Raw genomic sequence first — 114,666 nt, forward strand, 5'->3', positions numbered from 1 at the left:
ATTCCGCTGGCCGTGCGCCAGACCTGGCGCGGCGCGCTGGAATGTAACGGCAACGGTTTGTGCTTTAATTTCGATGCGAAGAGCCCGATGTGCCCATCGATGAAAATCAGCCTCAATCGTATCCACTCACCCAAAGGGCGTGCGACGCTGGTGCGCGAATGGTTACGTTTGTTGGCGGATCGCGGTGTCGATCCGGTGCGACTGGAAAATGCGCTGGCAAGTAAACGACCCAGCCTGCGTTCTCTGATCGCGCGTACTCGTAACACCTGGCACGCCAACAAGGGCGAGTATGATTTCTCGCATGAAGTAAAAGAGGCGATGTCCGGCTGTCTGGCCTGTAAGGCGTGCTCGACGCAGTGTCCGATCAAAATCGATGTGCCGGAATTCCGTTCGCGTTTCCTGCAACTTTACCATACCCGCTACCTGCGTCCGCTGCGTGACCATCTGGTGGCGACGGTTGAAACCTATGCGCCGTTGATGGCCCGGGCGCCGAAAACCTTTAACTTCTTTATTAATCAGCCGCTGGTGCGCAAGCTGTCCGCAAAGCATATCGGCATGGTCGATCTGCCATTGCTCTCGACGCCGTCGCTGCAACAACAGATGGTCGGGCATCGATCGGCGAACATGACGCTGGAACAGCTTGAAGCGCTGTCGGCTGCGCAGAAAGCCAATACGGTGCTGGTGGTGCAGGACCCGTTCACCAGCTATTACGATGCGCAGGTGGTGGCTGATTTCGTCCGTTTGATTGAGAAGCTGGGGATGCAGCCGGTTCTGTTGCCGTTCTCGCCAAACGGTAAAGCGCAGCACATTAAAGGATTCCTGACCCGCTTTGCGAAGACCGCCAAAAAGACCTCTGAGTTTTTGAACCGCGTGGCAAAACTGGGGATGCCGATGGTCGGCGTTGATCCGGCGCTGGTGCTCTGTTATCGCGATGAGTACAAGCTGGCGTTAGGCGACGCGCGCGGCGATTTCCACGTCCAGCTCGCCAATGAGTGGCTGGCAACCGCGCTGGCTTCGCAGGAACCGCGCGAGGTTAGCGGCGAATCCTGGTATTTCTTTGGCCATTGTACCGAAGTGACCGCGCTGCCCGGCGCGCCCGCGCAATGGGCGTCGATCTTTGCCCGCGTTGGCGCGAAGCTGGAAAACGTGAGCGTGGGCTGTTGCGGCATGGCCGGTACTTACGGTCATGAGGCGAAGAACCATGCGAGTTCGCTGGGCATTTATGAACTGTCATGGCATCAGGCGATGGAACGGCTACCGCGTAGCCGTTGCCTTGCAACGGGATATTCCTGTCGCAGCCAGGTGAAACGGGTTGAAGGCACGGGCGTGCGTCATCCTGTACAGGCATTACTGGAGATTATTGGATGATCTGGAAACGTGAAGTGACCCTCGACGCCCTCAATGCGATGGGTGAAGGCAATATGGTCGGCCTGCTGGATATTCGCTTTGAGCATATCGGCGACGATACGCTTGAAGCGTCAATGCCCGTCGACGGACGCACGAAGCAGCCGTTCGGTCTGCTGCACGGCGGCGCTTCTGTCGTGCTGGCAGAAAGCATCGGCTCGGTTGCCGGTTATCTGTGCACCCAGGGCGAGCAGAAAGTGGTGGGGCTGGAAGTTAACGCTAACCATGTTCGCTCAGCGCGGGAAGGGCGAGTGAAGGGGATCTGTAAGGCGATTCATACCGGCGCCCGTCATCAGGTCTGGCAGATTGACATCTATGATGAGCAGCAGCGACTGTGCTGTACTTCGCGGCTGACCACGGCAGTTGTGTGACGTTGTCACCAAAAAAGTGTGATCAGTATTGCTTTTGGTCATAATCTGCACAGCGAAAGGTGATATACTGTGCAGGTTTTGACCATAAGCGAGGATGATATGACTAGCCAACTAGACCCGGCCCAACTGGCAATTGAGTTTTTACGTCGTGATAAAACAGAGCTTTCTCCAGCCCAGTATCTCAAAAGACTGAAACAACTTGAGCTGGAATTTGCCGATTTACTGACGCTCTCTTCCACTGAATTAAAAGAAGAGATCTACTTTGCCTGGCGCCTTGGCGTTCATTGATTCAGCGATCGTTAACGTAAAAAGAACCCGACATGCGCGTCGGGTTTTTTTGTTCCTCACTGGCGGTATTACCACGCCATCTCGCCCGAATTCACTTTCGCGCTCAATTCCAGCGAACTTTCCTCTGCCAGTCCCGGCCACGCCGCTTTCATCGTTTTAATGACCCAGGGCGAACCTTGCTTCGCCGCCAGCGCCTGTTCGAACGATTGCAGATAATCCTGCGTGAAGCGGATGGCCCGATCGCCTTCAGGGCACTCACCAAGGTAATGACCCGGAATAACCTGTGCAGGCTTTAGACTATCCATTTCAGTCAGAACATGACGCCATGATGCGCGTTGCGCTGGTGTCTGGGTGTCAGCGGTCCAGACGTGAATGCCTGACGCCACGCCCGTGCCGCCGAGAATGGTCCGGTTCGCTGGCACCCAAACATAGGCCGCGTAATCACTGGGATGACGCAGTTCCAGCGTTTCACCATCGATGCGAAAACGCGTTTCTGTGGTTGCCTGCGGGACGGTCAGCGCCGTTGGCGCCCCCTCTTTCATCTGGGGTCCCCAGTACTGCAACTTAGCCTCTTTGGTGGCGCGAATATGCTCAACAACCTGTGGCGTGGCCAGTACCTTCGCGTCAGGAAAGGCTTTCACAATCGGCTGCAGGCCGAAATAGAAATCCGGATCGCCGGAGGTAATCACGATGGCCTTCAGCGTCTTGCCACGGGATTTAATCATCTCCACCAGCTTTTCACCGTCTTCAGTGCTGAACTGCGCATCAAACAATATCGCTTCCGTCGGACCGGATACTAACGTTGAGGAGACAGGGAAAATGGCGTTCTCCTGCGGGTTATAGACGTCAAGTTGCAGCGGCGCGGCAAACAGGGGGGAGGCGACAGCAGGCAACAGCAGGGCCAGCAGTTTACTTTTCATGAGGAATAGCCTTATGCAGATGAAATGGTCTTGTGTGTGGTCTGTATTTTAAGGGAATTGAGATCTGTTAGAATTCCCGTATCAGAACATGCTGAGTTTCATAAAACGATCGGATGGGTGGCGATGGACAGAGTGATGGCGGCGACGGTATTCAATCATATCTGCGATTTAGGCAGTCTGAGTGCGGCGGCGCGGGCACTGGGTCTCTCCCGGCCGATGGTGAGCCGCTATCTTGATGAGATGGAGAAATGGGCCGGGGCGCGGCTGATTCATCGCACCTCGCGCAGGCTGACAATTACCCTCGCCGGGGAGGAGGCGCTGGTGAAGACGCGAACGCTGGCGCAGCTCTCACAAGCGATTGGCGCGGCGTCGGCGGCAGACATTCCCAGCGGAACGCTACGCGTCGCCTGCGCGCACTTTACGGCAATGCATATTCTCGCCCCGATGCTGCCGGGATTTTTAGCGCGTTATCCCGAACTGCGCATTGAAGTTGAGATAAACAATCAGCCAGTCAGTCTGGTCGGTGAACGTATTGATGTCGCCATTCGCATTACCGATAACCCGGAGCCTGGCGCGATTGCCCGCCGGCTTGGCGATTGCGAATCGGTTCTCTGCGCATCAGAGGCGTATTTGCGTCAGCACGGCACCCCACAGACGCTGGAGGATCTCACTCAGCATAACTGTCTGTATTACAGTGGGTTTGCAGGAAAATCGTGGCACTTTCTCAACGAGCAGGGCGAGGCGGTCTCGGTGGCGATCAAGGGGAATTTGAGTGCCGGGATCTCGTCTTTACTTTGTGAATCTGCGCTGGCAGGCATGGGGATAGCGCTGGTGCCGGAAAAGGAAGCGCGTGACGGACTGGCTCAGGGACGACTGGTTCGCCTGCTACCAACCTTGCAACCCCGACGCCTTGCCGTGTACGGCCTGTATCTTTCCCGTGAACATCAGCCCGCCGGGCTTCGGTTGTTTCTGGAGGCGATCCAGACCGCCATGCCGTAAAATCCATGAATTGATCTGACGTATAAAACAGCAGATAGCAATTTGTGTTAAAAATGACCTTTGCCGATATGAGACTATTCTTATCGCCCCTTCAAGAGCTAAGCCATCATGAGTGCCGGAGATAAGCGCCGGATGGGGCCGGAACCCTTAGGGCTGTTACTGACAACCTTAAGGGTTTTGTTTTTCTGTGCTTTCACGCTTCTCACGTCATTCCTATCCCTGAAATAGTCATTTTCTATACATCTTTACTGTTTTGACCAGTCCGGTCGATGACAGACGCTAAAGTCATTATTAATCAGTAAATTGAACAAATTCATCCATTCCTTTTAACCCACGTGGCAGGGTCTATGCTTAATAAAAGCGGTCAAAACAGGTGAAACACCGTAATGCCCCTGCTGTTGAGGGGTTGAAGTGAGAATCGTTATCACTAACATGGTGTTATAGCCTGATGGCTCACTATGCGAGGTAACCCTATGGAATTGCATTCAGGAACATTTAATCCGGACGATTTTGCCTGGCGCGGATTGACGCTAACCCCGGCGGCAGCGGCCCATATTCGCGAACTGGTCGCAAAGCAGCCGGGCATGCTGGGCGTGCGCCTGGGCGTTAAACAGACGGGATGCGCGGGTTTTGGCTATGTGCTGGATACCGTCAGCGATCCGGAAAAAGACGATCTGCTGTTTGAGGTTGAAGGCGCGAAGCTCTATGTCCCGTTACAGGCGATGCCGTTTATCGACGGCACGGAAGTGGATTACGTCCGTGAAGGATTAAACCAGTTATTCAAATTTCATAACCCGAAAGCCCAGAACGAATGCGGCTGTGGCGAAAGCTTTGGGGTATAGGCGGTACTATGTCTCGTAATACTGAAGCAACTGACGATGTCAAAACCTGGACCGGCGGCCCCCTGAATTATAAAGAGGGTTTCTTTACCCAACTGCAAACAGACGAGCTGGCGAAAGGGATCAACGAAGAGGTGGTGCGCGCCATTTCGGCCAAACGTAATGAACCGGAATGGATGCTGGAGTTTCGCCTGAATGCGTACAGAGCGTGGGTCGACATGCCGGAGCCGCACTGGCTGAAGGCGCACTACGAGAAACTGAATTATCAGGATTACAGCTACTATTCCGCGCCGTCGTGCGGGAATTGCGATGAGACCTGCGCCTCTGAGCCGGGGGCGGTCCAGCAAACCGGGGCAAACGCCTTTCTCAGCAAAGAAGTTGAGGCTGCGTTTGAACAACTTGGCGTACCGGTACGCGAAGGCCGTGAAGTCGCGGTGGATGCCATTTTTGACTCCGTCTCTGTTGCCACCACTTATCGTGAAAAACTGGCGGAGCAGGGGATCATTTTCTGCTCCTTTGGTGAGGCGATACACGATCATCCCGAACTGGTGAAACAGTATCTTGGCACCGTCGTGCCCGGCAACGATAACTTCTTCGCCGCGTTGAATGCCGCAGTCGCCTCTGATGGCACCTTTATCTATGTGCCGAAAGGCGTGCGCTGTCCGATGGAGCTTTCAACCTATTTTCGCATTAACGCCGAAAAGACCGGGCAGTTTGAACGCACGATCCTGGTGGCGGATGAAGGCAGCTATGTAAGCTATATCGAAGGCTGTTCCGCACCAGTGCGCGACAGCTATCAGCTGCACGCGGCGGTCGTGGAAGTCATTATCCACAAAGACGCCGAGGTGAAATACTCCACCGTCCAGAACTGGTTCCCTGGCGATAACAACACCGGCGGCATTCTGAACTTCGTCACCAAACGCGCGTTGTGTGAGGGCGAGAACAGCAAAATGTCCTGGACCCAGTCGGAAACGGGGTCAGCCATCACCTGGAAATACCCCAGCTGTATTCTGCGCGGCGACAACTCGATCGGCGAATTTTATTCGGTGGCGTTAACCAGCGGTCATCAGCAGGCGGACACCGGTACCAAGATGATCCACATCGGCAAGAACACCCGCTCGACCATTATTTCGAAGGGGATTTCCGCCGGACACAGCCAGAACAGCTACCGCGGACTGGTCAAAATTATGCCGACCGCCACCAATGCCCGTAACTTTACCCAGTGCGACTCGATGCTGATTGGCGCCGACTGCGGAGCGCATACCTTCCCGTATGTTGAATGCCGCAACAACAGCGCGCAGCTGGAGCACGAAGCGACCACCTCACGGATTGGTGAAGATCAGCTGTTCTATTGTCTGCAGCGCGGTATCAGCGAAGAAGATGCGATCTCAATGATCGTCAACGGGTTCTGTAAAGACGTGTTCTCCGAGTTGCCGCTGGAGTTTGCCGTCGAAGCACAAAAACTTTTAGCCATTAGCCTTGAACACAGCGTCGGTTAAGGAAGAAACATGTTAACGATTAAAGATTTACAGGTCAGTGTGGAAGAAAAAGCCATCCTGCGTGGGTTAAACCTTGAGGTTCGTCCGGGGGAAGTGCATGCCATTATGGGACCGAACGGCTCCGGGAAAAGTACGCTTTCTGCGACGCTGGCAGGGCGTGAAGATTACGAGGTCACCGGCGGGTCGGTGATGTTTAAAGGCAAAGACCTGCTCGACCTGGCGCCGGAAGAAAGAGCAGGCGAAGGTATCTTTATGGCCTTCCAGTATCCGGTGGAAATCCCCGGCGTCAGCAATCAGTTTTTCCTGCAAACAGCGCTCAATGCGGTGCGTACGTATCGCGGCCAGGAATCGCTTGATCGCTTCGATTTTCAGGATTTGATGGAAGAGAAAATCGCGCTGCTGAAGATGCCGGAAGATCTGCTAACCCGCTCGGTAAACGTCGGTTTTTCCGGCGGCGAGAAGAAGCGGAATGACATTCTGCAAATGGCGGTGCTTGAGCCGGAACTGTGCATTCTCGATGAATCGGACTCCGGGCTGGATATTGATGCCCTGAAAGTGGTTGCCGATGGGGTCAACTCACTGCGTGACGGTAAGCGCTCGTTCATTATTGTCACCCACTATCAGCGCATCCTTGACTATATCAAGCCGGATTTTGTCCACGTCCTGTATCAGGGACGGATTGTGAAGTCTGGCGATTTCACGCTGGTCAAACAACTGGAGGAGCAGGGATATGGCTGGCTTACCGAACAGCAGTAATGCGCTGCAACAATGGCATCACCTGTTTGAAGCACAGGGTGAGACGCGTTCTGAACAGGCACAACAGCATCTCCAGCAGGTTCTGCGTCTGGGGCTGCCAACGCGCAAACATGAGAACTGGAAATACACACCGCTGGAAGGACTCAGCAACAGCTTGTTCGTCAGTCGTTATGCCGATGTTTCCCCGGCGCAGCGCGATGCGTTAGCGCTTAACGTGGAGGCATTGCGACTGGTGTTTGTCGACGGGCAGTTCAACCCGACGCTCAGCGACAGTTGGGAGAACAGCGGTTTTGAGGTGGCGATCAACGACGAGCGCCAGACCCTGCCGGTCGCGGTACAACCGGAAGTGTTTTTGCATCTCACCGAAAGCCTGGCGCGTAGCGTGACCCATATTCGCGTTAAGCGTAACCAGCGCCCGGCAAAACCGCTGCTGTTGATGCACATCACCCAGGGCGTATCCGCAGAAGAGGTGAACACGGCGCACTATCGTCACCATCTTGAGCTGGCGGAAGGGGCGGAGGCGACGATTATCGAGCATTACGTCAGTCTGAATGATGCCCGACATTTCACCGGCGCGCGCCTGACCATGAACGTGGCGGCAAACGCGCACCTGCATCACATCAAGCTGGTATTTGAAAACCCGCTCAGCCATCACTTCGCCCATAACGACATCTTGCTGGCGGCAGACGCGTCGGCGCACAGCCACAGCTTTCTGCTCGGTGATGCGGTGTTGCGTCACAACACCAGCACACAACTGAACGGCGAGAATACGACCCTCAGGATCAACAGCCTGGCGATGCCGGTGAAAAATGAGGTCTGCGATACCCGCACATGGCTTGAGCACAACAAAGGCTATTGCAACAGTCGTCAGTTGCATAAAACCATCGTCAGCGATAAGGGGCGGGCGGTATTTAACGGGCTGATTAACGTTGCCCAACACGCGATCAAAACGGACGGGCAGATGACGAACAATAATCTGCTGCTCGGCAAGCTTGCAGAAGTGGATACCAAACCGCAGCTGGAAATTTACGCCGATGACGTGAAGTGTAGTCACGGGGCGACGGTAGGGCGTATTGACGATGAGCAGATGTTCTACCTGCGCTCGCGCGGGATTGCTCAACGGGATGCACAACAGATGATCCTTTATGCCTTTGCCGCAGAACTGACGGAAGCGCTGAGCGACGAGGCATTGAAACAACAGGTGCTGGCGCGGATCGGCCAACGTCTGCCGGGAGGCATAGCATGACATTTCCCATCGACACAGTACGTGCGGATTTTCCAGTCCTCACGCGCGAAGTGAATGGTCTGCCGCTGGCGTATCTCGACAGCGCCGCCAGCGCGCAAAAACCGGCGCAGGTGATTGACGCGGAAGCTGAGTTTTATCGTCACGGTTATGCGGCGGTGCACCGGGGGATCCACACCCTCAGCGCTCAGGCCACCGAAAAAATGGAGAATGTGCGCAAGCTGGCATCGCTGTTTATTAACGCACGCTCTGCGGAAGAGCTGGTGTTTGTGCGCGGTACAACGGAAGGCATTAACCTGGTCGCCAACAGTTGGGGGCCAGAGAACGTCCACGCGGGCGATAACATCATCATCAGTGAGATGGAGCATCATGCCAACATCGTGCCGTGGCAGATGCTGTGCGCGCGGGTGGGCGCTGAGCTGAGGGTGATCCCGCTGAACGCCGACGGCACATTGCAACAGGAGATCCTACCCACCCTGTTTGATGAGAAAACCCGGCTGCTGGCGATAACGCACGTCTCTAATGTGCTGGGTACGGAAAACCCTGTCGCCGAAATGATCGCGCTGGCGCATCAGCATGGCGCAAAGGTGCTGGTGGACGGTGCGCAGGCGGTGATGCACCACCCGGTAGACGTTCAGGCGCTGGACTGCGATTTTTACGTCTTCTCGGGTCACAAGCTGTATGGCCCGACCGGTATTGGTGTGCTCTATGTCAAAGAGGCGCTGTTGCAACAGATGCCGCCCTGGGAAGGGGGCGGGTCGATGATCGCCACCGTCAGCCTGACGCAGGGGACGACCTGGACGAAAGCGCCGTGGCGCTTCGAAGCGGGGACGCCGAATACCGGCGGGATTATCGGCTTTGGTGCCGCGCTGGAGTATGTTTCAGCGCTGGGACTGGAGGCGATTAACGAATACGAACAGAACCTGATGCACTATGCGCTGGAGCAACTGAAGGCGGTGCCGGATCTCACGCTGTACGGCCCCACTGACCGTCTGGGCGTGATTGCCTTTAATCTCGGCAAACATCACGCCTATGACGTCGGCAGTTTTCTCGACAATTACGGGATCGCCGTGCGGACCGGACACCATTGCGCGATGCCGCTGATGGCTTTTTATCAGGTGCCGGCGATGTGCCGGGCGTCGCTGGCAATGTATAACACCCATGAAGAAGTGGATCGCCTGGTGACAGGCTTGCAACGAATTCATCGCTTACTGGGGTAACAGGGAGGCACTATGGCTGCGCTGCCGGATAGAGAAAAATTGTTGCGTAATTTTCAGCGTTGCGCTAATTGGGAAGAGAAGTATCTGTACATCATTGAGCTGGGACAGCGATTGCCGGAAATATCCGCAGCGGACCGTTGTCCTGAAAATACGATTCAGGGATGTCAGAGTCAGGTCTGGATAGTGATGCGCCAGAATGCGCAAGGCGTTATTGAGCTGCAGGGCGACAGTGATGCTGCCATTGTGAAAGGGCTGATTGCGGTCGTCTTCATTCTGTATCACCAGATGACGGCTCAGGATATCGTGAATTTTGATGTGCGGCCGTGGTTTGAACAGATGGCGCTCGCGCAGCATCTCACACCGTCTCGGTCGCAGGGTCTGGAAGCGATGATTCGCGCGATCCGTACCAAAGCAGCAACGCTTAGCTAAACTCAATAGACAGCTTTCATCCTGTCAGGTAAGGCAGCCGGCTGTCTTACAGGATTATCAGCATTCTGGCCATGCCAGTGAATACAGGAGGTTGGGTATGAAACGCGCGTCTCTTATTACTCTAATGCTTATCGGCGCTTACAGCGCCATACAGGCTGCCTGGGCGGTGGATTACCCCTTACCGCCAGCAGGCAGTCGCCTTGTTGGACAGAATCAAACGTATACGGTGCAGGAAGGCGATAAAAACCTGCAGGCCATTGCCCGTCGTTTTGATACTGCCGCGATGCTTATTCTGGAGGCAAATAATACCATTGCGCCTGTGCCAAAGCCGGGCACCCTGGTAACGATCCCGTCACAGCTATTGCTGCCCGATGCGCCCCGAGAAGGCATCATCGTTAATCTGGCTGAACTGCGGCTGTACTACTATCCGCCGGGCGAAAATATCGTCCAGGTCTATCCGATCGGTATTGGTTTACAGGGACTGGAAACGCCGGTGATGGAAACCCGCGTTGGGCAGAAAATCCCGAATCCGACCTGGACGCCAACGGCAGGCATCCGTAAGCGCTCTCTGGAGCGAGGCATTACGTTGCCGCCGGTGGTCCCCGCCGGGCCGAATAACCCGCTGGGGCTCTTTGCACTTCGTCTGGCGCACGGTAATGGCGAGTATCTCATTCATGGCACCAGTCAACCAGACAGCGTGGGTCTGCGCGTCAGTTCCGGCTGTATCCGGATGAATGCCCCGGACATCAAAGCGCTGTTCTCCCAGGTTCGCACGGGAACGCCGGTGAGAGTGATTAATGAACCGGTGAAATATTCCGTGGAGCCGAGCGGACTGCGCTACGTTGAGGTCCACCGACCACTGTCGCCGGAAGAAGAACAAAACGTACAGACGATGCCGTATGTGCTGCCTGCCGGGTTCAGCCAGTTTAAGGCGACGAAAGAGGTGGATGACGCTCTGGTGGATAAAGCGTTGTATCGTCGCGCGGGTTATCCGGTGGCGGTCTCTGCCGGGCAAACGCCAACGGTTGAAGCTACACCTGCTGTTCAGTCAGCGCAAAATGGATCAGTACAGGAAGAGACGCAGACGCAGTAGTGAGAGTAGCGGGAAGGAAGAACGCGAGACAAAAAAATGGCGCACAATGTGCGCCATTTCTATTACACAGGTACTATTACTTACGGTATTTAGTAGCCTGGTTGTCCAGACGCTGGTTAGCGCGAGCTGCGTCGTCTTTAGCAGCCTGAACGTCGGAACGCATTGCGTTCACGTCGTTGCTCAGCTGGTCAACTTTAGCGTTCAGAGTCTGAACGTCAGAAGACAGCTGATCGATTTTAGCGTTGCTGGAGCAACCAGCCAGCAGAGTAGAACCCAGGATTACCGCGCCCAGTACCAGTTTAGTACGATTCATTATTAATACCCTCTAGATTGAGTTAATCTCCATGTAGCGTTACAAGTATTACACAAACTTTTTTATGTTGAGAATATTTTTTTGATGAGAAGACGCTTATTTTTGATCGTTCGCTCAAAGAAGCATCGAAATGCGCAAAAACGGCTAAAAAACCGTGTGAAAACAGGCTGCTTCCATCGGATTCGTCTTAGATAATCTGTAATTAGATAGCTCAATCCGATTTGCTTTTTTATTAATAGTGGCTATTGGAAAAATAAAAAAAGCGCCGCGAGGGCGCTTTTTAATCGAATTAATTCACTCGAGAATTATTACAGTACGTGAACAGATGCCGTGTTAGTCGTGCCGCTCGGTACCAGAGCACCAGAAACCATCACCACAACGTCACCTTTCTGAGCCAGACCGCTCTGCTGAGCAACTTCTTTACCCAGACGGTAAAAATCATCAGTAGACGCGATTTCTTTCACCAGATGCGCCACAACGCCTTTGCTCAGCACCAGCTGGCGGGCTGTGACTTCGTTGGTGGTCAGCGCCAGAATGGTGGCGTCCGGGAAGTATTTACGCACTGCGCGAGCGGATTTACCGCCCTGAGTGGCCACCACGATCAGCGGTGCTTCCAGTTTTTCCGCGGTTTCCACCGCGCCACGGCAGACGGCTTCAGTGATGCGCAATTTGCGGCTGTCATTGTTGAAGTCCAGACGGCTGGTCATCACACGGTCGGTACGCTCACAGATGGTCGCCATGATGGTGACCGCTTCCAGCGGGTATTTACCTTTTGCGGATTCGCCTGACAGCATCACCGCATCGGTGCCGTCGAGGATGGCGTTCGCCACGTCGCCCGCTTCAGCGCGAGTCGGACGCGGGTTTTTGATCATGGAATCCAGCATCTGGGTCGCAGTGATAACCACTTTACGCGCACGGATACATTTTTCGATCATCATCTTCTGCGCGAAGATCACTTCTTCAACCGGGATTTCAACGCCCAGGTCGCCACGGGCAACCATGATACCGTCAGACGCTTCGAGGATTTCGTCGAAGTTGTTCAGGCCTTCCTGGTTTTCAATTTTGGAGATGATCTGGATCTTCTCGCCGCCGTGCGCTTTCAGGTGCTCACGGATTTCAACCACGTCAGAACGCTTACGGATAAAAGAGGCCGCAACAAAGTCAACGCCTTGTTCGCAACCAAAGATCAGGTCCTGTTTGTCTTTTTCTGCCAGCGCCGGCAGGGCGATAGAAACGCCTGGCAGGTTAACGCCTTTGTTTTCGCCGAGGTCGCCGTTGTTCAGCACTTTACAGATGACTTTGTTGCCTTCGATCGCGGTGACTTCCATACCGATCAGACCATCGTCGACCAGTACGGTATTACCCACGGACAGATCGGAGGTGAAACCTTCGTAGGTCACGGCAACGATTTCGTTATTCCCCACCACGGATTTATCGGTGGTGAAGGTAAAGGTCTGACCCGCTTTCAGGGAAACGTCGTTACCGCCTTCCAGCTTGATGGTACGGATTTCCGGACCTTTCGTGTCGAGCAGGATGGCCGCTTTCTTGCCGGTTTTGCTCATCACGTTGCGCAGGTTCTGGATACGCTGACCGTGTTCTGCATAGTCACCGTGAGAGAAGTTCAGACGCATGACGTTCATGCCCGCGTCCAGCATTTTGGTTAACATCTCTTCAGATTCGGTTTTTGGACCGATGGTGCAAACAATTTTCGTCTTTTTCATGACAGTCTTAGTCTTTAAGTTGAGAAGGATATGGAAAGCCGGCTTCCGGAACGCACTGACTGGAAGCTAAACCTGTATTACGAAAGTTGTGATGCCTCGCACTAAGGATAGGTGACATCGATAGAGCGTGCAGAGGAATGTGTGCTCGTCGTTCAGCCCGACAAAAAGGGACGTTTTGTAGTCTCTGAGTATGACAGGTCAATGTGCTGAAACCATTCAAGTGACAATTGTCACGCATTATACGCTGAAACAGACACAAAAGGAAAATGGAAACGGTGTTTCAGAATACATCCAGGCAGTTACACAACAAATTGTTATTAAACAAGTCGTGTCTGCCAATTGCGCAAACGCAAAAACCAGGCTGTGTTGCGCAACCCAACTTATTCCTTCAAGTTATAACAAATGACTTTTAAATCATTTCAAATCTAAATTACCCTGATTACACTCGTTTGGACATCCATACTGCTAAATAGCTGAAAGCACTGGCAGGATAACAATAAGCAGCCGCGGATACCCAAACGACATGATTGTCCTGAAAAATATTTCGAAAGTGTTCACGCCAGGCCGGCTATCCATTACTGCGGTTGATAATGTCAATTTGACCGTGGAGCAGGGACAGATTTACGGAATTATTGGCTACAGCGGTGCCGGGAAAAGCACCCTGATTCGTCTGCTCAACGGGCTGGAAAAACCAACCACGGGCAGCGTGACCATCAACGGTCATGATATTACTGCCGCTCGCGGCGAATCGCTGCGCCAGGCGCGCCTGAAAATCAGCATGGTCTTCCAGCATTTTAATCTGCTGTGGTCGCGCACCGTGCGCGACAACATCGCCTTTTCAATGCAAATCGCCGGTGCGCCAAAAGCAAAAATTCAGGCTCGCGTGGCGGAACTGATTGAACTGGTAGGGTTGACGGGGCGCGAAAATGCCTTTCCGTCACAGCTGAGCGGCGGGCAAAAGCAGCGCGTGGGGATTGCACGCGCGCTGGCCAACAGCCCGGATGTATTGCTGTGCGATGAAGCCACGTCGGCGCTGGACCCGCAAACAACCGATCAAATTCTTGATCTGCTACTTGATATCAACCGCCGCTTCCAACTGACGATTGTGTTGATCACCCATGAAATGCACGTGGTGCGCAAAATCTGCGATCGTGTGGCAGTGATGGAGAACGGTCAGGTGGTGGAAGAAGGCGACGTCTTGAGCGTCTTCACGCATCCGCAACAGCCGATTACTCGTCAGTTTGTCCGCCAGGTGGGACAGTATGCTGATGAAGAAGCCTTTAACCCGCAACTGGCGAGCGAACTGGGCGGCACGGTAATTAAATTAACCTTTACCGGGCACAACACGCATCAGCCGATCGTTGGCGAACTGACCCTGCGCTACGGTCTGCCATTCAATATCCTGCACGGCAAAATGACCCAGACGGCGCATGGCGTGTTCGGCCAGCTGTGGCTGCACGTGGTGGCGTCGGAAGAGCAACTCAATAACATTCTGGACGACCTGCAAAAAAGCGGCATTGACGGTGAGGTGATTCAACATGGCTGAGAATCTGTTTCCCCATCTGAAATGGGATCAATTGTTTGCCGCTACTCAGGAGACGCTGTACATGACCGCGCTCTCCGGGATTGCGACCTTTGTTCTCGGTATCGTCCTCGGACTGGCGCTGTTTCTTACCGCACGCGGCGGGCTGTTCCAGAACCGTGCGCTGTACAGCGGCATTTCGCTGGTGGTGAATATTTTCCGCTCGATCCCGTTCATTATTTTGATCGTCTTACTGATCCCGTTTACCAAAGCGATTGTCGGCACCATTCTTGGCGCGAATGCCGCCTTACCGGCGCTGATTGTCGGTGCCGCGCCATTCTACGCGCGCCTGGTTGAGATCGCCCTGCGCGAAGTGGATAAGGGCGTCATTGAAGCCACACGTTCAATGGGCGCTCGTCTTGGCACCTTAATTTTTCGGGTTTTGTTACCTGAATCGTCACCCGCTCTGGTGTCCGGTATCACCGTGACGCTGATTGCGCTGGTCAGTTACAGCGCGATGGCTGGGGTGATCGGGGCAGGTGGTTTAGGGAATCTGGCTTATCTGGAAGGATTCCAGCGCAACCACAACGACGTCACGCTGGTGGCGACAGTGACCATTCTGGTTATCGTCTTCATTATCCAGTTCTGCGGCGATGTGATCACTTCTCTGTTAGATAAACGCTAATAAAATACGGAAACCATTATCATGAAAAAATCACTGACACTTCTCGCCGCAGCCACCTTAAGTGCCCTGAGCTTCGCCTCCTGGGCGGACACGCTGACCGTGGGCGCGTCTAACGTACCGCATGCCGAAATCCTCGAACAGGCCAAACCGATTCTGGCGAAACAGGGGATCGATCTGGAGATTAAACCGTTCCAGGACTACATCCTGCCGAACACCGCGCTGGCGGGCCGTGAGATTGATGCCAACTACTTCCAGCATATTCCCTATCTGAACAGCGTGCTGAAAGACCATGCCGGGGATAAGACCTACGATTTCGTCAGTGCGGGCGCGATCCACATTGAGCCTATCGGCATCTATTCGAAAAAGGTTAAATCACTGAAGGATCTGCCGGAAGGCGGCAAAATCATCATGCGTGATGCGGTGTCGGAAGAGGGGCGTATTCTGTCTATCTTCGAGAAAGAAGGCGTAATCAAACTGAAGCCGGGCGTGGACAAAGTGACCGCACGCATCAGCGACATCGTGGATAACCCGAAGAAGCTGAAGTTCCTGCCTAACGTGGAAGCCGCGCTGTTGCCGCAAATGTACAACAACGATGAAGGTGATGCGGTGGTGATTAACGCCAACTACGCTATCGACGCTGGTCTGGATCCGGTACACGACCCGATCGCGGTGGAAAGCGGTGAGAACAACCCGTATGCCAACATCATTACTGTGCATCGTGGCGACGAGAAGAAAAAGGATATCGTCGCACTGGTTGACGTCCTGCACTCAAAAGAGATTCAGGAGTGGATCCGCGCCAAATACAAAGGCGCGGTCATTCCGGTGAATAACTGATCCGTTTTTGCCGGGAGACGGCTTCGCCTTACCCGGCCTACGTTGTCCTGTAGGCCGGGTAAAACGCGCGAGCATTGCCATCCGTGCAAGTGTCAGACCCGCTCAATTCTTGCTGGCAGCCCCTGACGGACCGCGGCGCCGGACACCCAGTCCAGCCAGGTGTTACTGATTTTTCGCGTCGGATCGGCAAATCCCAGGTCATTCAGGTTAATCCCCGATTTCACTTTCGCATCAAACGGCAGCGGTTCACCGTCCAGCGTGTGTTGCGCGCCGCCCATCTCCCGATGCCCATAGCCGTGCTCGATCGCGATGACTCCAGGCATTACGCCGTGCAGCAAACTAATTTGCGCCTCAACCTGTCCACCCGGCGTGGTGATCCGCACCGTGTCGCCATGGGAAAGCCCGAAACGCTGACCGTCCTGCGGGTTCAACGCCACCAGATTGACCGGCTTAACGTGGTGCAAACGTGGGATTACCGCAGACGCACTGGCCATGGTATTGGACTTAAACGAGATAAGTTTGAGCGGCCACTGTGCCAGCGGGAACAGGTCGTCCACCGAACGTCCGTCAGAGAGTCTTGCCGGATACCACGCCGGACAGCCGCTGTAGCGCTCGCCAGTGATAGCATGACGATGAGCGGCAACCTCGGCGTTCCAGATTTGCAGCGGTTTTTCCCACGCGTTGCCGACCCGGTTTTCGGCCCGTCCGCTCTTGTCCGGTGCGAAACGCCCGCCGCGTGAGTAGATAAACGCCACCCGACGCACTTCTTCTGCCTTTAGCGTCTGCTCAATGACGGGCATAATGCGGCGGACGCCTGTGAGTTCAATATCTTCCGTTACCGCTTCGGCGACCGGGGCCTTCCCCATAAACGCGATATTGGCGGCAACGCGCAAATAGTAGTCTTCGGCACGGTTGAGCGGATAATGGTTCCCTGCGCTGTCGGATATCGCATTGTCGCCAAACCCCGGCAGATGCAGTTGCTTTGCCACCGCGATGCAGAATGCCTCCATCGAAACCGGCTGACCGTCGGCGGTTGTGGCGGTGGCAGCGGTAACAATCGGCCAGCGAGCGGTGGTAGCTTTACTGGCGACGCCAGCCCACGGCGCGCTGAATCCCCAGCTTTCGAAATTATGCGTGTCCGGTACGATGTAATCCGCAAGGGCCGTTGTTTCGTTCATATACGCGTCGATGGCAATAAACAGCGGCAACCGTGCCGGATCTTTCAGCTTTTCTTCAGCCACCGCGCGCAAACCGGGTATGCCATACAAGGGATTGATCATGTTGGAGATCCACGCTTTCAGCGGGTACGGATACCCCTCCAGCGCGGAACTCAGCAACTCAGTCAGTTGACCGGCGACAAACGGATACCACGGTGCTTTAGCCGGGAAGGGGGAACGCCCGGCGGCGACCTTGTCACGGTACTCTTCAGAAGATTCATACGCCGTTTTGCTTCGCGCGATGCTCAGCCCTTTAGGCTTCACCTTTCCTTGAAAACTCGCCATGTTGTAGCGTGGGCCGTCCGTTGCGCCGTTGAATTTTCCGCCGCCGACAAAGACGCCGCCTTCCAGACTGAGGTTGCCGATCAGCGCGTTCAGCATCATCACCGCCCACGCATTATAGAAACCATTTCCTGCCATCATGCCGCCGTGGGTGACGACCGCCGCTTTACGTCCGTGACGGGTAAAGGCATCCGCCAGCGCGATGATGTTGTCCTCAGCCACACCGCACTGTTGGCTGTACTGCGTGAGCGTCATTTTTTCCGCCGATTCTTTCAGACACTGGAAGCTGCTCTTCACCGTCACGCTACGTCCGTCGGCGAGCGTGACCTGGCGCGTGGCAAACAGCGTGGCGTGCAGACAATCACTGGCGGGGACCAGCTCGTTGTGTTCATTAACAACCAGTGGATCATTGGCCGCGGAAGGGTCCAGATGGCGACGCGTTAAGTGCTGTCCCGCCAGTCCGGGAAGATCGTCGGCGATCACCAGATGCGTGGCGTTGGTCCAGCTCTTCTCGTCAGCGTGTTGCATGGCCTTTGCGCCGGGCAGCGCCAGATAATCGGCGTTGTAGCGTTGGTTTTCGATAATCCAGCGGATCATTGCCATCGCCAGCGCAGAGTCGCTGCCGGGGATCACGGGTAACCAGTGACCGTGATCGTCAGCTAACACGGTGGTTAACGGCAGCGCCGGGGCGACGACCACATAGCTGAAATCACCGCGCAGGCGTGCGCTGGAAAGCTGTCTGGCCTGGCGTTTAAACGGGTTGCCCGACTGTGCGGGAGAGGTGCCCATAAACAGCGCGAACTCGACGTTATCCCAATCGGGCTTTACGTGGGTGTTTTTATCGAGATCGCCCATCAGCGCGCCGGAACCTGCGCGATAGGCCAGTCCACAATAGGAGCCATGCGCGCCAAAGTTCTTGCTACCGAAACTGTTGAGAGCAAAGCGGCGTAGAAATGTATCTCGCCCATCGTCGCTGGTATTGGTGACCAGAAGCTGGTTGGATTTAGGACCAAACCCCGGATGTTGCGGATCAATGGGGGTCGACGGGGCATAAATGGCGCGCAGGCCGTCAACGTGACCCTCGCCAAACAGGTCGCCGCCTTCCACCACTTCATTGATCAATTGTTCAAAGCTGATGCGCTGCCATTTACCTTCGCCGCGTTTACCGACGCGTTTCATCGGCTCAAGAATACGCAACGGGCTGTACAGACCTTCCAGTTGCGTCGCGCCCCTGGCGCAGGCCGTCGAGCGAGCATCAAGACCGTTCTCGCCTGCCAGTTGCGCCATCGCCGTGCTGAATGGCACTGACGCGTCAATATGATGCTCATGAGAAAGCGGATGATACGGGTTGCCGGCAATACGTAGCACCCGGTTGGTTTGTTGATCAACGCGTACCCTGACGCCGCACTGTGTCCAGCAACCAAAACATTGGGTCATGGCGATGGTTTGCTGCGTATTCTGCTGCCAGCGCGGGTGCGCGTTGGCTTCCGGGATCAGCGCGTTACCGGTGATGTGGTCGCGGGTGATTTTACCCGAGGTGCCGTTGATCAAGCCTTCAATGGCGCGCTTCGCGACGTCACGATAGCTGAGGGCGAACGTCGCCATACCGCCGACGGCCAGGCCGACTTTGAGCCACTGACGACGGGTTAAATTAGCCATGTTGCAGTCTCCTTGCGAGTCCGTTCACGCTTTCGCGAATAATAATAAGCAGCGCTATCCACAGGCCGAAGGTGCCGAGGATGGCAAGCCAACCGTCGGTTCCGGCGGGCAGGGCGTATGGGTTGAACTGGGCGTTGAATTTCGGCAGCGTCTGCCCCTGAATCAGCAGCGTCCAGCGCATGAGCCAGCATAGCGCCATCGCGCTCAACGCCAGCAGGCTACGCAGAGGCAATGACAGCGGACGACGCAGGGCGATAACGCTAAACAGCAATGAGATCAGCCAGAATGCCAGCCAGCCTGAGGCGTAATGGCGTGCCGATGCGGAGATTGCCAGCCACTGGCGGATGGCCATACCGGAAAGCGTATCGCCGCAGATCCAGAAAATAATGACGGCTGCAAGGGCGAGCAGTGTCAGCAGTTGTCCGAGCGCGAGGCGCTTTTGCGTTGGAAAATCATCGCGCAGCCCGACGATTAACAACGCTAAAAAGGTTTGTAGCGCACTCAGGAACATCACCAGCACAAAGGCATAACTGAACCAGACGGGGCGAGCCTGCACCACAGAGACTTCCCGCCCGGTATAGAGCAACAATCCTATCGCGGTCAGCGCGCTGGCACACGCAAACCATTTTGTGACAGCGTAACTTTTGCCAGTGAGTTGCCTGTAAACCTGCGCCAGAAACCAGAGTCCGAGGAACGCGGTAAACAGCGGCAAAAACAGGGCGCCCCACGGCATCCATGACCACGGCGTAGGGTACGCATAGAAATGCCAGACACGGGCTGTCTGGTGGAGATCGGCGGTTAGCGCCAGCGGTGCGGTGATTGCGCAGGTTAGCGTAATCAGCAGCGTCAGGTTTTCCAGCGCGGGATTATCCTTTTTCCGCCAGTGCAGGACGGCACCAGACAGCGCCCCGCAGGCGGCAATACCGATGAAAAAGAAATACTGTACTGCCCAGGGAAGCCAACTCACCGCCTGTGGACGGGTCAGCACCTCTTCAATGATTATGGGTGACATTATCAGACCTCCTGCCAGAGTGCGGGTTGTGCGCGGCCCATCAACGGGGTGACAAACGCCTCATCCAGTCCCAGATAGAAGACATGGGGCACGGTGTTGTTTTCCGGTTTCAACACCTTGATGGTGTCATGATGGGCGCGGATTAATTGCGAAATACGGCTTTGCGGATCGCGGATATCGCCGATGATGCGCGCGCCGCCAACACAGGACTCCACGCAGGCGGGGAGAAGTCCGGCCTCTAAACGATGGACGCAAAACGTGCATTTATCGGCGGTCTGCGTTTCATGATTGATAAAACGGGCGTCATAAGGACACGCCTGCACACAGTAGGCACAACCGACGCAGCGGGTGTTATCGACCACGACGATACCGTCTTCGCGTTGAAAGGTGGCCTGCACCGGACAAACCGGTACGCAGGGCGGATTGTCGCAGTGGTTGCACAGACGCGGTAACAGCACATTGGTCACCTCATCCGCCACCTGGACCTGATACTGATTCACATGGGTACGGAACTCGCCCTGCGGCGTCTGGTTTTCAATCGCACAACTGACGGTGCAGGCCTGACAGCCGATGCAGCGGCGCAGATCGACAAGCATCGCGTAACGCTGCTGTGTGGAACCACCGTGGCGTTCAGGTGAAAAAGAAAATTTCGCCTGCGCCAGTGGAACCAGCGACGCGCCTGCGGTCAGGACGCCCAGTTGCTGGAGAAACTGCCGTTTACTGCTGTCCATTTTTTCTCCCGTCTCAAGGCAACAACGAAACATTTGTCACGCCGTTGGGTTGCGTGTGATGAATAAAGAATGTCGATGATTTACAGTGTAAAAATCGTGGCGGGGGCAGCTCTATTGTGGTTAACCACATACCCGGCGGGTTGTTGATCTAAAACAACATAATCAACGGGGATAAGGGTGTGAGAGGTAAAAAGGTGATGAGGCTGACGCTGCTGGCGTCGGCCTTAATGTTCAGCGGCGCTTCGCTGGCGGGCGCATGGAATATCGGGATTCTGGCGATGCGGGGTGAGGTCTCCACCCGTAACCACTGGCAGGCGCTGGAAACGCAGCTTAATCAGCAGATTCCCGGAGAACGGTTCCACATTCTGCCGCTGGATCTGCATCAGATGCAGGCGGCGGTCAACAACGCAAGCGTACAATTTGTGGTGACCAACCCGGCACAGTTTGTGCAACTGAACAGCCATTCACCGCTGCGCTGGTTGGCGTCTCTGCGTTCTGCGCGCGGCACGGGGAACGTCATTGGTAGTGCGATCCTTGCCCGGCGCGACAGCGGTATCACCAGCGTGCACGATCTGATCGGTAAAACAGTGGGGGCCATTGATCCTCAGGCGTTCGGCGGCTACCTGCTGGGATACAAAGCGTTGAGCGACGCCGGCCTGCGCCCGGAGCGCGACCTCAACCTGCGTTTTACTGGTTTTCCAGCCGATGCGCTTCTTTATTTACTCCGTGAAAACGCGGTGCAGGCGGTGATTGTTCCGGTCTGCCTGCTGGAAAAAATGGACGAAGAGGGACTGGTTGATAAAACCGATTTTGTCGCGGTGCTCAACCGTCCCGGAAATATTGCCTGTTTGGCCAGTACGCCGCTCTATCCTGACTGGTCGTTTGCCGCGTTGCCTGCGGTCAGTGATGCGCTGGCCGATCGCGTCACCCGCGCGCTGCTGGCTGCACCTGACACCTCCGCGTTCCATTGGGGAGCGCCGGCGTCGACCAGCCAGGTGGAGGCGTTACTGCGCGACGTACAGCAGCATCCACAGCAGCGACGCTTATGGCTGGATGTGAAAAGCTGGCTGATACAACATCAGTGGCTGATGGGCGGGACTGCGCTGATCCTGCTTTTGCTGACCCTGAACTACATCTGGGTGATGCTGCTGGTTCGTCGCCGTGGTAAACAACTTGAACGCAACAGCGTCCAGTTGCGCCAGCAGGAGCAGGCGCTGGAAACGGCCAGGCAGATGAGCGTTCTCGGCGAAATGACCTCCGGATTCGCGCACGAACTGAATCAACCGCTGTCGGCTATTCGCCATTACGCGCAGGGCAGCCTGATTCGCCTGCAGTCTCAGGATCCGGCGCACGCGTTACTGCCTGCGCTCGAGCATATCGATCGGCAGGCGGAGCGCGGTGCCGAAACGCTGCGTAATTTGCGGCGCTGGGTGAGTCAGGCTCAGGGAAGCCCGATCCGCACGGAAGAGTGGGAGAACATCAGCATTCGCGAGGCGGTTCAACATGTCTGGCAACTGTTACGCATGGCACAGCAGTTTCCGATGTTAATTTTACACAGCAATATCGATCGCGCGTTGACGATGTTGCTGCCGCCGGTTTTGCTGGAGCAGGTGCTGGCTAATCTGATCCTCAACGCGGCGCAGGCGGGTGCCACCGCGTTGTGGATTGACGCCTCAGTGTCGACACAGGGCGTGCACATGACGTTGCAGGATAATGGCGGCGGTATCAACGATGCCTTATTGCAGCAAGCCTTTCAGCCCTTCAAAACCAGTCGGAAAGAGGGGATGGGACTGGGGCTGGTGATTTGTCAGCGGCTGGTACGTTACGGTCAGGGAGAGATTAACCTGCGAAATCAGACCGCGCCTGACGGGCTGCCTGGCGTGGCGGTTGTACTGGATTTTACTCAACGGGAGGACAGGAGCGGCAATGACGATAATTCATTTACTGGATGATGATGTGGCGGTCACCGATGCCTGCGCCTTTCTTCTGGAGAGCCTGGGCTATCCGGTCACGTGCTGGGAAGAAGGGGCTGTTTTTCTTGCGCAGGCCGATTTGTATCAGACCGGCGTACTGCTGCTGGATATGCGGATGCCGGTCATGGATGGTAAGCATGTCCATGCGGTGTTGCGCCAGCGCGAAAGTACGCTGGCAGTGGTGTTTCTGACCGGACATGGCGACGTGCCGATGGCCGTCGAGCAGATGAAGCAGGGGGCGGTAGACTTTTTGCAAAAACCGGTCAGCGCCAGACCGCTGCAAACGGCGCTGGAGCGTGCGCTGGTGGTATCGGAACAGGCCGTAGCCCGACAACAGATCATCACCTGTTATCGCGCACTTACGGCAAAAGAACGTGAGTTAGCAGGTTTCGTCGTTAATGGACTGATGAACCGCGAGATTGCGCAGGTGATGAACATCGCGGTACGCACGGTAGAAGTACATCGCGCCAGGGTGATGGAAAAAATGCAGGCGGCAAATCTGGCGGCACTGGTCAACAAATGGCAACAATTGAAAGAAACGCATATCGTTGAATAGTACCGTGAGTTATTTATTTGATTTTCTTTGTTTTTTGTCATCGCCTGCAGTCTGATATATGCTGTTTAACTGGACCAGCAATGAGAGACAATAATGGGAAACCTGACAAAAGACGATGAACTGTACCGTGAGATGTGCAGAGTGGTTGGCAAAGTGGTGCTGGAAATGCGCGATCTGGGACAGGAACCCAAACATATCGTGATTGCCGGGGTACTGAGAACCGCACTGGCGAACCAGCGTATTCAGCGTAGCGACCTCGAAAAACAGGCAATGGAAACGGTAATCAAAGCGCTGGCCAGCTAACCGCATTAGGGGATGAACGCATCCCTTATTTCCTGAAACGCGAATTATTCAGGGGCAATATTACCGTTATTGGCTAATTCGCTATATTTTTTAATATATCACGACCGCTTTTTAATTTATAGTTGGGAACAATTTCACATTTATTTGTAATCTGGTGGAACAGTGTTTCACTGTCTTTATGATAATAAATATCACTACGCATTTAATATTTCCCTTCCCATTTTTAATTGATAATGATCAAAGTCATACCTACCAATAACTCCCATTATTTATTTCGCCTAACCCTAAAGGATTGGTTTATTTGCGTTAAGTTGCGTTATTTATGCAATCCGGTTATGGCAGAACTTCAGCTGTGGGAGGCAACATCAGAGGCTCTGTTTCAGCATAATTAGCATCAGCCTGGGACGTGTTGTCGGCACTGCGTTTGCGAAGAGGATGCAAAATAAATGAACCAGGTTGATCGTCCATTATTAGATACTGGCTTAACGCGGCTGGAATTCCTGCGTATATCAGGAAAAGGCCTGGCAGGGTTAACCATCGCGCCCGCGTTACTGTCACTTTTTGGCTGTAAGCAAGAAGATATCGATAGCGGCACCGTGGGGTTGATCTCCACGCCGAAAGGGGTGCTGGTAACCCAACGCGCCCGCTGTACCGGTTGCCATCGGTGTGAAATTTCTTGTACCAATTACAATGATGGTGCCGTCGGCACCTTCTTTTCCCGCATTAAAATTCACCGTCATTATTTCTTTGGCGACAAGGGACCAGGCTCCGGCGGCGGCCTGTATGGCGATCTGAACTACACCCCGGACACCTGTCGTCAGTGCAAAGATCCGCAGTGCATGAAGGTGTGCCCCATTGGGGCGATTACCTGGAGCCAGGAAGACGGTTGCATTGCCGTTGACCACCGACGTTGTATCGGTTGCAGCGCCTGTACTACCGCGTGTCCCTGGATGATGGCCACCGTCAATACCGAAACGAAGAAATCATCAAAATGTGTGTTATGCGGTGAGTGCGCCAGTGCCTGCCCGACCGGGGCATTAAAAATCATCGAGTGGAAAGATATTACTGTTTGAATCTTGCAAAGGAAAACATTATGGCTAACGGTTGGACAGGTAATATTTTACGGGTCAATCTTACAACAGGCGATATTACCCTTGAAGATTCCAGTAAATTTAAAAAATTTGTCGGCGGTATGGGGTTCGGCTACAAAATTATGTACGACGAAGTTCCCGCTGGCACTAAACCCTTTGATGAAGGCAATAAATTAGTTTTTGCGACGGGACCGCTTACCGGATCCGGCGCTCCATGCAGTTCTCGCGTTAATATCACGTCGCTCTCTACATTCACAAAAGGCAATCTGGTTGTCGATGCACATATGGGCGGTTTTTTTGCGGCACAAATGAAATTTGCCGGCTATGACGCCATCATCATTGAAGGCAAGGCGGCATCCCCCGTCTGGCTCAATATTAAAGACGACAAGGTCACGATTGAAAAAGCCGATTTTCTGTGGGGGAAAGGCACCCGTGCAACCACGGAAGAAATTTGCCGGATGACGTCACCAGAAACCTGCGTGGCGGCGATTGGTCAGGCGGGTGAAAACCTCGTGCCGCTCTCCTGTATGCTCAATAGCCGCAACCACAGCGGTGGCGCAGGGACCGGCGCGGTGATGGGGTCGAAAAATCTGAAAGCCATCGCCGTGGAAGGGACCAAAGGCGTCAACATTGCCGATCGCAAAGAGATGAAGCGGTTGAATGATTACATGATGACGGAGCTGATTGGCGCGAATAATAACCATGTTGTGCCCAGCACACCGCAGGCATGGGCGGAATATTCCTCGCCCGCGTCACGCTGGACTGCACGCAAAGGGTTGTTCTGGGGCGCGGCGGAAGGTGGGCCGATCGAGACCGGCGAGATCCCGCCGGGTAATCAGAACACCGTCGGCTTCAGGACCTACAAATCGGTCTTCGATTTAGGTCCGGCAGCGGAAAAGTACACGGTGAAAATGAGCGGCTGCCATTCTTGTCCGATTCGCTGCATGACGCAGATGAACATTCCTCGCGTGAAGGACTTTGGCGTGCCGAGCACCGGCGGGAATACCTGCGTGGCGAACTTCGTCCATACCACCATTTTCCCGAACGGTCCGCAGGACTTTGAAGACAAAGGCGATGGCCGGGTCATCGGCAACCTGGTGGGTCTGAATCTGTTTGATGACTACGGTATCTGGTGTAACTACGGCCAGTTGCACCGCGACTTTACGTATTGCTACAGCAAAGGGGTGTTTAAACGCGTCCTGCCGGCGGAAGAATATGCCCAGATCCGCTGGGATCAACTGGAAGCGGGCGATCCGAATTTCATCAAGGATTTCTATTATCGTCTGGCGCATCGCGTGGGTGAACTTAGCCATCTGGCGGATGGGTCGTATGCCATTGCCGAGCGCTGGCAACTGGGTGATGAATACTGGGCGTATGAAAAAAATAAACTGTGGTCACCGTTTGGTTTTCCGGTTCACCACGCCAACGAAGCCTCGGCGCAGGTGGGGGCCATCACCAACTGCATGTTCAACCGCGATTGTATGACCCACACCCACATCAATTTCATCGGCTCGGGTTTGCCTTTAACACTCCAGCGGGAAGTCGCCGCGGAACTGTTTGGTTCACCAGACGCCTACGATGAAACGAAAAATTACACGCCCATCAACGCGGCAAAAATTAAATATGCCAAATGGACGTTGCTGAAAGTGTGCCTGCATAACGCCGTCACGCTGTGTAACTGGGTCTGGCCGATGACCGTGTCGCCGCTGAAAAGTCGCAACTATCGCGGGGATCTCGATCTGGAAGCCAAATTCTTTCAGGCCGTAACCGGTGATGAAACCACTCAGGCCAGTCTCGATTTAGCCGCAGAACGTATCTTCACTCTACATCGCGCCTACACGGTGAAACTGATGCAGACCAACGATATGCGCAATGCGCACGATCTGATCTGCTCGTGGGTGTTTGATAAGGATCCGAAGATTCCGGTCTTTAGCGAAGGCACCGACAAGATGGACCGCGACGATATGCGTGAATCCCTGACGCTGTTTTATAAAGAGATGGGCTGGCACCCTGAATTGGGCTGCCCGACGCGTGAGACGTTGAATCGACTCGGCCTGGAAGATGTCGCCGATGACCTGGCCGCGCAGAATCTGTTGCCGGCGTAAGGAAAAAACATGAGCCAACCAGAGGAAGTGAGCCAACTTATCGCGCCGGATGTCGATCTCGAAAAGCGGCAGTGGTTGCAGGGGCGACATGAGCCGATAGCCTGCGCGGATGAACAGGCGGTAGCAGAAAGCCCTGCTGAGATTATGGCGGATTTTATCCGCCAGCATTCGGCGAACGGCCAGCTTGTCGCGCGCGAGCTGTTCTTGCAGCCGCCGTACTCCGTAGAAGAGGCGGCGCTCACACCGCTACTGGACACGCTCAAAGAGGGGCTCGCCGGCGAGGATATCGCCTGTGTGCAGGGCTCTCAGGATGAATATTACTACTCAACCCAGACCATGACCGCCAACTATGCCGGCATGTGTGTTCAGGTGGTGGAAAAGGATATCTGTCGGGCAATCGCACTGGCGGTGCGCTTTGACTGTCAGACCTATCCGCGTCCGTACAAAATCGCCATGCTGGAACAATCGCCTTACGGTTTCGCGCCTGAGCAGATAGAAGCCGCGCTGGCCGCGATTGAAACGCACCCCGACTATGCCGATATTCGCCCGGTCTCGTCGTCGAACGACGTGCCGTATTTATTCAGCGAACGCTTTATGAGTTACGGCAAAGCATACGGCTTGTGCGAATGGCTGGAAGTTGAGCAGTTTCAGAATCCCTGAATTCATGGAAAGCGTGGACGAGCGCGACCACAGCATTAGAGGATAACAAGATGTCCTTCACTCGACGAAAATTTGTGCTTGGCATGGGAACGGTCATTTTCTTCAGCGGACCCGGCCAGACGCTGCTGGCGAAGACAACAGCCAGCGGCCCCGTTCGTTACGTCATGATCCATGATGAATCGCGATGTAATGGCTGTAACATCTGTACCCGCGCCTGTCGCAAAACGAATCATGTTCCCGCGCAGGGAAGTCGCCTGTCGATTGCGCATATTCCCGTTTCAGATAATGACAACGAGACGCTGTATCACTACTTCCGTCAGTCCTGCCAGCACTGCGATGATGCCCCCTGCATTGAGGTTTGCCCGACCGGTGCGTCATGGCGCGATGAGAACGGGATCGTTCGTGTCGACAGTTCGCGCTGCATTGGCTGTAGTTACTGCATCGGCGCGTGCCCCTATCAGGTGCGTTACCTGAATCCGCAAACCAAAGTGGCGGACAAATGCGATTTTTGCGCCGAGTCCCGACTGGCAAAAGGTTTTCCGCCCATTTGCGTGACCGCCTGTCCGGAACATGCGCTGCTGTTTGGACGCGAAGACAGCCCGGACATCCAGCGTTGGCTTCAGGAAAATAACTATTACCAGTATCAACTTCCGGGCGCGGGCAAACCCCATCTGTATCGTCGGTTCGGTCAACATTTGATTAAAAAGGATAATGTATGAACGCGTCGCAGAATGCTGAACAGTTCCAGGCCCAACTGGCAAATTATGTGCCGGTATTTTCTCCCGAGTATTAGCCCGTATGGCTGGTGATCGCCGGACTTCTGCTGGTGGCGATGTGGCTGGTGCTGGGGTTACACGCCTGGCTTCGCTTTCGCGCGGCCAACAAGGCAGCCGCCGGGCATGGTGAGAAGGTTTACCTGTATTCTCGCGCGGTACGCCTGTGGCACTGGTCGAATGCCTTGCTGTTTTTACTCCTGCTCGGTAGCGGGCTAATCAACCATTTCTCGCTGGTCAGCGCGGCGGTAATTAACAGCTTGCTGACGGTGCACGAAGTCTGCGGATTTCTGCTGCTGGCGTGCTGGGTCGGTTTCGTGCTGATCAATGCGTTGGGCGGGAACGGTCATCATTACATTATCCGTCCCCAGGGTTGGGTGGCGCGAGCGATGAAACAGACCCGTTTCTATCTGTTTGGCATTATGCAGGGGGAAGCGCATCCGTTCCCGGCAACACCGCGTTCGAAGTTTAATCCGTTACAGCAGGCGGCCTATGTCGGGGTGATGTACGGATTGTTGCCATTGTTGCTGCTGAGCGGATTGTTGGCGCTCTATCCGCAGGTCGTGGGCGACCTGTTCCCCGGCGTACGCTACTGGTTATTGCAGGCGCATTTCGCGCTGGCAATCATCAGCCTGTTCTTTATTTTTGGTCACCTCTACCTGTGCACTACGGGCCGCACGCCTGGCGAAACGTTCCGCTGCATGGTCGATGGCTATCACCGGCATTAACGTATGCTGATCACGCGAGAAGATATACGCAACTGGCGGGTTGGCGCGGTGATGTACCGCTGGTTTCTGCGCCGTTTTCCTGAAGGCGGCAACTACGCTGATGTGCATCGGGCGTTGAGTCGCGAAGGTTATCTCGACTGGGCGAACAGCCTGGTGGAATACGCCTGGTCGCGCTGGCTGGATGAAGAAAATTTTGCCCGCCAGGATATCTCCGCCATGTCGCGACTGGCGCGGCCAGATATCTCAATGGGCGATCAGCAGGTGGCGAACGCGGGTGATAACGCGAATCTGGGCTGTGCGGGTGATAACATGAAGATCGCCAGCGCAGGCTATGCGTCACAAATTGCCAGTGCGGGATACTGCGTGCGCATTGGCAGCGTTGGCTACAACAGCCATATCAGCAGTTCCGGGGATCGCGCGCGGCTGGCCGCCGCAGGAAACTCCACGCGAATCAGCAGCGCCGGTAACGGAACGCGGATCGCCAGCAGCGGGATGCGTGTGCGGGTGAGTTCGCTCGGTGAAAGAAATCATGTCGCCAGTAACGGTGACCTGAGCCAGATAGTGAGCTTTGGCGCCAATGCGAAAATCGCTAACAGCGGCGATAATGTGCATATCATCTGTAACGGCGATAACGCGATCGTTGCCAGTAGCGGGGTAGTGGATTCCGTCGTGCTGGGACCGGGCGGCTGCGCGGCGCTGGCGTATCATGACGGCAAACGCATGCGTTTCGCCGTCGCGGTTGAAGGTGAAGCCGGGATCCGCGCCGGCGTGAAATACCGACTCGACGACGCGCACCAGTTTGTTGAGTGCTGATCGTTCAACGAAGCGCAAACCCTCGCCGGGTCGCTTTCTCCAGCCCGTAGCAAAGCAGATAGTAGACCAGGCCTGTAAAGATGAAGATAGCCGCCGGGTAAATCTGTTCCCGGCTGTTAACCTGTCCCGCCACCGTCGTCAGTTCCGGCACGTTGACGATAAACGCCAGCGATGTGTCCTTCAGCAGACCAATGCATATCCCGGTCAGGGAGGGAAGGATATGGCGTAACACCTGCGGTAGCAGAACCCTTCTTAATGCCTGAACAGGGCTAAAACCCTGCGCCACTGCCCCATCATATTGTCCGGCGGGTAGTGCGTTGAGTCCCGCGTACACAGAATGCATCACCGACGCAGCGGTAAACCAGGCCAGCGCCAGCGTCACCGTTGCCGCACCGGGCAGATCGCTGCCGGTAAGCATAGGGAGCAGATACCACATCCAGAAAATAACGAAGATCAGTGGTATCCCGCGTATGAGCTCTGCCCAGATGAACAATCCCTTACGGATGACGCCCGGAAAACGCCAGGCGAGAGCGGCAAGGGCAATACCGGCAGGTAAGGCCAGCACCGCCGCACCCAGCGCCATCATCAGGGTCAACAATACACCGCCAGGTTGACCGTCGGCCAGTCGTCCCCACAGGAGATAATCCAGATTGTCGGTTATCACCGCAATATTAGCGATCATGCTGGGGACTCCTGAACCGGAACCGGCGGAGTTGCGGCTTTTTTTCCAGTCGGGGGGCGGGCCCCAGATGGGTCAACAGCAGACCGAACGCCACGCCGGCGAACAGATAAAGCGCAGTGCCCACGGCAAAGGCCTCCAGCGCATGGGCGTTGTAGCTTTCAATCTGGCGAACCTGGTAGGTCAGTTCCGCAAAGCCAATCCCGCTGGCTAATGACGATAGTTTCATCAGGTTGAGATATTGCCCCACCACCGGTTGCCAGGCATTGGTTAGTCCCTGCGGCAGCAGGATATGGCGGAAGGTCTGCCATGAGGAAAATCCCTGTGAGATCGCGGCTTCGCGTTGTCCGGCGGAGACCGCCTGCAATCCGGAGGCGACTTCTTCGACCAGGAATGCCGAGGTAAAGACGCCGAGTCCCCACGCTGAGCAAAGAAACTCGGGGGTCAGCCACCAGACGTTGCCGGGCAGGATTGACCAGCCATGCTCTGCGTTGACAAAAGTAATAAAACTGCGCGGCAGCAGGTTCCAGCCGGCGAAGTACCAGAACAGCAACTGGACCAGCAGCGGGGTGTTACGAAACAGCGATACCCAACCAGCCACCAGGCGACGGCCCATGCGATGGCCGGAAAGACGAAGGGCTAACAGCAAAATGGCCAGCAGCGTGGCGAGGAAAATGCCTGCGGCGCTGACCCACAGCGTGGTGAGAAATCCGGAGAGGATCCATTGCAGGGGCAGGCCGGTGAGCACTCCCTGCCAGTCCATTGACGGCATTATCGTGATAACTCCTGATGCAACGGATCCAGCACTTTTTGCAGAAAACGCTGGGTGCGCGGGTGCTGCGGCCGGGTAAAAAAGGCCTCCGGGGAGGCGATTTCGAGAATATCGCCGCCGTCGATAAACACCACCCGGTCGGCGATTTCACGGGCAAAATGCATCTCGTGGGTGACCACAATCATTGTAATACCGCTGTGCGCCAGACGTTTCATGACCTGTAACACCTCACCGATCATTTCCGGATCGAGTGCAGAGGTGGGCTCATCAAACAGGAGAATTTGCGGCGAAGAGGCCAGCGCGCGGGCAATCGCCACCCGCTGCTGTTGACCGCCGGAAAGCTGTGCCGGATAAGCGCCAGCCTTCTCTTCCAGCCCAACCTGTTCCAGCAGGGCATAAGCGCGTTGTGTGGCGTCGGTTTTATTCCAGCCGTGGACGTACTCCAGCGCGAGGGTGATATTCTGCTGCGCCGTCAGATGGGCATACAGATTGAACTGCTGGAATACAAAACCAATGCGGCTACGCAGCTGTCGCAGCGCGGCCCCCTTAAGTTGACCGACCGGTTTGTCATCAATAAAGATATCGCCGCCACTCAATGATTCCAGTTGGTTAATCAGGCGGATCAGGGTCGATTTCCCCGATCCCGAGGGGCCAAGAATAGTCACAACTTCACCGGGTTCGACGGTGAGACTGACACCGTTGAGTACCCGGTGATCGCCGTACGCTTTCACCACGTCGCGTAACTCAACTCGCGCCTGGCGCAATGTGTGGAAATCCGCAGCTCCGGCTGCGGACGGGGTGAATAAACCAGCCAGCATCTTATCTGGCCTCAATTTTAAAGGTGCGCGGCTGCGGATTTTTCGTTTCCGGGCCAAACCAGACATCATAAATTTTGCCTGCCTGCCCACTGGATTCGAGTCGCAATAATTCATCGTTAACCGCTTTCAACAACGCCGGTTCGCCTTTCTTCACGCCCACGCCGATTTCCTCTTTGCTGAGTAAATCCGGCAGGATTTTAAACTGCGCTTTGTCCGGTGCGCCACTGAGCAAACCCGCCAGGATAGTGGAGTCCTGAGTGATAGCCTGCACGTTGCCGTTGCGCAGGGCAGTTAACGCCAGCGGGATATCATCATAGGCCAGCACACGGGATTGCGGGAACCGCTGATGTAGCGCCTGCTCACCGGTGGTTCCTTTCACTGCGCCAATGCGTGCGCGGCTGTACTCATCCAGCTTATCGGGTGACGAGGCAGGCACCAGGAATTGCTGACCGGTGACAAAGTAGGGCACAGAGAAGTCGATGACCTGGGCGCGCTCGGGGGTGATCGTAATATCAGCAACGATCAGATCGGCTTTCCCCGATTGCAGCAGCGGAATACGGTTAGCGGGATTGGTGGCGACCAGTTCCAGTTTCACACCCAGCGATGCTGCCAGCGCCTGAGCGAAATCAACATCGTAACCCACGATCTGATGGGTTTTCGCATCGACGGAGCCAAACGGCGGGTTAGCGTCAAACGTCGCAACCTTGACCACGCCTGCGGCCTTGATATCAGCGAGTTGATCGGCCTGCGCCTGAATGCTCAAAAAACTCGTGGCGAGCATGACGCCGAGGGCGAGAATCGTTTTTTTCGTACGTTGTGTTTTCGTTGCCATCATTTTCTTTGATATCCCTGAAATTATTGGTTTGTCCTTTTACGCTCCCACAACCCGAACCCGCAGCAAAAGAAGAAAAAAGTCTTATTTATATGCAAAAAGTTATTAGTGAACAGTGTGTTAACGAAGGGTTACTAACGAACAAAAACAGATAACGGTGCGCAGAATTCGCATTTCATTTTTTGTGCGGTTTGCGCTGCAATGAAAAGCACCTGACAAAACAGAGGAGCCGGAGATGGAGAAGGTAAACATGCAGATGGCGCGTCGTTGGATGCGAGTTGCCATCACGCCAAAGCGGACCCGACAGCCCGGTGCAGAGGTCAATCTGCAGCGCGTTGTGGAGTCCATTCTTCCTGTCGCCAGCCTGTATGGCGTGGACATTGCTAACATTGACCCGGAGTGGTTTCGTGATCAAACAACACGCTGAACACCGTCGGATGCGCGAGGTGTACTGGAATGAAATCTGCACTCACCACGGAGATGCAAAGGAAATAAAAGACGTTGAAGGAACTACCGCGCAGAACTGCGCGGTAGGCTGAAACAAATCAGATTTTGCAGGCGTCGCCGCAGTCATCATCGGCAATCACCGATTCTGCTTTTTTGTCCGCATCGTCCAGACGTTCAGCGTTACGTTCCTGCGCCTCTTCCAGTCCGTTAAAGACCAGATTATCGAGATCAATTTCCATTATTCACCTTTCTTCGCTCGTTTTTGACTTCCGACAAGTATAGAGCAAATAGGAATCTGGATGCATCCACAATGCGTGCGGCGTTAGCGATCGTAAATCGATAAACGTCTGCGCAGGCGGGAAGCCGGTTTTGATACTGCCCTGGCCATCGCGTTGCCAATTTCCTGGCAGGCGACGAGTCCCTGGATAAAGGGCCGATCGTGCATTAAATAGGGCAAGGCACCAAAGGCAATTCGTCCGCGAACGTTCTCTGGTGCCTGAAGCGTGTAATCATCGCCAACGTCCGGAATTGCATCTCCACACGACAGTAATTGCTGGCGTAATCGCGGGAACGGTAAGTCTTTGGTCTTCAGGGGTTTTTGGCCACGTGCATCGATGAATACGTCAAAGGACAGGCGATCGTTGTGCGTCGTAATCTCAGTGCGATCCGCTTTTATCTCCTTCCTGTAATCCTGTCCCAGCGTGAGAATGCGCAGAATACCGGCTGCGCGCAACGCCAGCATTCGGCGAACTGACTCTGAGGGGATCGCCGCATAATTATCAATAAATACGCGAGCGAGACCGACGTTAAATCGTTCACTATCCTGTTCATTCAGGTGCGTAACGATCTCCTGAACCTTTTCATGTAAACGCAGCAAGGTATAGCGCCAGGCAACGGTGTGTTTGTTACGCTTATTCTCGTCGACCTCTTTCAGATTTGCAGCCGCCCATTCGAACGGATCGCTGCGTGCTCTGTCGGCAAACACCGCGACGGGAAAGCTATCCGCATCCAGTGAGGAGAGCGACATTTGCCTGGCCCATTTGGGATCGGCTAAGGCGAGTTCTTGCTGCATCAGTCTAAAAACGCGATCGAGGAGTTCTGTTGAACCGGCAGCGATTTCGCGCTGAATAGCCTCATCGGTAACGTACTCCAGCGGTTCATAGGGTATAGGACAATAGAAGTCGGCTTCCGGCAAAATGCCGGAACGGGACATCAGCGTAATCTCCAGCGCTTCACTGCCTTTATTCAGTGTGAAATTGACCTGATGTTCCTCTGTTTCGTGAAAGGTTCCATGCTGTACCGCAACCGCCATTGCGGCATCCAGAGCGCTCAATGAGGTTCCAAGAATGCCCACTCTGGCGGCGGGCACGTCCGCGTCCATCAAGCCGGACCAGGGGCTGGGATAAAATGCGTGCGTGGATTCGTCATCGTCCGGCCAGACGTGTCCCGTGGCAATCACTGCTAAGTCGACATGCAGCGGCTCCGTGTGTTGATCGGTCCAGAGTTGTACGCCAGTGGACACAGCTGAGACATCCGTGACTTCACAGGATTCGTACAACCTCACCTTAAATCCTCGATTTTCTGCGTGGTGGACGGCTTGCAAAAACTGCGCGCGAAAATAGTCGCCGAGCAGAATGCGTGGCAGAAACTGACGCTGGTGCAGCGTTTCTTTCTTAACGGCAAACTGTGCAAGGTACTGCGCTTCCTGGGTTTGCAACCACTCAAGCCAGGTGTCAAAAAGAGGTGGGACCTCAATACTGGCAATATTTGCCAACATCATTGGACTATTATCAGAATGGGTGTAAGGCATACCAATTCCTGCCCGGTTTCCGCGTTCAAAAACGACGATCTCCAGTGGCTGCTCCTCTTTTAGTAATGAGAAAAAGGTATAGACGCCTGTGGGGCCAGCTCCGATAATCGCGATTTTTTTCATACTCCTGTCCGTCCTGTTATTTTTATTTTGCCGCTGGGATTGCGGTTACATCATGTCAGTGTAGTTGAGGAAGGCCCGGATGTTTCGGTCTGGAATCGCTTACGTGCCTGACGAGCGGTGTCCTCTGCCATACTTAACGGTGTTTATTGTGAGGAAAGGAGTGACGATGATAACGCTGTGTAAAGCCTGTGGCACCTCATACGATAACCACCACGGCAACGTTAAACGTTGTAAAATCTGCGACGATGAGCGGCAATATATCCCTGTATCCGGGCAGGCCTGGATGGACTTTGATGAGCTCATCGCCAGCCATACCAATAAGTGGCAGCAGCATACGCCGCAACTTTTCAGTCTGAAAACGGTTCCTTCCTTTGCCATAAACCAGCGGGCGTTTCTGCTCAGGACGCCGGTGGGAAATATCCTTTGGGATTGCGTTGCGAATCTGGATCCGGCAACCCGAACGCTCATCCGCGCTATGGGGGGATTGAGCGCCATCGCGATTTCGCATCCTCATTACTACACCACCATGCAGGACTGGGCGGAGGCGTTTGACGCTCCCGTCTGGCTCCACGCGGCTGACAGGGACTGGATCATGCGCGACAGCCCCTGGATTCGGCTATGGGAAGGGGAAGAACACAACGTGCTTCCTGGCGTCAGCTTATTGCGTCTGGGCGGCCATTTTGCGGGGGGAACGGTTCTGTATCTGGAGGAGGGGGAAGGGACGATCCTCGCCGGAGATATCTTGCAGGTCACTCCCGGTGCTGACGCGGTGTCGTTTATGTGGAGCTATCCGAACATGTTGCCGCTGTCATCGAAAACCGTCGGTGGGATCATCCAGCGGTTAAACACGGTGACGTTTTCCAGTCTGTACGGGGCATTTGAAGGGCAGAATATTACCCACAATGCCAGTCAAATCGTGCAACGCTCGGGGGAAAAATATCTCTCCAGCCTGGCGTCACGTTAAATCCGCAGAGGGGGAAAATCCCCCTCTGCGGCATTATTAACCCACTCTGGCGTTGTTGATTTTGCTCAACGGAATATTCACGTCAAACACTTTCGCGATGACTTCGTCAACGCCAAGGTTTTTTAAACGCGCGGTATGTTTATCCAGATAAGCCAGCGCGGTCTCCTCGCTTTCGAAAAGATAGATCCCTCCCGCTTCCTTGTTTTGCTCACTCTCCGTCCACACCTTCCAGATAAATCCCGGCTCCTGGTTAATCGACTCCGCCAGACCACGCAGTTGCTCAGCCATTTCTGCGCCAAATGGGCCAGTAAAAGCGAAGTGAAGTTGTAACAATTTCGGCATATCCATTCTCCATTCAACGACGTAATGATCATTCACAGTGACAATGAACTGAACTCTTCTCCCTGACACTATGTCGGGGAGTGTACCAGAATCAGGGCGCGCAAACCCCATTCATGCTGCAGTGGAGGTCATGGCAAGCGAGGAGTGAAAGTAGTTAATAAGCTGCATCAATACAACACGGTTAATGGGAAGGTAAGCGAAGACTTCCCCCACACCCGCAAGTCAGGAATATGAATCAATGAATGGGTAATTTATTGATTTTTATTACGCGAAACTGAGTGATGAGAAATAATACCAGAGAAAAATAGGAGAGCAGGGAAAGAGAACAGGCACCCTATCACCAGGCGGTGAAATGGTGCGTCCGAGTGGACTCGAACCACCGACCCCCACCATGTCAAGGTGGTGCTCTAACCAACTGAGCTACGGACGCAAAATGGTGCGTTCAATTGGACTCGAACCAACGACCCCCACCATGTCAAGGTGGTGCTCTAACCAACTGAGCTATGAACGCAACGTTGTGTGTGACAACGGGGACGAATATTAGCGGCAGAGCCGGGAGGTGGCAAGAGGGAAATGGTAATTTTCTTCCGGATTTCACTCGATTGCGGAGGAAGTGCGCAAAATGTCGAGAGAATAGCCGCCAGCTGGCGGCTATCGTCGCTTTATCGCGCAGCGCGCTGCAGAATCACCGTAGAAGGCAGACGTTGCAGGAAGCGCATTCGCAGCATCATCATAACCGCCGCCGACGTCAGGCCGATGATAAAGCCCATCCAGAATCCAGCCGGCCCCATCCTGTCCACCACCAGGTCGGTCAGGGCGAGAATATAACCGCTCGGTAATCCCAACACCCAGTAGGCGGTAAAGGTGATAAAGAAAATCGAACGCGTATCTTTGTAACCACGCAGGATCCCGCTGCCGATGACCTGGATGGAGTCCGAAATCTGATAAACCGCCGCCAGCAGCATCAGTTGCGCCGCCAGCGTCACCACTTCAGGATTGTCGTTATAGAGCAGGGCGATGTGCTCACGCAGCGTCACGGTAAAGATAGCCGTCAGACACGCCATGCAGACGCCAACGCCTAAACCAGTACGCGCGGCGGTTTGCGCATCCAGCGTTGAACCTTGTCCGAGACGATAGCCCACGCGAATAGTGACCGCCGCCGCCAGTGACATCGGCAAAACAAACATCAGCGAACTGAAGTTCAGGGCGATCTGGTGACCAGCGACATCGACAATGCCCAGCGGAGAAACCAGGAGCGCCACCACGGCGAACAATGTGACTTCAAAGAACAGTGCCAGCGCAATCGGCAGACCCAGTTGCACCAGACGCTTCATTACTACGTTATCCGGCTTGCTGAAACGCTGTTCATTGCGGATATCGCGCATTGAACGCGCATGTTTCACGTACCAGAGCATGGCGCTAAACATCACCCAATAGACCGCCGCAGTCGCCACACCGCAGCCGACACCGCCGAGTTCCGGCATGCCGAAGTGACCATAGATAAAGATATAGTTCACCGGGATGTTGACCAGCAGGCCAAGAAAACCCATCACCATGCCGGGTTTGGTTTTCGCCAGACCTTCGCACTGGTTACGCGCAACCTGGAAGAACAGATAGCCCGGTGCGCCCCATAACAATGCACGAAGGTAACCGACGGCTTTATCCGCCAGGGCCGGATCGATGTTATGCATAGAGCGGATGATATAACCGGCGTTCCACAGCACAATCATAATCAGCAGTGAGACGAAACCCGCCAGCCAGAAGCCCTGACGCACCTGATGCGCAATGCGATCGCGGCGTCCGGAACCATTGAGCTGAGCAATCACCGGAGTCAGCGCCAGCAGCAACCCGTGGCCGAACAGAATGGCGGGCAGCCAGATGGAGGTGCCAATGGCGACGGCCGCCATGTCGGTGGCGCTGTAACCACCCGCCATCACGGTATCGACGAACCCCATTGCGGTTTGGGCGATTTGCGCAAGAATCACCGGTATTGCCAGAGCCAATAACTGACGCGCTTCACTGATATACTTCTGCACGTGTACACCTATCATTTTGTTTTTATTTGAGAGACTAAAAAAGCCGCCACGGGTGGCAGCAAGAAGAAGATGTAAGGGGAAATTTCAGTCTATTGTAGCGATGAATGCTAATTTCACCAGTGAAAAAAACAGGCCAAGGGGCACTTCACTGGCAACCTGATTTTCCAACTGCTATTGTGGCAGGCAGAAATGGCTTAACTGAATTCAGGAGTTGTAGGTATGTTTACAGGTATTGTGCAGGGCACCGCAAAACTGGTGTCGATCGATGAAAAACCCAATTTTCGCACCCATGTAGTGGAATTACCTGAATACATGCTGGACGCGCTGGAAACGGGCGCGTCGGTGGCGCATAACGGCTGCTGCCTGACCGTCACAGAAATTAACGGCAATCGCATTAGTTTTGATTTGATGAAAGAAACGCTGCGGATCACCAATCTGGGCGATCTGAAGGTGGGCGACCTGCTTAACGTCGAGCGTGCGGCAAAATTCAGCGATGAGATTGGCGGGCATCTGATGTCCGGTCACATCATGACCACCGCGGAAGTGTCAAAGATTTTAACCTCCGAAAACAACCGTCAGATCTGGTTAAAAGTCCAGGATCCGACGCTAATGAAATACATCTTGTACAAAGGTTTTATCGGGATTGATGGGATCAGCCTGACCGTCGGAGAAGTCACCGCGACGCGTTTTTGCGTGCATCTCATTCCGGAAACCCTGGAACGCACGACGCTGGGTAAGAAAAAACTGGGCGCGCGCGTCAATATCGAAATCGATCCGCAAACGCAGGCGGTGGTGGATACGGTAGAACGCGTGTTGGCTGCGCGTGAAGCGGCGGTAACGAAAACCGCCAGCGAAGCGTAAAACCCTCCAGCCCCCGCAAGACGGCGGGGGCATAAGAAAGTTTAGCGGGCTACGCGCAGGCCGTCTTCGACGCCGCGCGAGAATACCACCTGCCAGAGCTGAATATCGCGGGCGCGAAACGCGCCGGCGCAGGCGTTGAGGTAGTAGCTGAACATCCGTTTAAAACGCTCGGAATAGTTCTCGGCAATTTCAGGCCAGGCAGCGAGAAAACGCTCGTACCATGCCATCAGCGTCTTGTCGTAATCCGCGCCGAAGTTATGCCAGTCTTCCATCACAAAGTGCGATTCACTGGCGTTGGCTATCTGACGTACTGACGGGAGGCAACCATTCGGGAAGATATACTTGTTGATCCACGGGTCGACATTATTGTCGGTTTTTTTCGAACCGATGGTATGTAATAAGAACAGCCCTTCGGGTTTCAGATTGCGATCAACCACGTCAAAATAGGTCGCGTAATTTTTAGGGCCGACGTGCTCAAACATGCCTACCGAGACAATGCGGTCAAACTGATCGTGCAAATCACGATAATCCTGCAACAGAATCGACACATCCAACCCGGCACAGCGGGCCTGAGCCATTTTCTGCTGCTCGGCTGAAATCGTCACGCCAACCACACTGACGCCGTAATGCGTCGCCATATAGTGCGATAAACCACCCCAGCCGCAGCCAATATCCAGCACACGCATACCGGGTTGCAGTTGCAATTTCTCGCAGATTAACTGCAGTTTGGCCTGCTGCGCCGCCTCCAGAGTATCCGCGTCTTTCCAGTACGCGCAGGAATACTGCATAAAGGGGTCGAGCATACGGCTGAACAGATCGTTGCCGAGATCGTAATGTTCTTTACCGACGATCCACGCTCGTTTTTTACTTTGCAGATTGAACAGGCGAGCGGCCGCAATGCGGAGGGTATCTTTGAAATGGTGGGGAAGTTGGTTTTCCAGTCCTGCTCGCAGAACTTTGCTAAAAAACTGGTCCAGCCGATCGCATTCCCACCAGCCATCCATGTAACTCTCACCCAGACCGAGCGACCCCTCTTGTAAAACGCGTTTGAAAAAATCGGGGTTTTTAACGCGTATATCTGCTGGTGAAGAGCCGTTGATGGCAATGCCTGCGCGGCTTAATAATTCGTTAGTGATACGGTACCAGTCGTCATCCGGTACGCTGACTTCTTCTATACACGATGAACTCATAGTTTCTCCATCACTGGTCGGTGATCAGAACCTTAAAACAGCGTAGACGCTTTTTGGGCTTTGTGAGAAATCTCACGGAAACATTCCGCGAGTCTATTATCCGACGTAGAACAGAGGAAGGGAGGACCCCTTGCCGAAAAGGCCATCCATGGGGAACCGGGAACGCTCCGGTTCCCGTTAACACATAATAATTATCGTAATTTTTAACAACCGAAATTTAGTATAGGCCTCAAAAAACGATGATACAACCAAAAATTGTTAGCCGACTAATTAACGGTGATTATGAGTGATATCAATGGGATTCGCTGTGGGCAATCCCGCAATTATCATGCTGCGCACAGTCGTTAGAAGGATGCAGTTGCATCTTATAGCCCAGTCCAGCCAGTACCACCGTAGACAACATCACGCTGGTCGTGGTCAACAGCGGTGTGCTGATAAGCCAGGAAACGACCAGGCTTGCCAGGAAGCACAGACCCAACTGCAGGGTATTTTGCAGGGCTGCGGCACGACCCGTCGCCTGCGGGAATGGACGCAGCGCCTGGGCAACCACAATCGGGTAAATAGCCCCGTTGGCAATCGCCATTATGCAGAAGGGGATCAGGATCTCTGCAAGCGTGATGTGATGGATAAAACTTGCCGCCCAGGTTGCCACCACGCTCAGCGCATAGATAACCAGCAGCCAGGGCAGGAGTTGTTGTCCCTGCCATTTTTGCAACGCGGCGCGACAGCCATAGCCGCCAATCAGAAAAGCAATGGTCTGCGGTACGTAGCTCAGCCCAATCACCGCCGGGCTGTAGCCCATTTCACTCAAAATAAACGGGGAACCGGTCAACCACGCAAAGAAGCTGGCAGAACAGGCGGCGTAAATCAGGACGTTGCCGCGGTACGCTTTCGCACGCAGCAGGGTGGTGAACGTCAGTTTGTCCTTGCTGTCATCGCGAGCTCGGGTGGTGGGCTTTAAAAACAGGGCGGGCAGCATCAGCAGCAGCGTGATGAAAAACAGCGTGGCAAAGATCGCCTGCCAGGAAAGATGGGTCAGAATCCAACTGCCTAATAACGGCGCCAGTGCAGGAGACAGCCCGACCAGCGGCATGATGGTCGCGAAAATGCGGTTAATTTTATGCGAAGGATAGTAATCGGTAACCAGCGCCTGCCAGATGACGGTCGCCGCGCAGACTCCCACGGCCTGAATAAAACGCAGTACTAACAGGCCCGTTGCGCTCTCCACCCACAGCATACCCAGGCTACCGAGGGCGAAGACAGACAGACCCAGCAACAGGATCGGTTTACGGCCATAACGGTCAGAGAGGGGTCCCCACAGCAGTTGGGCGACGGCAAAGCCTGCTAAAAACAGACTCAGGCTGGCGCTGACGGCAGAGGCCGGTGTTTGCAGGTCAGATTGAATGGCGGCAAAAGCGGGCAAATACATGTCGGTTGCCAGAAAACCCAACACGCTGAGCCCTGCCAGCCAGACTAAAAACCCTTTTCCTGGTTGCATAGTTGTACTCTAATTTTGATTAATCACACTGGCGCAGAGTGTAGGGAGTGAATTTGGGCTTGTGAAACGGTAATATTTGTTTATTGCATTCAAAAATTTTGTAGGCAGATTATGTGGTCAGAATATGCGCTGGAAGTGGTCGATGCCGTGGCACGCAACGGGAGCTTCAGTTCCGCGGCCCAGGAGTTGCACCGGGTGCCTTCAGCGGTCAGCTATACGGTTCGCCAACTGGAAGAGTGGCTGGCCGTCCCGCTTTTTGAACGTCGCCATCGTGATGTGGTGTTAACGCCGGCGGGCGCCTGGTTTTTGAAAGAAGGCCGCTCTGTCATCAAAAAAATGCAGATCACGCGTCAACAGTGTCAGCAGATCGCTAACGGCTGGCGTGGGCAACTCCCCATTGCGGTGGACAATATCGTGCGCCCGGAACGCACGCGGCAATTGATCGTCGATTTCTACCGCCACTTTGATGACGTGGAACTACTGGTCTTCCAGGAGGTGTTTAATGGCGTCTGGGACGCGCTGTCAGATGGTCGGGTCGAACTCGCCATCGGGGCAACCCAGGCGATCCCGGTTGGCGGACGATACACTTTCCGCGATATGGGTAAGCTGAGCTGGTGTTGTGTCGTTGCCAGTACGCATCCGCTGGCCGCCATGAGCGGGCCGTTAAGCGATGACACGTTGCGCAACTGGCCGTCGCTGGTGCTGGAAGATACCTCCCGCACGCTGCCGAAACGCGTGACTTGGCTGCTGGACAATCAGAAGCGGGTGGTGGTGCCGGACTGGGATTCTTCCGCGACCTGTATCAGCGCCGGACTCTGTGTCGGCATGGTCCCGACACATTTCGCCAAGCCGTATCTCAACAAGGGGCAGTGGGTCGCGTTAAATCTGGAGAATCCTTTCCCGGATGCGGCCTGTTGCCTGACCTGGCAGCAGAATGATATGTCACCTGCGCTGATCTGGCTGCTGGACTATCTGGGAGACAGTGAAACGCTGAACAAAGAGTGGCTGCGGGAGCCCGATGAGACTCCCGCAGAAGAGGCTTAACGACGGTAGTCGCGGAACGGGCCATCCGCCACGGAGCGGCGCTCCACCAGGCGCGGGTGGACTTCAATAGACTGCGACTCTTCGCGTTTATTGACGATACGGTCCAGTAACATATTAAAGGCCGTCTCACCCAGTGAATCTTTCGGCTGGTGGATGGTGGTCAACGCTGGTGTAAAGAAGCGGGCGTTGCGCACGTTGTCGTAGCCTATCAGCGACACGTCCTGCGGGACGCGCAGACCCATCTCATCAGCGGCGCAAAGGGCGCCCATCGCCATGACATCGCCGCCACAGAAGACCGCCGTTGGGCGATGCGCCTGCGACAGAATTTGCTGCATGGCGCGGTAGCCGGATTCCGGCTCGAAGTCGCCTTGAACAATCCAGTTTTCAGGCACTTTAATCAGCGCTTCATCCATCGCTTTCATAAATCCGGCCAAACGGCCTGCGCCGGTGTTACGCTCCATCAGTCCTGGGATCACGCCAATTTCGCGATGCCCTCGCTCGACGAGGTAACGGCCTGCCATGTAGCCGCCCTCGAAGGCGTTATCAATCACCGTATCAGTGAAGTCGGCTTTGGCTTCGCCCCAGTCCATCACCACCATTGGGATATGACGATATTCTTCCAGCATCGAGAGCAGGGGATCGGGGTATTCGGAACACATTACCAGCAGGCCATCAACGCGTTTTTGCGCCATCATCGACAGATAGGCACGCTGCTTTTCCAGGTTGTTCCAGACGTTGCCGAGGATCAGGGTATAGCCCTTCTGGAAGCAGTTCTTCTCAACCGCTTCAATAATTTCAGCAAAATAGGGGGCTTCGCTGCTCGTCGCCAGCAAACCGATAGATTTGGTATGGTTAACTTTCAGGCTACGGGCAACCGCGCTGGGGGAATAGTGCAATTCTTTGATTGCCGCCCACACTGCATTGCGTGTTTCTTCAGCGACGAAACGCGTTTTGTTAATTACGTGTGACACGGTTGTAGTGGAAACGTTTGCGCGCTTCGCTACATCTTTAATTGTTGCCATTAAATCTCACTCCAGACCCAACCTGAACATTAAATTACGCCAAGTAAACGTTTGCCTTTACTCATCCTGTGCCCAACGTCAGGGCTGCGGCACGCCGGGAAACGACACGGAACGTCAGGAAGGGGTCAATGGCCGGTACGCTAATCAAGTAAGCGTCGAATTTTGTCTGATCTTTACGAAAAGGGGAAGTATTAAAAGCACATATCACTCTAAATCGTGGGAGATTTTTACACTCAAGTGTGTAAAAATGCGCTATATCACTTTTTGTGTGGGTATAAAAAGGAGAAAAGTTGATGAGCACCGATCTGAAATTTTCATTAGTGACCACGTTTATTGTCCTGGCTTTAATCGTTGCGGGCGGCCTGACGGCGGCACTGCACTGATCCCCTCGGGGGAGTTCCTGCTCCCTCGAACCTCCCGCCATATTGTTATTGAATCTGCAAAAGTCTTTTGTATTTTTGTTAACTTCTCTTTTTTTGTGATTGATGTCATGCTTTTGACTCTTTGTTAAGCATCGCGCCCTGTCGCGAAGAGCCGGAGTCATCACTGCATGAAAATCAATTATCCGTTACTGGCGCTGGCCATTGGTGCGTTTGGCATCGGCACCACCGAATTCTCGCCAATGGGATTGCTGCCCGTCATCGCGCGTGGCGTTGATGTGTCTATTCCCGCGGCAGGTATGCTGATTAGTGCCTATGCGGTTGGCGTGATGGTCGGCGCGCCGTTGATGACGCTGTTGCTGTCACATCGCGGACGCCGTAATGCGCTCATTTTTCTGATGGCTATCTTTACGCTCGGTAACGTGCTCTCGGCGATTTCGCCGGATTACACCACGCTGATGTTGTCACGTATTTTAACCAGCCTTAACCACGGCGCATTCTTCGGCCTGGGCTCGGTGGTGGCGGCAAGCGTGGTGCCGAAGCACAAGCAGGCGAGCGCCGTTGCGACCATGTTTATGGGGCTGACCATCGCCAATATCGGCGGTGTGCCGGCGGCGACCTGGCTGGGTGAAACCATCGGCTGGCGGATGTCGTTTATGGCGACAGCGGGGCTGGGCGTTATCTCGATGTTGAGTCTCTTCTTATCATTGCCAAAAGGCGGTGCCGGGGCGCGCCCGGAAGTGAAAAAAGAGCTGGCGGTGCTGATGCGTCCTCAGGTGCTCTCCGCGCTACTGACTACCGTACTGGGAGCGGGCGCCATGTTCACGCTCTATACCTATATTTCGCCTGTTCTGCAAAGCATCACCCATGCGACACCGGCCTTTGTGACCGGGATGCTGGTTCTGATCGGTGTGGGCTTCTCCATTGGCAACTACCTCGGAGGGAAACTGGCCGATCGCTCGGTTAATGGCACGCTGAAGGGCTTTTTGCTGCTGCTAATGGTAATTATGCTGGCGATCCCTTTCCTGGCGCAGAATGAACTGGGCGCGGCGGTCAGCATGGTGGTCTGGGGGGCGGCAACCTTTGCGGTCGTCCCTCCGTTACAAATGCGCGTCATGCGTGTGGCTCATGAAGCGCCGGGTCTCTCATCTTCCGTGAACATTGGCGCGTTTAACCTTGGAAATGCGCTGGGCGCTGCGGCTGGCGGGGCCGTCATTTCAGGCGGATTAGGCTACAGCTTTGTTCCTGTGATGGGGGCGATTGTGGCGGGTATGGCGCTGTTGCTGGTGTTTGTCTCGGCGAGAAAACAACCTGAACAGGTGTGCGTCGCCAGTTAACGGCAGGACAAAAACGCAGAAGGGATTCCCTTCTGCGTTATCTTTTTTACGCGGCGAAGTTCTTCGCTACAAACTCCCAGTTTACCAGCGCCCAAAAGTGTTCCAGGTAGCCAGGACGCGCATTGCGGTAGTCAATGTAGTACGCATGCTCCCATACGTCGACGGTCATCAACGGCGTGGCGTCGGTGGTCAACGGCGTGCCAGCGTTGGAGGTTGAAACGATAGCCAGCTTGCCCTCTTTTCCTTTAACCAGCCAGGTCCAGCCAGAGCCGAAGTTTTTGATCGCCGCGTCGGTAAATTGCGCTTTGAACTCGGCAAAGCTGCCGAAAGAGGCGGCAATCGCGTCAGCCAGTTCGCCGGTTGGCTCGCCACCAGCATTCGGTGCCAGGCAGTTCCAGTAGAACGTGTGGTTCCAGACCTGAGCAGCGTTATTGAACACGCCGCCTTCTGAACTGCGTACGATCTCTTCCAGTGATTTCCCTTCAAAGGCGGTTCCTTTGATCAGGTTGTTCAGGTTGGTGACATAGGTCTGATGGTGTTTGCCATAGTGATATTCCAGCGTCTCGGCGGAAATGTGCGGCGCAAGCGCATCTTTGGCATACGGTAGTGCAGGTAATTCGAACGACATTGCTTCTCTCCTTATTATTAATAGTATTTCGCGCAATAACCTTATTGTGCGTAAGGATAGGGTAGCAAATTGAAAGGTGAGACAAAAGATGAACTTACCCTGTTGCGTTAACAACAGGGTAAAGTTTTAACGAATAGTTTTGGGCGTCATGACCCGGCGAGCGCCGACATAGTGGCGTTGCCAGTAATCTTCGCTGAGCGATGTGATCTGGATTTCCTGACCGCTGCGCGGTGACTGAATAAATTTGCCGTTGCCGACATAAACGCCGACGTGATCGGCAGTACCACGTCCCTGAGTGCGGAAGAACACCAGATCGCCATTTTTCAATTCCCCACGATCAATCGGTGCGGCATCACGCAGGTGATACATTTCATTTGCTGTGCGCGGAATACGGAATTTAACCAGATCTTTATAAGCGTAATAAACCAGACCGCTGCAATCGAAACCGGTGCGCGGAGACGTACCACCCCAGCGGTACGGCTTGCCAATCTGACTCATTAATTTGTTCATCGCCGTGCTGGTCGCTTTTTGCACTTTCACTTTATGGGCATCCGCAATCTTTCCTGACGCCGTGTTCTTCACTTTCACACACGTCGGCTTGTGTCCTTTACGCGGGGTGCACTTTTCACTCCAGCTGACAGCGGCTGTCTTTTTCGCAGCGACGGTTTTACTTTTGCGACTGGCTGTTTTGCTGGTTTTGGCAGAGGCGGTGATTTTTTTCTTAGAAGAAGAGGCGGTTTTCGTGCTGGTTTTGCTGGTCGTTTTCCTGGCGGTTTTTTGATTGGTTTTATTCGTTTTTTTTGCTGTTGCCGTACTTTTCTTTTTGTTGCTGGTTTTCTTACTATCCGTAAGACCAGCCGTATCCCTGGCTTGCTTGGACGCATGTGCCATCGGCATAAAGGGAATCGTTGTAAATAGCAAAGCACAGAGCGTGAGGGAAAGTCGGTTTATCCGCGCCACTGAGCATTCCTCTGTTAAGGCAGGTCGCAATCATACCTGCGTGTGATTTACAAAACCTGATGATTCTAATCTATAGAAACGAATAAAGTTAATAGCTTTTATTGTTAAAAATACGGTTTCGCTATTGAGTGCAAAAAAAAACAGCAGCCAAAGCTAAATCTGCTTATTTAGCGCACACTTTCGACACAGGCACTGAGGAAACTATTATTGGGAATGCAACTTATGCGTTCAGACGATAAAATAGTAAAGCGTAATGAAAATGTTATTTTCCGATGTCGCTCTGAAACGCTACAATGTCAGTCGACTGCCGTAAAAGAAGTTAAGGAAGCAAGACAATGAGCACCACTATCGAAAAAATCCAGCGCCAGATCGCTGAAAACCCGATTCTCCTGTATATGAAAGGTTCTCCAAAACTGCCAAGCTGCGGCTTCTCCGCCCAGGCTGTGCAGGCACTTTCCGCCTGTGGTGAGCGTTTTGCCTATGTGGATATTCTGCAAAACCCGGATATTCGCGCAGAACTGCCAAAATATGCAAACTGGCCGACCTTCCCACAGCTGTGGGTTGATGGTGAACTGGTTGGCGGCTGCGACATTTTGATCGAAATGTACCAGCGCGGCGAACTGCAGCAGTTGATCAAAGAGACCGCTGCAAAATACAAATCTGAAGAATCAGACGCTGAGTAATCAGTAGACGGTTAAAGGGGAGCTTTTCCTGACTCAGGTTAAGCTCCTTTTCATTTCTGCGCTTCCTATCCCCAGTCCAGCCCCTGCGGCGAACTGGAAAACCCGACTTCCCGTAGCAGGGTAAAGATAGGGGTTTGCCGTACCGGTTTATCGTTAACTTCCGACAGTGTGAAACGCAGTCGCGGTTCACGGCGTAAGGCGCTCGCCAGCGCCCTGAAAATCTCCGGCGAAGGCATTTCCTCATTTTCTGTCCAGATCATCATCTTTTTTCCTCCCTGAGCAAGGTACAGCCGCAACTGTCCAGCGGAAATCACGACAAACGCGCCGTTACGCCGCCCGGGGACCAGAGATGACGGATGCGTCGGCCACGGTAGTAGCGTTCCCCAGGGATTAGCGGGATCGTTCGCAGATAGCGCCACCGCCGTAAACGCCTGTTGTTCAGACGTCGACGACGTCAGATCGCGAAGACGATCGACAGTGTCCCGCTCGGCAAACTGTGCGCCGCCCATTCCCTCCACGAACCGCCCACGCAGAATTCGCCCAGAATCTTCCATGCTTCGGCACAGCGTCTGCATGGCGGGAAAGCCGCCAGGCACATTCTCGGCAATCACGGCCTGGCGACCAATTACGCCGTAGCGATCGAGCATATTCTCGGCACAGGCCAGCATCCTTTCAGTATCATTCAACGTCTCTCGCGGCAGCAGCGACCAGCGACCGGCCAGCGCAGGCGTGGTGTAAGAAACCGGTACAGCGATGGACGAGAGGCGCGGCGCGGCATAAGCCGGGCGTCCACGACGCATACGCGGCGAACGTCGTGACGGCTGGCGCGATGCGGCGACAGTACGCGTCAGGCCACGCAGCGGAGCCCAGATATCGGTCGTGATATACCCTTGCCAGACCAGACCCCAAAGTGCCTCATGCAGCGTGGCTGGCGTTAACCACTCGTCACCGCCAGCGTCTGCCGCACGCGTCTGAATCAACGCGCTAAGTTGCTGCGCAAACCATGCGCCACCACCAGAAAGAACGTCCAAAATTGCGCGCTGTAAGTCTGAAATCGCCTCGCTGTCACCGGATGGCGGGGAAAGCGTTTCTGCCAGGTAATCCCGTAAATGCAGTACCACCCGTCCATCATCGTCGCCCAGTTTCTTTTGTCCTGACCAGATGACTTCACCCGTCGCCAGCAACTCATCGAGCATATCCGGTGAATAATCACGGACACGAGCAGGGAAAATCTGGCTTTCCCACAACGAGGCAGGCAGGCCGACTCCGGCCAGTTGTTCAATAACACGCGTGACGCCGTCACTTCCTTCCAGCGTACCCGTGGAGGAGGACGGAAGGCGCGCAGGGCTGCCGTCGGCGGATGAAATAAGTCCCTGACGCTCCAGCAACAGTCGGGTGTAGCTCGTTGCCGGAACCGGACGGGTTGCCTCTCTTGCCGCATGCAGCGAGCGGATGCGAAGACGATGAAATACGTCCTCATTCACCCACGTTGACGCTTCGTCAGGCGTGGCAGAAGTACTGGCACGCAACGGAATGAGGACACCCTCATCGCGCAATTGACGCAGTTGATCGCCGGCGACGGCTACCCCCAACCCGAACGTCTGCGCAATCTGGGTGCGAGTAAACAACGTGTGGGTACGGCTGAAGCGTAGGAAAAGATCGCGCAGCGGCGCGTTCACCGGATGCAGCCACGCCGGTGAAATCGTCGCAGGCAGGCGAATACCCAGCGCGTCACGAAGTCTGGCTGCATCGTCCGTGCAGGCCATCTGCGCCGTGTCCGCGATAACGACCGGGAAAATACGTTTTTCAGCGGACAGCTCATCAAGCCATGTCCTGATGTCAGCGAGCGTTCCTTCGTGTCTGGCGGCAATTTCGTCGACGCTCATTGGTCCCAGTTCGCGCAGTAAATCGTAAACGCCTTCCATCCCCTGGGCTTTCCTGCCCGCCGCCCGCCGCTGAAGTTCATCTTCAACCTGGCGGATAATTTCCGGGTCAAGCAACTCCAGTGGATCGCCCTGGCCTAACAGGTTGCCCAGCAGTTCGCTGTCCAGCGCCAGTACCGAAGCCCGACGTTCCGCCAGCGGCGCGTCGGTGGCGTACATAAATTCCGCGACGTAGCCGAAGAGTAGATCGGTGGCGAAGGGTGAGGGGGTTGGCGTGGTCACTTCAGAAATCTGGATCTCGCCGGTGTTCAACCGGCGTATGACCTGCTCAAGTGCGTCGAGATCGTAAACGTCCTGCAGGCACTCACGAGCCGTTTCCAGAATAATGGGGAAATCAGGATAGCCCGCCGCGATTTCCAGAAGCTGACTGGCGCGCAGGCGTTGCTGCCAGAGCGGCGAACGACGCCCTGGCGTGCGGCCCGGCATCAGCAGGGCGCGGGCGGCGCATTCTCTGAAGCGGGCAGCAAACAGTGCCGTACTGCTGACGGCCTCCCGGACAATGCGCAGCAGTTTTTCCGGTTCAAACAGGAAAATAGCGGCATCGGGCAGTTTCCCGTCGCTGTCCGGTATGCGCGCGACAATCCCATCATCACTGGCAACAATCGACGCGTCAGCCCCCCACTGCGCATGGAGGCGTCCGGCAATCGCCAGCGCCCAGGGCGCGTGTACCCGACGACCATAAGGGGAATGCAGAATAACCCGCCAGTCACCCATTTCATCGCGACAGCGCTCAAGCACCAGATGACGACTCCAGGGGAGCACGCCCGTAGCATTTTTTTGATCGTCAATTAACCCTTTGATATTCGACAGAACATTGTCATCGCGCAGTCGGGGTGAGAGCCGGCGTTCTGCGTTGTCATCGGACATCGTATGGATAAAATCACCAATGCGTTCTCCCAGTTCCGCCGGGCGCCCGACGCCTTCGCCGCGCCAGAACGGCAGTCTGGCCGAGCGTCCGGGCGCGGGGACAACGATAACCTGATCGCGGGTGATTTGTTGAATTCGCCACGAGGTAGCACCCAGCGTGATGATGTCGTTGACGCGTGACTCGTACACCATTTCTTCATCCAGTTCGCCTACGCGACGCGATCCGGCTTGTTCATCCCCTTCGGGAAGCAGCACGCTGAACATGCCGCGGTCCGGAATGGTACCGCCGCTGGTTACCGCCAGAAGCTGCGCGCCAGGACGGGCCGTTAATAACCCGGTTTCGCGGTTCCAGATTATGCGCGGTCGGAAGACGGCAAAATCGCCGGAGGGATAGCGCCCTGCCAGCATATCCAGCGTGGCGTCAAATGCGCTTCTCGGCAAATCCTGCCACGGTGAAGCCCGGCGGACGAGGGCATACCAGTCATCAACATTGAGTGGATCCATTGATACGGCAGCAACGGTTTGCTGCGCCAGAATATCCAGCGGGTTGCGTGGCGGCGTCAGCGTTTCCAGTTGTCCGGCGTACATACACTCGACGATGACGGCAGAGTCAATCAGATCCCGACGGGTTCTGGGGTAGAACAGCCCCTTTGATACCCCGCCGACCTGGTGACTGGCGCGCCCGATGCGCTGCAGGCCGCTGGCGACAGAAAGGGGCGTCGCCACCTGAATCACCAGATCAACCGCCCCCATGTCGATCCCCAGTTCCAGACTGGAGGTCGCCACCACGCAGCGAAGTTCGCCGGATTTCAGCGCATGCTCGGTGACGGCGCGCTGTTCTTTGGACACCGAACCATGATGCGAACGGGCAATGTATTCTGCGGCGTCCTGCGCCCGGTTACTGGTGGACCCGGTTAGCGAGTCAAAGTGCACCGGCTCTGCCTGCGGTTGGGGCAACGCTTGTCGTCGCGAGAGATACAGCTCGTTCAGGCGGGCCGTCAGCTTTTCCGCCAGCCCACGCGAGTTGGTGAAAACAATGGTGGAACGATGGCTAAGGATTTGATCGAGAATACCGGCTTCAATGCGCGGCCAGATGGAACCTTCTCGCCCCTTGTGAATGGCCTCGCCGCTGTCGCTATTGTCCGCTAAGACGTCATCAAGATTGGCGGCTGGAGCGACGATGTGGATATCCGGGTGACGGGTAGAAGGCGGATTGATAACGGTAACCGGACGATCGCCGCCCAGAAAAGCGGCAACGGCTGTAACCGAACGCACGGTCGCCGACAAACCAATGCGCTGCGCCGACGTTGCCAGAAGCGCATCCAGCCGTTCGAGACTCAGCGCGAGATGCGCGCCGCGTTTTGTGCCAGCTACCGCATGTACTTCATCGACGATCACCGTTTCAACGCCGCGCAGCGTCTCTCTGGCGCGGGAGGTGAGCATCAGATAAAGCGACTCCGGCGTGGTGATCAGAATATCGGGCGGATGACGACTCAGCTTCGCACGCTCCTGAGGCGACGTATCGCCGGTGCGGATCCCAACCCGAATAGCCACCTCTGGCGCGCCGGATTTCTTCCGTTCTTCGCTAATCCCCAGCAGGGGAATTTGCAGGTTGCGCTGGACATCCGTACCCAGGGCTTTTATCGGGGAAATATAGAGGATTCGGGTGACTTTCTTTTCTTTGTCGGAGGAGGAGGTGGCGTGCGCTGCCTCGCCTTCACGAAACAGGCTATCCAGGGCATAGAGAAACGCGGCAAGGGTTTTCCCCGAACCGGTCGGGGCGATCACCAGCGCGTGCTGATTCGCGGCGGTCACGGCCCACGTTTGCGACTGTACCGGCGTAGGATGCTGAAATGCCGAGGTAAACCAGTCGCGGGTTGCCGGTGAGAAAATATCCGGCAGCGGAGGCGGCGCATTTTTTGCTGACATGTTCCCTGTCCCTTTAGCGATGTTGGCGAATCAAGACCTTTTAACAGAATAGCGGGAAATGCGCAGGGTGTATTGATACTGGTCAAATATACAGTATAGGTGGACGGGGGAGCGGCCTGATAAACAGCGTTATCAGACCCTTTGAATCAGGCTTCTTCAGGTAGCGGTAACGGCCAACCGCCGAGACGCTTCCAGCGGTTGACTATCTCGCAAAACAGCACGGCGGTGCGCTCGGTATCGTACAGCGCTGAGTGCGCCTGGGTACCGTCAAACTCCATGCCAGCCGCCAGACACGCTTTGGAGAGCACCGTTTGTCCCAGAGCCAGTCCGCTCAGGGCGGCAGTATCAAACGTCACGAACGGATGGAACGGGTTGCGTTTGAGCGACGCACGCTCAGCGGCAGCCATCATAAAGCTATGATCGAACGTTGCATTATGGGCGACCATAATGGCGCGACTGCAACCGCTGTCTTTAATGCCTTTGCGGACCATTTTGAAAATGGCGTGCAGGGCGTCATATTCACTCACCGCGCCACGCAGCGGGTTGGATGGATCGATACCGTTAAACGCCAGTGCTTCAGGCTGCAAATTTGCGCCTTCAAACGGTTCTACGTGGAATTGCAGCGTGCTGTCCGGCATCAGCCAGCCTTGTTCATCCATTTTCAGCGTGATGGCAGCTATTTCAAGCAGCGCATCGGTTCTGGCGTTAAATCCGGCCGTTTCAACATCAATGACGACAGGATAGAAACCACGAAAACGGTCGCACAGACCGGTAAGTTGAGCGTTATCGGACATCAGGGTCTCTTAGTACGGAAAAAATTGCAGCGCGCATTATGCCAAAAAAAGCGGAGTGATGCAGTAAAACAACGGGCGCAGAAAGCCACTGCGCCCGGCAGGAATCAGTTACCGAGACCTTTCCCGGCGTCCTTCTCTTCGATCAGCTCAATTTTGTAACCGTCCGGATCTTCAACAAAAGCGATCACGGTCATGCCGCCTTTAACCGGACCAGCTTCACGAGTGACGTTACCGCCATTCTGACGAATGCGCTCACAGGCTTCAGCCGCGTTATCGACGCTCAGGGCGATATGACCATAAGCCGTACCCAGCTCGTATTTGTCAACGCCCCAGTTATAGGTCAGTTCAATCACCGCTTCGTCACTTTCTTCGCCGTAACCGACAAATGCCAGTGAGTATTTGTATTCAGTGTTTTCACTGGTGCGCAGCAGCTTCATGCCGAGCACTTTAGTGTAAAAATCAATAGAACGTTGAAGATCGCCAACGCGCAGCATCGTATGAAGTAAACGCATGTTTTGTCCCCTTAAAAAATGGTCAATACATTCAAAATGTTGTTTTAGTATAGCGGCGTTTTTACGCCGCTATCAATGAAGGAATGCGATGGAGGGAATTAGAGCGTCGGGTAATCGGTGTAGCCTTCCGCACCGCCGCCGTAGAAACTTTCACTGCGTTGCGGGTTGAGTTCAGCTTTACGTTGCAGACGCGCCACCAGATCCGGGTTAGCGATGTAATCACGACCAAACGCGACGGCATCGATCAGACCCTTCTCAATTAAGGTCTCTGCTTTTTCACGCGTATAGGCGCCGGCACCGATAATCGGACCGTGGAAACGAGCGCGTACTTTTTCGCGGAACGCGTCGGTATACGGCTTGCCGCCAGCCCAGTCTGGTTCAGACATGTGCAGATAGGCGATGCCGCGTTTACCCAGTTCTTCAATCAGATACAGCGCATCGGCTTCTTCGTTCGGACCATTGTCGACATTCTGGAAGGTGCCAACAGGCGAAACGCGAATCCCGATACGGTCCGCACCCCATTCCTTAATACCGGCATCGACCACTTCCAGCACCAGGCGCGCGCGATTCTCCACGCTACCGCCGTACTGATCGGTACGATGGTTAGAAGAAGGGGAAAGGAACTGATGCAGCAGATAACCGTGAGCGGAGTGCAGTTCAACCAGATCGAAACCGGCTTCACGCGCATTGGCGATAGCCTGGCGGAAATCATTGACGATTCCCGGGATTTCATCGGTTTCCAGCGCGCGTGGCATAGAGGTATCCACTCGGATAGCCTGACCATTTTCATCACGCAGGGAAGTACGGGTCCCGGCGCTGATAGCGGATGCGGATACCGGCGGCTGTCCACCCGGTTGCAGGCTGGCGTGAGAAATACGGCCTGTGTGCCATAACTGAACGGCGATGTGGCCGTTTTCAGCATGAACACCGGCGGTGATTTTCTTCCATGCGGCGATCTGCTCATCACTGTGCAGGCCCGGCGCGCCGGCATAACCCTTCGCCTGTGCGGAAATCTGCGTCGCTTCGCTGATGATCAGACCCGCGCTGGCGCGTTGGCGATAATACTCGGCCATTAACGGAGTCGGGATGTCGCCAGGCTCAATGCTGCGCAGACGCGTCAGCGGGGCCATGAAAATACGGTTTGGTGCGGTGATCGCGCCCACTTTCAGTGGGGTAAACAGTTTATCTGATGACATAATGTTTTCCGTTATGAATAGACCGGTCGTCTAGTAAGCAGTTAAATAAAACGCCTGTTAAGCACCAGGCGTTGCGATAATATTTTTCACGTGTGCCAGCGCGTTTTCCAGCGGGGTGGCACTGCGAGAAATTTTGGCCTGCAGATTTGCTCCCAGCCACAGCGCATAAAGGATTTGCGCCTGCTGCAGTGGTTCTCCTGCAAACGTCAAACAATGACTATCACGTCCTTTTTCCAGCGCCTGCGCCAGGATGACCATAATTTTCCCGGCCCCCTGGTCCATTGCGGTGCGCATATCTTCCGACAGGTCGCACACTTCGGCGGAGAGTTTAACCGTCAGGCAGCCGCTGATGATTCCTTGCTGGCAAAACTGATTCAGGGTTTCCTGATAATAAGCCAGAATGCGATCGCGGTAATTGCCTGGCCCCGTGTCAAAATGCACCGTCAGCCGCTGATGATAACCGGCAAAATGCCGTTCCAGCATTGCGACGCCAAAGGCTTCTTTAGAGCGAAAGTAGTGATAAAACGATCCTTTCGGCACCCCGGCGGTTTTGAGCAACTCGCTCAGTCCCATACCGGTAAAGCCTCGCTGCATGCAAAGATGCTCACCGGTAGCCAGTAAGTGTTCGCGGGTATCGTACTCAGTTTGCTTGTTCATGGCAGGGAGTGTAATAGACCAGTCGGTCTAATGCAAGACAGGTTGCCAGAAATCGTGTTTACGTCTTCAATAGAGTGAAGACCTAATGAAGAGGAAAGGGCGTGGCAGAGCAGTTAGAGTTTTTTCCCGTTCAGAGCCCATGTCGGGGAATTTGCCAGTCAGATGAACGCGGTTTTTGCCGGGGGTGCCTGCGCAGTCGGGATGAGCGGTTCAACTGGCAAAAAATGAGCGACGCACAAAAACAAGATGTGCTGCGGTTATGCCGCCAGCGTCTGCTGCGTAAATTACGCGCAAATAAACCCGCCGCGCCAGAAGAACCTCAACAGCCTTCACTCTTTTAAGCCACTAATTGTATATACTCGCTGTAATTTACTTCACGAGGAAGCAGTTATGGTTCAGCGTATTACTCTTGCGCCACAAGGCCCGGAATTCTCCCGCTTTGTCATGGGATACTGGCGACTGATGGACTGGAATATGTCCCCCCGGGAGCTGGTGAGCTTTATTGAAGAGCACCTGGATTTAGGTGTCACGACCGTGGACCATGCGGATATTTACGGTGGCTATCTGTGCGAGGCCGCCTTTGGCGAAGCGCTGAAACTGGCTCCTCATCTGCGTGAGCGGATGCAGATCGTCACCAAATGCGGGATCGCCACCACCGCCCGTGCGGAAAACGCGCTCGGCCACTACATCACCGACCGCGATCATATTGTGAAAAGTGCGGAACAGTCGTTGATCAATCTGGCGACCGACCATCTGGATCTGCTGCTGATCCACCGCCCGGACCCGCTGATGGATGCCGATGAGGTCGCCGAAGCCTTCAAACATCTGCATCAGAGTGGAAAAGTGCGTCACTTCGGCGTCTCCAACTTCACCCCGGCGCAGTTTACGCTGCTGCAATCGCGCCTTCCGTTCACGCTGGCGACCAACCAGGTGGAGATCTCTCCGGTTCACCAACCGCTGCTGTTAGACGGCACCCTCGATCAGCTTCAGCAACTGCGTATTCGCCCAATGGCCTGGTCCTGCCTTGGTGGCGGACGTCTCTTTAATGACGATGCGTTCCAGCCGCTGCGTAACGAACTGGCGGTCATTGCGCAAGAACTGAATGCCTCTTCTATTGAGCAGGTGGTTTACGCCTGGATACTGCGTCTGCCGTCGCAGCCGCTGCCGATCATAGGCTCCGGAAAAATCGAGCGTGTACGTGCGGCAGTGAAAGCCGAGTCTCTGAAAATGAGTCGTCAGCAGTGGTTCCGTATCCGTAAAGCTGCACTGGGTTACGACGTCCCGTAAACGTAAAATCGAGGATCTCCGTTCAAAATCGCGTCACTGGTTTACACTTAACCGACATACATACAGAACGGAGGTCCTATGAAGCGATTGAGTCTGGCTGTGTTAACCCTGTTAGCCTGTGCGGGGGCGCAAGCCGCCAGTGAAACAGTGGAGATGAATCTGGTTACCCCGCAAGGTGTCGGGCAGTCCATCGGGGAAGTCACCATTGCGGAAACCGAGAACGGACTGGAGTTTACACCGGATCTGAAAGCGTTGCCGCCGGGAGAACATGGTTTTCATATCCATGCCAACGGCAGCTGTCAGCCTGCCATTAAAGACGGTAAAGCGTCTGCTGCTGAGTCTGCGGGGGGACATTTTGACCCGCACAAAACCGGTAAACACGCCGGACCGGATGGCGAAGGGCACCTGGGCGATTTGCCCGTGCTGGTGGTGAATGACGAAGGTAAAGCCATTGTTCCTGTCACGGCAACGCGCCTGAAATCTCTTAACGACATCAAAGACAAAGCGCTGATGATCCACGTCGGTGGCGATAATATGTCCGATCAGCCCAAACCCCTGGGCGGTGGTGGGGCGCGTTTCGCTTGTGGCGTGATCAAATAATCAGGACGTCAGCGACCCTTTTGGCGGCGCTTGTTCCAGTTGGGAAAGCGAACAATACAGTCGCCAGACGATCGCCGCCAGTTCTTGCGCGGCGGGTTGATGATGGTGAGAAAGCGTCTGGCAAATCCGCAGGAGTTCAGCCAGCGTCGCGGCAAGCGGTCGTTGCTGGACGCCGCGTTCGCTCATCACATCATGCAGTAAAGCAATACAGATGTCCCTGACCTGCGACAGCGGGTCAGAACGCGATTCCCAGCTGCGCAGTTGCCAGACGACGTGCGAACAGTTGAGCAACACCACGCCCCAGCGTAGCAGCCAACGCCGTGCCAGCGCATCCTGACTGTTGCTTAACTGACTGATATGGTGATAGGTCAGCGACTCGTACTCATTTTCACTGTACGTCGGATAACGGCTCAACTGATCGACAAAGCTCCGGCGCAGCGCCCGAATATGACGCCGGCTTTTGCGTGCATCCGAACCGGGACGCAAAATCGCGAACGCCAGCCATGACAACGCCACGCCGACAATCTTCGCCGTATTGTCATTCAGAAAATCGGCAAAGTCATAGACCGGCGGGTTGGTCACGGCGATAAACGAACCCATAAAGACAATCAGTTGCCCCCAAAGCCCCGCCAGTTTTGGCATCTGCAATTTCAATAATTGCATGGTGGTCAGCAAGGGGAACAAAAACAGCAGGAACTCCCACAGGTCACTAATCTGCACCATCAGCCCGAACTTGACCACGAAACTGAACAGCGAGAGCAATACCAGCGTGCGCATCAGCAGTGAGAGTGATTTAAACGGTGTGGCGACGACGGAGTAAAGCACGCTGCTGATGGCCGCCAGGGTCAGCGCCGCCGATCCCGATTCCCACTGTGAAACAATGCTCCATGTGCCAATCACCATTAGCGTGACGAAGGTGCGCAGGCCGCTCCAGAGGGCTTCTGCGTGGTCGGTATGCCGTGCCAGCGCCGGCGCGCGCGGAATGTTAACGGTAGTAAGCGGGCCGCCATTTTCAATCACGCGTAGCTGACGGCTGGTACGCAGATAGAGACGGCAGAAATAACGTAACCGCTGCCAAAAGGCGACGTGACGATAGTCGCTTACGTCGGTGGGGGCGAGTGGTGCAATAATCCGCGCGACGGCATAACTGTCAGTTTGTGAACGGGCCAGTGCTGTCAACAGTTGGTCAATAACATCACGTGTGTGGGCCGGAGGCGTCGGCCAGTTCAGTAACATTCTGCGCAGGCTCGAGATGACACTGGTCAGGCGCAGTTGATGGTGCAGCAGGACGTTCAGCAGCGCATTCTGACGCCGGAAGCGGTAATGGCTCCAGAATGCCTGAATACGCAGTAAATTCATTGTCAAAATCTGCCCGATCACCCCTTCGTGGGCCGAGCGGATGGCGTCAGTAGACTCAGGTTGCCACAGCAGGCTGGCGTGTTCCAACAGGCGCGCGTGCATGTTCTTCAGCGCGGTCAGTAGCGCGGTGCCATCGGAGGTGCTGGGCAAAATCATCATCATCGTGCCGCCGCAGAGGATCCCGACAATCACTTCGCAAACACGCGCCTGGGCGATATCCCAGAGTTGAGTGATGTCGACAATGTTCACCATCGGGAAGGCAATAATGGCGGCGGTGTATCCCGCGAGCTGGAAGGCATAAGCCACATTGTTGGTAAACTGCGCGCAGGCCCACGTACAGAAACCAATCCAGGCGGACATGCTCAACAAAAACAGCCACGGTTCGTTGAGCGTATGCCCGGCAAGAATTAACGCTGCGGTCGCCCCCAGCAGACTGCCGGCAATGCGCCCGAGACTTTTACTGATTACGCCGCCGACGGTGGGAAAACTGACCACGGCGGCGGAGGTCATCGCCCAATAGGGTTCATCCAGATTGAGATAGTAGGCAAACGTCAGCGCCAGGCACATCGCGAGGGTATTACGCAGGGCATAGCGCCACTGCCCGGCCGTCGCTTTCAGCCACGGCGTATTGCCCAGAGACACGCGCAGTCGCTTCATTTAGTTGGCGATCGCTACGCTACAGGTCGTGCCGGAAACGAGCGTTACGTCACGTGGAAGCTGGTCAAATTCGATACGCACCGGAACGCGCTGCGCCAGACGCACCCAGGGCACGTTGGGTTTAATATCCGGCACCAGACCGGAATCGCTCTCCACGCTTTGGTCGTAAATCGCGCGGCCAATGCTGGATACGTGACCCTGTAACTTAATATTGCCGCTGTAAAGTGTAATCTGGGCAGGTGCGCCTTCGCGGATATGACGCAGCTTGGTTTCTTCAAAATAACCCATCACATAGAAGGAGTGGCTGTCCACCAGGGCAAACAACGGTTGACCGGAGGTGGCGAAGTCACCGGTACGCGTCGACAGATTGGTTATCCACCCGGAGACCGGGGCGTGGACATCCGTCTGCGCCAGTTGCCACTGCGCCTGTCTGAGCGTCGCCTGAGCGACGTCTACGCTTGCCTGCATCGCTTTGACGTTCAGATTGGCGGTATCCAGCTCTTCAGCGGAGATAAAATTCTGCGATAAGTGACGACGGCGAGTGGCTTCGTTATTGGCTTTCGCCAGTTCCGATTGTGCTTTAGCCAGTTGCGCCTGCGCGTTGAGCTCGGCGATATGAAAAGGGGTCTTATCGATACGAAAAAGCAGATCGCCGGCGTTGACGAACTGGTTATCTTTTATCGGGAGATCGACGATGGCGCCGGACACCTGCGGCGTAACGCTGACCTGTTCGGCTCGCACCTTTCCGTCACGCGTCCACGGGGATTGCATGTAATAATTCCACATAAACCATCCCGCCAGAACGGCGAGGGTAGCAACCACAATGGTGGAGAAATATTTCAGTGTTTTCAGCGTCATAATTACCATGCAACCAATAAAAGAAGACCCAAACAGACGCAGAGGGCAAAAATTGACAGATCCATCAATAAAGGATGCCAGATTTCACCCGAGTAAATCCGTTCGCGCAGCAGGCGATGGATGAAAAGCCAGAGGAGAAATCCCAGCGCAAAGGCCTTGAACAGCGGCGGGAAGTAAACAGATGCGCCAATCACTAAATCCTGTAAGGGCATCCCTGTTGTATTGTGTGCGGAGGTCACAAGCAATAGTCCTTTGCGTCAGGCTACGTTTATCCAGGTTTAGCAAAAACTGGTACGAAGCGTGCTTTTTTCGTGTAATGTCTGAAAAATATGTCTGTCGGTAACCAAATGCAGCAATACATTTGTTTTAGCAATACAATTGCTGCACACTATTCTAAAATCAGTATAATATCTTAGCAAGCTAATTATAAGGAGATGAAATTGGAATCGCCACTAGGTTCTGATCTGGCACGGTTGGTGCGCATTTGGCGTGCTTTGATAGACCACCGTCTTAAGCCTCTGGAATTGACGCAGACGCACTGGGTTACGCTGCATAATATTCATCAACTGCCACCGGATCAATCACAGATACAACTGGCAAAAGCGATTGGCATCGAACAGCCGTCACTGGTACGTACGCTGGATCAGCTCGAAGAGAAAGGGCTTATTTCGCGTCAAACCTGTGTCAGCGATCGCCGGGCCAAACGGATTAAACTGACAGAAAAGGCAGAGCCGCTGATTGCTGATATGGAAGCGGTTATCAACAAAACGCGTGGTGAAATTCTGGAAGGGATTTCTGCGCAGGAAATTGACCTGCTGATTAAACTGATCACCCGACTTGAACACAATATTATTGAGCTACAGTCGCACGATTAATGTCATGAAACGTGTGGTCAGGTCCTGACCACACGTTAATTCACTTAGCGCGGAGAAACGGTTACCTGACGACCGTTGCTGGCCAGTACGACACGCTGTCCGGCAGAGAAACGCGTATCACCTTGTTTCTGAACAACCATGATGGTGTTGCCATCATCCTTACGGATTTCCAGTTCAACACCCTGCGTTTTATTCATCGCACCCTGCACGCCTTGTCCGGCGACACCACCGGCGACAGCACCCGCCGCCGTTGCCAGAGAACGACCCGTACCACCACCCACAGTGTTACCCAGGAAGCCACCGAGCACAGCACCACCAATGGCGCCGATCACGTTATCATTATCACCAGCCTGAATTTTTACCGGACGCACGTTTACAATCGTCCCGTAGGTAACGTTCTGAACCTGCTTCGCTTCAGAAGCGGTATAGACATCGCCTGAAAGGCTATCCGTGTTGGCACAACCCACTAAAGATAAGCCAGCCAGTGAAACGATCAGTACACGTTTAATCATTTAAAAATCTCCTGTTCACCATGAAACGCTACCCAAGCATCCCTCATGGTCAAATTATATGGCATTTGCGCGTTTAAGGTCACATGTTCTGTCTGAATGATGCAGAAATCATAATAACAGGCAGCTTAACCAACTTTAAACGAACTATTCAGTGAATTTATTAAATCAACGCGGCGAGGGTGCTTTCGGGAAAAACGTGAATGAAGCGTAGCATTGACTGCGCGTTTATGATGGAGTGTTGGCAAAAAGTCATGCTTAAAAAGGAACATGTATGAAATCGGGCCGTTACATTGGCGTGATGTCAGGCACCAGCCTTGATGGTGTTGATGTCGTACTGGCGACGATAGATGACACGATGGTGGCCCAACAGGGGAGTCTCACCTGGCCGATGCCTGTTTCCCTTAAACAGGCGATTCTCGATATTTGCCAGGGGCAATCTCTGACGCTTTCCCAGTTGGGGCAGTTGGATGTTCGGTTGGGCAAACTGTTTGCCGAGGCGGTCAACGCGCTACTGGTGCAGGAAAAACTGCGTCCGCAAGACATTATCGCTATCGGTTGCCACGGGCAAACGGTGTGGCATGAACCCACCGGCGCGGCGCCGCATACGCTGCAGATCGGCGATAACAATCAAATTGTGGCGCATACCGGAATCACGGTAGTCGGCGATTTCCGTCGTCGTGATATCGCGCTGGGCGGACAGGGCGCGCCACTGGTACCTGCATTTCATCAGGCGCTGCTCGCGCATCCGACCGAGCGAAGAATGGTGCTCAATATTGGCGGCATTGCGAATCTGTCGCTGCTGATTCCAGGGCAGCCCGTGCGTGGATACGACACCGGACCCGGCAATATGCTGATGGATGCCTGGATCTGGCGGCAGTGCGGCAAACCCTATGATAAAGATGCGCAATGGGCCTGCGGTGGGACGGTGATTATTCCGTTGCTACAAACGATGCTCAGCGATCCCTGGTTCTCGCTACCGGCACCGAAAAGCACCGGGCGTGAATACTTCAACTACGGCTGGATTGAACGGCAACTGACGGCGTTCCCGGGGATTGCGCCGCGCGATGTTCAGGCGACGTTGACGGAGCTGACGGCGGTCACCATCTCTGAACAGGTGTTGCTGAGTGGGGGCTGTGAACGTCTGATGGTCTGCGGCGGCGGTAGTCGTAATCCTTTGTTAATGACCCGACTGGCAGGACTGCTGCCGGGAACGGAAGTGACGACCACCGATGAGGCCGGGATCAGCGGCGATGATATGGAAGCGTTGGCATTTGCCTGGCTGGCGTGGCGCACGCTGGCTGGTCTTCCGGGCAATTTGCCCTCGGTGACCGGTGCCTCTGAAGCAAGCATTCTGGGCGCGGTGTTTCCCGCCACCCCACGAACTCAGAGTTAACTGAATTTTTCTTTCGTCTTCTGCCGTTACACTGTGGAGATTAGGAGGGTGAATTCACCCTCCTGGACCAGGAAAGTCTACAGGATACGTCTATGAAAAAACTGCTACTCATCTGTTTTCCGCTTATGCTCTCTGGTTGTAGCGTCTACAACCAGTTTGTTGAACGTATGCAAACGGATACGCTGGAATACCAGTGTGATGAAAAACCGCTGACGGTAAAATTGAATAATACCCGTCAGGAGATGAATTTTGTTTATGACAACAAACTGCTTAATCTGAAGCAGGGTATTTCGGCGTCAGGCGCGCGTTATACCGACGGAATCTATGTGTTCTGGTCGAAAGGCGACGGAGCGACCGTCTACAAACGTGACCGTATCGTGCTGAATAACTGCCAGTTACAAAACCCGAAGCGTTGAGATTTCCAGCAGGGCGGCGCACAATAGCGCCACCCACTGACAATCCGTAGCGAACCCCATGTCTGATAACGACGAATTGCAGCAAATCGCGCATCTGCGCCGTGAATACACCAAAGGCGGTCTGCGCCGCCGCGATCTTCCCGCTGAGCCGTTAACGCTTTTCGAACGCTGGCTGGCTCAGGCATGTGACGCCAGACTGGCGGATCCCACCGCCATGGTTGTAGCGACCGTTGACGAAAATGGCCAACCGTATCAGCGTATTGTGTTGCTGAAACACTACGATGAAAGAGGGCTGGTGTTCTATACCAACCTCGGCAGCCGTAAAGCGCATCAAATCGAAAAAAATCCCCGCATCAGCCTGCTGTTTCCCTGGCATATGCTGGAACGTCAAGTGATGGTGACGGGTAAAGCCGAACGCTTATCGACCCTGGAAGTGGTGAAGTATTTCCACAGCCGTCCGCGTGACAGCCAGATTGGCGCCTGGGTCTCGAAACAGTCCAGCCGCATTTCCGCGCGCGGGATCCTCGAAAGTAAATTCCTCGAATTAAAACAGAAATTCCAGCAAGGCGAAGTGCCGCTGCCCAGTTTCTGGGGCGGATTCCGCGTCAGCATAGAACAGATGGAGTTCTGGCAGGGCGGTGAGCACCGACTGCATGACCGCTTTTTATACCAGCGTGAAAATGACGCATGGAAAATTGACCGTCTCGCACCATAAACCCGGAAAATTGTTGCGTTAAGCGCTAGCGCTGTGTGCGCCAGCGCTTTATTCTATAGAGCTTTCGCGTCTGGCGAAAAGTCGTGTACCGGCAAAGGTGCAGTCGTTTTATACATGGAGATTTTGATGGCAAGCAGTAACTTGATTAAACAATTGCAAGAGCGGGGGCTGGTTGCCCAGGTGACGGACGAGGAAGCGTTAGCAGAGCGACTGGCGCAAGGCCCGATCGCGCTCTATTGCGGCTTCGATCCTACCGCTGACAGCTTGCATTTGGGGCATCTGGTTCCCTTGTTATGCCTGAAACGCTTCCAGCAGGCAGGTCATAAACCTGTGGCGCTGGTCGGTGGCGCGACCGGTCTGATTGGCGACCCGAGCTTTAAAGCCGCCGAGCGTAAACTGAACACCGAAGACACCGTTCAGGAGTGGGTAGACAAAATCCGTAAACAGGTTGCTCCGTTCCTGGATTTCGACTGCGGCGACAACTCCGCTATCGCGGCGAATAACTATGACTGGTTCGGCAACATGAACGTGCTGACCTTCCTGCGCGATATCGGTAAGCATTTCTCTGTCAACCAGATGATCAACAAAGAAGCGGTGAAGCAGCGTCTGAACCGTGACGATCAAGGGATCTCCTTCACTGAGTTCTCCTACAACCTGTTACAGGGTTATGACTTTGCCTGTCTGAATAAACTGCATGGTGTGGCGCTGCAAATCGGTGGTTCCGATCAGTGGGGTAACATCACCTCCGGGATAGACCTGACGCGTCGTCTGCATCAGAATCAGGTCTTCGGTCTGACCGTTCCGCTGATCACCAAAGCGGACGGTACCAAGTTCGGCAAAACCGAAGGCGGCGCAGTATGGCTGGATCCGAAGAAAACCAGTCCGTACAAATTCTATCAGTTCTGGATCAACACGGCGGACGCCGACGTGTATCGCTTCCTGAAGTTCTTCACCTTCATGGACATTGAAGAGATCAATGCGCTGGAAGAAGAAGACAAGAACAGCGGTAAAGCGCCGCGTGCGCAGTACGTGCTGGCCGAGCAGGTCACGCGTCTGGTGCATGGCGAAGAGGGCCTTATCGCGGCGAAACGCATCACCGAGAGCCTGTTCAACGGTACGCTGAGCGATTTGAGTGAAGCGGACTTCGAACAACTGGCGCAGGACGGTGTGCCAATGGTCGAGATGGAAAAAGGCGCAGATCTGATGCAGGCGCTGGTGGATTCCGAACTGCAGCCGTCTCGTGGTCAGGCGCGTAAGACCATTGCGTCAAACGCGATCACCATTAACGGCGAGAAGCAGTCGGATCCGGAGTACACCTTCACCGAAGGCGATCGTCTGTACGGCCGCTACACGCTGCTGCGTCGCGGTAAGAAGAATTACTGTCTGGTGTGCTGGAAGTAATCGAAAGTTAGCAGGGGCGTGGGAAACCACGCCCCTTTATTTTTTCAGGGTTGTGGTAAGCAAAAAATGAAGAATATCCTCGCCATTCAGTCCCACGTTGTTTTTGGACATGCTGGCAATAGCGCCGCGGAGTTTCCGATGCGCCGCCTCGGTGCCAACGTCTGGCCCCTCAATACGGTTCAATTCTCTAATCACACGCAATACGGCAAATGGACTGGCTGCGTCATGCCGCCCTCGCATCTGACGGAGATTGTGCAGGGCATTGCCGATATCGATCAGCTGAAGCGCTGTGATGCGGTGCTGAGCGGTTATCTGGGTTCTGCCGAGCAGGGCGAGCATATTCTGGGGATTGTGCGTCAGGTGAAAGCGGCGAATCCGGCGGCGAAATATTTTTGTGACCCGGTGATGGGACATCCGGAAAAGGGGTGCATTGTCGCGCCTGGCGTCGCCGAATTTCATGTTCGCCACGCGTTACCTGCCAGCGACATCATCGCCCCGAATCTGATTGAGCTGGAAATTCTCTGTGAACACGCGGTGAACACCGTGGATGAAGCGGTTACCGCCGCCCGCGAGCTCATTGCGCAGGGGCCGGAAATTGTGCTGGTCAAACACCTGGCGCGTGCGGGTTACAGTCAGGATCGTTTTGAAATGCTGCTGGTTACTGCCGATGACGCCTGGCACATCAGTCGTCCGCTGGTGGATTTCGGTGTCCGTCAGCCGGTCGGCGTGGGCGATGTGACCAGTGGTTTACTGTTAGTGAAATTGCTGCAGGGGGCGACAATCCAGCAGGCGCTGGAACATGTGACGGCGGCGGTGTATGAGATTATGATTGCTACCAAAGCAATGCAGGAATATGAACTGCAGGTGGTGGCGGCGCAGGATCGTATCGCTCAACCAGACCACTACTTTAGCGCCACACAGCTTTGACTTGCCTGCCGGATGCGGCGTTGACCGCCGCCATCCGGCCTGATTCGCTTACTGTATTCCTTCCGCCTTCAGCGCTGCCGCAACGCCCGGACGCTCAGCCATTCGTTTCATATATGCCGCAATATTCTCTAACCCGTCCATATTGAGTTTTACCGCATACGCCCAGCGCAGTACGGTGAAAAGGTAGGCATCCGCGATAGTGAAACGCGAGCCACAAATCCATTGTCCCTCTTTGAGAGCGGCATCAACGTACTGCATTTTCTTCTCAAGAAGCGCGCGAACGGTCGGTTTATACTCTTCTGGAGTGTCAGGGCGAAACAGCGGCGTGAAGCCTTTATGCAGTTCAGTCGCAATGTAGTTAAGCCATTCCAGCGTCTTGTAGCGTGAAATGCTGCTTACGGGAGCCAGCAACTGGCGATCAGGAACGCTGTCGGCGAGATATTGCATTATCGCCACGCCTTCGGTCAGCAGCGTACCATCATCGAGCAGCAAAGCGGGAACCTGTCCTTTCGGGTTGACCGCGAAAAAATCATCGCCGTTTTCCAGACGCTTTTTCATCAAATCCACGCCATCCAGCGTGAAATCTTTCCCACTCTCGCGAAGGGTAATATGGGAGGCAAGAGAGCAGGCGCCTGGCTTGTAGAACAGTTTCATCGATAACTCCTTTCAACTGAGGTTTAACGTATCCTGGTTCGGGTTCAGGCAAAAAAAAAGCCGCTAACGCAACGTTAGCAGCTTCATTATGCGTTTCCCAGAAATTTACGCGGTAGCGGTTTTAGACGCTTTCTCGCGAGGTTCGTCGTCCTGAGTCATGCGGTTCAGTTTCGGCGCCGTCAGCAACATCAGAACAGCGATCACTGCGGTCGCCACGCCAATCTGCAGGAACACGCGACCATACACTTCCAGAGACATCAGCGGGTCTGTTACGTTTTCCGGAACCGCCATCATGCTGGCGACATAACCGCCAATGATGTTGGCGCCGGCAGTGGTGAGGAACCAGCTACCCATGATGAAGCCCATCAGACGCTGTGGAACCAGCTGTGCCACCATGGCCAGGCCCAGACCGGAAATCATCAGCTCACCGATACTTTGCAGGCCGTAGCAGATGATCAGCCAGTTAACGGAAACGATGCCCGCATCAGAGGCGAATTTGGCACCCAGCGGCAGGATCAGGAACGCGCCTGAACACAGCACCATACCAATGGCAAACTTCGTCGGCATCGGCAGAGTGTCGCCCATCTTGTTATAGATAGCCGCGAGGATAGGACTACCAATGATGATCCAGAACGGGTTCAGCGCCTGATACTGTTCAGGTTCGAACGCGATGCCAAGAATGGAGTGCTCAACGTTACGGATAGCGAAGAAGTTCAGCGATGTCGGCATCTGGCTGTACAGCACGAAGAAGATGATCGCTTCCAGCATCAGAATGAACGCCACGATCATTTTACGACGAGCCGCACCCTGCATAGAGAAGGCTTCTTTACCGAAGATAATCACGATACCAAGCGCGATCACACCCAGAACCATGCGGGCGATTTGCTGGTTATGCAGCAGCCAGGTGGCGATCGCGATGAGCGCGATAACACCGACGATGGTCAGCAGCAGGTTGCGGAAGTTAATCGGCTCAAAGTCAGGTTTAGAACCGTAGTTCTTCACCCAACGCTGGCAGAACGCGAAGTTCACCACGGTGATCAGCATACCGACAACGCTCAACGCGAACGCGGTGCTCCAGCCGTAATGCGCGGCAAGCCACGGCGTTGCCAGCATTGAGAAGAATGAACCGATATTGACGGACATGTAGTACATCGTAAATGCACCATCAAGACGCGGGTCATCTTTTGCATAGCAGGTTGAGAGCAGCGAGGACGGGTTAGCTTTAAACAGACCATTACCCACGGCAATGGCGGCCATCCCCATATAAACGATGCCAGCGTCGTGTCCGGACCATGCCACCAGGGCATAACCAATAGCCAGGACTACCGCACCAAGCATAATGACGCGCTTGGTACCCAGAATTTTATCGCCTAACCAGCCACCAATGGCGACCAGACCGTAAACCAGGGCGCTAAAAGACGAGAAAAGAGTGATTGAATCCGCTTCAGACATACCCAGTTGTTTAACCAGGTAAACGGCCATAATTCCTTGTAAGCCGTAATAACCGAAACGCTCCCAGAGCTCAATCGAGAAGATGAGATAGAACGCCTTCGGTTGTTTGAAAGCGTTAAGACTGACGCTTTCCGTTGGTTTCTTGTTTGCAGTAGACACTTTAGCCTCTTTTTTTACATCCCATATTAACGGGGGTGTTCTGTCACGTGATACCACTGGGTAGCCGTGAAATTGTTATAGTGGGAGGGGAAACGGCAAGTAATGTTCACTATCTTGCACTTTCAGACAAGTCTTTTGTAATAACCTGTTACATATATCTCATCTGGTGAATTCATCGGGGTAGATAAATGTTATCTAGCGTTAAATTTTTTTAATTGCGGAATGGCAGTTTTTTACGCTGTCAATTGGTCCTGAAAATCGCTGTATGGCGATATGTTCTGCTATATGCCGTTTAATGTAGTGATAAAGGCCAGCATCTAAAAAATAGCCAGTGTAATGTTTTGTGTATAAAAACTGACTCCTTGTCATCTGATTGTAGAATTAACCAAATTCAACAAAATAATTTACATAGGGTTATCACTATGATCGTGATCACAGTTGGATAGAAATTTTCGTTATTAAAAAAAGGATTAACCTGAATAGGCACTAATCACCAGGATTATTCATTTGTCTAAACCTGATGACGTGGAATCATTGACGGAATGAAGAGGAAGAAGTAGAGGATAACAAAAAGTTATGGCGGGGCGGATGGGGTTGCCCCGACGAGTCAGATATCGACCTTCTCTTTGTATTCACAAAGATCTTCGATGATGCAGGAGCCACAGCGCGGCTTGCGGGCAATACAGGTGTAACGACCGTGCAGGATCAGCCAGTGGTGGCAGTCGACCTTAAACTCTGCGGGCACCACTTTCAGCAATTTCTCTTCCACCTGCTCAACGTTCTTACCGGGCGCAAAGTGGGTACGGTTACAGACGCGAAAGATATGCGTGTCGACGGCGATGGTGGGCCAGCCGAAGGCGGTATTCAGCACGACGTTTGCCGTCTTGCGACCCACGCCCGGCAGGGCTTCAAGTGCCGCACGATCCTCAGGCACCTCGCCATGATGTTGCTCAAGCAGGATGCGGCAGGTCTTAATCACGTTTTCGGCTTTGCTGTTAAACAGGCCGATCGTTTTGATATAGGACTTCACGCCTTCAACGCCGAGTTCCAGCATGGCGGCGGGGGTATTGGCAACCGGGTAGAGTTTCGCCGTGGCCTTGTTCACGCTGACATCAGTCGCCTGGGCCGATAACAGCACGGCGATCAACAGTTCAAAGGGCGAGCTGAAATTCAGTTCGGTCGTCGGATGCGGATTATTCGCGCGTAATCGGGTTAAAATTTCTAACCGCTTTGCTTTATTCATGAGACATTCCCTGGTTCAGCGGAGGGCAACTCCGTTGCGACAGACGCACTGGCGCGACGTTTTTTCATCTTCTCATCAATGAGATATTTCACCGCCAGCATGAGTCCCAGGCCAATAAAGGCGCCGGGGGGCAGCATTGCCAGCAGGAAAGGAGAGTCGGTGTGGAAAATTTCCACGCGCAGTACCTTTGCCCAGCTACCGAGCAGCCCATCCGCACCGTCAAACAAGGTTCCGTTGCCGATAATCTCACGCAGAGAGCCCAGCACAAACATAGCGCCGGTTGCGCCCATCCCGATGGAAAACCCGTCGAGCGCAGAGAGCGCCGGACCCTTTTTGGCGGCGAAGGCTTCAGCACGTCCCACCACAATACAGTTGGTCACGATCAGCGGGATAAAAATCCCCAGCGACTGGTAGAGGCCAAAGGCATAGGCGTTGATCAGCATCTGTACCACACTGACGACCGACGCGATAATCATCACATAAATTGGGATACGAATTTCTGCCGGCGTCCAGCGACGTAATGTCGAGACCGCCAGATTAGTCAGGGTCAATACCAGCGTGGTGGCAAGACCCAGTCCCAACGCATTGGTCGCCGTAGAGGTTACCGCCAGCAGAGGGCACAGTCCCAACAGTTGTACCAGTGCCGAGTTGTTTTTCCACAATCCCTGAACGATGACGTCTTTAATTTCGCTCATGATTTATTCTCCGCAGGCCGGAAGTTGAGGAAGTTGTGCCGGCAGCGTCCGGGCATACAGTCCGGCACGCTTGACGGCATTGACCACCGCACGTGGCGTAATCGTCGCCCCGGTAAACTGGTCAAAATCCCCGCCGTCTTTTTTCACGGCCCAGTGGCTGTCGTTATCACTCTGGATTTTTTTTCCGCTGAAACCGGTGATCCAGTCAGACAGACGCCGTTCTATTTTATCGCCCAGACCCGGCGTTTCATGGTGTTCCGTCACGCGAGTGCCTAAAATCGTACCGCTGAAATCGGCGCCGACCAACAACTGGATGGCACCGGAATAACCATCCGGTGCCGTCGCCTCAAGTACCGCCGCCACGGGAGTCCCGTCCTGCTCAGCGATATAAACGCGATGCTCGCCTTTGCCCAGCTCAGGGGCGCTGACCACGACGCAGCGATCCTGCAAACGGTTATTATAGCGATCGGCAGGCAAGACCTGATCAAACAGCGCCTTTTGCTGAATGGCTGCCTGTTCATCAATGGTGGTTTTGGTCAACTGGTTGATGGCGGCGGTGAGTCCGGTCGAGCCAGCGGCAAACAGCGCCAGGGTGATGCCATGTTTACGAATCGTTTTCAGCATGGATTATCCTTTGCGGTGTCCGTACACGCGCGGGCGCGTGTAGTAGTCAATCAGCGGCACCGTAATATTGGCTAACAGTACGGCAAAGGCCACGCCATCCGGATAGCCGCCGAAGCTACGGATTAACCACACCAGCAGGCCCGCCAGTGCGCCAAACACCAGACGACCGCGATTGGTCGTCGAGGCCGTCACCGGGTCCGTCAGAATGAAGAATGCGCCAAGCATCGTTGCCCCACTGAGCAGATGAATTTGCGGGGAAGCCAGCGACTCGGGGGCAAACAGCCAGCCCAGCGTCGCACAGACGCCCAATGAGAGCAGGAAGCTTACCGGAATATGCCAGCGAATAGCTTTTTGCTGTAGCAGAAAAACACCGCCAGCCAGCCAGGCCAGGTTGACCCACTGCCAGCCCGCACCGGCAAACATACCGTTGTAAATGGGGTACTGCATGATCTGCTCAACAGAATGACCTGCATGCAGAGAGGTTTTGAACGTATCCAGCGGCGTGGCCTGGCTTACCCCGTCAATCCCCATACGCAACGTATTCATATCACCGCCGCTGGCGGTATGCCCGGTAAAGATGACCTGCAGCGCATCGACCAGTCCCGGCGCGCTGGCGGCAATATCCTGCGGGGGCAACCAACTGGTCATCTGCACCGGGAAGGAGATTAGCAGCACCACATAACCAATCATCGCCGGGTTGAACGGGTTTTGTCCCAGACCACCATACAATTGCTTGGCAATGATCACCGCGAATACCGTACCGAGGATCACCATCCACCAGGGGGCGAGGGGAGGAATACTGACGGCCAGCAGCAGACCGGTCAGCAGCGCGGAGTTATCTTTTAAAATCGCCACTACCGGCTGTTTACGCAATCTGAGTACGGCGGCCTCCGCCAGCAGCGCACTGGCGCAGGCGAGTACGATCTGGAACAGCGTCCCCCAGCCGAAAAACCACCATTGCACGGCGATGCCTGGCACCGCAGCCAGTAAGACCAGCAGCATAATGCGCGAGGTTTGACGCTGATTATGCGTGTAGGGAGAACTTGCGATTCTGAATACCATTTATTCCTCGTTAACAACCTGCTGCTGAGCGTCTTTTTTAGCTTTTGCGTGCGCTATTGCAGCGGCGATGGCCGCCTTGCGTGGGTCGACCGGTTCCAGGGAAGGGGCAACTGGTTCGTCGCTGGCCAACTGCGCCTGTTTGCGTGCCTTCGCACGGGCAATAGCGGCCTCGACGGCGGCTTTGCGCGGATCCACCGGTTCAGCCGGTGCGGCAGGTTCGTCGCTGGCCAACTGCGCCTGTTTGCGTGCCTTCGCACGGGCAATAGCGGCCTCGACGGCGGCTTTGCGCGGATCCACCGGTTCAGCCGGTGCGGCAGGTTCGTCGCTGGCCTGCTGTTCCTGTTTACGCGCCTTCGCACGGGCAATTGCGGCCTCGACGGCGGCTTTGCGCGGATCCACCGGTTCAGCCGGTGCGGCAGGTTCGCTGCTGGCCTGCTGAGCCTGTTTGCGCGCCTTCGCACGGGCGATAGCGGCCTCAACGGCGGCTTTGCGCGGATCCACCGGTTCAGCCGGTGCAGCAAGTTCGCCGCTGGTCTGCTGTTCCTGCTTGCGCGCCTTCGCACGGGCGATAGCGGCCTCGACGGCGGCTTTGCGCGGATCGGCATCCACTGCGGTGACGTTCCCGGCCTGTTTTGCTCGTGCCAGCGCTTTGCGCGCTTCGCGAGCGGCTATCACCGCACTATTGTCCGGTTTTTCACCGGCTTTGATCATCACCGGTTGAGTCGCTTGCGCCTGTTTCTCTTTGACGCGAGCCAGGGCGGCGGCAATGGCATCCTGATCTTTTGCCGCAGGCTGCACGGCGGCTTTCTTGTGACGTTCCAGACGCGCCGCTTTCTCTCGCTCCAGGCGAGCCTGACGCGCTTCAAAGCGCGCTTTAGCCTCTGCCGCGCGTTTCTCTTCCTGGCTTATTGCGTAAAGCTCGGCTTTCTCCTGACGGAAATATTGCACCAACGGAATATTGCTCGGGCAAACCCAGGCACAGGCACCGCATTCAATGCAGTCGGCAATGTTATGCGCCGTGGCTTTGTCATGCTGTTGCCCTTTACTGAACCAGTAAAGCTGCTGGGGCAGAAGATCTGCCGGGCAGGCGTCGGCGCAGGCGCTACAGCGAATGCAGCCTTTCTCTTCCTGTGGTTCACCCATCTCTGTCGCTGACGGCGCCAGCAAACAGTTGGTGATCTTTACGACCGGCACATCGAGCCACGGTAGGGTGAAGCCCATCAGCGGGCCGCCCATAATCACCATCTGATCGGCAGAAGGGCAGAAACCGGCATCATTTAACAGATGTTTCACTGGTGTACCCAGCCTCGCCCAGACGTTGCCTGGACGACTGACCGCTTCACCGGTGAGGGTCACAACCCGTTCAGTAATCGGTTCTCCATCGACGATCGCGCGTTTTACCGCATACGCCGTACCGACGTTTTGCATCAGTACGCCGATGTCGGAAGAACGACCGCCGTGCGGAACCTGCTTCCCGGTCAGGATTTGGGTCAGCTGTTTTGCGCCGCCCGACGGATATTTCGTCGGGATGACACGCAGTGAGATATCCCGCGCGTCGGCCAGCACCGCACGAAGCATTGAGATGGCCTGCGGTTTGTTATCTTCGATACCGATGAGGACTTCACGAGGTTGCAGAATATGCGCCAGGATACGGATACCCTCGACAACCTGCGCCGCACAATCCTGCATCAGCCGATCGTCGGCAGTGATATAGGGTTCACATTCCGCCGCGTTGATGATCAGCGTTTCAATTTTGTCGCCGCCACCCTTTAATTTATAGCCGGTTGGAAAGCCGGCACCGCCCAGTCCAGCGACGCCGAACTGGTGAATACGTTCGATTAGGGCTTCGCGGCTCTGCGAACGGTAATCCTGCCAACCTTCGCGTTCAATCCAGCGGTCTTCGCCGTCGGCGTCGATGATCACGCTAAGTTCAGCTAATGCCGAAGGATGCGCCGTTGAGTGGGGCGCAATGGCGACCACCGTCCCGGAAGTGGGCGCATGAACCGGGAGCATTCTTCCCCATCCACGGGTCAGCGCTTGTCCGCGCAATACGTGTTGCCCTTCGGCGACGCACAGTTCACCTTCGGCACCGATATGTTGTTTGAGCGGCATAACAAAGCGCTGCGCGAGGGGAACCTGACGCAGCGGCGTGCCGTTTGACTGGGTTTTCATTTCCGGCGGATGGATACCGCCGTTGAAATCCCAGATCTTATCTTTTCTGAAAGCAGAGAATAACTTAAGCATGTTGTTCCACGGGGATATTACGCACGGGGATCGTGTTTAAATCCCACTTCCAGCTGTCAGGTGTTTCGGCGACCGGACGCAGTTCAATGCAGTGAGTCGGGCAGGGATCCACGCACAGATTGCAGCCCGTGCACAAATCACTCATCACCGTGTGCATGGCACGCGTTGCGCCAATAATGGCGTCCACCGGGCAGGCCTGAATACACTTGGTGCAGCCGATACAGTTGGCTTCATCAATCATCGCCAGCATGCGGACCGGCGCCACATCCTGTTCATCGCCATCAATCGGCTGGGGATCCACGTTCAGCAGTTCAGCGATTTTTAACATCACCGCTTCGCCGCCAGGCGCACAGCGGTTAATTTTTTCACCCTGACTGCCAATCGCTTCCGCATAGGGGCGACAGCCGGGATAGCCGCATTGCCCACACTGGCTCTGCGGCAGAATCTCATCGATTTTTTCCACGACAGGATCATCCTCCACCGCGTAACGACGGGAGGCGTAACCCAGGATAGCGCCGAACACCAGGCCCAGCAGGCTCACGGCGGCAACGGCAATCCAGATAGCATTCATTACAACTTCACCAAACCACTAAAGCCCATAAAGGCCAGAGACATTAACCCGGCGGTAATCAGCGCAATGGCGTTACCGCGAAACGGTGCCGGTACATCTGCAACGGCGAGACGCTCGCGAATCGCCGCAAACAGCACCATCACCAGCGAGAAGCCGACGGCGGCGGAAAAACCGTACAGCGCCGACTGTAAAAAGTTATGGCCGAGATTGATATTCAGCAGCGCGACACCGAGAACCGCGCAGTTGGTGGTGATCAGCGGTAAGAAAATCCCCAGCAGGCGATAGAGCGCCGGGCTGGTTTTGCGCACCACCATTTCAGTAAATTGCACCACGACCGCGATAACCAGAATAAAGGCCAGCGTGCGCAGATAAATGAGATTGAGCGGGATCAGGATCCAGGTGTCAATCAGCCAGGCGCAGATTGAGGCCAGCGTCATCACAAACGTGGTCGCAAGCCCCATCCCCATCGCGGTTTCCAGCTTTTTGGAAACGCCCATAAAAGGACAAAGCCCCAGAAACTTAACCAGTACAAAGTTATTGACCAGTACAGTTCCGACAAACAGCAGCAGGTAATCAGTCATTTTTCGGCCTGAAATAAAAAAGCCGCCTATTATCTGACAATCTACAGCAGGCGACAACAGGTTAACTGTAAGGTTATTACGGGTTCACAAAGGTCGTTTTCACACGCGAGGAACGCTTGAAATAGGGCACTAACAGTGCTGCCGCCAGCAACGGGAAGAGTAACTGACGCACAGCTAAGGCGTCGGGCACCGGTGAAAAGGCAAAAGCCTTGACCGCCAGTAAGACGGAGACCAGCAGCCAGATAATATAGTGCTTCGGCACACTGCGTCTGCGCTTAAAGAACGCAATCGTCAACCACAGGGTGTAATACCACATGGCAATCGCGGTAAGAAAAGAGACGCCCCACAACAGCAGGTTGCCGGTACTTTGCTCCGCCAGCATCGCTAACGTTTTGGGCGAGGCGAGCGCCGTAGCATACAGGAACAAGGCCAGCGACGCACTCAGCAAGGCGACTAAAAGCCAGGCCAGCGGGCCCAGTAACCAACCGCCAATGCGCTGTGCCGGTGTTGTGGTCATAAAATCTCCGGAATTGCCAGACGTACCGTTCTTTTTGGGGCAATTATTATAAAGCTTTTACCGGCAAGCGCTACTTTCTTATTGCACGTAGTGCCAGACGGATTTCGGTACCTGACCAACATCAAAAAGGCGACCGCCGGAGACCAGTTCTGCGCGGCGATGATCGGCCGCGCGATACATATTGATAATGTCATGATCGTCGGTCAGGGTGTAGTGCAGGTGGTCAAACAGCTTTTCCAGGCTTTCGAGCGAGCTAATTTTGCGAAATTTTAATAAATAATCCTGAACAGTCATAAACAGGGATCCCTATATATAAAAATAAAGCCACGAGTGGTGAAGGTAAAATAAACCTGTCCCGGTGAAAGGAACCGGCAGGTAAAGGCCGAAAAAGTATTTTCTTAAATGGTGTTTGCAGTGCCAGACGACACCAGAGCGAAGGGTAACGCGCTTCGCCATCACTGGCAATAAGCGCCGGCATGGGAGGCCGCACAATTCGCTTTTTCAGATAATTTTTCGGCTTTTTCTGCAAATAATTCGGGAAAACCGACTTTCCAGGCGACATACGCCGCCTGGTGCGCTATTTCTGCTGAACAGCGGCAGTCGGTTCGGGAGGCTGATAATTATCGATATGATTGGCAACGCCAAGGAGGACCACGGACACCGCAAGAACCACCCAACCTGTTAATTCAATAAGACGATTGATGACTGACGACATTTGCTTGATTTATCCTTAAATACCGGCAGCAGATGTTACTTAGCAATAATTATCCCGGCAAGTGTTTCGGGAACGATTTCAGCGACTTTATACCGACAAACTGCCCGAAAGTGACATTTATTTGACTTAAGTTAAATAACGACCTTTATAGCCTCAGGGTTATTAAACTATTGTGAGTGGTTCATGGATAGTGTGAAATAGTCACAGACTGAAACGAGAGGCATATATATGAGTGACAACATCCGTGTAGGACTGATTGGCTACGGATACGCCAGTAAAACGTTCCATGCCCCCCTGATTGATGGCACGCCGGGACTGGAACTGGCCGTCGTTTCCAGTAGCGATGCAGCGAAAGTGAAGGCGGACTGGCCTTCCGTGGCCGTTGTCTCTGAGCCGAAGCATCTGTTTAACGACCCTAATATTGATCTGATCGTCATACCCACACCAAACGATACCCATTTCCCGCTGGCCAAAGCGGCGCTGGAAGCGGGTAAACATGTGGTGGTTGATAAACCTTTCACCGTGACACTGTCACAAGCGCGCGAACTGGATGCGCTGGCACGCAGTCTGGGACGGGTGCTCTCTGTTTTCCACAACCGTCGTTGGGACAGTGACTTTTTGACCCTGAAAGCGATGCTGGCGGAAGGCGTTTTGGGTGAGGTCGCCTATTTTGAATCGCATTTCGACCGCTTTCGTCCGCAGGTACGGGATCGCTGGCGTGAGCAAGGGGGACCGGGAAGCGGTATCTGGTACGATCTGGCACCGCATCTGCTTGATCAGGCGATCAATCTGTTCGGTCTGCCTGTCAGCATGACGGTAGATTTGGCCCAGTTGCGCCCGGGGGCACAGTCAACGGACTACTTCCATGCCACGCTTTCCTACCCGCAGCGTCGGGTGATCTTACACGGTACGATGCTGGCGGCAGCGGAATCGGCGCGTTACATCGTGCATGGTTCGCGCGGCAGCTATGTGAAGTACGGTCTGGATCCGCAGGAAGAGCGTCTGAAAAATGGCGAGCGCCTGCCGCAAGAAGACTGGGGCTACGATATGCGTGATGGCATCGTCACACGCGTTGAAGGCGAAACACGGGTGGAAGAGACCTGGCTGACCGTGCCGGGGAATTATCCGGCGTACTATGCCGGGATCCGCGATGCGTTGAATGGTCACGGAGAGAACCCGGTACCGGCGAGCCAGGCTATCCAGATTATGGAACTGATTGAGCTGGGAATTGAGTCGGCGAAACATCGTTCGACGTTATGTCTTGCCTGATGTCTGAAAGGCCCGATGAATCACGTCGGGCCTCTTTTCGTTATGCCGCCGCCACTTTTTCTCGCAGCGCCTGTTTTTCCGCCGCGTTCAGGAAGGCGATTTCCAGTCCGTTAATCTGTGCCTGACGAATCTGCTCACGGCTCAGTCCTGCTGCCGGTGCCGCAACGGTATATTCGTGAATGATATCCACTCCCTGAACCGCCGGATCGTCAGTATTCAGGCTGGCGAGGACGCCATGCTCGAGGAACGTTTTCAGCGGATGCGCGGACAATGATGCCACGGTGCTGGTCTGAATATTCGACGTCAGACAGGATTCGATGCCAATCCGTTGTTCCGCGAGGAAATCCATCAGCGCCGGATCCTCAACCGCTTTCACGCCGTGGCCGATGCGTTCCGCACCCAGTTCGCGAATGGCCTGCCAGATGCTTTCCGGACCGGCAGCTTCTCCGGCGTGCACCGTAATGTGCCAGCCTGCGTCACGCGCGCGGTTGAAATGGGACAGGAACAGGCTGCCGGGGAAGCCCAGTTCATCACCGGCAAGGTCAAGCGCGGTGATCCGATCGCGGTGCGCCAGCAGTGCTTCCAGCTCCTGTAGACACGCGGCCTCGCCGAAGGTCCGGCTCATGATGCCTATCAGTTGCGCCTGCACGCCAAAGGTTTTACAGCCTTCATGTACGCCAGCTATGACCGCTTCCACCACGCCAGCAACCGGCAACTGATGTGTCATTGCCATGTAGCCCGGAGAAAAACGCAGTTCTACATAGTGCAGGCCATTGCGCGCGGCGTCTTCGATATTTTCAAACGCGACGCGGCGACAGGCGTCGAGGGACGCTAAGACTTTCACGCCCCAGTCCAGTTTCGACAGAAAGCTAACCAGATCCGGTTCAGTGGCCGTGACCTGTACATGAGGGATCAGCGTTTCAAGGGTTTGCGCGGGGAGGGGCAAATTGAACTGGCGGCCAAGATCCAGAATGGTTTGTGCCCGGATGTTACCATCAAGGTGGCGATGAATGTCAGTTAACGGCAGGGAATTATCAATCATGGTCGCACTCATTATTCGTATATAAAAGTGCGAGCTATTATAAAAACAAAAGCAGGAGAAAAGCTATGTTGCGCAATGATTAATTCCATTGCGCAACCGGGGTCAGCGTACCGATCGGATCGCGTTAATTAATCCGTTCACGCCTTTTTCGAGTTTTGAACGTGGACAACCGGCATTCAGTCGTACAAAACTGCGTCCTTCATCACCGTAAGTAAAGCCGGGCATGATGGCGATTTTTTCCTGCTGAATCAGCGCATTCTGCAATGCATTATCATCAACGTTTAATACCCGCAGATCGATCCACGCGAGATAGGTCGACTGCGGCACCGGCCAGTTAAGTTCAGGAAAAGCGTCGTTCAGCGTATCTGCAATGTAGTGTAGATTGTCCCGGAGATACGCCCGTAGCGCGTCCAGCCACGGCTCACCCTGTTCATAGGCCGCGATATGAGCAGTCAGTGCCAGCACGGCGGGAGAGGACAGACCGTCGCGACCTTTCAACGCGTTGAGATACGTATCACGACTGTCAGCGTCTTCAATCATCCCGTAAGCGCCGGTTAACGCCGGAATATTGAAGCTTTTGGAGCCAGAGGTAAACAGCGCCCAATTGTCACGCGCCACATTGCTCCAGGGGATGTGCGGCTGTTCGCCCCAGACCATATCCATATGAATTTCATCAGATATGACCCGCACGCCGTGACGCTGGCAGCGTTCCGCCATCGCTTCCAGTTCCTCGCGCGTCCAGACTTTACCGGTCGGGTTATGCGGACTGCACAGCAGCAAAATTTTACTTTCCGGACGCGCCAGCGCCGCATCCAGTTTCTCTATATCGCAATGCCAGTGGCCATTGCGCTGTTCCAGTGCCACCGGAACAACATGGCGCTGATTGCCTTCGATAGCCTTATAGAATGCGTCATAGGCTGGGGTATGGAGCACCACGCCGTCACCGACAGAAGACCACTGGCGGATGAGCTGTGACACCATATAGATCACGGAAGGGCCATACACCAGCGATCCGGTATCGATACGCGTATTGTGGCGCCGGGCAAACCAGTGGGCAATCGCGCCGAGAAACGCCTCATTCTTCCAGCGACTGTAGCCCAGCACACCGTGAGCGAGGCGCTGATTCAGCGCCTCCAGGATGCAGGGAGCCGTCGCGAAATCCATATCAGAGATAGTAAACGGCAGCAGGTCGGCAGTGCCGAAGCGATCGGCTACGTAATCCCATTGCGTGCACCATGTACCGTGACGGTCAACAACCTGTGAAAAATCAAACATGTGCGTGTCCTTATGCCTGAACGGTGTTCATCAGACCGGCCATTTCATCTTTAACCGACTGGACCTGCGGGCCAATCACCACCTGCAGGTTATGTTGATTCAACTGCACGACACCAATGGCACGATTGTCCTTCAGCGCCTGCACATCAACCTGCGACATATCCTTAACAGAAAGACGCAGTCGGGTAATGCAGTTATCCAGAGTAACGATGTTATCCGCACCGCCCAGCGCAGCCAGAATAGCAGGTACGTTATAACCTGATTTTCCCGGCGTACCGGCAACGGCTTTTTCGATCGAGCTGGCAATCTCACTGTCACGACCCGGTGTTTTGAGGTTAAAGCGAGTGATAGCGAAGCGGAAGATAGCATAGTACACCACGAACCAGACTGCCGCGACGACCGGTACCAGATACCATTTGGTGGACAGTCCGTGGAGGATCCCAAACACCACAAAGTCAATGATATTGCCGTCAGTATTACCGATAGTCACACCCAGAACCGACATCATGGTAAAGCCCAGACCGGTCAGCAATGCGTGAATGACATACAGCACCGGAGCGACAAACAGGAACAGGAATTCCAGTGGTTCCGTGGTGCCGCCAACGACGCAGGCAATCAGACCCGAGATCAGCAGCCCTTTGATCTTGTGACGATTCTCAGGACGCGCGCAGTGGTACATCGCTAACGCCGCACCTGGCAAGCCGCCGAGAAATGCCGGCATTTTACCCTGTGACAGGAAGCGGGTGGCGCTTTCTGAGAAGCCCTGCGTGGTCGGGCAACTCAGTTGCGCCTGGAAAATGGTCAGCGCGCCGCTCACCGTATGACCGCACACTTCCTGGGTGCCCCCGGCGTCGGTAAAACGAATTAACGCCACCAGAATGTGATGCAAACCAAACGGCAACAGCAGGCGTTCGCCCGTACCAAACAGCATCGGACCAAAGTCGCCCGCACTGTTAATCATATGACCCAGACCGCTGATCCCCATCGCGAAAACCGGCCACACCAACGGGATCACCAGACCAACCAGTCCCATCACCACTGAGGAGACGATTGGGACAAAGCGGGTGCCGCCGAAGAAGGCCAGCGCATCCGGCAAACGAATGTAATGAAAACGCTCGTGCAGCATCCACACGATAATACCGGCGATTACCGCACCGAGGATCCCGGTGTCAATTGACTGAATACCGAGGATATTCTGGATGTTGTTGGCTTTCAGGACCGCCGCATCGGTGGTCGGCAGAATACCCTTTGCTGTCAGCCAGAAGTTGACGGCGAGGTTCATTACCGCGTAACCGACAAAACCGGCAAACGCCGCCACGCCTTTGTTTTCGCGCGCCAGCCCAAGCGGGATCGCAATACAGAACATCACCGGCAGGAAACTGAAGGCAAAGGAGCCAACTTTGCTCATCCAGGTAAAGATGGCCTGTAGCACCGGATTACCCAGTGCCGGAAGCAGGGTGATCACATCGTGGCTGCTTAGCGAACTGCCAATCCCCAGCATAATCCCGCAAAACGAAAGCAGCGCCACGGGCAGCATAAACGTTTTCCCTAACTGCTGGAAAAATTCCCACAGCGTAATTTTTGGTGTTGTTTTCGCCGTCATCTAACGACTCCTTGTGCAAATCCATCGGTAATGAGAAAATTTGATCAAGAAGATAAAACGTTTTATCACTTTTTAGTGCGGTGAAAATCACATTATCAAACGATATTAACGCGTATAAATAGAGGTAATAGATAAAACGTTTTATCTGTCACATTATCAGGGAGTCTGGCGTTTTTATGGCCATAGCCAAAAAAATCACTATCCACGATGTTGCACTGGCGGCGGGCGTCTCCGTCAGCACGGTTTCACTGGTACTCAGCGGCAAAGGTCGTATTTCAACCGCCACCGGCGAACGGGTGAATGCGGCGATAGAACAACTCGGTTTTGTGCGTAACCGTCAGGCTTCGGTGTTACGGGGGGGCCAGAGCGGAGTGATTGGATTGATTGTCCGCGATCTGTCGGCTCCGTTTTATGCTGAACTGACGGCGGGATTAACGGAAGCACTGGAAGCACAGGGCCGGATGGCGTTTTTATTGCATGGTGGTCAGGATGGTGAACAACTGGCGCAGCGTTTTGCCATGCTCCTGAATCAGGGCGTTGACGGCGTGGTGATCGCCGGGGCGGCGGGCAGCAGCGATGACCTGCGCCTGATGGCGGAAGAAAAGGGCATTCCGGTGGTTTTCGCCTCGCGAGCCAGTTATCTGGACGACGTAGATACCGTGCGTCCGGACAATATGCAGGCCGCGCAATTGTTGACGGAGCATCTGATTCGTCACGGTCATCAGCGCATTGCATGGTTGGGTGGGCAGAGTTCATCATTAACGCGTGCGGAACGCGTCGGCGGCTATTGTGCGACACTGCTGAAATACGGTTTACCGTTTCACAGCGACTGGGTCATGGAATGCGCATCCAGCCAGAAGCAGGCCGCCGAGGCCATCGGCGCGTTACTACGACGCAATCCGACCATCAGCGCCGTGGTGTGCTACAACGAAACGATTGCGATGGGCGCATGGTTTGGCCTGATGCGGGCGGGACGGCAGAGCGGTGAAGTGGGGGTTGATCGCTACTTTGAGCAGCAGGTTTCATTAGGCGCCTTTGCCGATGTGGCGGAAAACGCGCTGGACGATCTGCCAATTGTCTGGGCGACAATGCCGGCGCGGGAAATGGGCTACAGTCTGGCGGAACGCATCCTGCAACGCATTGCGCGTGAGGAAAGTCACACCCGCAGTCAGACGCTATCTGCGCGACTGGTGGTGCAAGAATAAACCCCTCCGCAGAGGGGTTCTGGTGATTACGGCTGGGGCAGCACCATGCCGAACATTCCGACAAACTCCTCCAGCGGCATCTTCTTCCCGTTTAAGGTCACCTGACCATTCGCGTACTGCAGGCTGGTGCCAATGGTGTTGTCCTCAAGGGTGGTAATGCGGAACATCTGTCCCATCGCGGCCAGGCCTTTCACCTGCTGGTTGGCAAGTTTAGCGGCTTCATCCTGCTGATAACCTTCCAGACGGGCGACCTGAGTCATAAACTCAACGGCCATATCCACCGGAATTGACAGCTTACCGTCGAGCGATTTCACCGAGCGGTCGACTTCGTCGGCCAGCGTTTGCGGTTCACCTTGCGCGGTGGCCGGATCCTTCAGGAACAGGGACAAATTCAGCGCCGTTTCGCCTTTGGCATTTTTCCAGCTCAACGGCGCAATGGTAATGACCGGTTCGCCTTTCATCAACAGCGGCAGGGCACCAAAGAAAGCTTCGGTCACTTTCTGCTGATACAGTTCCGGGTTGTCCGCCACGTCCGGCTGCGATAACAGCGCCTGGGTCTGGGCATTATACTGCTGGCTAAACTGATGCCATGCCGCGCCGTCAATCTGACCGACTTTCAGCGTCAGCTTGCCGCTTCCCAGATCCTGATTCTGAACCTTGAGGCTGTTCAGGGTGTAATCCAGTTGGCTGTTGATGGTTTTACCGTCATCCACGAGATCGGTCTTCCCACTGATCTCCATGCCTTCCAGCAGCGCCATCTCTTTGCCTTCAACGGCGAGGGCCATTTTCCCAATCGTGACTTTCTGATCGCCGACGCGCTCACCAAAGCTGGCAAGCGTGCTGGAACCTTCTGTTTTCAGGTCGTTAAAGGAGAGCTGGACCTTTTGATCGTACTCGTTCACCGCATCGACCAGACCGCTCTTCGCTTCACCGGAAAGGGAAACCACGTTGCCTTCTTTATCGGCATTGAAAATAAATTCGCCGCCGCTGAAGGCGACTTTCTCCGCCCCTTTTTCGTAGTTCAGCGGTTTCAGCGACATTGCGGAACGGGTATCGCCGCTGTAGCTGATTCGCGAATTGATCTCAAAAGGCGTTTCACCTTTCGCCATCTCAAAGAGCGGTTTGCTGACGTCATTGTTGACCAGGGTCGTCTTCACCGAGGCCATCGACGGCAGAAGATTAAAGGTTTTCAGTTGCGCGAACGGGAAGGGGCCGTGATCGACGGATTCGTCAAGCACCACGCTTTGGCCAGCTTTCAGCCAGGGATTTTCTTTTCCGGCCACCGGCTTGAGCACCAACTGTAACTGGCTGCTGAAGATGCCACGCTGATAGTTCTGATAAGCGAGTTCCACGTTTGCTTCCGGCGCGGTGAGTTTAATCTGCGCATTGGCCTGGTCGACCATCTCAGCAAGATGGGTTTCCAGCTTTTTACCTGTGTACCACGCACCGCCCGTCCAGACGACGCCGAGTGCGACAATCACACCTGCAGCTACCAGCGATTTTTTCATATTGTTTATCCATAAAATGAAACCAGGCGGTAGAGACCGCCTGGCAAAGTCATAAGCCGATTACAAGCTTAGCAAGAGTAACTACAAAATTCAGTAAGTTGCTAGAGTTTGTTGTAAACCCGCGCCACACGGCCCACGCCGCTGACGCTCACCGGCGACTCTTCGGCGCTGATAAATGCCGATTCTCCCGGTTTCAGCACCAGGCGCTGCTCGCCTTTGCGCAGGATAGCTTCGCCCTCAACGCAGAAGAGTATCGCGGCGCTTTGCTGGTCAATCGCGGTTTCTTGCGCAGACAGGTCGTGCAGGGAGAACGCGAAATCATTAACCGGGATCGGGAAATCAAGTTCCGCGCCATGTTTCACCGGCGTGGTCAACAACTGGTTCGCCGGTTTTGCTTCAAACTTCACATTGGCAACCAGTTCCGGAATGTCGATGTATTTCGGCGTCAGACCCGCGCGCAGCACGTTATCGGAGTTGGCCATCACTTCCAGCGCCACACCTTGCAGATAGGCATGCGGCGTTTCGGCGAACAGGAACATCGCTTCACCTGGATTGAGCTTCACCACGTTCAGTAGCAGAGGTGAGAAGAGGCCGCTGTCGTCCGGGTAAAACTCCGCGATAAGACGGATGGTCTGCCACGGCTCGCCTTGCTGGGTTTCCAGCGCCGCTTTCAGAATTGCCAGCGCACGGGATTTCTCCTCACCCTGCATACTTAACAGAGCGGCAAACAACTGGCTCAGCCGCTCGGCGTTGGGCTGTTCGAGAAAATGAGCGATGGCAGTGTGTGCACCAGCCACCGGTTGCAGCAGCGAAACGATTTCAGAGAACTCGCGAAACGCGTTCATGGCAAGGAACGGGGTCAGCGCGAAGACCAGCTCCGGCTTGTGATTGGGATCTTTGTAGTTGCGCTCTGCGGCATCCATCGGGATACCGGCGGCGTTCTCTTTAGCGAAGCCAATTTCAGAATTGCGCTTGTTCGGATGCACCTGGATGGACAGCGGCTGCGCGGCGCAAAGCACTTTGAACAGGAACGGCAATTCGCCGAATCGCTTTGCCACGGCATCACCCAGCAGCGCGGATTGATTGCCGTCAATCACATCGCGCAGCGAGACGACCTGACCGCTGGCATCTTCAATTTTCGAACTGCTTTTCGGGTGGGCGCCCATCCACAGCTCTGCCATAGGTAACTGCTGCGGATTCGCCAGACCATAGAGTTCCGTCAGCGCCGTTTTACTTCCCCAGGCGTAGTTCTGCACGGAGTTGATGAGTTTTTGCATGTTCAATGCCCTGTTGCAAGTTGGAAATCAGTGGGAACTTAATTCGACTATTAAAGCAAGAAACCTGTGGGAAGTAACCTGTGGGCGCAAAAAGTCGTACTTGTCTCAGTTTTTGTTAAAAAATTGTGTAGGATAGTGTAACTCGCTTTTAACGAGGGCAATGGAACATCTGCCCTGAAGCCTAAGAAAATCAGACCGAGCAGTAAGTGAGAGAACAATGTCAAACAAACCCTTTCATTATCAGGATCCTTTTCCCCTTAAAAAGGATGATACCGAATACACCCTGCTGACCAGTGAATACGTCTCCGTCGCCGAATTTGAAGGACAAGAGATCCTTAAAGTCGATCCGGAAGCGTTAACACTGCTCGCGCGCCAGGCCTTCCATGACGCCTCATTTATGCTGCGCCCCGCACACCAACAACAGGTTGCTGATATTCTGCGCGACCCGGACGCCAGCGAAAACGACAAATATGTGGCGCTGCAGTTCCTGCGTAACTCTGACATCGCGGCGAAGGGTATTTTGCCAACCTGCCAGGATACCGGCACGGCGATTATTGTCGGCAAAAAAGGCCAGCGCGTCTGGACCGGTGGTGGTGATGAGGCGGCGCTGGCGCGTGGGGTATACAACACCTACATCGAAGATAACCTGCGCTACTCGCAAAACGCCGCGCTGGATATGTATAAAGAGGTGAACACCGGCACCAACCTGCCGGCGCAGATTGACCTCTACAGCGTCGATGGCGATGAATACAAATTCCTTTGCATCGCGAAGGGCGGCGGCTCCGCAAACAAGACTTATCTCTATCAGGAAACCAAAGCGCTGCTCACACCGGGCAAACTGAAAAACTACCTGGTTGAGAAGATGCGGACGCTGGGAACCGCAGCATGTCCGCCATACCACATCGCCTTTGTGATCGGTGGGACGTCGGCAGAGGCGAACCTGAAAACCGTGAAGCTGGCGTCGGCGAAATACTATGACGAACTGCCGACCGAAGGGAATGAACATGGTCAGGCGTTCCGTGACGTCGAGCTGGAAAATGAACTGCTGACGGAGGCGCAAAACCTTGGTTTAGGCGCGCAGTTTGGCGGCAAATACTTTGCCCACGATATTCGCGTGATCCGTCTGCCGCGCCACGGCGCATCCTGTCCGGTCGGGATGGGCGTCTCCTGCTCAGCAGATCGCAACATCAAAGCGAAGATCAACCGTAAAGGCATCTGGATCGAGAAGCTGGAGCACAATCCGGGTAAATACATTCCTGAAGAACTGCGTAAAGCGGGCGAAGGGGAAGCGGTTCGTGTTGACCTGAATCGTCCAATGAAAGCGATCCTCGAACAGCTGTCGCAATACCCGGTGTCGACCCGTCTTTCCCTGAACGGCACGATCATTGTTGCTCGTGATATCGCGCACGCTAAATTAAAAGAGCGGATGGATAATGGCGAAGGGCTGCCGCAGTATGTAAAAGATCACCCGATTTACTACGCCGGTCCGGCGAAGACGCCAGAAGGCTATGCCTCCGGTTCACTCGGTCCGACCACCGCCGGGCGTATGGATTCGTATGTTGATCAGCTTCAGTCGCAGGGCGGGAGTATGATCATGCTGGCGAAGGGTAACCGCAGTCAGCAGGTGACTGACGCCTGTCAAAAACACGGCGGATTCTACCTCGGCAGCATTGGTGGTCCGGCGGCCGTACTGGCGCAGGGCAGCATCAAGAGCCTGGAGTGCGTGGAGTATCCGGAACTGGGAATGGAAGCGATCTGGAAAATCGAAGTCGAAGATTTCCCGGCCTTTATTCTCGTTGACGATAAAGGAAACGACTTCTTCCAGCAGATTCAGACGTCGCAGTGCGCACGCTGCGTTAAGTAACGTCAGCCGCCCTTCGGGGCGGTTTTTTTTATCGCACAAACCACCAAACGGTGGTGCTGTCATCGTTGATACTCATAAGACCGCAAGCATGTGGGCAATGTCGAACATAACCTAATCAATTCATTATATAAGGAGCAGGTCATGGTAACGGTACGCAGCGAGAAAGATTCGATGGGCGCGATTGATGTCCCGGCAGATAAACTGTGGGGGGCACAAACCCAACGTTCACTTGAGCATTTTCGGATCTCCACCGAGAAAATGCCCGTCTCGCTGATCCACGCGCTGGCGCTCACCAAGCGTGCAGCGGCAAAGGTTAACGACGATTTAGGGTTGCTGGCCGCCGACAAAGCTGCCGCCATTATGCAGGCCGCGGATGAGGTGCTGGCAGATAAACACGCGGAGGAATTCCCTCTGGCTATCTGGCAGACCGGGTCGGGTACGCAAAGCAACATGAATATGAACGAAGTGCTGGCAAACCGGGCCAGTGAGCTGTTGGGCGGCGTTCGCGGCATGGAGCGCAAAGTCCATCCAAATGATGACGTCAACAAGAGCCAGAGTTCGAACGACGTCTTCCCGACGGCAATGCATGTGGCTGCGCTGCTGGCGTTGCGCAATCATTTGATTCCGCAGTTGCAGGTGTTGTTGAAGACGCTGAACGAGAAATCAGACGCTTTCGCCGATATTGTCAAAATTGGCCGTACTCATCTCCAGGACGCCACGCCGCTGACGCTGGGACAGGAGATTTCTGGCTGGGTGGCGATGTTAGAACATAACCTGAGGCACATTGAAAACAGTCTGCCGCACGTGGCGGAACTGGCGTTGGGCGGAACAGCGGTCGGCACCGGGCTGAATACGCATCCGGAATATGCCCGTCGCGTCGCCGATGAACTGGCGGCCATCACCCAGGCTCCCTTTGTCACCGCGCCGAACAAGTTCGAAGCGCTGGCGACCTGTGATGCGCTGGTTCATGCTCACGGCGCGCTGAAAGGGCTGGCGGCGTCGCTAATGAAAATCGCCAACGATGTGCGTTGGCTGGCGTCGGGGCCACGCTGTGGCATTGGCGAAATCGCCATCCCGGAAAATGAACCGGGCAGCTCGATCATGCCGGGCAAGGTTAACCCGACCCAGTGTGAGGCGCTGACGATGCTGTGTTGTCAGGTGATGGGGAACGATGTGGCGATTAACATCGGCGGCGCATCAGGTAACTTCGAACTGAACGTCTTCCGTCCGATGGTGATCCACAACTTCCTGCAATCGGTGCGTCTGCTGGCGGACGGTATGGAAAGTTTCAACGAGCATTGTGCGGTCGGTATCGAACCCAATCGTGAGCGGATTAATCAGTTGCTCAATGAATCACTGATGCTTGTCACCGCGTTGAATACCCATATCGGCTACGACAAAGCGGCGGAAATCGCCAAGAAAGCACATAAAGAGGGGCTGACGCTGAAAGCTGCGGCTCTGGCGCTGGGCTATCTCACCGAAGTGGAGTTTGACAGCTGGGTGCGGCCAGAGCAGATGGTCGGCAGTATGAAACCAGGTCGTTAATCCGCTACATACAGGTGCAGCCGCGGAATTATCAGACGCAGCGGCTGCGCCTGCGGTTTAAATCGATGCTGTATGTTTTCGGCATCGTAGTTCAGTAGCTCGCCAATATCCGGCATACCTGCGCCGTTTTCCGTATTGATCAACGCGATAAGCGGCGTAGGGCAGGCATGCTGTACCTGCTTTTGCTCGCCTTTGTACCAGACCCGGGCAATGGGCTGGACTTTGACCGGACGCTTAATTTTGAGTTTTGCCTGTTGTGGCAGGGCGGCGATATCCTGATATTCACGCTCCAGTTTTGCCTGCCACTCCTCGCGGGTCCAGGGATGTACGCTGCGCGGCGTATTCAGACTCTTTTCCAGTTGCGCCAGTACCTCATCGCGTTGCAAATTCTTGATGATATGTTTATTCGCCCAGCCAAAACGCAACGTCGCCGGATCGTTTATCACCGTCAGCGTCCGATAGGCATTGAGCGTAATCAGCCCCGGCAGATGGCGATGGACCCATTCAAAGCGCGCCGCAGACGGCAAACCGGACTCCACGGTGACAATATGCTCAAAAGTGGTTTTCAACTGATTGATGCGCTGTACCAGATTTTCCAGCGCCGCCTGGCTGGCACTGCCCACCTGATAGCACAGCACGCCCGGCAGACGCACCGCCGCTTTACTGCTACGTGTTTCGGACTGCTGCTGAATAAACAGGTGGCGATAGTGCGCCAGCGCCAACGCTTCGGCCTCTTTACCCAGATGCTGCTTCACCGCAATGGTATCCAGCGGGGCGTGCTCGGCCTCTTTGGTTACCTCCGGCAGCGAAAAGACACGGGCAATCATCAGATGATGTTCTCCGAGCGCTTGCGTTAGTTCAGCCAGCGTCTGCTCCATCTGGCGAAATGTGGTGTTCAGTCTGTCGACAAGATCGTAACGGGCCATTGCGCACCTCATTAGTTACAACATACTCTATATATAGCACGTTATCTCGCCTGCGACTACCGTGCGAATAGCGTCAGCCAGCGGTTAATTCAGGAATTGTGTGCCAGATCGGCCAACAAAAGCTGAAGCGAGCGCCACCCAGTTCACTTTCCCCGCAGCTCACCGTGCCACCCATCGCCTGGGCGATGGAATAGACAATCGCCAGACCCAGACCGCACCCGCCGGTGGCGCGGTCCCGACTCGGATCCAGACGGACAAAAGGCTCAAAAACAGTCTCCCTGGCTTCCGGGGCAATGCCCGGTCCGTCATCGTCGACAGTCAGCGTGGCGAAACGATCGCTGAGCTGCAGGCTTATCTGCACCGTGGACTGGCAGTAGCGCAGCGCGTTGTTCAGCAGATTATCCAGCACGCGCTCCATCAGTCGCATATCCAGCGCACCGTAGTTACCCCGGGCGAGATGCGGAACCTGCAATGTCCGATCAGGATTCACGCTTTGCACATCATCAATATGCGCTGTGAGCCAGGCCGGGAGATCCGGCTCGCTAAGATGCAGTTCATTCTGCGGCCTGTCGAGGCGGGCGTAAGTTAACAGCTCCTCAATTAAGGCTTCGAGCTGTCCGATATCGCGATTGAGTGCCAGAGATTCTTGTTCCGTGAGATTTTCACTCATCTCCAGTCGGTAGCGAAGGCGAACCAGCGGGGTGCGCAATTCATGGGCAATCCCGTCGATCAGCTGTTTTTTACTGGCAATCAACGCATTGATATTGTCCGCCATCTGATTAAAAGCAATGCCCAGCCGTTCAAAACTGGAGCCGCTGTCAAAATGCAGTCGTTCACTGAGATGACCTTTACCGAACCGCTGGGCGGCGGCTTCCAGTCGCAGCATTTCCTGCCAGTGTGGACGCATCCAGATAAACACCGGAAAGGCCAGTGAGATGGCGATAAACGCCATCAGCGCGATATCCAGCAGGCGCATCTGATGGAGAAAATAGAGATAGGGTACGGGACCCACGGCCAGCACGTAATGACTGCGCGGAATGCGCTGAATGAAGGTGTACTGATCGTCGAGTGCAATGATGTCGCCTTCACGCAGACGCTGCATACTCTGATCATCCAGCGTGAATTTTGTCAGTGGCTCAACGCGCAGGTCAAAAGAGAGATTGAGGTCCATCTCTTTGAGCGTTTTACCCCAGTCGCGCGGCGGGATCTCGCGTAACTCGCTGCGCATCAGATACAGCGAGCTTTTCATCAGGTCATCGAGCGACTGCCTGCCAGCCCGCTCTGCGGTGAATTTATACACCAGCCCGACCAGCAGGGTCATCACCAGAAAGCAGACAAACAGCAGGAGATAAAACTGCACGAACAGTTTCTTCATTTACATCCCCGAATGCCGTGATGGCACATCATCCCAGGCGTGCGGGGCAAACAGATAGCCTTTATTGCGTACCGTTTTAATACGATAGGGTTCAGCCGCATTATCGAGCAGTTTCTTACGCAGACGCGAAATGGCGACATCGACGCTGCGATCCATGCCGTCGTAGCTTACACCGCGCAGATTTTTCAGCAGCGCATCGCGGTCCATAATCTGACCGGCGTGCGTGGCGAGTTCCCATAGCAGCTCGAAATCCGCGGTGGAAAGTATAACCTGTTCACCACTGAGCAAAACGACACGGTTGATGGGGTCGATAGTCAGGGAACCAAAGCGCAGCGTTTTATGCGGCGTGACGGCGGCAGGCTGAATCCCTTTGCTATGGCCTGACTGATCGCTCTGTCGCAGATGCAGCCGCAGACGGGCCAGCAAGACCGCTGGTGGCGTGGTCTTCAGAATGTAATCGCAGGCGCCCATTTCCAGCGCCAGGATGTGGTTCATGTCGCTGTCCAGCGAAGTGAGGAGGACGATCGGGCCCTGCCATTGCCCTTGCAGGTCACGACAGAGAGTCATGCCGTCTTTACCGGGGAGCATAATATCCAGCAATACCAGGTCCGGCTGAACCTGGAGGATCCGCGCTTCAGCCAGATCGCCACGCGGCTCGACAATCACATCGAAATCGTGTTTAGCCAGATAGGCCGCAATGAGCGCGCCGACCTCAGGATCGTCTTCAACAAATACAATCGTGTTCATCGTCTTGATTGCCGATCAAAAACGTCAACATACACCGCCGGGGCGTTACCTTCCATTAATCTTTCCTAAACGGTGATGCTTCCGTTATGCTGGTTGCTGATGTTATTGATGTGTAAAGGCAAGGTAATGGGACTCGTGATTAAAGCCGCGCTGGGTGCGCTGGTTGTGGTGTTGATTGGGTTGCTGGCAAAAACGAAGAATTACTACATTGCAGGGCTCATCCCGCTGTTCCCGACATTCGCGCTGATTGCCCATTATATCGTGGCCAGCGAGCGGGGCATTGACGCGCTAAGAACGACCATTGTCTTCAGCATGTGGTCGATTATTCCCTATTTTGTCTATCTCGTTTCGCTGTGGTATTTCACCGGTTTTCTGAAGCTGCCAGTGGCGCTGGGCGGGGCAGTGATCTGCTGGTGCCTGAGCGCCTGGCTGCTGATCTTTTGCTGGGTCAAACTGCACTAACGCAGATGACGGCCACCGTCTACGGCGAAGCTACGACCCGTCACAAAACAACTGGTTAGCAGATAATCGATTAAATCGATCACCTCCTTTTCCCCCGGAGCCGTTTTCATCAGCGATTTGTTTAGCGCCTGCTGGCGGTACTCGGCGTCATCCCCCTCGTTAAACAGGATCAGCGAAGGGGCAATGGCGTTGACCTTCACCTCTGGCGCGAGCTTGCGGGCAAATGAACGGGTCATATTATCCAGCGCCGCTTTACTGGCGGCATAAGCGATATGCTTGTCACTGCCTTTCTCCACAACGTAGTCGGTAAAGTGAATGATGTCAGCGGCGGCGTGACCATGCCCGCGTAGCATGCCTTCGAGCGCATGGTTAAGCAGATAGGGGGCATTGACGTGGATTTGCATCATACAGGCCAGGACATCAGAGAGCGGTGTTCCCGGCTTCTCTGCCATCCATGCGCTGGCATTGTGGACGATGGCGCGCAGACCGCTGGCGCGTTCTTTTACCGTATCGGCGAAGGTAAGAATGCCTTCATTGGTGGAGAAATCAGCCTGAATGCACAGGGCGCCCGCTTTGGTCAGCCCGTCAATCGCCGGATAATGCGTCCGGTAACTGACGATCACCGGCTGTTTCTGGTTGATAAAGTGCCAGGCAATGGCGAGGCCGATACGGCGGCCACCACCGGTCACTAAAATGGGCAGAGGGTGTTGGGTTCCCATCGAAAAACTCCTTATGCGCCTGCGAATCAGGCTATTAGCGTCAAACGATGGGATGCGTTTACCCCACCAGCAGCCAGGTCGCCGGTACGGCGGCAACCAGCAACAGACCAATCAGAACCATTTCCTGTCGGTTCAAAACGTTATCATGCGTATGCGTCTTACGAGCATACAGGAACACCAGCAGACCCGGAGCATAAAGCACCACGGAGAGCAGCAGGTGCATCGGCCCGGAAGCATACAATAACCATAAGCCATAAATGCATGCACCGACACCTACCGCCTGATGAAGCGGACGGGTGGCGATTTTCAGCAGGAAGGCGCCGACGAGGAAATAGGGGACCAGAATCATCTCTGAGGCGATGGTCAGCAGCGTGTTGTAATCCGAACCGGTTAGCCAGATCAGCACCAGACAGACCTGAACGCAGAGGTTGGTGAGCCACAGTGAAGCCGATGGCGCGCCTTGCGCATTTTGACGGGCGAAAATCCGCGGGAAGGCTTTATGCGTTGAGGCAAGGAACGGGACTTCCGCCGCCATAATCGTCCAGCTCAGATAGGCTCCACAAACGGAGACAATCAGACCCGCCGCAATGATAATCTCACCCCACGGCCCCATCATTTTGACCATCAGACCTGCCATTGACGGGTTACGGATCTCCGCCAGTTCCGGGCGGGCAACTACGCCAAGCGAGAGCAGAGTGACCAGCAGATAAACGGCAAGCGCAGAGAGCACCGCTAACAGCGTGGCGCGACCGACATCATGTTTGTTACGCGCCCGCGCCGAGACGACGACCGCGCCTTCCACACCGATGAATACCCACAGCGTGATGAGCATCGTGTTCTTAACCTGTTCCCAGACCGGGACACCCAGCGCGAGGCCGGTAAAGTCGAGGCTGAAAACCTCAAGCTTAAACGCCATAAAGGCCAGCAGGATAAACAGACCGAGCGGCAGCAATTTCGCCAGCGTTGCCACCAGGTTGATGCTGGCCGCCGTTTGTACGCCGCGCAGCACCAGAAAATGCACCACCCACAGCAGAATCGACGCACCGACGATCGCCTGCCAGGTATTGCCGTCGCCAAACAGACGCCACTCCGGCGTATCGGTGAAGAAACTGAGAGCAGAGAAGACAATGACCAGATAGGAGACGTTGGCAATCACCGCGCACAGCCAGTAGCCCCAGGCCGAGCAGAACCCGATCAGCTCACCGAAACCTTCGCGGGCATAGGTGAAGATGCCGCCATCCAGTTCGGGACGGATACGGGTCAGGATTAGCATGGCAAACGCCAGCAGCAATATCCCGGCCCCGGTAATCGCCCAGCCAATAAGTAACGCCGACGGGCTGGCGACAGCGGCCATATTCTGCGGCAGACTGAAAACACCTGCGCCAAGCATTGAGCTTAAAACCAGCGCGGTGAGAGCGCTCAGTCCCAGTTTCTTTTCCATGGTTATCCCGTGGTACAAACGATCGATGGAGAATAATTATTGTGGCAAAGCGCATAAAAATGGTGAAAGCCACTAAGGCGCGGGATTTTACGGAGAGAAGAGACTGCATGCAATGATCAGAGGAAAATTTGTGCCTGATAAAGCGAAAGGCGGCATAAAGCCGCCTTATTTTATGACCGGAGAGCCTTATTTATACAGATCGGCGCTGATGGTCATGTTGTTACCACGTTCCTGCCACTGGCGGGTAATGTGGTAATACTTAGCCCCTTGCTTCGCTGCACGCTTGGCAACCTGGTAAGAGACTTCAGTCATGCTGCTGTAGTTGCCGGTGAACTTGATGCTGTCGAACGGCACCATCATGGCCGCCGTGGCTTTGTTCAGCTCTTCAACTTTGGTGCCATCCGGAAGAGTGACAGTGTAACGCCCACCTTTCGTGGATTGCGTTTCGAAGAAACGTCCAACTTCAGAACTCGGCGACGCGGTAGTTGCAACGCCAGGAATTTCGACGTTTTTCGCCGCTTCTCCACCAGCAGCTAACGCTGCGCGACCGGCATCGGAATCCGCCGGGATCGCGTCAGGGCTCTGCACCACGCGTTTCTTCGCATCTTTTTTATAGATAAAAGCTGTAATGCGCTGGTTACCGCCCTGGTTCGCATCGATCTGACGCACGATGTAGAAGGCGTAAGCGTCTTTTTCTTTTGCCGCTTTGGTGATGGCATCATTCACTTCCGGCTGGCTGCGGTAGAAACCCTGTACCGTAACGGTATCATACGGTTCCAGCATGACGGCTTCTGATTTTGGCAATTCAACCACGCCATTGATCACGCGGTTCTTGCTGGCTTCCGCTTTCTCGGCGTCGGCTTTGTAGAAGTCTGCAACAACACGCCAGTTACCGCTGTTACCAAAATCAGATGTATCGACAACATAAAATGAGGCGGCGCCTTCTTTATCTGCGCGGCGGTTAACGGCCTTCACCGCATCGCCAATCGCATTAAAACGGCCTGTGACCGTGACACGGTCGTAAGGTTTCAGTGCTGCCGCTTGCTCCGGCGTCAATTCTGTTGCTGCGTTTACGGAAAAAGCCGTCGCAGAAAGAAGTGCGGACGCCAGGAGTGTGTTCTTAAGCTTCATAAAAATAATCCTTCGCCTTGCGCAAACCAGGTACTGGTATTGTTATTGACTAGAAACGTGGCTGATTATTGCATTTAAACCCGGTGACTGTCTGCGTGATTTTTCAATCGACACAGCAGATGAGGTCACAAGGTCGATAACAAATTATGATATGTCGAAAAAATGGTCATTTCACAGTAAAAACTGATGAACGTACTGAATTTTATAAGTTAATTTAATGTTAATTAGTTGATCTGCCGTGGCGCTTAATCATGTTTTGCCGCATCGTATGAGCGATTTATGGGCCTTTCACCACGAATTGAAGGTCATTATCCCGGTCAGAAGGCTGAATCGTTCCTGTTTTGCTGATAACCCGACAAATACTGTTTTTTGGCGCTAGATCACAAGCGCTATTTTCAGTACGTTATAGAGAGTTTGTTACTGTTTTATTTTTCCGGGGTAACCTATACCTCCTGCGTGAAATTGCCTGCGCAATTCCACGTTAACTGACAAACCATCATCAAAAATACCGATGGAAGGGAACATTATGCGAATTGGCATACCAAAAGAACGGTTTACCAATGAAACCCGCGTAGCAGCGACGCCGAAAACGGTTGAGCAACTGCTGAAGTTGGGTTTCACCGTCGCGGTTGAGAGCGGCGCGGGTGGACTGGCGAGTTTTGACGATAAAGCTTTTGTAGAAGCGGGCGCGGAAATTGTCGATAGCAGCGCTGTCTGGCAATCAGAGATCATTCTGAAGGTTAACGCACCGGAAGATGCAGAAATTCCGTTACTCAATCCGGGCACCACGCTGGTCAGCTTTATCTGGCCTGCGCAGAATCCAGAGTTAATGCAAAAGCTCGCCGAGCGTAATGTGACGGTGATGGCAATGGATTCTGTACCGCGTATTTCACGTGCGCAGTCGCTGGATGCATTAAGCTCGATGGCAAACATTGCCGGTTATCGGGCGATTGTGGAAGCCGCACACGAGTTTGGCCGCTTCTTTACCGGGCAGATCACCGCTGCGGGTAAAGTCCCTCCAGCCAAAGTGATGGTGATCGGGGCCGGTGTTGCTGGTCTGGCCGCCATAGGCGCTGCGAACAGCCTGGGCGCGATTGTGCGTGCCTTTGACACCCGTCCGGAAGTGAAAGAACAGGTCCAGAGTATGGGCGCTGAATTCCTCGAACTGGATTTCAAAGAGGAAGCGGGAAGCGGTGACGGTTACGCCAAAGTGATGTCTGAAGCGTTTATCAAAGCGGAAATGGCGCTGTTTGCTGCGCAGGCAAAAGAGGTCGACATTATTGTCACCACTGCGCTGATTCCGGGTAAACCAGCACCGAAACTGATCACCCGCGAAATGGTTGATTCCATGAAAGCGGGCAGCGTGATTGTCGATCTGGCGGCGCAAAACGGCGGGAACTGCGAATACACCGTCGCCAATCAGGTCACAACCACGGCCAACGGCGTTAAGGTGATCGGTTATACCGACTTGCCAGGGCGTCTGCCGACACAGTCTTCACAGCTGTACGGCACCAACCTTGTTAACCTGCTTAAACTGCTGTGCAAAGAGAAAGACGGCAATATCACCGTTGATTTCGACGACGTCGTCGTGCGTGGCGTCACGGTCGTGCGTGAAGGCGAAATTACCTGGCCGGCGCCGCCGATTCAGGTATCTGCTCAACCGCAGGCCGCTGCGAAAGCCGCACCGGTTGCAAAAGAGCCGGAAAAACCGGCATCGCCGTGGCGTAAATACGCGCTGATGGCGCTGGCGATCATTCTGTTCGGCTGGCTGGCAGACGTCGCGCCGAAAGAGTTCCTCGGTCACTTTACGGTGTTCGCACTGTCTTGCGTGGTGGGCTACTACGTGGTCTGGAACGTCTCTCATGCTCTGCATACGCCGCTGATGTCCGTGACCAACGCCATTTCGGGGATCATCGTGGTTGGCGCGCTATTGCAGATTGGCCAGGGCGGCTGGGTTAGCTTCCTGAGCTTCATCGCGGTCCTGATTGCCAGCATCAATATTTTCGGTGGCTTCACCGTGACTCAGCGCATGCTGAAAATGTTCCGGAAAAACTAAGGGGTAACACATGTCTGGAGGATTAGTTACAGCTGCATACATTGTTGCCGCGATCCTGTTTATTTTCAGTCTGGCGGGACTTTCAAAACATGAAACGTCTCAGCAGGGTAACAACTTCGGTATCGCCGGGATGGCGATTGCGCTGATTGCCACGATTTTTGGCCCGGACACCGGCAACGTTGCCTGGATCCTGGTGGCAATGATCATCGGCGGCGCGATTGGTATTCGTCTGGCGAAGAAAGTTGAAATGACCGAAATGCCGGAACTGGTGGCGATTCTGCACAGCTTCGTCGGCCTGGCTGCGGTACTGGTCGGCTTCAACAGCTATCTGTATCACGAAGCGGGCCTTGAGCCGATTCTGGTTAATATTCACCTGACCGAAGTGTTCCTTGGCATCTTTATCGGTGCGGTGACCTTTACCGGTTCAGTGGTGGCATTTGGTAAGCTGCGCGGCAAGATCTCTTCTAAACCGCTGATGCTGCCGAACCGTCACAAAATGAACCTCGCGGCGCTGGTGGTCTCTTTCCTGCTGCTGGTGGTTTTTGTCCGTACCGAAAGCGTTGGCTTGCAGGTCCTGGCACTGCTGGTGATGACCATTATTGCGCTGGCGTTTGGCTGGCACCTGGTGGCGTCCATTGGCGGGGCGGATATGCCGGTCGTGGTCTCCATGCTGAACTCCTATTCGGGTTGGGCGGCAGCGGCGGCGGGCTTCATGCTGAGCAACGACCTGCTGATCGTGACCGGTGCGCTGGTGGGTTCTTCCGGTGCGATTCTGTCTTACATCATGTGTAAGGCGATGAACCGCTCGTTCATCAGCGTGATTGCAGGGGGCTTTGGTACCGATGGTACGGCGTCCAGTGGTGATGAAGAAGTGGGCGAACACCGTGAGATCAGCGCAGAAGAGACTGCGGATATGCTGAAAAACTCGCATACGGTGATCATCACCCCGGGCTACGGCATGGCGGTGGCGCAGGCACAGTATCCGGTCGCGGAAATTACCGAGAAGCTGCGCGCGCGCGGTATCAAGGTACGTTTCGGCATCCATCCGGTGGCAGGTCGTCTGCCTGGTCACATGAACGTACTGTTGGCGGAAGCGAAAGTGCCTTACGACATCGTGCTGGAAATGGACGAGATCAACGATGATTTCGCCGATACCGACACCGTGTTGGTTATTGGCGCGAATGATACCGTGAACCCGGCGGCGCAGGACGATCCAAACAGTCCTATCGCTGGGATGCCGGTGCTGGAAGTGTGGAAAGCGCAGAACGTAATTGTCTTCAAACGTTCGATGAATACCGGCTACGCCGGTGTGCAGAACCCGCTGTTCTTCAAAGAGAACACCCATATGCTGTTTGGCGATGCCAAAGCCAGCGTGGATGCGATTCTGAAAGCGCTGTAATCCGTTGTTCTGTTGAAACGGCCTCTGCGGAGGCCGTTTTTACGTCGGTCACTTTTTATTTGCATCGCCTAACAGAATGGCAATACTTTGCCCACCAACGGATTGTTCCAGCGCAATCTTGACGATAATGGTCAGCGGTACCGAAAGCAGCATCCCCACCGGACCCAGCAGCCAACCCCAGAAGATCAACGACAGAAACACCACCAGCGTAGAGAGCCCCAGACCGCGTCCCATGATGCGTGGTTCAAGGATATTGCCGAACACCAGGTTGATGATCAGATAGCCCGCCAGCACCACCAGCGCATCGTACAGGCCGCCAAACGCCAACACCTGAATGATGGGCGGGATCGCCGCCAGCACTGAACCAATGTTTGGGATGTAGTTGAGTGCAAAGGCCAACAGCCCCCAGATAAAGGCGAATCGAACGTCCAGTGCCGACAGCATGCCCCAGACCACCAGCCCGGTGACCAGACTGATTGCCGTTTTCAGCACCAGATAGTGCGATACGCTATCAATGGCGCGCTGAATGGCGGCCATCCCCTCGACCGGACGGACCATAATCTGCTGGAATTTAGTGGGGAGTTGCGGCACTTCCAGCAGCATAAAGACCACTGTCAGCAGGAGTAAAAATATCGATGACATGGCATTGGTTAATTGCGCCAGCAAATTGGTGATCAGGGTCATCGCCGCGTTGGGGTCAATATACTTCACCATCTCATCTACTGAGACGCCGATGCCTAAGCGGACCAGCCAGGGCTCGAGGTTTTTCAGCGGAATGACCAGTGAGGAACGATACTGGGGCAGGGTGCGCGCCAGTTCGTTGAGGGACGTTCCGAGGTAAGCGAGCAGTAACACCATCGCCATGACGATGATGATCACCAGCAAGGATATCGCCAGCACGCGCGGAACGCGCAGTTTCACCATCCGCTGTACCAGCGGGCTGAGGACGACGGCAATAAATAACGCCAGAATAAATGGCACAATAATATCCGCCGCAAAGCGGATACCGGTAAGAATGATCACCAGCATTCCCAGCATAATGACGATCTTAAGACCGTTCAGCGTGATGATTGGTTTTGCCATGGAGCGTCCTGTATTTTTCTGCTTGCCGCGTATAATAATGTGATTGTGGTCGAATCGTCCTGAGAAAAATCAAACGATTCGGGTAAAGAAGTGAAAAGGTTTTGAGTTAATTCCTGGCCTATGATACAAATCAGGCGTGTTCAACTACCGAGGACAATTATCATCCGCGATGACGAGAAGCAACACTGCGGATAATTGTAATATTATGGACAATATGTTCAGGACGTTTTTTTCTACACAAATTCTTCTTCGCACTTCCTCCTCTTTCCTGCTTGCAGGTGAGCAGCACTGGCGCAACGCGCTTTAGTCCCTTCTTCTGTTCGAGCTGACGCTACGCGTCTGGCTAACTGATTTTATTTTCTGGTTTGCAGCGTTGTGCAAGCCCACAGGATTATATTCTCAAGCAGGAGAAGCACCATGTTTTACTGGATTTTATTAGGTCTGGCGATTGCCGCTGAAATTACCGGCACATTGTCGATGAAATGGGCAAGCGTAAGCGATGACAACAGCGGGTTTATTTTAATGCTGGTGATGATCGCCGCCTCGTATATTTTCCTCTCTTTTGCCGTTAAAAAAATCGCCCTCGGTGTGGCTTACGCATTGTGGGAAGGGATCGGTATTTTATTTATTACGCTGTTTAGCGTGTTGTTATTTGATGAGCCGCTGTCGGTCATGAAAATTGCCGGTCTGGCGACGCTGGTAGTGGGGATCGTGTTGATCAAATCCGGTACCCGCAAGGCGCGTCAGTCAACGAAAGAGGTGACCCATGCAACAGTTTGAATGGGTTCACGCCGCATGGTTAGGGATGGCGATCGTGCTGGAAATTATCGCCAACGTCTTTTTAAAATTCTCTGACGGCTTTCGTCGGAAATTGTACGGCATTCTCTCGCTGGTCGCGGTACTCGCCGCCTTCAGTGCGCTTTCACAGGCGGTAAAGGGCATTGACCTGTCCGTTGCCTACGCGCTGTGGGGGGGATTTGGTATCGCCGCGACGCTGGCTGCCGGATGGATACTGTTCGGGCAACGTCTGAATCATAAAGGCTGGATAGGCGTTGTGCTGCTGCTGGCGGGCATGGTGATGATTAAACTGGCCTGATGTATCGCTGCCCGCGATTCGCGGGCAGCACGATGCGCCTTATTGTTCCCCGGCCAGCGCATCCAGCTTTTCCCGAAATCCCGTCACCGAGATCGCCCGGTTATCTGCGCGCCAGCGATCTTTCGCCGCCGGGGCGGAACTCTGAACGCCGATTAACTGCCAGCCCGCCTCGGTTTTCAGCATCAGCGGTGAACCGCTGTCGCCCGGCAGCGTGTCGCACTGGTGAGATAACACCGAACTTTGCGCCCAACCGGTGACGATACAATCCTGATGAGAATAGAGCGTATCCAGATGATCTTCCGGATACCCCGACTGCGTGACCTTGCGTCCGGCCTCTTTGAGTGCGGCGGTTAGTGCCGCTTTATCGCCCTCAAACAACGGTAACGGCGTGATGCCGGAAGGGGGATAGCGCAGAACGATCAGACCAAAGTCCCAAGACGCGGCTGCCGGTGGCACAATCCAGCCGTCGCCATCGGGCTTCAGACGTTTTCCCAGACCGGGATCCACCCGGCCTTCAATACCGTGAATTTCATAACGCCAGAGACCTTTTTTCGAGACAAAACGCAGGACGACGGCTTTATCCGGTTTCCCTTTTGGCGGCGTTAACAAGCAATGTCCGGCAGTGAGCGCCAGATGTGGGGAGATGAGCGTTGCGGTGCAGAGGTTACCGCTGGCGGTTTCCAGTTGTCCGATGGCATCCCACGGCGATTGAGTCGGATCGCTTACCGGCGCGCGATCGTCCTGACCAAAAAATAACGTTTTGATTTCACTGGTCCCGGTATCCGCGTCAGGCTTATCCGCATGCGCAATACCCGATGAAAAGCACAGCGAACCCAGTAATACAGTAACGGTTTTACGCATATCACACTCTGTGTGGGTAATTATGATTATTAAAAGAGAACCCTCAGTAATTACTATAGACGTAACGGCGTAAAAGTGAGAGAAAAATCAGAGTACTACGATCAGGAAAGATAAAAGCGGGCGGCTATGAGCGCACATAAAATAAGCGTGATAAGGATGAACTCAAAGCGATAACGGCGCACCATGTTACCCTCCGAAAAGGACGGCGCTAAACCGGGAAAGCGTTCAGCGCCGTTGAAGAATGGCGCAAGGGTTCGCGCCAGTTTACACAGTCAGGATTTAAGCAGCCGGTTGAGCGGCAGGTTTAGCGGCCGGTTTCTGGCTGTGTTTTTTGGTGTGCTTTTTAGCGGCTTGAGCTTTCTGTTCAGGGGCCTTTTGCTCAGTCGTGGCTTTGGCTTTTTTCACGTGTTTTTTCGCGGCCTGCGCTTTTTGTTCTGGCGCTTTCTCGGTAGTCGCTTTGTGATGTTTTTTATGATGTGTGGTTTTGGCCGGCGCCGCTTTTGCAGCAGGCGCTGCAGCCGGTGCAGTTGATGTAGTGTCAGCCGCAAACGCCGCAGAAGACAGACCCATAGCAGCGGCAACAACCAGAGCTAATACTTTTTTCATTCTCATACCCTCGATTTGGTTTTTCATTCAACCCCACTGCGGGGCCGTTGAAATCACTATATCGCTGGATGCTGTGCGCTTCCGTGAGTCATTGGTTTCGGCGTGTAACGATATGTACAACGCCGGGCGCAGCGGCCCGGCGAGGGGATTTACAGATAGCGAGATTCAAGATGGGCGCGGAAATGACGGCTGCTCAATGCTTCTCCGGTAGCCTGAGTAATCAACTGCGCCGTGGTAAAGCGACTGCCGTGCTGCCAGATGTTCTGTTGCAGCCAGTCAAACAAGGCGCTGAAATCGCCGCCTGCAATCTGCTGACTAAGATCCGGCAATGCGCGATTCGCGGCGCTGAACAACTGTGCGGCATACATCGCGCCCAGCGTGTAAGAAGGGAAGTAACCAAACCCGCCGTCCGTCCAGTGAATGTCCTGCATGCAGCCGTCGCGATAGTTCCCTTTTGTTGACAGGCCCAGCCAGGTTTGCATTTTTTCGTCCCACAGCGCCGGAATGTCGTCCACCTCAATATCGCCATTGATCAATGCGCGCTCAATCTCATAGCGCAGGATGACGTGCGCCGGGTAGCTGACTTCATCCGCATCCACGCGGATAAAACCGGGTTTCACTCGCTGGTTCCAGGCAATGAAATTTTGCTCTTCAAAGGCAGCCTGATCGCCAAAATGACGCTTCACGGCAGGTAGCAGCCGCCTTAAAAATGCATTGCTGCGTCCTACCTGCATTTCAAAAAACAGACTCTGGGATTCGTGGATCGCGGTGGAGCGGGCAAGGGCGACGGGCTGACCCAGCCAGTTACGCGGCAGGTTTTGCTCATAGCGGGCGTGGCCGGTTTCGTGGATCACGCCAAACAGGGCGCTGAGTAATTCGTTTTCGTCATAGCGCGTCGTGATGCGCACATCTTCCGGCACGCCGCCGCAGAAGGGATGTGCGCTGATGTCGAGGCGACCGGCGTTAAAATCGAAACCGAGTACAGACATTGTCTCCAGTCCCAGTTCGCGCTGAACGGCAGTCGGGAAGGGGCCAACAGGGGCAATCAGCGACTGCTGTGACTGGCGGGCAACCACGCGGTTGAGCAGATCCGGCAGCCACGATTTGAGATCGGCAAACAGGCCGTCCAGCTGTGCGCTGGTCATGTCCGGCTCGTAAATGTCCAGCAGTGCGTCATAGGGAGAACAACCTTTCACGTCGGCGCGCAGTCTGGCCTCTTCGCGGCTCAGTTTCACGACTTCTTTTAAATTCGCAGAGAATCCCTGCCAGTCGTTGGCGGGGCGCTGACTGCGCCAGGCGTGTTCACAGCGACTGCCGGCGAGAGATTTGGCCTCCACCAACGACTCCGGTAACAACGCGGCCTGGGTATGCAGACGCGTCATTTCCCGCAGATTGGCCTGTTCCACATCATTGAGATCCTCCTGGGCGGCAGTGGCAAGCCATTGCGCCACTTTCGGTTCGGTCAGGATTTGATGTTCCAGAACGCTCAGTTCCGCCAGCGCTTCACCCCGCGCCGCACTGCCGCCGGGTGGCATCATGGCGAACATATCCCAACTGGCGATGGCGGAGAGGTGCGAGAAGCGAGAGAGACGCAGGAAGGTGCGGGTAAGTTGTTGATAGTTTTTGTTGTCCATGTAACCTCTTCGACGTAACAGGCGGGTTGAGTTCCCCCACCATAATGGGTAGTTATGTTTATCGATAGCCTTTTTTATAGTAGCCAACGGGAACATCGTACCCGTTCAATAACAATAATCACACACAGCAAAATGAATCCACTCCACTGGGTTGTCTTTGCTCTTCTGGCACTGGATGCCGTCAGAGAATTGATGGGCTTTTCATCAATCTTAGGAATGTGGTAACCACTGTTGGTTGAGAGGCGAGAAGCCCGGTGAGCCCGGGCTTTTCTTTCAGACTAGACGTGAAGACGGTGATGCAGTCGTGTGCCGACCAGAATAGCCAGTACCAGCATAATCGCGATAAATCCCCCAACGCCGTTCCAGCCATAGTTATGCCAGAACACACCGCCGAGCGTACCGGCGATACTGGACCCCAGATAATAGCTGAACAGATACAGCGAAGAGGCCTGGCCTTTGGCGCGACGCGCACGCGGCCCAATCCAGCTACTGGCCACCGAATGCGCGCCAAAGAATCCGGCTGAAAAGAGCAGCATTCCGGCGAAAATCAGCCACAGCGAACTGAACAACGTCATTAACAAACCGAACAGCATCACGACGGTGGAAAAGAGCATCACCGGACCGCGCCCGTAACGTACCGTCATCGAACCAGCTTTCGGTGAACTCCAGGTTCCGGTCAGATAGGCGACGGAAAGCAAACCGACCACAGCCTGACTGAGTTCCCATGGTGAAAGCATCAGACGATAGCCGATGTAGTTAAACAGGGTGACGAACGACCCCATCAACAGAAAACCTTCGGCAAACAGCAGCGGCAGTCCCTGGTCGCGCCAGTGGATCCGGAAATTAATAAACAGCGTTTTGGGGCGCAGCGACGTGGGCCGGAAGTGGCGTGATTCTGGCAGTATTTTCCAGAACATCAGGGCTGATGCCAGCGCAAAGCAGCCAATAGCAGCCAGCGCAATACGCCAGCTAAAGAAATCGGTAAACACGCCGCTAATCAGACGTCCGCTCATCCCGCCAATCGAGTTGCCGCTGATGTACAACCCCATTGAAAATGCGACAAAACTGGGGTGAATCTCCTCACTCAGATAGGTCATCCCGACCGCTGCCACGCCGCTGAGTGAAAGGCCGATCAGCGCGCGCATCACCAGAATGCCATGCCAGCTGGTCATCATTGTCGAGAGCAACGTACAGCAGGAGGCGAGCAGCAACGCGGTCACCATCACCGGCTTGCGCCCGATGGCATCCGAAAGCGGACCGGTAAACAGCAGACCAACGGCTAACATTCCGGTGGAGATCGACAGTGAAATACTGCTGCTGGCGGGAGATACGCCAAACTCATGGGACAACACCGGCAGAATAGGCTGGACGCAGTACAGCAGGGCGAAAGTCGCCAGTCCGGCAGAAAAGAGCGCCAGCGTGACGCGCATAAAGGCAGAAGTACCGCGTTGAATAAACTGAACCGGCTGAGAAATGCGTTGGTCGTCAATATCGCTCGCCGTCGCGTCATTGACAGTAGTAGTACGACTCACTGGAAATCCTTGCGCAACAAACCCGTGTTTTGAGGGGACGGGCATAACCTTGTTGAGTAGAGTAGGAAAATCTCATTATTCTGTCTAATATATTAATAGTCTCAAATAATACGTTTAAAATATGAATATTGAACTGCGTCACCTTCGTTACTTTGTTGCCGTGGCGGAAGAACTGCATTTTGGGCGCGCCGCAACCCGACTGAACATTTCGCAGCCACCGCTGAGCCAGCAAATACAGATGCTTGAGCAGCAGGTCGGCGCGCGCCTGCTCGCGCGAACTAACCGTAGCGTCGCCCTGACCGCCGCTGGCAAGCAATTTCTCGCCGACAGTCGGCAGATCCTCGGGTTGGTCAATGATGCCGCCGCCCGTGCGGAGCGTCTGCATCAGGGGGAAGCCGGAGAGTTGCGCATCGGTTTTACCTCGTCGGCACCGTTTATCCGCGCGGTGTCGGATACCCTGTCGCTGTTCCGCCAGAAATACCCGGATATGCATTTGCAGACCCGCGAGATGAACACCCGCGAACAGCTGGCGCCGTTGAGCGAAGGGGCGCTGGATCTGGGCCTGATGCGCAATACCCCGTTGCCAGAGAGCTTGCATCATGAGGTGATTTTGCATGAACCGCTGATGGCGATGATCCCCAGGGTTTTCCCGCTTTCGCAAAAGCCGGTGGTGACGCTGGCCGAACTGGCGAAAGAGCCGTTTGTCTTCTTTGACCCGCACGTCGGAACGGGTCTTTATGACGATATTCTCGGCATGATGCGCCGTTACCAGTTGACGCCGGTGATTACCCAGGAGGTCGGTGAGGCGATGACGATCATTGGGCTGGTCGCTGCCGGATTAGGGGTGTCGATCCTTCCGGCCTCGTTTAAAAAAGTGCAGCTCAATGAGATGTGTTGGGTACCGATTGCGGAAGACGATGCGGTTTCGGAAATGTGGCTGGTCTGGTCGGCGCATCATGAACCAAGCCAGGCGGCGCTACGCTTTCGTCAGCAATTAATTCAGGCCGTCAGGAACGCTTAAATTCATTTAATAACGGCTGAAAATGTGCAGTTAATCACACGGCTAAGTAAAAAGTTGACGTTGTGTATTGAAGTGCTTCACCATAGCCTACAGATTATTTCGGAGCGCGAAAATAAAGGGAGTCAGAGGTGGTTGCTGATAGTCAGCCTGGGCACATCGATCAAATAAAGCAGACCAATGCGGGCGCCGTTTATCGGCTGATTGATCAGCTGGGACCGGTATCGCGTATTGATCTTTCGCGTCTTGCGCAACTGGCACCCGCCAGTATCACGAAGATTGTGCGTGAAATGCTGGAAGCGCATCTGGTCCAGGAACTGGAAATTAAAGAAGCGGGGAGTCGCGGACGCCCGGCAGTGGGGCTGGTGGTGGAAACCGAAGCCTGGCACTATCTGTCCCTTCGCATCAGTCGTGGAGAAATCTTTCTCGCCCTGCGCGATCTCAGCAGCAAGCTGGTCGTAGAAGACTGTCTTGAACTGCCGCTCAACGATGAAACGCCGTTGCTGGCGCGTATTGTCACGCTGGTCGATCAGTTTTTTATTCGTCATCAGCAGAAGCTCGAACGTCTGACTTCCATTGCCATTACCTTACCCGGCATTATCGATACCGAGAATGGGATCGTGCATCGTATGCCGTTTTATGCCGATGTGAAAGAGATGCCGCTCGGTGATACGCTGGCACAGCACACCGGCGTGCCGGTCTACATTCAGCATGATATCAGTGCCTGGACGATGGCAGAGGCGCTGTTTGGCGCGTCCCGCGGTGCGCGCGATGTCATTCAGGTGGTCATCGATCATAACGTTGGCGCCGGGGTGATTACCGACGGTCATTTACTGCATGCGGGTAGCAGCAGCCTGGTGGAGATTGGCCACACCCAGGTCGATCCTTACGGAAAACGCTGCTACTGCGGCAACCACGGCTGTCTGGAAACCATCGCCAGCGTGGAGAGTGTGCTGGAGCTGGCGCAACTGCGACTGGCGCAATCCATGAGCTCTTCGCTTCACGGCCAGCCGTTGACGGTCGATTCGCTGTGTCAGGCGGCGTTGCAGGGCGATTTGCTGGCAAAAGACATTATCAGCGGCGTGGGAACCCACGTTGGCCGTATCCTTGCCATTATGGTCAATCTGTTCAATCCGCAAAAAATCCTGATTGGATCGCCACTCAGTAACGCCGCAGACGTGTTGTTTCCGGCGATTGCGGACAGCATCCGCCAGCAGGCGCTACCGGCCTACAGCAAAAATATGGTCGTTGAGAGCACACAGTTCTCTAATCAGGGGACAATGGCGGGAGCCGCGCTGGTAAAAGACGCGATGTATAATGGTTCTTTGTTGATTCGTCTATTACAGGGTTAACATTTTTTAACTGTTCTACCAAAAATTGCGCTAACTCAAGCTGATTCCACCGGGCATACCTTAGACTTTCTCCACTGTATTATTTTCCTGGCTTATATTTTCGAAGCATAACGGTGGAGTTGGTGATGCTGAAGCGTTTCTTTATTACAGGTACAGACACTTCTGTTGGGAAGACGGTTGTTTCCCGCGCATTGCTACAAGCGTTAGCGTCGGGGGGGAAAAGCGTTGCAGGATATAAACCGGTTGCGAAAAGCAGCAAAGAGACGCCCGAAGGGTTGCGCAACCGGGATGCGCTGGTGCTGCAAAGCGTGTCGACGTTGGAATTACCCTATGAGGCGGTTAACCCCATCGCCCTGAGCGAAGATGAAAGCAGCGTGGCCCACAGTGGCCCAATCAATTACACCTTGCTTTCTAACGGGCTGGCTAGCCTGAGCGAAAAGGTTGATCATGTCGTGGTTGAAGGCACGGGTGGCTGGCGCAGCCTGATGAACGATCTGCGTCCACTGTCCGAATGGGTGGTGCAGGAGCAGTTACCGGTGTTGATGGTGGTCGGTATTCAGGAAGGCTGTATTAACCATGCGCTGCTGACGGCTCAGGCGATCGCCAATGACGGTTTACCGCTGATCGGTTGGGTCGCTAACCGTATTAATCCGGGTCTGGCACATTACGCAGAGATTATCGATGTACTGAGCAAAAAACTGCCAGCACCGCTGATTGGCGAACTGCCTTATTTACCGCGTGCCGAGCAGCGTGAACTCGGACAGTACATTCGCCTGTCAATGCTGGGTAGCGTCCTGTCGGTCGACAGAATCATGGCGTAACGTCCCCGACAGGACAGACGCAAACACAGGACATCAATAAACCGGGGAGCAGACGATACTCCCCGGTCATTTCACAAACCCTCACTCTTCGTGAATGTTCAACGCCCGGCGGGTACGTCCGGAACTGAGATAATCGGCGATGTAATCCTGTGAGATCTCACCGTTGTAGCGTCCTTCCTCGTCAACGATCGGCATCCAACTGGTATTACTTTCATACAGTTTGGAGAGCACAATCCGCAGGTTATCTTCGGCTTTACCGGTAATACGGAAGGGATGAATGATATCTGCGCAGGTGCCGCTGGCCTGGCGCGCCTCGCGACATTTCACAAAGCCCAGTGGTTTTCCTTCGCCATCCACCACCGTAATGGCGCGAATATCGTTGTCATCCATAATGCCAAAGGCTTCCTTCAGCGACGTGGACGGCTGAGCAGTCAGCGTCGGTTGTTGATCGGTCACATCGCCCGCCGAAACCAGCAGCAGACGCTTAAGCGTTCGATCCTGACCGACGAATGAACCGACAAAATCGTTGGCCGGTTTGGCCAGCAGTTCATCGGGGCTGGCGCACTGGACAATCCGTCCCTGACGGAACACAGCAATGCGATCGCCAAGTTTCAGCGCCTCATCGATATCATGACTCACCAGCATCACGGTTTTTTTTAGCGCACGTTGCATCTCAAGGAACTGATTCTGGATCACTTCGCGGTTGATGGGGTCGACGGCGCCAAACGGCTCGTCCATCAGCAGGACCGGCGGATCCGCCGCCAGGGCGCGAATCACGCCAATACGCTGTTGCTGACCGCCGGACATTTCTTTTGGATAGCGATGCAGAAACTTTTTGGCATCCATCGCCACCATCTCCATTAATTCTTCGGCGCGGCTTTTACAGCGGGCTTTGTCCCAGCCCAGCATGCGGGGGACGACCGTGATGTTCTCTTCAATCGTCATATTGGGAAACAGGCCAATCTGTTGGATCACATAGCCAATATTACGGCGCAGGGTCACGGTATCCATCTCATTGGTATTTTCACCGTTTATCAGGATGTTGCCACTGCTCGGGGTAATCAGACGGTTAATCATCTTCAGGGTGGTGGTCTTACCGCAGCCCGACGGCCCCAGCAAAACACACATTTCTCCCTCCGGCACGTTCAGATTAACGTTATCGACGGCCTTCAGCGGCTGACCCTTTTTCTGTGAAAATTGTTTGGTGAGGTTTTCCAGTTTTATCATTATCGTATCCCCTTAGGTGTCAGAACGACTTGCAGGCGGTGTAACAGCCAGTCGAGCACAATCGCTAAAAAACAAATCATCAATGCACCGGCAATCAGCATGCGAATGTCGCTGCCGCCGATGCCGTTCAGTAACAGTAATCCCAGGCCGCCTGCGCCAATCACCGCGGCAATTGCCATGACGCCGATATTCATGACCACGGCGGTGCGGATACCGCCGAAAATCACCGGTAATGCCATCGGGATCTCCACCCAACGCAGGCGCTGCCAGAAGGTCATGCCGATACCGCGACCCGCTTCGCGTAAGCCCGGCGGGAGGTTGTCCAGCGCGGTATGGGTGTTACGCACGATAGGCAGCAGCGAGTAAAGAAACACGGCGGTAATGGCGGGCAGTGCGCCAATTCCGTGACCGATCAGCGAAAACAGGGGGATCATCAACCCGAACAGGGCGATAGAGGGAATTGTCAGCAGCAGCGTCGCGACGCTTAACACCGGCGTTGCCAGCCATTTGTGGCGGACAATCAGGATCCCCAGAGGCACGCCAATCACAATCGCCAACCCAACCGCCAGCGCCACTAGCCACAGATGCTGATAGGTGAGCATCGCCAGATAACCCGCGTTATCCATCATGTAGTGAATCGTATCCATATGCGCTCCTTACAGCAGGTTCTTTTGTTGCAGGAATTCACGAGCAACCTGCTGAGGTGACTGGTGATCGATATCAACCTTCGCATTCAGCGAACTGATCACGTCATTGTTCAACTGGGCCGAGAGGGTATTGAGCGCCTCAGCAAGTCCCGGATGGGCTTCCAGCGTCTCTTTACGCACCACCGGCGTGACAGCGTAACTTGGGAAGAAGCCCTTATCATCCTCCAGTACTTTGAGATCAAACCCTTTCACACGGCCGTCAGTGGTGTAGATGAGACCGGCGTCAACAAAGCCATCGCGTACGGCGTTGTAAACCAGTCCGGGGTCCATCTGGCGGATTTGCGGCCGGTCGAGATCCATCTGATAGGCCTGCTGCAACGGCTTCATTCCGTCGCTACGTCCGGCAAATTCCAGGTCGAGACCCAGCAGCCAGTTGTTATCGGGATCGGTCTGGCGAATGTGTTCAATTTTCGCCACCATCTCCGACATGGTGTTGATGTTCTCCGCTTCGGCACGTTTGCGCTGCATGGCGAAGGCGTAGGTGTTGTTCATATCTGCCGGTTTCAGCCATACCAGTCCCAGTTTGGCATCAAGGCGTTTTACCGTGTCGTATGACTCCTGCGGGCTCATTCGCTTATTGATGTGGTTGAAAATAATCAGTGAAGTGCCGGTGTATTCCCATGTCATATCAATCTGTTTATTGATCATCGCATTACGCGAAATCACTGTGGCGATATTGGTCTGCGGCTGAACCTGAAATCCCTTTTTTTGCAGATACTGAACGGTCATTGCCGAGAGAATGTGCTGCTCGGTAAAACTTTTGGTGGCGAGAATAATCGGGGCCGCCTGAGCCTGGGTGCTGATGAACAGCGCGGCGGTGAACCATCCCAGCCATTTTTTCTTGAGATTCATTTAGCGCTCCTTGTTCTTATCATTGCCATCAGGCCGTATGTGGGCTCAGGACGCGCCCAAGCCAGGCGAGCAGACTGTCGAGGATCAGGGCGAATAGCGCGGTGGCGGTGGCTCCCAGAATCAATGTCGGGAAGTCGTTAAGATAGATGCCAGGGAAAATCAGTTCGCCGTAGCTGCTGGCGCCAATCAGAAACGCCAGCGGGGCAGTACCGACGTTGATCGCCGTGGCAATGCGGATCCCGGAAAGTATTACCGGCCAGGCGTTGGGGATTTCTACCTGACGCAACCGTTGCCATTTCGTCATACCGATGCCGTTTGCCGCTTCAATCAGCGACGACGGTACAGAACTCAATCCTGCCCAGGTGTTACGCACAATCGGCAGCAACGACGCCAGAAACAGCGCAACGATGGCAGGCATGTCACCAATGCCGATAATCACCATCGCCAGCGCGAGAACGGCCAGCGGGGGCAAGGTATTGCCAATATTGAAGATCTGCATGACATATTCGGCAATACCGCGGGCGGCGGGGCGACTAAGCAAAATACCGCTTGGAATACCGACCAGCAGGGCAAAAAACATCGAGGTAAGGACTAAAATCAGGTGCTGTTGACCGAGATAAAGCAAATCAACCTGACGCGATTTGAGGGTATCGATGCCAATTCCCCATACCAGCAGCGCCAGTAGCAGAATGATGGCAATACTAAAGCCCAGCACGCGGGTTAACGTGGATGTGTGCATTGCAGTGTGTCTCCCTGTTTGCATGCGTTATGGCGGCGAAAAATCGTCGCATGTTGTTATGCCATGGTTTGGCAGGGTGTTTTGAGCTATAGCAACAGGGTGGGAAGGATTCCAGCGGGAAGGTGAATTAGATACGCAGACGATTAATCGGCAAACGCGATTTGGCCTTATGCCGTAAAGGATAAGCAGGGTATGTAAAGAATTGTCTTAAAAACCTGAAATAAAAGTGACGCTGTAACATTTTAAGGTAATGCAGGTATCAGAAAAGGCAGGAAAAACCTGCCTTAAGAAGGTTAGCGGTAGAGCGTTTTTTCTGCCACCGGTGTCAGCAACTGAGACCGCCACTGTGCCAGGGTGTGATGCGCCAGTTTACCGAGTGCCTGATAAAAAGGATGACCGGCGTTCTCAATAAAG

Annotated in this window: 114 protein-coding genes, 2 tRNA genes and 2 pseudogenes (2 of these 118 running past the window's edge); 53 read left to right on the top strand and 65 right to left on the bottom strand. The window is 54.6% G+C overall.

The genetic code is table 11. The features are described from left to right. The 3 genes from ydiJ to KI228_RS10000 form a co-directional block, all read left to right on the top strand. On the top strand, positions 1-1,368 hold the 3' end of the coding sequence (ydiJ, locus tag KI228_RS09990; protein ID WP_044265432.1) for a D-2-hydroxyglutarate dehydrogenase YdiJ. 1,689 nt of this gene lie to the left of the window's left edge; only the last 1,368 of its 3,057 coding nucleotides appear in the window; the start codon falls outside the window, past its left edge; it ends in the stop codon at positions 1,366-1,368. Then, positions 1,365-1,775, top strand: coding sequence for a 1,4-dihydroxy-2-naphthoyl-CoA hydrolase (gene menI, locus KI228_RS09995; protein WP_043000849.1), 411 nt, complete (start codon positions 1,365-1,367; stop codon positions 1,773-1,775). Before ydiJ ends, menI begins: the two co-directional genes overlap by 4 nt. Before the next feature lie 99 nt (positions 1,776-1,874). Continuing rightward, positions 1,875-2,063, top strand: coding sequence for a YdiH family protein (locus KI228_RS10000; protein ID WP_042282711.1), 189 nt, complete (start codon positions 1,875-1,877; stop codon positions 2,061-2,063). A gap of 68 nt (positions 2,064-2,131) precedes the next feature. On the opposite strand, the gene KI228_RS10005 is transcribed toward KI228_RS10000, so the two are convergent. Further along, on the bottom strand, positions 2,132-2,983 hold the full coding sequence (locus KI228_RS10005; RefSeq protein WP_061070184.1) for a Vmh family MBL fold metallo-hydrolase: 852 nt from the start codon (positions 2,981-2,983) through the stop codon (positions 2,132-2,134). 123 nt (positions 2,984-3,106) lie between these two features. Here KI228_RS10005 and KI228_RS10010 point away from each other — a divergent pair, with 123 nt between their 5' ends. The 8 genes from KI228_RS10010 (at position 3,107) to ldtE (ending at position 11,061) form a co-directional block, all read left to right on the top strand. Next, positions 3,107-3,982 carry a LysR family transcriptional regulator gene (locus tag KI228_RS10010; RefSeq protein ID WP_141227692.1) on the top strand — a complete coding sequence of 292 codons (876 nt, stop codon included), beginning with the start codon at positions 3,107-3,109 and terminating at the stop codon, positions 3,980-3,982. 473 nt (positions 3,983-4,455) lie between these two features. Then, the gene (gene sufA / locus KI228_RS10015) at positions 4,456-4,824 is read left to right on the top strand and encodes a Fe-S cluster assembly scaffold SufA (RefSeq protein WP_043000846.1); all 369 of its coding nucleotides are present in this window, start codon (positions 4,456-4,458) and stop codon (positions 4,822-4,824) included. Positions 4,825-4,832: 8 nt separating this feature from the next. Next, positions 4,833-6,320: a Fe-S cluster assembly protein SufB gene (gene sufB, locus KI228_RS10020; RefSeq protein WP_044254746.1), complete on the top strand. Its 1,488-nt coding sequence runs from the start codon at positions 4,833-4,835 to the stop codon at positions 6,318-6,320. A 9-nt stretch (positions 6,321-6,329) separates the two neighbouring features. Further along, positions 6,330-7,076, top strand: a complete 747-nt coding sequence (sufC, locus tag KI228_RS10025) for a Fe-S cluster assembly ATPase SufC (protein WP_043000844.1) — start codon at positions 6,330-6,332, stop codon at positions 7,074-7,076. Then, positions 7,051-8,322 carry a Fe-S cluster assembly protein SufD gene (gene sufD / locus KI228_RS10030; protein ID WP_061070182.1) on the top strand — a complete coding sequence of 424 codons (1,272 nt, stop codon included), beginning with the start codon at positions 7,051-7,053 and terminating at the stop codon, positions 8,320-8,322. Before sufC ends, sufD begins: the two co-directional genes overlap by 26 nt. Further along, a complete protein-coding gene (gene sufS, locus KI228_RS10035) occupies positions 8,319-9,539 on the top strand; it encodes a cysteine desulfurase SufS (RefSeq protein ID WP_044254740.1) in 1,221 nt (406 codons plus the stop codon). The genes sufD and sufS overlap by 4 nt, the downstream gene beginning before the upstream one ends. Before the next feature lie 12 nt (positions 9,540-9,551). After that, positions 9,552-9,968 carry a cysteine desulfuration protein SufE gene (sufE, locus tag KI228_RS10040; protein WP_043000841.1) on the top strand — a complete coding sequence of 139 codons (417 nt, stop codon included), beginning with the start codon at positions 9,552-9,554 and terminating at the stop codon, positions 9,966-9,968. A 97-nt stretch (positions 9,969-10,065) separates the two neighbouring features. Beyond that, a complete protein-coding gene (gene ldtE, locus KI228_RS10045) occupies positions 10,066-11,061 on the top strand; it encodes a L,D-transpeptidase LdtE (RefSeq protein WP_043000840.1) in 996 nt (331 codons plus the stop codon). Positions 11,062-11,137: 76 nt separating this feature from the next. On the opposite strand, the gene lpp is transcribed toward ldtE, so the two are convergent. The 3 genes from lpp to ynhH form a co-directional block, all read right to left on the bottom strand. Beyond that, positions 11,138-11,374, bottom strand: coding sequence for a murein lipoprotein Lpp (gene lpp, locus KI228_RS10050; protein ID WP_001082307.1), 237 nt, complete (start codon positions 11,372-11,374; stop codon positions 11,138-11,140). A 308-nt stretch (positions 11,375-11,682) separates the two neighbouring features. Then, on the bottom strand, positions 11,683-13,095 hold the full coding sequence (gene pykF, locus KI228_RS10055) for a pyruvate kinase PykF (protein ID WP_043000839.1): 1,413 nt from the start codon (positions 13,093-13,095) through the stop codon (positions 11,683-11,685). Positions 13,096-13,102: 7 nt separating this feature from the next. Next, positions 13,103-13,333 carry a protein YnhH gene (ynhH, locus tag KI228_RS24585; protein ID WP_418219699.1) on the bottom strand — a complete coding sequence of 77 codons (231 nt, stop codon included), beginning with the start codon at positions 13,331-13,333 and terminating at the stop codon, positions 13,103-13,105. A 285-nt stretch (positions 13,334-13,618) separates the two neighbouring features. Between ynhH and KI228_RS10060 the strand changes: the two genes are divergently transcribed. Genes KI228_RS10060 through KI228_RS10070 form a run of 3 tightly spaced genes read left to right on the top strand, consistent with a single transcriptional unit; the run spans position 13,619 to position 16,136 of the window. Then, positions 13,619-14,641: a methionine ABC transporter ATP-binding protein gene (locus KI228_RS10060; RefSeq protein WP_061070181.1), complete on the top strand. Its 1,023-nt coding sequence runs from the start codon at positions 13,619-13,621 to the stop codon at positions 14,639-14,641. After that, entirely contained in the window at positions 14,634-15,302 is a 669-nt protein-coding gene (locus tag KI228_RS10065; protein ID WP_044327385.1) for a methionine ABC transporter permease, read from the top strand. The genes KI228_RS10060 and KI228_RS10065 overlap by 8 nt, the downstream gene beginning before the upstream one ends. Before the next feature lie 21 nt (positions 15,303-15,323). Beyond that, a complete protein-coding gene (locus KI228_RS10070) occupies positions 15,324-16,136 on the top strand; it encodes a MetQ/NlpA family ABC transporter substrate-binding protein (RefSeq protein WP_061070180.1) in 813 nt (270 codons plus the stop codon). Positions 16,137-16,228: 92 nt separating this feature from the next. Here the strand turns inward: KI228_RS10070 and ttrA are convergent, their stop codons facing one another. From ttrA to ttrB, 3 genes are read right to left on the bottom strand one after another with little or no spacing between them, the layout of a single operon-like run. Further along, positions 16,229-19,294 (bottom strand): tetrathionate reductase subunit TtrA, encoded by a 3,066-nt coding sequence (gene ttrA, locus KI228_RS10075; protein WP_212807570.1) that lies wholly within the window; start codon positions 19,292-19,294, stop codon positions 16,229-16,231. Beyond that, positions 19,287-20,306: a tetrathionate reductase subunit TtrC gene (ttrC, locus tag KI228_RS10080; RefSeq protein WP_061070178.1), complete on the bottom strand. Its 1,020-nt coding sequence runs from the start codon at positions 20,304-20,306 to the stop codon at positions 19,287-19,289. The genes ttrA and ttrC overlap by 8 nt, the downstream gene beginning before the upstream one ends. A gap of 2 nt (positions 20,307-20,308) precedes the next feature. After that, on the bottom strand, positions 20,309-21,037 hold the full coding sequence (gene ttrB / locus KI228_RS10085; protein WP_061070177.1) for a tetrathionate reductase subunit TtrB: 729 nt from the start codon (positions 21,035-21,037) through the stop codon (positions 20,309-20,311). Positions 21,038-21,216: 179 nt separating this feature from the next. On the opposite strand from ttrB, the gene ttrS reads away from it, so the two are divergent. The 9 genes and pseudogenes from ttrS (at position 21,217) to ydhT (ending at position 30,039) form a co-directional block, all read left to right on the top strand. Then, positions 21,217-22,989, top strand: coding sequence for a tetrathionate respiration histidine kinase TtrS (ttrS, locus tag KI228_RS10090; protein ID WP_104010315.1), 1,773 nt, complete (start codon positions 21,217-21,219; stop codon positions 22,987-22,989). After that, positions 22,964-23,566: a tetrathionate respiration response regulator TtrR gene (ttrR, locus tag KI228_RS10095; RefSeq protein WP_043000831.1), complete on the top strand. Its 603-nt coding sequence runs from the start codon at positions 22,964-22,966 to the stop codon at positions 23,564-23,566. Before ttrS ends, ttrR begins: the two co-directional genes overlap by 26 nt. Positions 23,567-23,659: 93 nt before the next feature. Then, positions 23,660-23,869, top strand: a complete 210-nt coding sequence (fumD, locus tag KI228_RS10100) for a fumarate hydratase FumD (RefSeq protein ID WP_044254724.1) — start codon at positions 23,660-23,662, stop codon at positions 23,867-23,869. Positions 23,870-24,315: 446 nt separating this feature from the next. Further along, positions 24,316-24,942, top strand: coding sequence for a ferredoxin-like protein (locus KI228_RS10105; protein ID WP_043000829.1), 627 nt, complete (start codon positions 24,316-24,318; stop codon positions 24,940-24,942). A 20-nt stretch (positions 24,943-24,962) separates the two neighbouring features. Beyond that, positions 24,963-27,065, top strand: a complete 2,103-nt coding sequence (locus KI228_RS10110) for an aldehyde ferredoxin oxidoreductase (protein ID WP_044265408.1) — start codon at positions 24,963-24,965, stop codon at positions 27,063-27,065. A gap of 9 nt (positions 27,066-27,074) precedes the next feature. Further along, positions 27,075-27,725, top strand: coding sequence for a YdhW family putative oxidoreductase system protein (locus tag KI228_RS10115; RefSeq protein WP_044254721.1), 651 nt, complete (start codon positions 27,075-27,077; stop codon positions 27,723-27,725). Positions 27,726-27,775: 50 nt separating this feature from the next. Continuing rightward, positions 27,776-28,444 carry a 4Fe-4S dicluster domain-containing protein gene (locus KI228_RS10120; RefSeq protein WP_044326967.1) on the top strand — a complete coding sequence of 223 codons (669 nt, stop codon included), beginning with the start codon at positions 27,776-27,778 and terminating at the stop codon, positions 28,442-28,444. Continuing rightward, positions 28,441-29,226 (top strand): annotated as a pseudogene (gene phsC, locus KI228_RS10125) (thiosulfate reductase cytochrome B subunit). The gene KI228_RS10120 and the pseudogene phsC overlap by 4 nt, the downstream one beginning before the upstream one ends. Before the next feature lie 3 nt (positions 29,227-29,229). Further along, on the top strand, positions 29,230-30,039 hold the full coding sequence (gene ydhT / locus KI228_RS10130; RefSeq protein WP_061070175.1) for a protein YdhT: 810 nt from the start codon (positions 29,230-29,232) through the stop codon (positions 30,037-30,039). A gap of 4 nt (positions 30,040-30,043) precedes the next feature. On the opposite strand, the gene KI228_RS10135 is transcribed toward ydhT, so the two are convergent. From KI228_RS10135 to KI228_RS10150, 4 genes are read right to left on the bottom strand one after another with little or no spacing between them, the layout of a single operon-like run. After that, positions 30,044-30,721 carry an amino acid ABC transporter permease gene (locus tag KI228_RS10135; RefSeq protein WP_061070174.1) on the bottom strand — a complete coding sequence of 226 codons (678 nt, stop codon included), beginning with the start codon at positions 30,719-30,721 and terminating at the stop codon, positions 30,044-30,046. After that, positions 30,711-31,493, bottom strand: coding sequence for an amino acid ABC transporter permease (locus tag KI228_RS10140; RefSeq protein ID WP_172740614.1), 783 nt, complete (start codon positions 31,491-31,493; stop codon positions 30,711-30,713). Before KI228_RS10140 ends, KI228_RS10135 begins: the two co-directional genes overlap by 11 nt. Then, positions 31,490-32,308 (bottom strand): amino acid ABC transporter ATP-binding protein, encoded by an 819-nt coding sequence (locus KI228_RS10145; RefSeq protein WP_043000823.1) that lies wholly within the window; start codon positions 32,306-32,308, stop codon positions 31,490-31,492. The genes KI228_RS10140 and KI228_RS10145 overlap by 4 nt, the downstream gene beginning before the upstream one ends. 1 nt (position 32,309) lies before the next feature. Then, on the bottom strand, positions 32,310-33,143 hold the full coding sequence (locus tag KI228_RS10150; RefSeq protein WP_061070172.1) for an ABC transporter substrate-binding protein: 834 nt from the start codon (positions 33,141-33,143) through the stop codon (positions 32,310-32,312). 232 nt (positions 33,144-33,375) lie between these two features. Here KI228_RS10150 and KI228_RS10155 point away from each other — a divergent pair, with 232 nt between their 5' ends. Beyond that, positions 33,376-33,567 carry a hypothetical protein gene (locus KI228_RS10155; RefSeq protein WP_044265393.1) on the top strand — a complete coding sequence of 64 codons (192 nt, stop codon included), beginning with the start codon at positions 33,376-33,378 and terminating at the stop codon, positions 33,565-33,567. A 118-nt stretch (positions 33,568-33,685) separates the two neighbouring features. Here the strand turns inward: KI228_RS10155 and KI228_RS10160 are convergent, their stop codons facing one another. Both KI228_RS10160 and KI228_RS10165 read right to left on the bottom strand, forming a co-directional pair. After that, positions 33,686-33,826 (bottom strand): hypothetical protein, encoded by a 141-nt coding sequence (locus KI228_RS10160; RefSeq protein ID WP_090050030.1) that lies wholly within the window; start codon positions 33,824-33,826, stop codon positions 33,686-33,688. Positions 33,827-33,909: 83 nt separating this feature from the next. Next, positions 33,910-35,520: an FAD-NAD(P)-binding protein gene (locus KI228_RS10165; RefSeq protein ID WP_061070171.1), complete on the bottom strand. Its 1,611-nt coding sequence runs from the start codon at positions 35,518-35,520 to the stop codon at positions 33,910-33,912. A 166-nt stretch (positions 35,521-35,686) separates the two neighbouring features. On the opposite strand from KI228_RS10165, the gene KI228_RS10170 reads away from it, so the two are divergent. Further along, positions 35,687-36,484: an MBL fold metallo-hydrolase gene (locus tag KI228_RS10170; protein ID WP_043000819.1), complete on the top strand. Its 798-nt coding sequence runs from the start codon at positions 35,687-35,689 to the stop codon at positions 36,482-36,484. A gap of 36 nt (positions 36,485-36,520) precedes the next feature. Here KI228_RS10170 and KI228_RS10175 read toward each other — a convergent pair whose 3' ends face one another. From KI228_RS10175 to mdtK, 4 genes are all read right to left on the bottom strand, one after another. After that, complete coding sequence (locus KI228_RS10175; protein WP_043000818.1) at positions 36,521-36,826, bottom strand: monooxygenase; 306 nt, start codon at positions 36,824-36,826, stop codon at positions 36,521-36,523. Positions 36,827-37,179: 353 nt separating this feature from the next. Next, positions 37,180-37,256, bottom strand: a tRNA-Val gene (locus KI228_RS10180). A gap of 4 nt (positions 37,257-37,260) precedes the next feature. Beyond that, positions 37,261-37,337 (bottom strand) — tRNA-Val (locus tag KI228_RS10185). A gap of 151 nt (positions 37,338-37,488) precedes the next feature. Then, positions 37,489-38,862 carry a multidrug efflux MATE transporter MdtK gene (gene mdtK / locus KI228_RS10190; RefSeq protein ID WP_043001940.1) on the bottom strand — a complete coding sequence of 458 codons (1,374 nt, stop codon included), beginning with the start codon at positions 38,860-38,862 and terminating at the stop codon, positions 37,489-37,491. A 219-nt stretch (positions 38,863-39,081) separates the two neighbouring features. On the opposite strand from mdtK, the gene KI228_RS10195 reads away from it, so the two are divergent. Continuing rightward, positions 39,082-39,723 (top strand): riboflavin synthase, encoded by a 642-nt coding sequence (locus KI228_RS10195; RefSeq protein ID WP_061070170.1) that lies wholly within the window; start codon positions 39,082-39,084, stop codon positions 39,721-39,723. Between the two features lie 41 nt (positions 39,724-39,764). On the opposite strand, the gene cfa is transcribed toward KI228_RS10195, so the two are convergent. Both cfa and punC read right to left on the bottom strand, forming a co-directional pair. Next, a complete protein-coding gene (gene cfa, locus KI228_RS10200; RefSeq protein ID WP_061070169.1) occupies positions 39,765-40,913 on the bottom strand; it encodes a cyclopropane fatty acyl phospholipid synthase in 1,149 nt (382 codons plus the stop codon). A gap of 292 nt (positions 40,914-41,205) precedes the next feature. After that, positions 41,206-42,411, bottom strand: a complete 1,206-nt coding sequence (gene punC, locus KI228_RS10205; protein ID WP_044254694.1) for a purine nucleoside transporter PunC — start codon at positions 42,409-42,411, stop codon at positions 41,206-41,208. 111 nt (positions 42,412-42,522) lie between these two features. On the opposite strand from punC, the gene punR reads away from it, so the two are divergent. Beyond that, positions 42,523-43,455, top strand: a complete 933-nt coding sequence (gene punR, locus KI228_RS10210; protein WP_043000814.1) for a DNA-binding transcriptional activator PunR — start codon at positions 42,523-42,525, stop codon at positions 43,453-43,455. Here the strand turns inward: punR and purR are convergent. After that, entirely contained in the window at positions 43,452-44,477 is a 1,026-nt protein-coding gene (gene purR / locus KI228_RS10215; RefSeq protein ID WP_044265381.1) for an HTH-type transcriptional repressor PurR, read from the bottom strand. The two genes, punR and purR, sit on opposite strands and share 4 nt — an antisense overlap. 293 nt (positions 44,478-44,770) lie before the next feature. Between purR and cydH the strand changes: the two genes are divergently transcribed. Both cydH and KI228_RS10225 read left to right on the top strand, forming a co-directional pair. Then, entirely contained in the window at positions 44,771-44,860 is a 90-nt protein-coding gene (gene cydH / locus KI228_RS10220; RefSeq protein ID WP_086512609.1) for a cytochrome bd-I oxidase subunit CydH, read from the top strand. 167 nt (positions 44,861-45,027) lie between these two features. Beyond that, a complete protein-coding gene (locus tag KI228_RS10225; protein ID WP_043000812.1) occupies positions 45,028-46,194 on the top strand; it encodes an MFS transporter in 1,167 nt (388 codons plus the stop codon). A gap of 46 nt (positions 46,195-46,240) precedes the next feature. Here the strand turns inward: KI228_RS10225 and sodB are convergent, their stop codons facing one another. Both sodB and KI228_RS10235 read right to left on the bottom strand, forming a co-directional pair. Further along, complete coding sequence (sodB, locus tag KI228_RS10230) at positions 46,241-46,822, bottom strand: superoxide dismutase [Fe] (RefSeq protein WP_044254680.1); 582 nt, start codon at positions 46,820-46,822, stop codon at positions 46,241-46,243. A gap of 126 nt (positions 46,823-46,948) precedes the next feature. Then, positions 46,949-47,782 carry a C40 family peptidase gene (locus tag KI228_RS10235; RefSeq protein ID WP_043000810.1) on the bottom strand — a complete coding sequence of 278 codons (834 nt, stop codon included), beginning with the start codon at positions 47,780-47,782 and terminating at the stop codon, positions 46,949-46,951. 335 nt (positions 47,783-48,117) lie between these two features. On the opposite strand from KI228_RS10235, the gene grxD reads away from it, so the two are divergent. After that, positions 48,118-48,465 (top strand): monothiol glutaredoxin 4, encoded by a 348-nt coding sequence (gene grxD, locus KI228_RS10240; protein ID WP_042319226.1) that lies wholly within the window; start codon positions 48,118-48,120, stop codon positions 48,463-48,465. A 65-nt stretch (positions 48,466-48,530) separates the two neighbouring features. Here the strand turns inward: grxD and KI228_RS10245 are convergent, their stop codons facing one another. The 5 genes from KI228_RS10245 to KI228_RS10265 form a co-directional block, all read right to left on the bottom strand. Next, positions 48,531-53,204 carry an ATP-dependent helicase gene (locus KI228_RS10245; RefSeq protein WP_061070168.1) on the bottom strand — a complete coding sequence of 1,558 codons (4,674 nt, stop codon included), beginning with the start codon at positions 53,202-53,204 and terminating at the stop codon, positions 48,531-48,533. A gap of 146 nt (positions 53,205-53,350) precedes the next feature. Then, entirely contained in the window at positions 53,351-53,998 is a 648-nt protein-coding gene (gene rnt / locus KI228_RS10250) for a ribonuclease T (protein WP_043000808.1), read from the bottom strand. A gap of 104 nt (positions 53,999-54,102) precedes the next feature. Continuing rightward, complete coding sequence (gene gloA / locus KI228_RS10255) at positions 54,103-54,510, bottom strand: lactoylglutathione lyase (protein ID WP_061070167.1); 408 nt, start codon at positions 54,508-54,510, stop codon at positions 54,103-54,105. Positions 54,511-54,608: 98 nt separating this feature from the next. Next, the gene (nemA, locus tag KI228_RS10260; RefSeq protein ID WP_044265372.1) at positions 54,609-55,706 is read right to left on the bottom strand and encodes an alkene reductase; all 1,098 of its coding nucleotides are present in this window, start codon (positions 55,704-55,706) and stop codon (positions 54,609-54,611) included. Positions 55,707-55,763: 57 nt separating this feature from the next. Continuing rightward, positions 55,764-56,363 (bottom strand): TetR/AcrR family transcriptional regulator, encoded by a 600-nt coding sequence (locus tag KI228_RS10265; protein ID WP_061070166.1) that lies wholly within the window; start codon positions 56,361-56,363, stop codon positions 55,764-55,766. Positions 56,364-56,464: 101 nt separating this feature from the next. Here KI228_RS10265 and KI228_RS10270 point away from each other — a divergent pair, with 101 nt between their 5' ends. The 3 genes from KI228_RS10270 to sodC all read left to right on the top strand — a co-directional run bounded on the left by KI228_RS10270 (position 56,465) and on the right by sodC (position 58,250). Continuing rightward, positions 56,465-56,704: a DUF1289 domain-containing protein gene (locus tag KI228_RS10270; protein ID WP_043000804.1), complete on the top strand. Its 240-nt coding sequence runs from the start codon at positions 56,465-56,467 to the stop codon at positions 56,702-56,704. Between the two features lie 49 nt (positions 56,705-56,753). Next, positions 56,754-57,650, top strand: a complete 897-nt coding sequence (locus KI228_RS10275; RefSeq protein ID WP_043000803.1) for an aldo/keto reductase — start codon at positions 56,754-56,756, stop codon at positions 57,648-57,650. 78 nt (positions 57,651-57,728) lie between these two features. Further along, positions 57,729-58,250: a superoxide dismutase [Cu-Zn] SodC gene (sodC, locus tag KI228_RS10280; RefSeq protein WP_043000802.1), complete on the top strand. Its 522-nt coding sequence runs from the start codon at positions 57,729-57,731 to the stop codon at positions 58,248-58,250. On the opposite strand, the pseudogene KI228_RS10285 reads toward sodC, so the two are convergent. From KI228_RS10285 to KI228_RS10295, 3 genes and pseudogenes are all read right to left on the bottom strand, one after another. Beyond that, positions 58,193-60,266, bottom strand: a pseudogene (locus KI228_RS10285) (FUSC family protein). The gene sodC and the pseudogene KI228_RS10285 overlap by 58 nt on opposite strands. Then, positions 60,267-61,124 (bottom strand): efflux RND transporter periplasmic adaptor subunit, encoded by an 858-nt coding sequence (locus KI228_RS10290; protein ID WP_061070164.1) that lies wholly within the window; start codon positions 61,122-61,124, stop codon positions 60,267-60,269. It lies immediately after the preceding pseudogene. Between the two features lie 2 nt (positions 61,125-61,126). Next, positions 61,127-61,336, bottom strand: coding sequence for a DUF1656 domain-containing protein (locus KI228_RS10295; protein WP_043001939.1), 210 nt, complete (start codon positions 61,334-61,336; stop codon positions 61,127-61,129). A gap of 222 nt (positions 61,337-61,558) precedes the next feature. Between KI228_RS10295 and slyA the strand changes: the two genes are divergently transcribed. Next, positions 61,559-61,999, top strand: coding sequence for a transcriptional regulator SlyA (slyA, locus tag KI228_RS10300; RefSeq protein WP_080343305.1), 441 nt, complete (start codon positions 61,559-61,561; stop codon positions 61,997-61,999). 44 nt (positions 62,000-62,043) lie between these two features. On the opposite strand, the gene slyB is transcribed toward slyA, so the two are convergent. Next, positions 62,044-62,511, bottom strand: coding sequence for an outer membrane lipoprotein SlyB (gene slyB / locus KI228_RS10305; RefSeq protein WP_043000799.1), 468 nt, complete (start codon positions 62,509-62,511; stop codon positions 62,044-62,046). 271 nt (positions 62,512-62,782) lie between these two features. Here slyB and anmK point away from each other — a divergent pair, with 271 nt between their 5' ends. The 5 genes from anmK (at position 62,783) to pdxY (ending at position 67,363) form a co-directional block, all read left to right on the top strand. Next, complete coding sequence (anmK, locus tag KI228_RS10310) at positions 62,783-63,904, top strand: anhydro-N-acetylmuramic acid kinase (protein ID WP_061070163.1); 1,122 nt, start codon at positions 62,783-62,785, stop codon at positions 63,902-63,904. A gap of 92 nt (positions 63,905-63,996) precedes the next feature. Continuing rightward, positions 63,997-64,320, top strand: a complete 324-nt coding sequence (gene mliC, locus KI228_RS10315; protein ID WP_043000797.1) for a C-type lysozyme inhibitor — start codon at positions 63,997-63,999, stop codon at positions 64,318-64,320. A gap of 58 nt (positions 64,321-64,378) precedes the next feature. Beyond that, positions 64,379-65,035, top strand: a complete 657-nt coding sequence (gene pdxH / locus KI228_RS10320; protein ID WP_043000796.1) for a pyridoxamine 5'-phosphate oxidase — start codon at positions 64,379-64,381, stop codon at positions 65,033-65,035. Positions 65,036-65,161: 126 nt separating this feature from the next. Beyond that, positions 65,162-66,436 carry a tyrosine--tRNA ligase gene (tyrS, locus tag KI228_RS10325; protein ID WP_043000795.1) on the top strand — a complete coding sequence of 425 codons (1,275 nt, stop codon included), beginning with the start codon at positions 65,162-65,164 and terminating at the stop codon, positions 66,434-66,436. 66 nt (positions 66,437-66,502) lie between these two features. Next, positions 66,503-67,363: a pyridoxal kinase PdxY gene (gene pdxY, locus KI228_RS10330; RefSeq protein WP_043000794.1), complete on the top strand. Its 861-nt coding sequence runs from the start codon at positions 66,503-66,505 to the stop codon at positions 67,361-67,363. Positions 67,364-67,411: 48 nt separating this feature from the next. Here the strand turns inward: pdxY and gstA are convergent, their stop codons facing one another. The 12 genes from gstA to blr all read right to left on the bottom strand — a co-directional run bounded on the left by gstA (position 67,412) and on the right by blr (position 77,868). Next, positions 67,412-68,017, bottom strand: a complete 606-nt coding sequence (gstA, locus tag KI228_RS10335) for a glutathione transferase GstA (protein ID WP_044254662.1) — start codon at positions 68,015-68,017, stop codon at positions 67,412-67,414. A gap of 105 nt (positions 68,018-68,122) precedes the next feature. Next, complete coding sequence (dtpA, locus tag KI228_RS10340; protein WP_043000792.1) at positions 68,123-69,628, bottom strand: dipeptide/tripeptide permease DtpA; 1,506 nt, start codon at positions 69,626-69,628, stop codon at positions 68,123-68,125. A 607-nt stretch (positions 69,629-70,235) separates the two neighbouring features. Continuing rightward, on the bottom strand, positions 70,236-70,871 hold the full coding sequence (nth, locus tag KI228_RS10345; RefSeq protein ID WP_043000791.1) for an endonuclease III: 636 nt from the start codon (positions 70,869-70,871) through the stop codon (positions 70,236-70,238). Then, the gene (locus KI228_RS10350; RefSeq protein WP_043000790.1) at positions 70,868-71,566 is read right to left on the bottom strand and encodes an electron transport complex subunit E; all 699 of its coding nucleotides are present in this window, start codon (positions 71,564-71,566) and stop codon (positions 70,868-70,870) included. The genes nth and KI228_RS10350 overlap by 4 nt, the downstream gene beginning before the upstream one ends. A 3-nt stretch (positions 71,567-71,569) precedes the next feature. Beyond that, positions 71,570-72,190, bottom strand: a complete 621-nt coding sequence (rsxG, locus tag KI228_RS10355) for an electron transport complex subunit RsxG (protein WP_044254656.1) — start codon at positions 72,188-72,190, stop codon at positions 71,570-71,572. 3 nt (positions 72,191-72,193) lie between these two features. Further along, positions 72,194-73,252: an electron transport complex subunit RsxD gene (rsxD, locus tag KI228_RS10360; protein WP_043000788.1), complete on the bottom strand. Its 1,059-nt coding sequence runs from the start codon at positions 73,250-73,252 to the stop codon at positions 72,194-72,196. Continuing rightward, positions 73,253-75,496 (bottom strand): electron transport complex subunit RsxC, encoded by a 2,244-nt coding sequence (gene rsxC, locus KI228_RS10365; protein WP_061070161.1) that lies wholly within the window; start codon positions 75,494-75,496, stop codon positions 73,253-73,255. Then, entirely contained in the window at positions 75,489-76,067 is a 579-nt protein-coding gene (gene rsxB, locus KI228_RS10370; RefSeq protein WP_043000785.1) for an electron transport complex subunit RsxB, read from the bottom strand. The genes rsxC and rsxB overlap by 8 nt, the downstream gene beginning before the upstream one ends. Further along, positions 76,067-76,648, bottom strand: a complete 582-nt coding sequence (gene rsxA, locus KI228_RS10375; RefSeq protein ID WP_003029144.1) for an electron transport complex subunit RsxA — start codon at positions 76,646-76,648, stop codon at positions 76,067-76,069. Before rsxA ends, rsxB begins: the two co-directional genes overlap by 1 nt. Before the next feature lie 76 nt (positions 76,649-76,724). After that, the gene (locus tag KI228_RS10380; protein ID WP_043000784.1) at positions 76,725-77,165 is read right to left on the bottom strand and encodes a DUF2569 domain-containing protein; all 441 of its coding nucleotides are present in this window, start codon (positions 77,163-77,165) and stop codon (positions 76,725-76,727) included. Positions 77,166-77,243: 78 nt separating this feature from the next. Further along, the gene (gene ydgT / locus KI228_RS10385) at positions 77,244-77,459 is read right to left on the bottom strand and encodes a transcription modulator YdgT (protein WP_043000783.1); all 216 of its coding nucleotides are present in this window, start codon (positions 77,457-77,459) and stop codon (positions 77,244-77,246) included. 283 nt (positions 77,460-77,742) lie between these two features. After that, positions 77,743-77,868 (bottom strand): division septum protein Blr, encoded by a 126-nt coding sequence (gene blr / locus KI228_RS10390; RefSeq protein WP_043001937.1) that lies wholly within the window; start codon positions 77,866-77,868, stop codon positions 77,743-77,745. Between the two features lie 240 nt (positions 77,869-78,108). Here blr and KI228_RS10395 point away from each other — a divergent pair, with 240 nt between their 5' ends. Then, entirely contained in the window at positions 78,109-79,149 is a 1,041-nt protein-coding gene (locus KI228_RS10395) for an oxidoreductase (RefSeq protein ID WP_043000782.1), read from the top strand. A gap of 40 nt (positions 79,150-79,189) precedes the next feature. On the opposite strand, the gene add is transcribed toward KI228_RS10395, so the two are convergent. The 3 genes from add to malX form a co-directional block, all read right to left on the bottom strand. After that, positions 79,190-80,191: an adenosine deaminase gene (gene add, locus KI228_RS10400; protein ID WP_043000781.1), complete on the bottom strand. Its 1,002-nt coding sequence runs from the start codon at positions 80,189-80,191 to the stop codon at positions 79,190-79,192. 102 nt (positions 80,192-80,293) lie between these two features. After that, positions 80,294-81,466 carry a MalY/PatB family protein gene (locus KI228_RS10405; RefSeq protein ID WP_061070160.1) on the bottom strand — a complete coding sequence of 391 codons (1,173 nt, stop codon included), beginning with the start codon at positions 81,464-81,466 and terminating at the stop codon, positions 80,294-80,296. Between the two features lie 10 nt (positions 81,467-81,476). After that, entirely contained in the window at positions 81,477-83,069 is a 1,593-nt protein-coding gene (gene malX, locus KI228_RS10410) for a PTS maltose transporter subunit IICB (protein WP_141227514.1), read from the bottom strand. Between the two features lie 176 nt (positions 83,070-83,245). Here malX and KI228_RS10415 point away from each other — a divergent pair, with 176 nt between their 5' ends. Further along, on the top strand, positions 83,246-84,274 hold the full coding sequence (locus tag KI228_RS10415; RefSeq protein ID WP_043000778.1) for a Mal regulon transcriptional regulator MalI: 1,029 nt from the start codon (positions 83,246-83,248) through the stop codon (positions 84,272-84,274). A gap of 26 nt (positions 84,275-84,300) precedes the next feature. Here KI228_RS10415 and KI228_RS10420 read toward each other — a convergent pair whose 3' ends face one another. Both KI228_RS10420 and manA read right to left on the bottom strand, forming a co-directional pair. After that, the gene (locus KI228_RS10420; protein WP_044254638.1) at positions 84,301-85,782 is read right to left on the bottom strand and encodes a YdgA family protein; all 1,482 of its coding nucleotides are present in this window, start codon (positions 85,780-85,782) and stop codon (positions 84,301-84,303) included. A 101-nt stretch (positions 85,783-85,883) separates the two neighbouring features. Continuing rightward, the gene (gene manA, locus KI228_RS10425; RefSeq protein WP_061070158.1) at positions 85,884-87,059 is read right to left on the bottom strand and encodes a mannose-6-phosphate isomerase; all 1,176 of its coding nucleotides are present in this window, start codon (positions 87,057-87,059) and stop codon (positions 85,884-85,886) included. A gap of 217 nt (positions 87,060-87,276) precedes the next feature. On the opposite strand from manA, the gene fumB reads away from it, so the two are divergent. Both fumB and fumC read left to right on the top strand, forming a co-directional pair. Beyond that, a complete protein-coding gene (gene fumB / locus KI228_RS10430; RefSeq protein ID WP_044254633.1) occupies positions 87,277-88,923 on the top strand; it encodes a class I fumarate hydratase in 1,647 nt (548 codons plus the stop codon). Positions 88,924-89,064: 141 nt separating this feature from the next. Then, entirely contained in the window at positions 89,065-90,468 is a 1,404-nt protein-coding gene (gene fumC, locus KI228_RS10435; protein ID WP_043000774.1) for a class II fumarate hydratase, read from the top strand. Here the strand turns inward: fumC and tus are convergent. From tus to rstA, 3 genes are all read right to left on the bottom strand, one after another. After that, positions 90,465-91,394, bottom strand: coding sequence for a DNA replication terminus site-binding protein (tus, locus tag KI228_RS10440; RefSeq protein WP_061070157.1), 930 nt, complete (start codon positions 91,392-91,394; stop codon positions 90,465-90,467). The two genes, fumC and tus, sit on opposite strands and share 4 nt — an antisense overlap. Before the next feature lie 73 nt (positions 91,395-91,467). Further along, on the bottom strand, positions 91,468-92,769 hold the full coding sequence (gene rstB, locus KI228_RS10445; RefSeq protein ID WP_104010314.1) for a two-component system sensor histidine kinase RstB: 1,302 nt from the start codon (positions 92,767-92,769) through the stop codon (positions 91,468-91,470). After that, entirely contained in the window at positions 92,770-93,516 is a 747-nt protein-coding gene (rstA, locus tag KI228_RS10450; protein WP_043000771.1) for a two-component system response regulator RstA, read from the bottom strand. Positions 93,517-93,642: 126 nt separating this feature from the next. On the opposite strand from rstA, the gene KI228_RS10455 reads away from it, so the two are divergent. Further along, complete coding sequence (locus KI228_RS10455) at positions 93,643-93,978, top strand: GlpM family protein (protein ID WP_042319174.1); 336 nt, start codon at positions 93,643-93,645, stop codon at positions 93,976-93,978. Here the strand turns inward: KI228_RS10455 and folM are convergent. The 3 genes from folM to ydgH form a co-directional block, all read right to left on the bottom strand. After that, positions 93,975-94,697 carry a dihydromonapterin reductase gene (gene folM / locus KI228_RS10460; RefSeq protein WP_043000770.1) on the bottom strand — a complete coding sequence of 241 codons (723 nt, stop codon included), beginning with the start codon at positions 94,695-94,697 and terminating at the stop codon, positions 93,975-93,977. The genes KI228_RS10455 and folM overlap by 4 nt on opposite strands. A 58-nt stretch (positions 94,698-94,755) precedes the next feature. After that, positions 94,756-96,138 (bottom strand): amino acid permease, encoded by a 1,383-nt coding sequence (locus KI228_RS10465; protein ID WP_044265337.1) that lies wholly within the window; start codon positions 96,136-96,138, stop codon positions 94,756-94,758. A gap of 186 nt (positions 96,139-96,324) precedes the next feature. Next, the gene (gene ydgH, locus KI228_RS10470; protein ID WP_043000768.1) at positions 96,325-97,269 is read right to left on the bottom strand and encodes a DUF1471 family protein YdgH; all 945 of its coding nucleotides are present in this window, start codon (positions 97,267-97,269) and stop codon (positions 96,325-96,327) included. A gap of 526 nt (positions 97,270-97,795) precedes the next feature. Between ydgH and pntA the strand changes: the two genes are divergently transcribed. Together pntA and pntB are read left to right on the top strand one after the other, a co-directional pair. Further along, the gene (pntA, locus tag KI228_RS10475) at positions 97,796-99,325 is read left to right on the top strand and encodes a Re/Si-specific NAD(P)(+) transhydrogenase subunit alpha (RefSeq protein WP_212807572.1); all 1,530 of its coding nucleotides are present in this window, start codon (positions 97,796-97,798) and stop codon (positions 99,323-99,325) included. Positions 99,326-99,335: 10 nt separating this feature from the next. Further along, entirely contained in the window at positions 99,336-100,724 is a 1,389-nt protein-coding gene (pntB, locus tag KI228_RS10480) for a Re/Si-specific NAD(P)(+) transhydrogenase subunit beta (protein ID WP_043000766.1), read from the top strand. A 48-nt stretch (positions 100,725-100,772) separates the two neighbouring features. Here pntB and KI228_RS10485 read toward each other — a convergent pair whose 3' ends face one another. After that, positions 100,773-101,807 (bottom strand): AI-2E family transporter, encoded by a 1,035-nt coding sequence (locus KI228_RS10485; protein ID WP_043000765.1) that lies wholly within the window; start codon positions 101,805-101,807, stop codon positions 100,773-100,775. A 136-nt stretch (positions 101,808-101,943) separates the two neighbouring features. On the opposite strand from KI228_RS10485, the gene KI228_RS24590 reads away from it, so the two are divergent. The 3 genes from KI228_RS24590 (at position 101,944) to mdtI (ending at position 102,903) form a co-directional block, all read left to right on the top strand. Next, positions 101,944-102,114 carry a protein YdgV gene (locus KI228_RS24590; RefSeq protein WP_080343303.1) on the top strand — a complete coding sequence of 57 codons (171 nt, stop codon included), beginning with the start codon at positions 101,944-101,946 and terminating at the stop codon, positions 102,112-102,114. 110 nt (positions 102,115-102,224) lie between these two features. Then, a complete protein-coding gene (mdtJ, locus tag KI228_RS10490) occupies positions 102,225-102,587 on the top strand; it encodes a multidrug/spermidine efflux SMR transporter subunit MdtJ (protein ID WP_043000764.1) in 363 nt (120 codons plus the stop codon). After that, positions 102,574-102,903, top strand: coding sequence for a multidrug/spermidine efflux SMR transporter subunit MdtI (gene mdtI, locus KI228_RS10495; RefSeq protein WP_043000763.1), 330 nt, complete (start codon positions 102,574-102,576; stop codon positions 102,901-102,903). Before mdtJ ends, mdtI begins: the two co-directional genes overlap by 14 nt. Before the next feature lie 39 nt (positions 102,904-102,942). Here mdtI and KI228_RS10500 read toward each other — a convergent pair whose 3' ends face one another. The 4 genes from KI228_RS10500 to KI228_RS10515 all read right to left on the bottom strand — a co-directional run bounded on the left by KI228_RS10500 (position 102,943) and on the right by KI228_RS10515 (position 106,004). Next, positions 102,943-103,764: a trypsin-like serine peptidase gene (locus KI228_RS10500; protein WP_044254610.1), complete on the bottom strand. Its 822-nt coding sequence runs from the start codon at positions 103,762-103,764 to the stop codon at positions 102,943-102,945. 101 nt (positions 103,765-103,865) lie between these two features. Then, the gene (gene ydgU / locus KI228_RS10505; protein WP_099434124.1) at positions 103,866-103,949 is read right to left on the bottom strand and encodes a small membrane protein YdgU; all 84 of its coding nucleotides are present in this window, start codon (positions 103,947-103,949) and stop codon (positions 103,866-103,868) included. Positions 103,950-104,043: 94 nt separating this feature from the next. Then, positions 104,044-104,370: an acid resistance repetitive basic protein Asr gene (gene asr, locus KI228_RS10510; protein WP_043000761.1), complete on the bottom strand. Its 327-nt coding sequence runs from the start codon at positions 104,368-104,370 to the stop codon at positions 104,044-104,046. Between the two features lie 149 nt (positions 104,371-104,519). Further along, positions 104,520-106,004 (bottom strand): carboxypeptidase M32, encoded by a 1,485-nt coding sequence (locus tag KI228_RS10515; RefSeq protein ID WP_061070156.1) that lies wholly within the window; start codon positions 106,002-106,004, stop codon positions 104,520-104,522. A gap of 132 nt (positions 106,005-106,136) precedes the next feature. On the opposite strand from KI228_RS10515, the gene KI228_RS24595 reads away from it, so the two are divergent. Continuing rightward, positions 106,137-106,229 carry a KPN_01571 family protein gene (locus KI228_RS24595; protein ID WP_224267594.1) on the top strand — a complete coding sequence of 31 codons (93 nt, stop codon included), beginning with the start codon at positions 106,137-106,139 and terminating at the stop codon, positions 106,227-106,229. Between the two features lie 53 nt (positions 106,230-106,282). Here the strand turns inward: KI228_RS24595 and KI228_RS10525 are convergent, their stop codons facing one another. Then, positions 106,283-107,536, bottom strand: a complete 1,254-nt coding sequence (locus tag KI228_RS10525) for an MFS transporter (RefSeq protein ID WP_043000759.1) — start codon at positions 107,534-107,536, stop codon at positions 106,283-106,285. A 121-nt stretch (positions 107,537-107,657) separates the two neighbouring features. Here KI228_RS10525 and KI228_RS10530 point away from each other — a divergent pair, with 121 nt between their 5' ends. The 3 genes from KI228_RS10530 (at position 107,658) to bioD (ending at position 110,727) form a co-directional block, all read left to right on the top strand. Beyond that, positions 107,658-108,557, top strand: coding sequence for a LysR family transcriptional regulator (locus tag KI228_RS10530; protein WP_044254605.1), 900 nt, complete (start codon positions 107,658-107,660; stop codon positions 108,555-108,557). Positions 108,558-108,685: 128 nt separating this feature from the next. Then, a complete protein-coding gene (gene mlc, locus KI228_RS10535; protein WP_061070155.1) occupies positions 108,686-109,906 on the top strand; it encodes a sugar metabolism global transcriptional regulator Mlc in 1,221 nt (406 codons plus the stop codon). A 125-nt stretch (positions 109,907-110,031) separates the two neighbouring features. Next, positions 110,032-110,727 (top strand): dethiobiotin synthase, encoded by a 696-nt coding sequence (gene bioD, locus KI228_RS10540; protein ID WP_043000756.1) that lies wholly within the window; start codon positions 110,032-110,034, stop codon positions 110,725-110,727. A gap of 81 nt (positions 110,728-110,808) precedes the next feature. Here bioD and osmV read toward each other — a convergent pair whose 3' ends face one another. The 5 genes from osmV to dmsD all read right to left on the bottom strand — a co-directional run. Further along, complete coding sequence (gene osmV, locus KI228_RS10545) at positions 110,809-111,954, bottom strand: osmoprotectant ABC transporter ATP-binding protein OsmV (RefSeq protein ID WP_141227515.1); 1,146 nt, start codon at positions 111,952-111,954, stop codon at positions 110,809-110,811. Next, complete coding sequence (osmW, locus tag KI228_RS10550; protein WP_043000754.1) at positions 111,954-112,601, bottom strand: osmoprotectant ABC transporter permease OsmW; 648 nt, start codon at positions 112,599-112,601, stop codon at positions 111,954-111,956. Before osmW ends, osmV begins: the two co-directional genes overlap by 1 nt. Before the next feature lie 9 nt (positions 112,602-112,610). After that, a complete protein-coding gene (gene osmX / locus KI228_RS10555; protein WP_061070153.1) occupies positions 112,611-113,513 on the bottom strand; it encodes an osmoprotectant ABC transporter substrate-binding protein OsmX in 903 nt (300 codons plus the stop codon). Positions 113,514-113,541: 28 nt separating this feature from the next. Further along, a complete protein-coding gene (osmY, locus tag KI228_RS10560) occupies positions 113,542-114,252 on the bottom strand; it encodes an osmoprotectant ABC transporter permease OsmY (protein WP_043000752.1) in 711 nt (236 codons plus the stop codon). Positions 114,253-114,545: 293 nt separating this feature from the next. Next, positions 114,546-114,666, bottom strand: the end of a protein-coding gene (gene dmsD / locus KI228_RS10565) for a Tat proofreading chaperone DmsD (protein WP_061070152.1). The gene runs 494 nt beyond the window's last position; 121 of the gene's 615 nt are visible here — the last part of the coding sequence; its start codon lies beyond the right edge, outside the window — the gene reads right to left on this strand; its stop codon occupies positions 114,546-114,548.

It is taken from the genome of Citrobacter amalonaticus, from assembly GCF_018323885.1.
GTDB classification, from domain to species: Bacteria; Pseudomonadota; Gammaproteobacteria; order Enterobacterales; family Enterobacteriaceae; genus Citrobacter_A; species Citrobacter_A amalonaticus.

Coding starts and splice junctions, on each gene's coding strand:
- menI (WP_043000849.1), top strand. CDS start 1,365: ATGATCTGGAAACGTGAAGTGACCCTCGACGCCCTCAATGCGATGGGT.
- KI228_RS10000 (WP_042282711.1), top strand. CDS start 1,875: ATGACTAGCCAACTAGACCCGGCCCAACTGGCAATTGAGTTTTTACGT.
- KI228_RS10005 (WP_061070184.1), bottom strand. CDS start 2,983: ATGAAAAGTAAACTGCTGGCCCTGCTGTTGCCTGCTGTCGCCTCCCCC.
- KI228_RS10010 (WP_141227692.1), top strand. CDS start 3,107: ATGGACAGAGTGATGGCGGCGACGGTATTCAATCATATCTGCGATTTA.
- sufA (WP_043000846.1), top strand. CDS start 4,456: ATGGAATTGCATTCAGGAACATTTAATCCGGACGATTTTGCCTGGCGC.
- sufB (WP_044254746.1), top strand. CDS start 4,833: ATGTCTCGTAATACTGAAGCAACTGACGATGTCAAAACCTGGACCGGC.
- sufC (WP_043000844.1), top strand. CDS start 6,330: ATGTTAACGATTAAAGATTTACAGGTCAGTGTGGAAGAAAAAGCCATC.
- sufD (WP_061070182.1), top strand. CDS start 7,051: ATGGCTGGCTTACCGAACAGCAGTAATGCGCTGCAACAATGGCATCAC.
- sufS (WP_044254740.1), top strand. CDS start 8,319: ATGACATTTCCCATCGACACAGTACGTGCGGATTTTCCAGTCCTCACG.
- sufE (WP_043000841.1), top strand. CDS start 9,552: ATGGCTGCGCTGCCGGATAGAGAAAAATTGTTGCGTAATTTTCAGCGT.
- ldtE (WP_043000840.1), top strand. CDS start 10,066: ATGAAACGCGCGTCTCTTATTACTCTAATGCTTATCGGCGCTTACAGC.
- lpp (WP_001082307.1), bottom strand. CDS start 11,374: ATGAATCGTACTAAACTGGTACTGGGCGCGGTAATCCTGGGTTCTACT.
- pykF (WP_043000839.1), bottom strand. CDS start 13,095: ATGAAAAAGACGAAAATTGTTTGCACCATCGGTCCAAAAACCGAATCT.
- ynhH (WP_418219699.1), bottom strand. CDS start 13,333: ATGCGTGACAATTGTCACTTGAATGGTTTCAGCACATTGACCTGTCAT.
- KI228_RS10060 (WP_061070181.1), top strand. CDS start 13,619: ATGATTGTCCTGAAAAATATTTCGAAAGTGTTCACGCCAGGCCGGCTA.
- KI228_RS10065 (WP_044327385.1), top strand. CDS start 14,634: ATGGCTGAGAATCTGTTTCCCCATCTGAAATGGGATCAATTGTTTGCC.
- KI228_RS10070 (WP_061070180.1), top strand. CDS start 15,324: ATGAAAAAATCACTGACACTTCTCGCCGCAGCCACCTTAAGTGCCCTG.
- ttrA (WP_212807570.1), bottom strand. CDS start 19,294: ATGGCTAATTTAACCCGTCGTCAGTGGCTCAAAGTCGGCCTGGCCGTC.
- ttrC (WP_061070178.1), bottom strand. CDS start 20,306: ATGTCACCCATAATCATTGAAGAGGTGCTGACCCGTCCACAGGCGGTG.
- ttrB (WP_061070177.1), bottom strand. CDS start 21,037: ATGGACAGCAGTAAACGGCAGTTTCTCCAGCAACTGGGCGTCCTGACC.
- ttrR (WP_043000831.1), top strand. CDS start 22,964: ATGACGATAATTCATTTACTGGATGATGATGTGGCGGTCACCGATGCC.
- fumD (WP_044254724.1), top strand. CDS start 23,660: ATGGGAAACCTGACAAAAGACGATGAACTGTACCGTGAGATGTGCAGA.
- KI228_RS10105 (WP_043000829.1), top strand. CDS start 24,316: ATGAACCAGGTTGATCGTCCATTATTAGATACTGGCTTAACGCGGCTG.
- KI228_RS10110 (WP_044265408.1), top strand. CDS start 24,963: ATGGCTAACGGTTGGACAGGTAATATTTTACGGGTCAATCTTACAACA.
- KI228_RS10115 (WP_044254721.1), top strand. CDS start 27,075: ATGAGCCAACCAGAGGAAGTGAGCCAACTTATCGCGCCGGATGTCGAT.
- KI228_RS10120 (WP_044326967.1), top strand. CDS start 27,776: ATGTCCTTCACTCGACGAAAATTTGTGCTTGGCATGGGAACGGTCATT.
- ydhT (WP_061070175.1), top strand. CDS start 29,230: ATGCTGATCACGCGAGAAGATATACGCAACTGGCGGGTTGGCGCGGTG.
- KI228_RS10135 (WP_061070174.1), bottom strand. CDS start 30,721: ATGATCGCTAATATTGCGGTGATAACCGACAATCTGGATTATCTCCTG.
- KI228_RS10145 (WP_043000823.1), bottom strand. CDS start 32,308: ATGCTGGCTGGTTTATTCACCCCGTCCGCAGCCGGAGCTGCGGATTTC.
- KI228_RS10150 (WP_061070172.1), bottom strand. CDS start 33,143: ATGATGGCAACGAAAACACAACGTACGAAAAAAACGATTCTCGCCCTC.
- KI228_RS10155 (WP_044265393.1), top strand. CDS start 33,376: ATGGAGAAGGTAAACATGCAGATGGCGCGTCGTTGGATGCGAGTTGCC.
- KI228_RS10160 (WP_090050030.1), bottom strand. CDS start 33,826: ATGGAAATTGATCTCGATAATCTGGTCTTTAACGGACTGGAAGAGGCG.
- KI228_RS10165 (WP_061070171.1), bottom strand. CDS start 35,520: ATGAAAAAAATCGCGATTATCGGAGCTGGCCCCACAGGCGTCTATACC.
- KI228_RS10170 (WP_043000819.1), top strand. CDS start 35,687: ATGATAACGCTGTGTAAAGCCTGTGGCACCTCATACGATAACCACCAC.
- KI228_RS10175 (WP_043000818.1), bottom strand. CDS start 36,826: ATGCCGAAATTGTTACAACTTCACTTCGCTTTTACTGGCCCATTTGGC.
- KI228_RS10195 (WP_061070170.1), top strand. CDS start 39,082: ATGTTTACAGGTATTGTGCAGGGCACCGCAAAACTGGTGTCGATCGAT.
- cfa (WP_061070169.1), bottom strand. CDS start 40,913: ATGAGTTCATCGTGTATAGAAGAAGTCAGCGTACCGGATGACGACTGG.
- punC (WP_044254694.1), bottom strand. CDS start 42,411: ATGCAACCAGGAAAAGGGTTTTTAGTCTGGCTGGCAGGGCTCAGCGTG.
- punR (WP_043000814.1), top strand. CDS start 42,523: ATGTGGTCAGAATATGCGCTGGAAGTGGTCGATGCCGTGGCACGCAAC.
- purR (WP_044265381.1), bottom strand. CDS start 44,477: ATGGCAACAATTAAAGATGTAGCGAAGCGCGCAAACGTTTCCACTACA.
- cydH (WP_086512609.1), top strand. CDS start 44,771: ATGAGCACCGATCTGAAATTTTCATTAGTGACCACGTTTATTGTCCTG.
- KI228_RS10225 (WP_043000812.1), top strand. CDS start 45,028: ATGAAAATCAATTATCCGTTACTGGCGCTGGCCATTGGTGCGTTTGGC.
- sodB (WP_044254680.1), bottom strand. CDS start 46,822: ATGTCGTTCGAATTACCTGCACTACCGTATGCCAAAGATGCGCTTGCG.
- grxD (WP_042319226.1), top strand. CDS start 48,118: ATGAGCACCACTATCGAAAAAATCCAGCGCCAGATCGCTGAAAACCCG.
- KI228_RS10245 (WP_061070168.1), bottom strand. CDS start 53,204: ATGTCAGCAAAAAATGCGCCGCCTCCGCTGCCGGATATTTTCTCACCG.
- rnt (WP_043000808.1), bottom strand. CDS start 53,998: ATGTCCGATAACGCTCAACTTACCGGTCTGTGCGACCGTTTTCGTGGT.
- gloA (WP_061070167.1), bottom strand. CDS start 54,510: ATGCGTTTACTTCATACGATGCTGCGCGTTGGCGATCTTCAACGTTCT.
- nemA (WP_044265372.1), bottom strand. CDS start 55,706: ATGTCATCAGATAAACTGTTTACCCCACTGAAAGTGGGCGCGATCACC.
- KI228_RS10265 (WP_061070166.1), bottom strand. CDS start 56,363: ATGAACAAGCAAACTGAGTACGATACCCGCGAACACTTACTGGCTACC.
- KI228_RS10275 (WP_043000803.1), top strand. CDS start 56,754: ATGGTTCAGCGTATTACTCTTGCGCCACAAGGCCCGGAATTCTCCCGC.
- sodC (WP_043000802.1), top strand. CDS start 57,729: ATGAAGCGATTGAGTCTGGCTGTGTTAACCCTGTTAGCCTGTGCGGGG.
- KI228_RS10290 (WP_061070164.1), bottom strand. CDS start 61,124: ATGACGCTGAAAACACTGAAATATTTCTCCACCATTGTGGTTGCTACC.
- KI228_RS10295 (WP_043001939.1), bottom strand. CDS start 61,336: ATGCCCTTACAGGATTTAGTGATTGGCGCATCTGTTTACTTCCCGCCG.
- slyA (WP_080343305.1), top strand. CDS start 61,559: ATGAAATTGGAATCGCCACTAGGTTCTGATCTGGCACGGTTGGTGCGC.
- slyB (WP_043000799.1), bottom strand. CDS start 62,511: ATGATTAAACGTGTACTGATCGTTTCACTGGCTGGCTTATCTTTAGTG.
- anmK (WP_061070163.1), top strand. CDS start 62,783: ATGAAATCGGGCCGTTACATTGGCGTGATGTCAGGCACCAGCCTTGAT.
- mliC (WP_043000797.1), top strand. CDS start 63,997: ATGAAAAAACTGCTACTCATCTGTTTTCCGCTTATGCTCTCTGGTTGT.
- pdxH (WP_043000796.1), top strand. CDS start 64,379: ATGTCTGATAACGACGAATTGCAGCAAATCGCGCATCTGCGCCGTGAA.
- tyrS (WP_043000795.1), top strand. CDS start 65,162: ATGGCAAGCAGTAACTTGATTAAACAATTGCAAGAGCGGGGGCTGGTT.
- pdxY (WP_043000794.1), top strand. CDS start 66,503: ATGAAGAATATCCTCGCCATTCAGTCCCACGTTGTTTTTGGACATGCT.
- gstA (WP_044254662.1), bottom strand. CDS start 68,017: ATGAAACTGTTCTACAAGCCAGGCGCCTGCTCTCTTGCCTCCCATATT.
- nth (WP_043000791.1), bottom strand. CDS start 70,871: ATGAATAAAGCAAAGCGGTTAGAAATTTTAACCCGATTACGCGCGAAT.
- KI228_RS10350 (WP_043000790.1), bottom strand. CDS start 71,566: ATGAGCGAAATTAAAGACGTCATCGTTCAGGGATTGTGGAAAAACAAC.
- rsxG (WP_044254656.1), bottom strand. CDS start 72,190: ATGCTGAAAACGATTCGTAAACATGGCATCACCCTGGCGCTGTTTGCC.
- rsxD (WP_043000788.1), bottom strand. CDS start 73,252: ATGGTATTCAGAATCGCAAGTTCTCCCTACACGCATAATCAGCGTCAA.
- rsxC (WP_061070161.1), bottom strand. CDS start 75,496: ATGCTTAAGTTATTCTCTGCTTTCAGAAAAGATAAGATCTGGGATTTC.
- rsxB (WP_043000785.1), bottom strand. CDS start 76,067: ATGAATGCTATCTGGATTGCCGTTGCCGCCGTGAGCCTGCTGGGCCTG.
- rsxA (WP_003029144.1), bottom strand. CDS start 76,648: ATGACTGATTACCTGCTGCTGTTTGTCGGAACTGTACTGGTCAATAAC.
- KI228_RS10380 (WP_043000784.1), bottom strand. CDS start 77,165: ATGACCACAACACCGGCACAGCGCATTGGCGGTTGGTTACTGGGCCCG.
- ydgT (WP_043000783.1), bottom strand. CDS start 77,459: ATGACTGTTCAGGATTATTTATTAAAATTTCGCAAAATTAGCTCGCTC.
- KI228_RS10395 (WP_043000782.1), top strand. CDS start 78,109: ATGAGTGACAACATCCGTGTAGGACTGATTGGCTACGGATACGCCAGT.
- add (WP_043000781.1), bottom strand. CDS start 80,191: ATGATTGATAATTCCCTGCCGTTAACTGACATTCATCGCCACCTTGAT.
- KI228_RS10405 (WP_061070160.1), bottom strand. CDS start 81,466: ATGTTTGATTTTTCACAGGTTGTTGACCGTCACGGTACATGGTGCACG.
- malX (WP_141227514.1), bottom strand. CDS start 83,069: ATGACGGCGAAAACAACACCAAAAATTACGCTGTGGGAATTTTTCCAG.
- KI228_RS10415 (WP_043000778.1), top strand. CDS start 83,246: ATGGCCATAGCCAAAAAAATCACTATCCACGATGTTGCACTGGCGGCG.
- KI228_RS10420 (WP_044254638.1), bottom strand. CDS start 85,782: ATGAAAAAATCGCTGGTAGCTGCAGGTGTGATTGTCGCACTCGGCGTC.
- manA (WP_061070158.1), bottom strand. CDS start 87,059: ATGCAAAAACTCATCAACTCCGTGCAGAACTACGCCTGGGGAAGTAAA.
- fumB (WP_044254633.1), top strand. CDS start 87,277: ATGTCAAACAAACCCTTTCATTATCAGGATCCTTTTCCCCTTAAAAAG.
- fumC (WP_043000774.1), top strand. CDS start 89,065: ATGGTAACGGTACGCAGCGAGAAAGATTCGATGGGCGCGATTGATGTC.
- tus (WP_061070157.1), bottom strand. CDS start 91,394: ATGGCCCGTTACGATCTTGTCGACAGACTGAACACCACATTTCGCCAG.
- rstB (WP_104010314.1), bottom strand. CDS start 92,769: ATGAAGAAACTGTTCGTGCAGTTTTATCTCCTGCTGTTTGTCTGCTTT.
- rstA (WP_043000771.1), bottom strand. CDS start 93,516: ATGAACACGATTGTATTTGTTGAAGACGATCCTGAGGTCGGCGCGCTC.
- KI228_RS10455 (WP_042319174.1), top strand. CDS start 93,643: ATGGGACTCGTGATTAAAGCCGCGCTGGGTGCGCTGGTTGTGGTGTTG.
- folM (WP_043000770.1), bottom strand. CDS start 94,697: ATGGGAACCCAACACCCTCTGCCCATTTTAGTGACCGGTGGTGGCCGC.
- KI228_RS10465 (WP_044265337.1), bottom strand. CDS start 96,138: ATGGAAAAGAAACTGGGACTGAGCGCTCTCACCGCGCTGGTTTTAAGC.
- ydgH (WP_043000768.1), bottom strand. CDS start 97,269: ATGAAGCTTAAGAACACACTCCTGGCGTCCGCACTTCTTTCTGCGACG.
- pntA (WP_212807572.1), top strand. CDS start 97,796: ATGCGAATTGGCATACCAAAAGAACGGTTTACCAATGAAACCCGCGTA.
- pntB (WP_043000766.1), top strand. CDS start 99,336: ATGTCTGGAGGATTAGTTACAGCTGCATACATTGTTGCCGCGATCCTG.
- KI228_RS10485 (WP_043000765.1), bottom strand. CDS start 101,807: ATGGCAAAACCAATCATCACGCTGAACGGTCTTAAGATCGTCATTATG.
- mdtJ (WP_043000764.1), top strand. CDS start 102,225: ATGTTTTACTGGATTTTATTAGGTCTGGCGATTGCCGCTGAAATTACC.
- mdtI (WP_043000763.1), top strand. CDS start 102,574: ATGCAACAGTTTGAATGGGTTCACGCCGCATGGTTAGGGATGGCGATC.
- KI228_RS10500 (WP_044254610.1), bottom strand. CDS start 103,764: ATGCGTAAAACCGTTACTGTATTACTGGGTTCGCTGTGCTTTTCATCG.
- ydgU (WP_099434124.1), bottom strand. CDS start 103,949: ATGGTGCGCCGTTATCGCTTTGAGTTCATCCTTATCACGCTTATTTTA.
- asr (WP_043000761.1), bottom strand. CDS start 104,370: ATGAAAAAAGTATTAGCTCTGGTTGTTGCCGCTGCTATGGGTCTGTCT.
- KI228_RS10515 (WP_061070156.1), bottom strand. CDS start 106,004: ATGGACAACAAAAACTATCAACAACTTACCCGCACCTTCCTGCGTCTC.
- KI228_RS24595 (WP_224267594.1), top strand. CDS start 106,137: ATGAATCCACTCCACTGGGTTGTCTTTGCTCTTCTGGCACTGGATGCC.
- KI228_RS10530 (WP_044254605.1), top strand. CDS start 107,658: ATGAATATTGAACTGCGTCACCTTCGTTACTTTGTTGCCGTGGCGGAA.
- bioD (WP_043000756.1), top strand. CDS start 110,032: ATGCTGAAGCGTTTCTTTATTACAGGTACAGACACTTCTGTTGGGAAG.
- osmV (WP_141227515.1), bottom strand. CDS start 111,954: ATGATAAAACTGGAAAACCTCACCAAACAATTTTCACAGAAAAAGGGT.
- osmW (WP_043000754.1), bottom strand. CDS start 112,601: ATGGATACGATTCACTACATGATGGATAACGCGGGTTATCTGGCGATG.
- osmX (WP_061070153.1), bottom strand. CDS start 113,513: ATGAATCTCAAGAAAAAATGGCTGGGATGGTTCACCGCCGCGCTGTTC.
- osmY (WP_043000752.1), bottom strand. CDS start 114,252: ATGCACACATCCACGTTAACCCGCGTGCTGGGCTTTAGTATTGCCATC.